The sequence below is a fragment of the Streptomyces sp. NPDC003038 genome, assembly GCF_040611115.1.
Taxonomy (GTDB): Bacteria; Actinomycetota; Actinomycetes; order Streptomycetales; family Streptomycetaceae; genus Streptomyces.
Genome location: NZ_JBEXNN010000009.1, coordinates 56225 through 171567 on the forward strand (window position 1 = coordinate 56225; position 115343 = coordinate 171567).

General features: G+C 71.3%; 96 protein-coding genes, 1 tRNA gene and 1 pseudogene (1 of these 98 cut by a window edge). 56 read left to right on the forward strand and 42 right to left on the reverse strand.

The features are described 5' to 3' along the window. Positions 1-261: 261 nt before the first annotated feature. The 6 genes from ABZX75_RS14175 (at position 262) to ABZX75_RS14200 (ending at position 8792) form a co-directional block, all read left to right on the forward strand. Positions 262-918 (forward strand): response regulator transcription factor, encoded by a 657-nt coding sequence (locus ABZX75_RS14175; RefSeq protein ID WP_355410429.1) that lies wholly within the window; start codon positions 262-264, stop codon positions 916-918. A gap of 313 nt (positions 919-1231) precedes the next feature. Beyond that, a complete protein-coding gene (locus ABZX75_RS14180) occupies positions 1232-2506 on the forward strand; it encodes a histidine kinase (RefSeq protein ID WP_355410430.1) in 1275 nt (424 codons plus the stop codon). A gap of 74 nt (positions 2507-2580) precedes the next feature. Further along, entirely contained in the window at positions 2581-2892 is a 312-nt protein-coding gene (locus ABZX75_RS14185; RefSeq protein WP_355410431.1) for a chorismate mutase, read from the forward strand. Between the two features lie 41 nt (positions 2893-2933). Next, a complete protein-coding gene (gene pepN, locus ABZX75_RS14190; RefSeq protein ID WP_355410432.1) occupies positions 2934-5450 on the forward strand; it encodes an aminopeptidase N in 2517 nt (838 codons plus the stop codon). Between the two features lie 532 nt (positions 5451-5982). Next, on the forward strand, positions 5983-7386 hold the full coding sequence (locus ABZX75_RS14195) for an aminotransferase class V-fold PLP-dependent enzyme (RefSeq protein WP_355410433.1): 1404 nt from the start codon (positions 5983-5985) through the stop codon (positions 7384-7386). Further along, complete coding sequence (locus ABZX75_RS14200) at positions 7383-8792, forward strand: SidA/IucD/PvdA family monooxygenase (RefSeq protein ID WP_355410434.1); 1410 nt, start codon at positions 7383-7385, stop codon at positions 8790-8792. The genes ABZX75_RS14195 and ABZX75_RS14200 overlap by 4 nt, the downstream gene beginning before the upstream one ends. An 86-nt stretch (positions 8793-8878) precedes the next feature. Here the strand turns inward: ABZX75_RS14200 and ABZX75_RS14205 are convergent, their stop codons facing one another. Next, complete coding sequence (locus tag ABZX75_RS14205; protein WP_355410435.1) at positions 8879-10669, reverse strand: 5'-nucleotidase C-terminal domain-containing protein; 1791 nt, start codon at positions 10667-10669, stop codon at positions 8879-8881. 743 nt (positions 10670-11412) lie between these two features. Here ABZX75_RS14205 and aroD point away from each other — a divergent pair. From aroD to pyk, 3 genes are all read left to right on the forward strand, one after another. Beyond that, entirely contained in the window at positions 11413-12177 is a 765-nt protein-coding gene (gene aroD / locus ABZX75_RS14210) for a type I 3-dehydroquinate dehydratase (protein WP_355410436.1), read from the forward strand. Between the two features lie 222 nt (positions 12178-12399). Further along, positions 12400-13104, forward strand: coding sequence for an SIMPL domain-containing protein (locus ABZX75_RS14215; protein ID WP_355410437.1), 705 nt, complete (start codon positions 12400-12402; stop codon positions 13102-13104). A gap of 147 nt (positions 13105-13251) precedes the next feature. Beyond that, positions 13252-14679, forward strand: coding sequence for a pyruvate kinase (pyk, locus tag ABZX75_RS14220; RefSeq protein ID WP_355410438.1), 1428 nt, complete (start codon positions 13252-13254; stop codon positions 14677-14679). Between the two features lie 203 nt (positions 14680-14882). On the opposite strand, the gene ABZX75_RS14225 is transcribed toward pyk, so the two are convergent. From ABZX75_RS14225 to ABZX75_RS14235, 3 genes are all read right to left on the reverse strand, one after another. Continuing rightward, on the reverse strand, positions 14883-15221 hold the full coding sequence (locus tag ABZX75_RS14225) for a hypothetical protein (protein WP_355410439.1): 339 nt from the start codon (positions 15219-15221) through the stop codon (positions 14883-14885). Positions 15222-15296: 75 nt separating this feature from the next. Further along, positions 15297-16055: a transcriptional regulator gene (locus tag ABZX75_RS14230; protein ID WP_355410440.1), complete on the reverse strand. Its 759-nt coding sequence runs from the start codon at positions 16053-16055 to the stop codon at positions 15297-15299. A 110-nt stretch (positions 16056-16165) separates the two neighbouring features. Then, positions 16166-16240, reverse strand: a tRNA-Leu gene (locus ABZX75_RS14235). A 99-nt stretch (positions 16241-16339) separates the two neighbouring features. Here ABZX75_RS14235 and ABZX75_RS14240 point away from each other — a divergent pair. After that, positions 16340-16993: a response regulator gene (locus ABZX75_RS14240; protein ID WP_355410441.1), complete on the forward strand. Its 654-nt coding sequence runs from the start codon at positions 16340-16342 to the stop codon at positions 16991-16993. 65 nt (positions 16994-17058) lie between these two features. Here ABZX75_RS14240 and ABZX75_RS14245 read toward each other — a convergent pair whose 3' ends face one another. The 8 genes from ABZX75_RS14245 to ABZX75_RS14280 form a co-directional block, all read right to left on the reverse strand. Further along, a complete protein-coding gene (locus tag ABZX75_RS14245; protein WP_355410442.1) occupies positions 17059-17775 on the reverse strand; it encodes an ABC transporter ATP-binding protein in 717 nt (238 codons plus the stop codon). Then, on the reverse strand, positions 17772-18740 hold the full coding sequence (locus tag ABZX75_RS14250; protein ID WP_355410443.1) for an ABC transporter ATP-binding protein: 969 nt from the start codon (positions 18738-18740) through the stop codon (positions 17772-17774). Before ABZX75_RS14250 ends, ABZX75_RS14245 begins: the two co-directional genes overlap by 4 nt. 4 nt (positions 18741-18744) lie before the next feature. Next, the gene (locus ABZX75_RS14255) at positions 18745-20466 is read right to left on the reverse strand and encodes a branched-chain amino acid ABC transporter permease (RefSeq protein ID WP_355410444.1); all 1722 of its coding nucleotides are present in this window, start codon (positions 20464-20466) and stop codon (positions 18745-18747) included. A 5-nt stretch (positions 20467-20471) separates the two neighbouring features. After that, positions 20472-21404 (reverse strand): branched-chain amino acid ABC transporter permease, encoded by a 933-nt coding sequence (locus ABZX75_RS14260; RefSeq protein ID WP_355410445.1) that lies wholly within the window; start codon positions 21402-21404, stop codon positions 20472-20474. Between the two features lie 106 nt (positions 21405-21510). Further along, the gene (locus ABZX75_RS14265) at positions 21511-22743 is read right to left on the reverse strand and encodes a branched-chain amino acid ABC transporter substrate-binding protein (RefSeq protein WP_355410446.1); all 1233 of its coding nucleotides are present in this window, start codon (positions 22741-22743) and stop codon (positions 21511-21513) included. Between the two features lie 542 nt (positions 22744-23285). Then, on the reverse strand, positions 23286-23684 hold the full coding sequence (locus tag ABZX75_RS14270) for a hypothetical protein (RefSeq protein WP_355410447.1): 399 nt from the start codon (positions 23682-23684) through the stop codon (positions 23286-23288). A 222-nt stretch (positions 23685-23906) separates the two neighbouring features. Continuing rightward, entirely contained in the window at positions 23907-24389 is a 483-nt protein-coding gene (locus ABZX75_RS14275; RefSeq protein ID WP_355410448.1) for a hotdog fold thioesterase, read from the reverse strand. A gap of 54 nt (positions 24390-24443) precedes the next feature. Next, on the reverse strand, positions 24444-26747 hold the full coding sequence (locus ABZX75_RS14280) for an FdhF/YdeP family oxidoreductase (RefSeq protein WP_355410449.1): 2304 nt from the start codon (positions 26745-26747) through the stop codon (positions 24444-24446). A 155-nt stretch (positions 26748-26902) separates the two neighbouring features. Here ABZX75_RS14280 and polA point away from each other — a divergent pair, with 155 nt between their 5' ends. Then, positions 26903-29626, forward strand: coding sequence for a DNA polymerase I (polA, locus tag ABZX75_RS14285; protein ID WP_355410450.1), 2724 nt, complete (start codon positions 26903-26905; stop codon positions 29624-29626). A gap of 97 nt (positions 29627-29723) precedes the next feature. Here the strand turns inward: polA and ABZX75_RS14290 are convergent, their stop codons facing one another. Next, on the reverse strand, positions 29724-30602 hold the full coding sequence (locus tag ABZX75_RS14290; RefSeq protein WP_355410451.1) for a DUF4184 family protein: 879 nt from the start codon (positions 30600-30602) through the stop codon (positions 29724-29726). Between the two features lie 396 nt (positions 30603-30998). Between ABZX75_RS14290 and ABZX75_RS14295 the strand changes: the two genes are divergently transcribed. After that, a complete protein-coding gene (locus ABZX75_RS14295; protein WP_355410452.1) occupies positions 30999-31139 on the forward strand; it encodes an SPW_0924 family protein in 141 nt (46 codons plus the stop codon). A gap of 14 nt (positions 31140-31153) precedes the next feature. Continuing rightward, a complete protein-coding gene (locus tag ABZX75_RS14300; protein ID WP_355410453.1) occupies positions 31154-32137 on the forward strand; it encodes a DUF3068 domain-containing protein in 984 nt (327 codons plus the stop codon). On the opposite strand, the gene hrpB is transcribed toward ABZX75_RS14300, so the two are convergent. Next, entirely contained in the window at positions 32127-34751 is a 2625-nt protein-coding gene (hrpB, locus tag ABZX75_RS14305; RefSeq protein WP_355410454.1) for an ATP-dependent helicase HrpB, read from the reverse strand. The genes ABZX75_RS14300 and hrpB overlap by 11 nt on opposite strands. Continuing rightward, complete coding sequence (locus ABZX75_RS14310) at positions 34748-35641, reverse strand: class I SAM-dependent methyltransferase (RefSeq protein ID WP_355410455.1); 894 nt, start codon at positions 35639-35641, stop codon at positions 34748-34750. Before ABZX75_RS14310 ends, hrpB begins: the two co-directional genes overlap by 4 nt. Positions 35642-36022: 381 nt before the next feature. Between ABZX75_RS14310 and rpsA the strand changes: the two genes are divergently transcribed. The 4 genes from rpsA to ABZX75_RS14330 all read left to right on the forward strand — a co-directional run bounded on the left by rpsA (position 36023) and on the right by ABZX75_RS14330 (position 39878). Continuing rightward, positions 36023-37531: a 30S ribosomal protein S1 gene (gene rpsA, locus ABZX75_RS14315; RefSeq protein WP_355410456.1), complete on the forward strand. Its 1509-nt coding sequence runs from the start codon at positions 36023-36025 to the stop codon at positions 37529-37531. 252 nt (positions 37532-37783) lie between these two features. Beyond that, complete coding sequence (locus ABZX75_RS14320) at positions 37784-38722, forward strand: PAC2 family protein (protein ID WP_355410595.1); 939 nt, start codon at positions 37784-37786, stop codon at positions 38720-38722. Between the two features lie 50 nt (positions 38723-38772). After that, entirely contained in the window at positions 38773-39408 is a 636-nt protein-coding gene (gene coaE, locus ABZX75_RS14325; protein WP_355410457.1) for a dephospho-CoA kinase, read from the forward strand. 65 nt (positions 39409-39473) lie between these two features. Continuing rightward, positions 39474-39878 carry a tetratricopeptide repeat protein gene (locus ABZX75_RS14330; protein ID WP_355410458.1) on the forward strand — a complete coding sequence of 135 codons (405 nt, stop codon included), beginning with the start codon at positions 39474-39476 and terminating at the stop codon, positions 39876-39878. 93 nt (positions 39879-39971) lie between these two features. Here the strand turns inward: ABZX75_RS14330 and ABZX75_RS14335 are convergent, their stop codons facing one another. Together ABZX75_RS14335 and ABZX75_RS14340 are read right to left on the reverse strand one after the other, a co-directional pair. Then, positions 39972-40232, reverse strand: a complete 261-nt coding sequence (locus ABZX75_RS14335) for a DUF6343 family protein (protein WP_355410459.1) — start codon at positions 40230-40232, stop codon at positions 39972-39974. Positions 40233-40374: 142 nt separating this feature from the next. Continuing rightward, positions 40375-41019: a hypothetical protein gene (locus ABZX75_RS14340; RefSeq protein WP_355410460.1), complete on the reverse strand. Its 645-nt coding sequence runs from the start codon at positions 41017-41019 to the stop codon at positions 40375-40377. Between the two features lie 257 nt (positions 41020-41276). On the opposite strand from ABZX75_RS14340, the gene ABZX75_RS14345 reads away from it, so the two are divergent. The 3 genes from ABZX75_RS14345 to ABZX75_RS14355 all read left to right on the forward strand — a co-directional run bounded on the left by ABZX75_RS14345 (position 41277) and on the right by ABZX75_RS14355 (position 46779). After that, a complete protein-coding gene (locus ABZX75_RS14345) occupies positions 41277-42521 on the forward strand; it encodes a helix-turn-helix transcriptional regulator (RefSeq protein WP_355410461.1) in 1245 nt (414 codons plus the stop codon). 245 nt (positions 42522-42766) lie between these two features. Then, positions 42767-45577, forward strand: a complete 2811-nt coding sequence (locus tag ABZX75_RS14350) for a DEAD/DEAH box helicase (protein ID WP_355410596.1) — start codon at positions 42767-42769, stop codon at positions 45575-45577. Further along, positions 45574-46779, forward strand: coding sequence for an SWIM zinc finger family protein (locus ABZX75_RS14355; RefSeq protein ID WP_355410462.1), 1206 nt, complete (start codon positions 45574-45576; stop codon positions 46777-46779). Before ABZX75_RS14350 ends, ABZX75_RS14355 begins: the two co-directional genes overlap by 4 nt. Here the strand turns inward: ABZX75_RS14355 and ABZX75_RS14360 are convergent. After that, complete coding sequence (locus tag ABZX75_RS14360; protein WP_355410463.1) at positions 46760-47317, reverse strand: hypothetical protein; 558 nt, start codon at positions 47315-47317, stop codon at positions 46760-46762. The genes ABZX75_RS14355 and ABZX75_RS14360 overlap by 20 nt on opposite strands. A 126-nt stretch (positions 47318-47443) precedes the next feature. Between ABZX75_RS14360 and ABZX75_RS14365 the strand changes: the two genes are divergently transcribed. Beyond that, positions 47444-48127 (forward strand): chaplin, encoded by a 684-nt coding sequence (locus tag ABZX75_RS14365; protein WP_355410464.1) that lies wholly within the window; start codon positions 47444-47446, stop codon positions 48125-48127. Here ABZX75_RS14365 and ABZX75_RS14370 read toward each other — a convergent pair. Continuing rightward, positions 48120-48779 carry a DUF2293 domain-containing protein gene (locus tag ABZX75_RS14370; protein WP_355410465.1) on the reverse strand — a complete coding sequence of 220 codons (660 nt, stop codon included), beginning with the start codon at positions 48777-48779 and terminating at the stop codon, positions 48120-48122. The genes ABZX75_RS14365 and ABZX75_RS14370 overlap by 8 nt on opposite strands. Before the next feature lie 205 nt (positions 48780-48984). Between ABZX75_RS14370 and ABZX75_RS14375 the strand changes: the two are divergent. After that, a pseudogene (locus ABZX75_RS14375) lies at positions 48985-49290 on the forward strand (cupin domain-containing protein); the annotation flags it as partial. A 79-nt stretch (positions 49291-49369) separates the two neighbouring features. Here the strand turns inward: ABZX75_RS14375 and ABZX75_RS14380 are convergent. Beyond that, positions 49370-50815, reverse strand: coding sequence for a WGR domain-containing protein (locus tag ABZX75_RS14380; protein ID WP_355410466.1), 1446 nt, complete (start codon positions 50813-50815; stop codon positions 49370-49372). Positions 50816-50907: 92 nt separating this feature from the next. Between ABZX75_RS14380 and ABZX75_RS14385 the strand changes: the two genes are divergently transcribed. Beyond that, positions 50908-51606, forward strand: coding sequence for a uridine kinase (locus ABZX75_RS14385; protein ID WP_355410467.1), 699 nt, complete (start codon positions 50908-50910; stop codon positions 51604-51606). A 161-nt stretch (positions 51607-51767) separates the two neighbouring features. Here the strand turns inward: ABZX75_RS14385 and ABZX75_RS14390 are convergent, their stop codons facing one another. The 5 genes from ABZX75_RS14390 to ABZX75_RS14410 all read right to left on the reverse strand — a co-directional run bounded on the left by ABZX75_RS14390 (position 51768) and on the right by ABZX75_RS14410 (position 57314). Next, positions 51768-52649, reverse strand: coding sequence for a PfkB family carbohydrate kinase (locus ABZX75_RS14390; protein ID WP_355410597.1), 882 nt, complete (start codon positions 52647-52649; stop codon positions 51768-51770). Positions 52650-52807: 158 nt separating this feature from the next. Next, a complete protein-coding gene (locus ABZX75_RS14395; protein WP_355410468.1) occupies positions 52808-53740 on the reverse strand; it encodes a pseudouridine-5'-phosphate glycosidase in 933 nt (310 codons plus the stop codon). A 277-nt stretch (positions 53741-54017) separates the two neighbouring features. Then, on the reverse strand, positions 54018-55313 hold the full coding sequence (locus ABZX75_RS14400; RefSeq protein WP_355410469.1) for an MFS transporter: 1296 nt from the start codon (positions 55311-55313) through the stop codon (positions 54018-54020). A gap of 338 nt (positions 55314-55651) precedes the next feature. After that, positions 55652-56215, reverse strand: a complete 564-nt coding sequence (locus ABZX75_RS14405; RefSeq protein ID WP_355410470.1) for a methylated-DNA--[protein]-cysteine S-methyltransferase — start codon at positions 56213-56215, stop codon at positions 55652-55654. A 175-nt stretch (positions 56216-56390) separates the two neighbouring features. After that, positions 56391-57314, reverse strand: a complete 924-nt coding sequence (locus tag ABZX75_RS14410) for a glycerophosphodiester phosphodiesterase family protein (protein WP_355410471.1) — start codon at positions 57312-57314, stop codon at positions 56391-56393. A 283-nt stretch (positions 57315-57597) separates the two neighbouring features. Between ABZX75_RS14410 and uvrB the strand changes: the two genes are divergently transcribed. From uvrB to ABZX75_RS14430, 4 genes are all read left to right on the forward strand, one after another. Next, entirely contained in the window at positions 57598-59748 is a 2151-nt protein-coding gene (gene uvrB / locus ABZX75_RS14415) for an excinuclease ABC subunit UvrB (protein ID WP_355410472.1), read from the forward strand. 88 nt (positions 59749-59836) lie between these two features. Then, on the forward strand, positions 59837-60415 hold the full coding sequence (locus ABZX75_RS14420) for a TerD family protein (protein WP_355410473.1): 579 nt from the start codon (positions 59837-59839) through the stop codon (positions 60413-60415). Positions 60416-60497: 82 nt separating this feature from the next. Then, the gene (locus tag ABZX75_RS14425) at positions 60498-62423 is read left to right on the forward strand and encodes a TerD family protein (RefSeq protein WP_355410474.1); all 1926 of its coding nucleotides are present in this window, start codon (positions 60498-60500) and stop codon (positions 62421-62423) included. A gap of 264 nt (positions 62424-62687) precedes the next feature. Then, positions 62688-63671, forward strand: a complete 984-nt coding sequence (locus tag ABZX75_RS14430) for a TerC family protein (RefSeq protein ID WP_355410475.1) — start codon at positions 62688-62690, stop codon at positions 63669-63671. A gap of 46 nt (positions 63672-63717) precedes the next feature. Here ABZX75_RS14430 and ABZX75_RS14435 read toward each other — a convergent pair whose 3' ends face one another. The 3 genes from ABZX75_RS14435 to ABZX75_RS14445 form a co-directional block, all read right to left on the reverse strand. Then, on the reverse strand, positions 63718-65028 hold the full coding sequence (locus tag ABZX75_RS14435; RefSeq protein ID WP_355410598.1) for an MFS transporter: 1311 nt from the start codon (positions 65026-65028) through the stop codon (positions 63718-63720). A 201-nt stretch (positions 65029-65229) separates the two neighbouring features. After that, complete coding sequence (locus ABZX75_RS14440; RefSeq protein WP_355410476.1) at positions 65230-65886, reverse strand: MBL fold metallo-hydrolase; 657 nt, start codon at positions 65884-65886, stop codon at positions 65230-65232. A 25-nt stretch (positions 65887-65911) separates the two neighbouring features. After that, positions 65912-66601: a maleylpyruvate isomerase family mycothiol-dependent enzyme gene (locus ABZX75_RS14445; RefSeq protein WP_355410477.1), complete on the reverse strand. Its 690-nt coding sequence runs from the start codon at positions 66599-66601 to the stop codon at positions 65912-65914. Positions 66602-66789: 188 nt separating this feature from the next. Here ABZX75_RS14445 and uvrA point away from each other — a divergent pair, with 188 nt between their 5' ends. Continuing rightward, positions 66790-69765: an excinuclease ABC subunit UvrA gene (gene uvrA / locus ABZX75_RS14450; protein ID WP_355410478.1), complete on the forward strand. Its 2976-nt coding sequence runs from the start codon at positions 66790-66792 to the stop codon at positions 69763-69765. Positions 69766-69873: 108 nt separating this feature from the next. Here the strand turns inward: uvrA and ABZX75_RS14455 are convergent, their stop codons facing one another. Beyond that, positions 69874-72600 (reverse strand): hypothetical protein, encoded by a 2727-nt coding sequence (locus tag ABZX75_RS14455; protein WP_355410479.1) that lies wholly within the window; start codon positions 72598-72600, stop codon positions 69874-69876. Between the two features lie 61 nt (positions 72601-72661). Here ABZX75_RS14455 and ABZX75_RS14460 point away from each other — a divergent pair, with 61 nt between their 5' ends. Together ABZX75_RS14460 and ABZX75_RS14465 are read left to right on the forward strand one after the other, a co-directional pair. Next, complete coding sequence (locus ABZX75_RS14460) at positions 72662-73228, forward strand: hypothetical protein (protein WP_355410480.1); 567 nt, start codon at positions 72662-72664, stop codon at positions 73226-73228. A gap of 87 nt (positions 73229-73315) precedes the next feature. Further along, complete coding sequence (locus ABZX75_RS14465; protein WP_355410481.1) at positions 73316-73849, forward strand: hypothetical protein; 534 nt, start codon at positions 73316-73318, stop codon at positions 73847-73849. Here ABZX75_RS14465 and ABZX75_RS14470 read toward each other — a convergent pair whose 3' ends face one another. Continuing rightward, positions 73850-74734 carry a carbohydrate kinase gene (locus tag ABZX75_RS14470; RefSeq protein ID WP_355410482.1) on the reverse strand — a complete coding sequence of 295 codons (885 nt, stop codon included), beginning with the start codon at positions 74732-74734 and terminating at the stop codon, positions 73850-73852. A 77-nt stretch (positions 74735-74811) separates the two neighbouring features. Here ABZX75_RS14470 and ABZX75_RS14475 point away from each other — a divergent pair, with 77 nt between their 5' ends. Further along, on the forward strand, positions 74812-75243 hold the full coding sequence (locus tag ABZX75_RS14475) for a Rieske (2Fe-2S) protein (RefSeq protein WP_355410483.1): 432 nt from the start codon (positions 74812-74814) through the stop codon (positions 75241-75243). A gap of 15 nt (positions 75244-75258) precedes the next feature. On the opposite strand, the gene ABZX75_RS14480 is transcribed toward ABZX75_RS14475, so the two are convergent. After that, complete coding sequence (locus tag ABZX75_RS14480; RefSeq protein WP_355410484.1) at positions 75259-76191, reverse strand: hypothetical protein; 933 nt, start codon at positions 76189-76191, stop codon at positions 75259-75261. Between the two features lie 228 nt (positions 76192-76419). On the opposite strand from ABZX75_RS14480, the gene ABZX75_RS14485 reads away from it, so the two are divergent. The 13 genes from ABZX75_RS14485 to pgi all read left to right on the forward strand — a co-directional run bounded on the left by ABZX75_RS14485 (position 76420) and on the right by pgi (position 92364). Further along, positions 76420-77019 carry a papain-like cysteine protease family protein gene (locus ABZX75_RS14485; RefSeq protein WP_355410485.1) on the forward strand — a complete coding sequence of 200 codons (600 nt, stop codon included), beginning with the start codon at positions 76420-76422 and terminating at the stop codon, positions 77017-77019. A gap of 5 nt (positions 77020-77024) precedes the next feature. Then, complete coding sequence (locus ABZX75_RS14490) at positions 77025-77876, forward strand: hypothetical protein (RefSeq protein ID WP_355410600.1); 852 nt, start codon at positions 77025-77027, stop codon at positions 77874-77876. 282 nt (positions 77877-78158) lie between these two features. Continuing rightward, a complete protein-coding gene (gene uvrC, locus ABZX75_RS14495; protein ID WP_355410486.1) occupies positions 78159-80171 on the forward strand; it encodes an excinuclease ABC subunit UvrC in 2013 nt (670 codons plus the stop codon). Continuing rightward, on the forward strand, positions 80168-81115 hold the full coding sequence (gene rapZ / locus ABZX75_RS14500; protein ID WP_355410487.1) for an RNase adapter RapZ: 948 nt from the start codon (positions 80168-80170) through the stop codon (positions 81113-81115). Before uvrC ends, rapZ begins: the two co-directional genes overlap by 4 nt. Beyond that, the gene (gene yvcK, locus ABZX75_RS14505) at positions 81112-82167 is read left to right on the forward strand and encodes a uridine diphosphate-N-acetylglucosamine-binding protein YvcK (protein WP_355410488.1); all 1056 of its coding nucleotides are present in this window, start codon (positions 81112-81114) and stop codon (positions 82165-82167) included. The genes rapZ and yvcK overlap by 4 nt, the downstream gene beginning before the upstream one ends. Beyond that, the gene (gene whiA / locus ABZX75_RS14510; protein ID WP_355410489.1) at positions 82158-83153 is read left to right on the forward strand and encodes a DNA-binding protein WhiA; all 996 of its coding nucleotides are present in this window, start codon (positions 82158-82160) and stop codon (positions 83151-83153) included. Before yvcK ends, whiA begins: the two co-directional genes overlap by 10 nt. 168 nt (positions 83154-83321) lie before the next feature. Next, on the forward strand, positions 83322-86288 hold the full coding sequence (locus ABZX75_RS14515; RefSeq protein ID WP_355410490.1) for a M14 family zinc carboxypeptidase: 2967 nt from the start codon (positions 83322-83324) through the stop codon (positions 86286-86288). Positions 86289-86519: 231 nt separating this feature from the next. Then, the gene (gap, locus tag ABZX75_RS14520) at positions 86520-87524 is read left to right on the forward strand and encodes a type I glyceraldehyde-3-phosphate dehydrogenase (protein ID WP_355410491.1); all 1005 of its coding nucleotides are present in this window, start codon (positions 86520-86522) and stop codon (positions 87522-87524) included. Between the two features lie 152 nt (positions 87525-87676). Then, a complete protein-coding gene (locus ABZX75_RS14525; protein WP_355410492.1) occupies positions 87677-88888 on the forward strand; it encodes a phosphoglycerate kinase in 1212 nt (403 codons plus the stop codon). A 6-nt stretch (positions 88889-88894) separates the two neighbouring features. Further along, entirely contained in the window at positions 88895-89671 is a 777-nt protein-coding gene (gene tpiA / locus ABZX75_RS14530; protein ID WP_355410493.1) for a triose-phosphate isomerase, read from the forward strand. A gap of 142 nt (positions 89672-89813) precedes the next feature. Then, the gene (gene secG, locus ABZX75_RS14535) at positions 89814-90044 is read left to right on the forward strand and encodes a preprotein translocase subunit SecG (RefSeq protein ID WP_355410494.1); all 231 of its coding nucleotides are present in this window, start codon (positions 89814-89816) and stop codon (positions 90042-90044) included. A 98-nt stretch (positions 90045-90142) separates the two neighbouring features. Next, complete coding sequence (locus ABZX75_RS14540) at positions 90143-90478, forward strand: RNA polymerase-binding protein RbpA (protein ID WP_007263454.1); 336 nt, start codon at positions 90143-90145, stop codon at positions 90476-90478. 188 nt (positions 90479-90666) lie between these two features. Then, on the forward strand, positions 90667-92364 hold the full coding sequence (pgi, locus tag ABZX75_RS14545) for a glucose-6-phosphate isomerase (protein WP_355410601.1): 1698 nt from the start codon (positions 90667-90669) through the stop codon (positions 92362-92364). 85 nt (positions 92365-92449) lie between these two features. Here pgi and pgl read toward each other — a convergent pair whose 3' ends face one another. From pgl to tkt, 5 genes are all read right to left on the reverse strand, one after another. Beyond that, positions 92450-93232, reverse strand: a complete 783-nt coding sequence (gene pgl / locus ABZX75_RS14550; RefSeq protein WP_355410603.1) for a 6-phosphogluconolactonase — start codon at positions 93230-93232, stop codon at positions 92450-92452. Positions 93233-93427: 195 nt separating this feature from the next. After that, positions 93428-94486 carry a glucose-6-phosphate dehydrogenase assembly protein OpcA gene (gene opcA / locus ABZX75_RS14555; protein ID WP_355410495.1) on the reverse strand — a complete coding sequence of 353 codons (1059 nt, stop codon included), beginning with the start codon at positions 94484-94486 and terminating at the stop codon, positions 93428-93430. After that, positions 94483-96012 carry a glucose-6-phosphate dehydrogenase gene (zwf, locus tag ABZX75_RS14560; RefSeq protein WP_355410496.1) on the reverse strand — a complete coding sequence of 510 codons (1530 nt, stop codon included), beginning with the start codon at positions 96010-96012 and terminating at the stop codon, positions 94483-94485. The genes opcA and zwf overlap by 4 nt, the downstream gene beginning before the upstream one ends. 5 nt (positions 96013-96017) lie before the next feature. After that, a complete protein-coding gene (gene tal, locus ABZX75_RS14565) occupies positions 96018-97136 on the reverse strand; it encodes a transaldolase (RefSeq protein WP_355410497.1) in 1119 nt (372 codons plus the stop codon). Between the two features lie 34 nt (positions 97137-97170). After that, the gene (tkt, locus tag ABZX75_RS14570; protein WP_355410498.1) at positions 97171-99273 is read right to left on the reverse strand and encodes a transketolase; all 2103 of its coding nucleotides are present in this window, start codon (positions 99271-99273) and stop codon (positions 97171-97173) included. A gap of 357 nt (positions 99274-99630) precedes the next feature. Here tkt and ABZX75_RS14575 point away from each other — a divergent pair, with 357 nt between their 5' ends. The 3 genes from ABZX75_RS14575 (at position 99631) to ABZX75_RS14585 (ending at position 102202) form a co-directional block, all read left to right on the forward strand. Continuing rightward, entirely contained in the window at positions 99631-100548 is a 918-nt protein-coding gene (locus ABZX75_RS14575) for a heme o synthase (protein ID WP_355410604.1), read from the forward strand. Between the two features lie 24 nt (positions 100549-100572). Continuing rightward, on the forward strand, positions 100573-100941 hold the full coding sequence (locus tag ABZX75_RS14580) for a hypothetical protein (RefSeq protein WP_355410499.1): 369 nt from the start codon (positions 100573-100575) through the stop codon (positions 100939-100941). Between the two features lie 133 nt (positions 100942-101074). Continuing rightward, a complete protein-coding gene (locus ABZX75_RS14585; protein ID WP_355410500.1) occupies positions 101075-102202 on the forward strand; it encodes an amidohydrolase family protein in 1128 nt (375 codons plus the stop codon). Between the two features lie 84 nt (positions 102203-102286). Here ABZX75_RS14585 and ABZX75_RS14590 read toward each other — a convergent pair whose 3' ends face one another. The 4 genes from ABZX75_RS14590 to ABZX75_RS14605 all read right to left on the reverse strand — a co-directional run bounded on the left by ABZX75_RS14590 (position 102287) and on the right by ABZX75_RS14605 (position 106202). Further along, a complete protein-coding gene (locus tag ABZX75_RS14590; RefSeq protein WP_355410501.1) occupies positions 102287-103276 on the reverse strand; it encodes a COX15/CtaA family protein in 990 nt (329 codons plus the stop codon). A 4-nt stretch (positions 103277-103280) separates the two neighbouring features. Further along, a complete protein-coding gene (locus ABZX75_RS14595) occupies positions 103281-104414 on the reverse strand; it encodes a hypothetical protein (protein WP_355410502.1) in 1134 nt (377 codons plus the stop codon). A gap of 82 nt (positions 104415-104496) precedes the next feature. Beyond that, positions 104497-105279: an ABC transporter permease gene (locus ABZX75_RS14600; RefSeq protein ID WP_355410503.1), complete on the reverse strand. Its 783-nt coding sequence runs from the start codon at positions 105277-105279 to the stop codon at positions 104497-104499. Beyond that, a complete protein-coding gene (locus ABZX75_RS14605; RefSeq protein ID WP_355410504.1) occupies positions 105276-106202 on the reverse strand; it encodes an ABC transporter ATP-binding protein in 927 nt (308 codons plus the stop codon). The genes ABZX75_RS14600 and ABZX75_RS14605 overlap by 4 nt, the downstream gene beginning before the upstream one ends. 344 nt (positions 106203-106546) lie before the next feature. Between ABZX75_RS14605 and ABZX75_RS14610 the strand changes: the two genes are divergently transcribed. The 9 genes from ABZX75_RS14610 to dapD all read left to right on the forward strand — a co-directional run bounded on the left by ABZX75_RS14610 (position 106547) and on the right by dapD (position 114398). Further along, a complete protein-coding gene (locus ABZX75_RS14610; RefSeq protein WP_355410505.1) occupies positions 106547-107308 on the forward strand; it encodes an ArsR family transcriptional regulator in 762 nt (253 codons plus the stop codon). Then, positions 107305-108720, forward strand: coding sequence for a Fe-S cluster assembly protein SufB (gene sufB / locus ABZX75_RS14615; RefSeq protein ID WP_355410506.1), 1416 nt, complete (start codon positions 107305-107307; stop codon positions 108718-108720). The genes ABZX75_RS14610 and sufB overlap by 4 nt, the downstream gene beginning before the upstream one ends. Before the next feature lie 104 nt (positions 108721-108824). Then, the gene (gene sufD / locus ABZX75_RS14620) at positions 108825-110003 is read left to right on the forward strand and encodes a Fe-S cluster assembly protein SufD (RefSeq protein WP_355410507.1); all 1179 of its coding nucleotides are present in this window, start codon (positions 108825-108827) and stop codon (positions 110001-110003) included. Beyond that, a complete protein-coding gene (locus tag ABZX75_RS14625; RefSeq protein ID WP_215024077.1) occupies positions 110003-110320 on the forward strand; it encodes a bifunctional 3-phenylpropionate/cinnamic acid dioxygenase ferredoxin subunit in 318 nt (105 codons plus the stop codon). The genes sufD and ABZX75_RS14625 overlap by 1 nt, the downstream gene beginning before the upstream one ends. Before the next feature lie 7 nt (positions 110321-110327). Next, positions 110328-111092, forward strand: coding sequence for a Fe-S cluster assembly ATPase SufC (gene sufC / locus ABZX75_RS14630; RefSeq protein ID WP_355410508.1), 765 nt, complete (start codon positions 110328-110330; stop codon positions 111090-111092). Next, on the forward strand, positions 111089-112345 hold the full coding sequence (locus ABZX75_RS14635; protein ID WP_355410509.1) for a cysteine desulfurase: 1257 nt from the start codon (positions 111089-111091) through the stop codon (positions 112343-112345). Before sufC ends, ABZX75_RS14635 begins: the two co-directional genes overlap by 4 nt. A gap of 43 nt (positions 112346-112388) precedes the next feature. Beyond that, positions 112389-112850, forward strand: coding sequence for a Fe-S cluster assembly sulfur transfer protein SufU (gene sufU / locus ABZX75_RS14640; RefSeq protein WP_355410510.1), 462 nt, complete (start codon positions 112389-112391; stop codon positions 112848-112850). Further along, the gene (locus tag ABZX75_RS14645) at positions 112847-113191 is read left to right on the forward strand and encodes a metal-sulfur cluster assembly factor (RefSeq protein ID WP_355410511.1); all 345 of its coding nucleotides are present in this window, start codon (positions 112847-112849) and stop codon (positions 113189-113191) included. The genes sufU and ABZX75_RS14645 overlap by 4 nt, the downstream gene beginning before the upstream one ends. A gap of 226 nt (positions 113192-113417) precedes the next feature. Beyond that, complete coding sequence (gene dapD, locus ABZX75_RS14650; protein WP_355410512.1) at positions 113418-114398, forward strand: 2,3,4,5-tetrahydropyridine-2,6-dicarboxylate N-succinyltransferase; 981 nt, start codon at positions 113418-113420, stop codon at positions 114396-114398. 91 nt (positions 114399-114489) lie between these two features. On the opposite strand, the gene ABZX75_RS14655 is transcribed toward dapD, so the two are convergent. After that, complete coding sequence (locus tag ABZX75_RS14655; RefSeq protein ID WP_355410513.1) at positions 114490-114744, reverse strand: hypothetical protein; 255 nt, start codon at positions 114742-114744, stop codon at positions 114490-114492. Between the two features lie 226 nt (positions 114745-114970). After that, positions 114971-115343: the 3' end of an endonuclease/exonuclease/phosphatase family protein gene (locus ABZX75_RS14660; RefSeq protein WP_355410514.1), read on the reverse strand. 1472 nt of this gene lie beyond the right edge of the window; only the last 373 of its 1845 coding nucleotides appear in the window; its start codon lies off the right edge, out of view; its stop codon occupies positions 114971-114973.

Here is a 115343-nt window from a genome sequence, read left to right on the forward strand (position 1 = left end):
GGCGGGAACCGGCCGGAAGGACGACGCACCGCGCCCCCAACGAGAACGAGAACGGGAACGGGAACGCGAACGGCAAAGCGAAGGCGAACGGCAACGCGGAGGTACGCGACGCCGGCAGGGGCCCCGCGGGGCCGCCACGGCGCCGTGTCCGCCCCGCAGCACCCTCCCGACGGTCCGCCGTGCGGTTGCGGGCCGCCGCGCACACCGGTCCCATGGGAAGAAACCGGCGGTTGCGGCGGGCGACAGTGGGGCAGGCAGCGCATGGCGATCAGAGTTGTCATCGCGGATGACCAGGACATGGTCAGAGCCGGATTCCGGATGATCCTCGAAAGCCGGCCGGACATCGAGGTCGTCGCCGACGTCGTCGACGGCGAAGCCGCGCTCGCGGCGGTCGCCGAGCACCGGCCCGACGTCCTGCTCCTCGACATCCGCATGCCGAAGCTCGACGGCCTCGAAGTCACCCGGCGGCTCTCCGGCCAGGACAAACCGCGCATCGTCATCGTCACCACCTTCGACCTCGACGAGTACGTCCACGCGGCGCTCCACGGCGGAGCCTGCGGCTTCCTCCTGAAGGACGCGAGTCCGGCCATGCTGGTTGAAGCGGTGCGGGCGGCAGCCGTCGGAGACTCGCTCGTATCGCCCGCCATCACCGTGCGACTGCTGCGCGAAATGGCCCCCCGGACCCAGGCCACGCCGGCCGCGCGCCGCCCGGCCGAGCCGCTGACCGAGCGGGAACGGGACGTCGTACGGTGCGTGGCGCGGGGGCTGACCAACGCCGAGATCGCCGCCGAGCTCTTCGTCTCGCTGTCCACCGTCAAAACCCACCTGGCCAACGTCCAGGCCAAACTCGACGCCCGCAACCGCGTCGAAATCGCCGCCTGGGCCTGGGAAAGCGGCCTGGCCGCCACCACGGCGTGACGCCGAGCATCCGGCCGCGCCGCCTTCAGCCCCGCACGCGTTCGAGGCGCGGGGTCCGGGGCGGAGCCCCGGGGAGCTCCGGCGGAGCCGGGTGCCTCTACGGGCGCACCCGCCCGGGTACCCGTAGCACCGGAGTGCGAGGGAGCTCCGGCGGAGCCGGGTGCCTCTACGGGCGCACCCGCCCGGGTACCCGTAGCACCGGAGTGCGAGGGAGCTCCGGCGCAGCCGGGTGCCTGTACGGGCGCACCCGCACGGGTACCCGTACCACCAGGGGTCCGGCTCCGGCTCCGGGCGCGCGCCCGAGGCGCGCCCGATGAGCCCCCTCGCCGGCTGGGCCCGCCGTCACCCGCACGCCGCCGACGGGATCCGCCTCGTCCTGACCCTCGTCCTGCTCGCCCTCGTCACCTTCGAGGGCGTCGTCCTGGCCCGCCAGCCCAGCCTCCCGCACGCCACCGTATGGGCGTCCGGCATCCTCGTCTGCCTCAGCGCCGCGCCCTGGCCCGGCATCCCGCTCCTGGTCCGCGCCCGGTTCGCCACCGCCGTCACCTGGACCGCCACCCTCCTGCTGATCTTCGGCAACCACCCCATCGTCGTCTGGGGCGCCGGCGAGGCCATCGCCCTCCTCGTCCTCCTCTCCCAGGTCCTGCTGCGCGCCCCCGTCCGGACCGCCGCGGTCCTCGGCCCGCTGCTGGGCCTGGGCTGCATGGCCGTGCCCGTCCGGGACACCGACCCCGGGCGGTTCACCCTCCTCTTCTCCGTCCTCGCCGTCGTCGTCGGCGCGTACTCGCTGCTGCTGCGCCTCCAGGCCGTCCAGGGCGTACGCGAACTGCGCGCCGTACGCACCGCCGAGCGCCTGGAGCTCGCCCGTGAGCTCCACGACCTCGTCGCCCACCACGTCACCGGGATCGTGGTCGAGGCACGGGCCGCCCGGTTCACGAAGGTGTCCGCCGAACGTGCCGCCGAGATCCTCGGCCGTATCGAGACCGCCGGGGACGAGGCACTGGGCTCGATGCGCCGCCTCGTCAAGATCCTCCGCGAGGACGAGGGAGAGGACGACGGAGAGGACAACGGCCCGGGCGACGGCACGGTCAGCGGCGCCCGCAGCCAGGACGCGGGCACGGACATGGGCAGCGGCGCCGCCACCGGGGGCACGGGCATGGGCGGCGGCGCGGGCCCCGGCGGCGGAACCAGCCCGGTCGCCGGCCTCGCCGACATCCGCAGGCTCACCGAACGCTTCGCCGTCACCGGCCCGCCCGTCGCCCTCTCCATCGAGGAAGGCCTGGAGCCCCGGCTCCCCGCCCACGTCGCCGCCACCGCCCACCGCATCGTCCTCGAAGCCCTCACCAACATCCGCAAGCACGCCGCCACCGCCACCGCCGTCCGGATCGGCCTGCGCACCGTCCCCACCGGCCTTGAGGTCCGCATCGCCGACGACGGCGGCCGCCCGGCCAAACTCTCCGAGAACGCCCGCGGCGGCGGCTACGGCCTCGCCGGCATGGCTGAACGCGCCGAGGCCCTCGGCGGCTCCCTCACCGCCGGACCCGCCCCCGAGGGCGGCTGGCTGGTCACCGCGACCCTCCCCCTGTGATCTCCGGCCGGTCCCCGTCTCACGGAGCGACTGGCCGGGGAACCACTCGTCCGCGCCACGTATTCTCGGGAACCATGAACACCAGCGACGTCGACGAGAACGTCACCGCCGAACTCGCCCGCCTGCGGGACAGCATCGACAACATCGACGCGGCCGTCGTCCACATGCTCGCCGAGCGCTTCAAGTGCACCCAGCAGGTCGGCCACCTCAAGGCCAAGCACCAGCTCCCCCCGGCCGACCCCAGCCGCGAGGCCAGCCAGATCGCCCGGCTGCGCCAGCTCGCCGAGAACGCCAAGCTCGACCCGGCCTTCGCCGAGAAGCTCCTCAACTTCATCATCGCCGAGGTCATCCGCCACCACGAGACGATCGCTGCGGGCGAAGAGTAGAAACCGGGGGTCCGGCTGCCCCGTGCGGCAGCATGGGCCCCATGTCCGCATTGACGCGCAACGAAGCGCAGACCCGAGCCCAGCTCCTCGACGTCCACCACTACGCCGTCAGCCTCGACCTCACACGCGGCGACGAGACCTTCCACTCCTTCGTGGTCATCCGCTTCACCGCACGCACCGCGGGCGACACCTTCGTCGAGCTGAAGCCGGAACACCTGAACTCGGCACTCCTGGACGGCGACCCGGTCCCGTCGTCCGCGTTCCAGGACAACCGCCTCCACCTCGCCGGCCTCGCCGAAGGCCTCCACGAGCTGCGCATCGACACCCTCATGCGCTACTCCCGCACCGGCGAAGGCCTGCACCGCTTCACCGATCCCGCGGACGGGGAGACGTACGTCTACTCCCAGATGTTCATGGACGACGTCCAGCGCGTCTTCCCGGCCTTCGACCAGCCCGACCTGAAGGCCGTCTTCGAGTTCACCGTCACCGCCCCCGCGCACTGGACCGTACTCGCCAACGGCATCACCGCGCGCACCGGCGACCGGGACGCGAACGGCGCCGGCATCTGGCAGTCCGCCCCGACACCGGTCATCTCCACGTACCTCGCCGCCGTCGCCGCCGGCCCCTGGCACAGCGTGCGCACCGAGCACGCCGGACTGCCCTTCGGCATCCACTGCCGGCAGTCCCTCGCCCCCCACCTCGACGCCGACGCCCAGGAGATCCTGTCCGTCACCACGGACTGCTTCGACCGCTACCACGAGAAGTTCACCGAGCCCTACCCCTTCGACTCCTACGACCAGGCCTTCGTCCCCGAGTTCAACGCGGGCGCCATGGAGAACCCCGGCCTGGTCACCTTCCGCGACGAGTTCATCTACCGGTCCGCCGTCACCGACACCGAGCGACAGCGCCGCGCCATGGTCATCGCGCACGAGATGGCCCACATGTGGTTCGGCGACCTCGTCACCCTGCGCTGGTTCGACGACATCTGGCTGAACGAGTCCTTCGCCGAGTACATGGGCTACCAGACCCTCACCGAAGCCACCCGCTTCACCGGCACCTGGACCGACTTCGGCGTCGAACGCAAGGCCTGGGGCTACGACGCCGACCAGCGCCCCTCCACCCACCCCGTCGCCCCCGACCCCGACGACGTCCCCGACACCGCCTCCGCCCTCCTCAACTTCGACGGCATCTCCTACGCCAAGGGCGCCTCCGCCCTGCGCCAGCTCGTCGCCTGGCTCGGCGAGAAGGACTTCCTGGCCGGCATCAACACCCACTTCGCCCGCCACAAGTTCGCCAACGCCTCCCTCGCCGACTTCGTGGACTCCCTCGCCGCCCACACCGAACGCGACGTCCACGCCTGGGCCGACATCTGGCTGCGCACCACCGGCATCGACACCCTCACCCCGAAGATCGAGGAGAGCACCGACGGCGCCGCCGGCTGGACCCTCACCGTCGAGCGCCGGGGCAGCCGCCCCCACCACATCGCGGTCGGCGTCTACCACCGCGACCCCACCGCCGACGGCGCCCTGGAACAGCACGAACTGCTCCACCTCGACGTCCCGTCCGACGAAGTGGTCTCCGTGAACGGCCCGCGCCCCGCGCTCCTCGTCCTCAACGACGGCGACCTCACCTACGCCAAGGTCCGGCTCGACGCGACCTCCGTCGAAACCGCCCTGCGCGGCCTCTCCCGCATCCCCGAACCGCTCACCCGCGCCGTCGTCTGGAACTCCCTGCGCGACATGGTCCGCGACGGCGAACTGCACCCCCGCGACTACCTGGCCACCGCCGAAGCGCACCTGCCCGAGGAACCCGACCTGGCCATCGTCCAAGGCGTCCTCGCCTTCGCCCGGACCCAGATCGCCGACCGCTACGCCGCCCCCTCGGAGCGGACCGAGGCGCTCACCACCATCACCGCGATCGCCCGAGACCTGCTGCGGCGCACCCAGGACGGCTCGGAACCCGGACTGCGGCTGGCCGCCGTACGCGCCCTCATCGACAGCGCCACCCGGCCCGACCCCCTCACCACCTGGCTCGCCGACGACACCGTGCCCCGCGGCCCCGAACTCGACCCCGAACTGCGCTGGCGCATCCTCGCCCGGCTCGCCGTCCTCGGCGCGGTCGGAGAGGGCGAGATCGACGCCGCCCTCGCCGCCGACCCCAGCGCCACCGGGGAGGAAGGCGCGGCCCGCTGCCGCGCCGCGCTCCCCTCGGCCGAGGCCAAGGCCGCCGCATGGAACCGCCTCTTCCACGACGACAGCCTGTCCAACTACCTGTTCAGCGCCACCGCGCAGGGCTTCTGGAAGCCCGAACAAGCCGATCTCGTACGGGAGTACGTGCCGCGGTTCTACCCGGAGGCCGTCGCCCTCGGCGCCCGCCGCGGCCCGGCCATCGCCGAGGCGGCGGGCCGCTGGGCCTTCCCGGCCTACGCCGTCGACGAGGCCAACCTCCAGGCCGGCCACGCCTGCCTCGCCGATCCGGACATCCTCCCGCTCCTGCGCCGCAAGCTCGTCGACCAACTGGACGACCTCTCCCGCGCCCTGCGCATCCGCACCGCCTGACCCGCCCCCGGCCCCGGGCGGTGCGGCGGCGCCGGATCGTCCGGCGGCCGGTTTCTGGCCGCGGGGGCCTGCGCCCCCGCCCGGCGCTGCGCCCCCGCCCCGCGCTTCCATCGCCGCCCGGGCCCTCCTCGCCCAGCGGGATCCGGGTGTTGCGTGGGGGCTGCGCCTGCGCCTGCGTCTCCCGCCCGGCGCCTTGCTCGCCGACAGGGGCCGGGTGGTGTGTGTGGGCCGCACTGCGCCTGCGCCGCACCGCCCGCGGGGCCGGGTGCTGCGTGGGGGCCGCGCCGGGGCCTGCGCCCCCCGCCCCGCGCCTCCTTCGCCGACCAGGGCCGCGCCGCTGGAGCAGAACCGCGCCGGGCCTCCGCCCCGCCGCCCCTCGCCGGCAGGCGTCCCCGCAGGAACGTTGATCCGGACAAACCCCGGCGGTTACCCCATTCGGGTCTGATCGTTGTACCGGCCGGGTGCGCCCGCCCCGCCGCCCGTACCGCACGGCACCGCAGGCCCCCACCGCCCAGCCTCCGGAGGACCCCGCATGACAGCGCCGCCCGGCACACCGCCCCCGCTGCCCCCGCTCGCCGGCGGCCGCGCGGGCGCCGACGCCCTGCGCCCGCTGCTCGACACCGTCCTCGACGCCCTGCGCTCCGGAGCCGAGGAGCGCGGCGGGCCGCTTCCGCCCGGCGGCCCCGACGCGCTCGCGGCCCGCGTCCAGGCCGCACTGGGCGACGTACTGCCCGATCACGGAACCGGCGATCACGAGGCGCTGCGGACCCTCGTGCACACCCTCGCCGCCGGCGCCGCCGATCCCGCCGACCCCCTCTGCGCAGCCCACCTGCACTGCCCGCCGCTCGCCGTCGCGGCCGCCGCCGACCTCGCCGCCAGCGCCCTCAACCCGTCCCTCGACTCCTGGGACCAGGCCCCCGCCGCGTCCGCCATCGAGGCCCTCCTCACCCGCACCCTCGCCGCCGAGTTCTACGGCACCCCCCACGCGGACGCCCTCGTCACCACCGGCGGCACCGAAGCCAACCAACTGGCCCTCCTCCTCGCCCGTGAACGCCACGGCCCCCGCCTGGCCGTCCTGCACGGCGCCAACGCCCACCACTCCGTCCCCCGTTCCGCCTGGCTCCTCGGCCTGCCCCCGGCCGTCGTGCTCCCCACCCCCACCGGAGTGCTCGACCCCGGCACCCTGGCCGACGCCCTGGCCGCCGCCACGAGCCGCGGCCCCGTACTCGTCACCGCCACCGCCGGAACCACCGACGCCGGACTCATCGACCCCCTTGACCGCATCGCCGACGTCTGCGACCGGTACGGCGCCGACCTCCACATCGACGCCGCGTACGGGGGCCTGCTCGCCCTCAGCCCCCGCCACCGCGGCAAACTCGCCGGACTCGGCCGCGCCCACTCCCTCACCATCGACCTGCACAAACTCGGCTGGCAGCCCGTCGCCGCCGGACTCCTCGCCGTCCCCGACACCGCCCTGCTGGCCCCCCTCGCCCACCAGGCCGACTACCTCAACGCCACCGACGACACCGAAGCCGGCCTGCCCGACCTCCTCGGCCGCTCCCTGCGCACCACCCGCCGCCCCGACGCCCTCAAGATCGCCACCACCCTGCGCTCACTGGGCCGGGACGGCCTCGTCCGGCTCATCGACCGCACCTGCGAACTCGCCCACCACCTCGCCCGGATCCTCGACGCCCACCCCGGCTTCGAACTCCACTCGGCGCCCACCATCAGCACCGTCCTCTTCCGGCCCACCCACGCCGACGACACCCAGCTCGCAGCCCTGCGCCGCACCCTCCTGCACGACGGCCGCGCCGTCCTCGGCCGCACCCACGCCGACGGCCGCCTCTGGCTCAAAGCCACCCTGCTCAACCCCCACACCGCGGCGCGGGACCTGGACACCCTCGTCACCCTCCTGGAAGGCAGGACCCACCGATGACCGCCCAGCTCGATGCACCCCACGACCTCGTCGGAATCGGCATCGGCCCCTTCAACCTGTCCCTCGCGGCGCTCGCCCACGGCCTGCCGCAGCAAGGAGCAGGAGAACTCGCCACCGCCTTCTACGACCAGCGCCGCGACTTCCGCTGGCACCCCGGACTCCTCATCGAGGGAGCCACCCTCCAAGTCCCCTTCCTCGCCGACCTGGTCACCCTCGCCGACCCGGCCAGCCCCTGGAGCTTCCTCAGCTACCTCAAGCACAAGGAACGGCTCTTCCCCTTCTACTTCGCCGAGCAGTTCCACATCCAGCGCGCCGAATACGACGCCTACTGCCGCTGGGTCGCCGGCCGCCTCCCCGGCCTCCACTTCGGCCACCAGGTCGACGCCGTCCGCTGGAACCCCGAACGCGACCTCTTCGAAGTCGACTTCACCCAGCTCGACGCCGACGGCGAAGCCGAAGCCCTCGGCCGCACCTACACCCGCAACCTCGCCCTCGGCATCGGCACCGCACCCTTCGTCCCCGAACCCCTGCGCCCCCTCGCCGAAGCCCCCACCGTCCCGGTGATCCACTCCTCCGAGTACCTCGACAACCGGGAGCGCATCCTCGGCGCCGAGCACGTCACCGTCATCGGATCGGGCCAGTCCGGCGCCGAGGTCTTCCTCGACCTGCTCCGCGCCCGCCCCGCCGGCCGCGAACACCTCACCTGGCTCGCCCGGACCCCCTCCTTCGCCCCCATGGAGTACTCGAAGCTCGGCCTCGAACACTTCACCCCCGACTACACCCGCTACTTCCACTCCCTCCCCGAACGCGTCCGCGACCAGCTCGTCCCCGCCCAATGGCAGCTCCACAAGGGCATCGACGCCGCCACCATCGCCGCCATCCACGAGGAGCTCTACCGCCGCACCCTCCACGGCGGCTGGCCCGACGCCGTCCTCACGCCCGGCGTGAGCGTCCGTACCGCCGGCCGCGTCGCCACCACCAAGGTCGAACTGCACCTCGAACACCTCGAACAAGGCGCCCGGTCCCGCCTCACCACCGACGCCGTGGTCCTCGCCACCGGCTACCGGGAACGCCCCCTCGGCCACCTCCTCGCCGGCCTCGACCCCTACCTGCGCAAGGACTCCTCCGACCGCCCCCGCATCGACGACCGCTACCGGATGATCCTCGACCCCACCGTCACCGGCAGCGTCTTCGTCCAGAACGGCGAACGCCACACCCACGGCGTCGGAGCCCCCGACCTCGGCCTCGCCGCCTGGCGCAGCGCCGCCATCCTGAACACCCTCACCGGCAAGGAGCCCTACCCCCAGCCGCTGCGCACCGCCTTCACCACCTTCGGCCTCGAACAGCGGGAGCAGTCCCGCCCCCGGCCCGCAGGCGAACTGCTCCCGCTGGTCGAGTACCCGTAGCCACGGCTTTCCAGGGGACGACGCCGGACGGGACGCCGGAAGATCGGACCCCTTGGAAGGCAGGACCCCTTGGCAGACCGGGTCGCTCAGAAGACCGGTATGCCCGCCCGGGTCAGCCGCCAGTCCACGGAGGCGAACTGCGCCGGGTCGATGTTCCCCTTCGCCTTCACCCACTGGATGATCGTGTTGCGGATCTCGTCCGAGTCGGCCCACAGCTGCTTGGCCTGCGGCACGTGCGGGAAGTTCCCGCCGCCCGAGGCCCGGTAGTTGTTCACCGCGAGCACGAACCGCGCCGCCGGGTCCACCGGCTTGCCCTCGAAGGACAGCCCCGTGATCCGGGAACCGGCCGGCTTCGCGATGTCGATGTCGTACGTGAACCCGTACACGGCGTCGTAGTTGTAGTCCGGCGTGCTGTCGGCGTTCGTGAGCTTCGCCGGGTCCACGGCACCGCCGGGAGCGGTGGTCACGTAGTACTTCGCGGAGTACTCCAGGTAGTCCTTCAGCTGCGCGCCGGTCAGCAGCCGTGCCTCCAGCGTGTTCTCGAACGGGTACAGGCCCGCCGCGTCCCGCAGCGTCACCTGCCCGGCCGGGATCGTCGCGGTCCGCGAGAAGCACGAGGCCTGCGACAGCACCGGCAGCGCGGACCACTCCGTGCCCGCCAGCGCGGCCTTCACCGTCTCCGCCTGGACATGGTTGATCAGGTCGATGATCGGCACGTCCTTGACCGGGCCTTCCGCCGAGGACATGGCCTGCGTCGAGGTGCCGATCACCTGGTTCACATACGCCACGACCTTGCGGTGCTCGTCCGACAGCAAGCCGGTGATCTTCGGGTCCTCCGCGGCCGTATTGGAGTTCAGCACCTTCGCCGAGACCTTCGCCACCGACCAGCGGCCCTTCGCCCAGGTCAGCTCGAAGTCGAACAGCGTCAGCCGCTGTCCCCACTTCAGCGGCTCCGACAGCACGACGTCCTTGCCGGTCGCCCTGTTCGTCACCCGGTACTCCGGGATCTCCGTGTGCGCGTGCCCCACCAGAATCGCGTCGATCCCCGGCACCTGCTCCGCCACCAGCCCGGCCGCGTTCTCGACGTACGGCAACTGGTCCCCGTACGAGGAAGTGCCGCTCGACCCCGAGTGGGCCGACACGATCACCACATCGGCGCCCAGCGAACGCAGCCGCGGCACGTACTTCGCCGCCTGCTCCTCCAGCCCCGGGAAGCTCATCTTCCCCTGCACGTTGGCCTTGTCCCAGATCGCGATCCCCGGGTTCGTCAGCCCCAGCACCGCCACCTTCACGTCCGGCCCGTGCGGGGTCCGCAGCCGGTGCATGCTGTACGGCGGGAACGCGGGCCGCAGCGTCTTCGCATCCAGGGCGTTCGCCCCCAGCAGCGGGAAGTCGCACTGCTCCTCGAACTTCCGCAGCACCGGAATGCCGTAGTTGAACTCGTGGTTGCCCAGCGCCGCCGCGTCGTACCCGATCGCGTTCATCGCCTGCGCCATCGGGTGCACGGGGCCCTGCCGCGCGGTGATCGGGTCCACCTTCGCGTAGTAGTACGACAACTGCGTGCCCTGGATGGTGTCACCCGCGTCGATGAGCAGCGTATTGCGCCGCCCCTTCTCCTCCCGCACCTGATTCACCAGGGTGGAGATCTTCGCCAGACCGACGTCGTTGTGCGCCTTGTCGTCGAACTCCTTGTCCGTGAAGTAGTCCCAGTTGAAGACATTCCCGTGCAGGTCGGTCGTCCCCATCACGGTGAAGGAGTACGTCCGCTGCCGCGGCCCCGGCTGCGCGACGGCGGGCGCGGCGGCCGCTCCTGCCAGCGCCACGGCGGCACCCGTGGCAGCCGAAGTACCCAGAAATGTCCTACGGTCGAACGGCATGTCATCTCCCTTGTGAGGCTTAACAACGCGCGTAGATTCTGACCCGGAGTCAACCGACTACAACACCCCTCCCAGGTTTCGATCCGGTGACCACCCGCGGCCGGGCCGGGCGCCGACCGTGCGCCGGCCACTGCGCGAACGATGTCCGGTGCTCGGGGGAGTGAGGATGAAGCGGCAATGGAATGACTCAAGCCGGCGCCGGCCGTCGTCGTCGCGGCAGCCCTCACCGTTATTACTTCCTGCTGCCGCAGACCGAAAAGCCGGGCCCCACTTGAATTCATCAAGTCCTGGAGCTATGAGGACCGACTCGCGCGCGTCGTCCAGAACGGCATCGGCACCGCCGAAGCCGGCCTCACATTCCCGGACGACGTCAGCGGCACGGCCGAATTCATTCGCGACCTCGTGGCGCAATTTTTCTCCCGGCGAGTCATCGACCGGTCCCACCCGCTCGTCTCCTTTCCCTGCTGGGACCCGCGCACAGGAAAGCCGGCGGACGCATCGCTCGAATACCGCTCCTACGGGCGTAGCTGGTACCGGCATCGGAGGAGCTGAAGTCGCCGGTGGCAGTGTCATCGAGCGCGCGGTGACGGCGCCGAACTCCGCACCCGTCGGCGCGGCAATACAAGCCATTGAAGAAGGCGGATTGGAGTTCGCCCCCACCCAATCCCGGGCATGCTGATGCGGTATGATCCGGTCGAGTGTCGTATGTGAAGCTGACGGCGTGAGCGTTTTCAAAAGAGGATGTGACCAAGGAAATGAACATGATGCGGGTGCTGCTCGACAGTGAAATTCCCCTCGTGGCCGTCAGCTTTCGCGACAATGACAGCGAGCGGCTTGCCAACGAGGCGAAAGCAGCCGGTATCGACATCGCCGAACTCCGCATCGACAGGTTCGCACTGACCGATGTGGACCACGTCCTGGAACAGATCCGCATCTTCCATTCCCTGCCGGTCCTCGCCACGGTGCGCTCCTCGCAGGAAGGTGGCGATTGGAACGGCACGGACGAGGAGCGTCTTGAGCTGTTCCGCGCAGTGGCCCCCCACGTCGAGGCAGTGGACATTGAACTGTCCTCACGGACGGTCCTCACGGACGTGATCGCCGCGGCCAAGCAGCATGACACCGTGGCGATCGTCTCGTACCACAACTTCGAGTACACGCCGAGCACCAAGGAACTCGAAGCCGTCATCGACGAGGCGAAGACCGCCGGCGCCGACATCGTCAAGGTGTCCACCATGGTGACCTCCGAAAGCGACGTGAAGAGGCTCGCTTCCCTGCTGCTCAACGCGGACGGCGACACGAAGCTCATCGTCATCGCGATGGGTGCGGCCGGCGCGGTCTCCCGCGTCTTCTTCCCCGCCCTGGGCTCGCGCGTGACCTACTCCTTCATCGGCAGCAGCTCCGCCCCGGGCCAGCTCGACTTCACGGAGACCTTCGCACTGCTGCGCAAGTTCTACCCGAAGTTCAACGAGCGGAAGATGCTGGAAATGCAGCTCCCCGAGACCGCTTGATCTCCACATCTCCACACGAGGAGACGAGGCGTTTCCCATGGAATCTGTCGCGCACACCCTCTGACGATCAGCTCACTGACGCTCGGCCAGGCCGCCTTCGAAGAAACGGATCCACGCGGCGGTCTCGGCCGGGTTCGACGCCGTCGGACTCAGCGTCGAAGCCATACGACAGCCCTCCCGTCGCACCACGGATCCGGCAGGACCAGTGCGACAGTTGGCCGTATGACCCAAGACGCATCACACCAGCCCTACGGAACCCCCGAAGTACCCCGCGTCGCAGTCCGCGGCGAAGCCCGCATCGAAGTCGATCCCGAGATCGCCCGCATCGGGATCACCGTCAGCGCCCGCGGCACCGACCGGCGCACCGCACTCGAAGACCTCACCCGACGCAACAACACCGTCCTCGACCTCATCAAGGGCTACGGCGACCCCGTCGAGAAACTCGAAACCGGCTCCTTCTCCATCACCCCCGAACTCACCCGCCACGGACGCGGCGAACGCATCCGCGCCTACCACGGCCGCGTGCACATCACCGCCGAACTCAACGACTTCACCACCCTCGGCGAACTCACGACCCGCCTCGCCGACCTCGACCTCACCCAGGTCGACGGCCCCTGGTGGGCCCTGCGACCCACCTCGCCCGCCCACGGCCAAGCCCGCCGCCAAGCCGTACTCGAAGCCGTCCAGCGCGCCCGCGAATACGCCGAAGCCCTCGGCGCACGCCTCGCCGCCCTCGTCGAACTCGCCGACCTCGGTGCCGAGAACGCCGTCACCCTCGCCGCCGCCACCCCCGGCGGCATGATGCGCTCCATGGCCTACGGCGGCGCCGAGGACGCCGGCGCCCCGCCACTCGACCTGGAACCCCAGCGTCAGACCGTCTACGCCCAGGTGAACGCCCGCTTCACCATGACCCCTCCCCAGCTCTGAGCCGATAGGACAAACGACCCCCCGGGGGTGCTCATCAGAGCACCCCCATGCACATTCAACAGTTGTCAACAACCTTTTGCACAAAGGTTGTTGAGTGGACACCCGGAACCAATTTCCTACTGCCTGGTAGGGGCATACGCTCGTCCCATGCGCCGAGCAAAAATCGTATGTACCCTGGGCCCCGCCACCGACTCATACGACCAGATCAAAGCCCTGGTCGAAGCCGGAATGGACATCGCCCGCTTCAACCTCAGCCACGGCACCTACGCCGAACACGAGGAGCGTTACCAGCGCGTACGCAAGGCCTCCGACGAGACCGGCCGCAGCGTCGGCATCCTCGCCGACCTTCAAGGCCCGAAGATCCGCCTCGGCCGCTTCCGCGAGGGACCCGTACTCCTTGAACGCGGCGACGAATTCACCATCACCGTCGAAGACCTCGAAGGCGACCGCCACACCTGCGGCACCACCTACAAGGGACTCGCCGCCGACGTCACCACCGGCGAACGCATCCTCGTCGACGACGGCCGCGTCACCCTCCAGGTCATCGGCATCGAAGGCCCCCGCGTCCGCACCCTCGTCATCGAAGGCGGCATGGTCTCCGACCACAAGGGCCTCAACCTCCCCGGCGTGGCCGTCTCCGTCCCCGCCCTCTCCGACAAGGACATCGAAGACCTCCGCTGGGCCCTGCGCACCGGCGCCGACGTCATCGCCCTCTCCTTCGTCCGCAGCGGCCGCGACATCCAGGACGTCCACCGCATCATGGCCGAAGAAGGCCGCCGCCTCCCCGTCATCGCCAAGATCGAGAAGCCCCAGGCCGTCGAGAACATCGACGACATCGTCGCCGCCTTCGACGGCATCATGGTCGCCCGCGGCGACCTCGGCGTCGAAATGCCCCTGGAACAGGTCCCGATCGTCCAGAAGCGCGCCGTCAAACTCGCCAAGCGCAACGCCAAGCCCGTCATCGTCGCGACCCAGATGCTCGACTCGATGATCGACAACTCCCGGCCCACCCGCGCCGAAGCCTCCGACGTCGCCAACGCCGTCATCGACGGCACCGACGCCGTCATGCTCTCCGGCGAGACCAGCGTCGGCAAATACCCCGTCGAGACGGTCCGAACCATGGCCCGCATCGTCGAAGCCGCCGAAGAAGACATCCTCGCCAAGGGCCTCCCCCCACTCACCGAGCGGAACAAGCCCCGCACCCAAGCCGGCGCCGTAGCCCGCGCCGCTGCCGAAATGGGCGACTTCCTCGGCGCCAAATTCCTGGTCGCCTTCACCCAGAGCGGAGACACCGTCCGCCGGCTCTCCCGCTACCGCTCACCCATCCCCCTCCTCGCCTTCACCCCCGACCCCGCCACCCGCTCCCAACTCAACCTCACCTGGGGCGTCGAAACCTTCCTCGGCCCCCACGTGGACTCCACCGACGCCATGGTCGCCCAGGTCGACGAAGAGCTCCTGCGCATCGGCCGCTGCGTCCCCGGCGACGTCGTCGTGATCACAGCCGGCTCACCCCCCGGCGTCGCCGGATCGACGAACCTCGTCCGCATCCACCACATCGGCGACACCGTCCGCTAACCCCCCCCGCAACCGAACGAGGCCGAACCGGGCCGGCCCCCGCCGGCCCCTGGTCACAGCCGCAGCACCTCACGTATGAGACGCACCGCGTCGGGCAGCTCCAAGCGGCTCTCACCCGAACTCGGGAAGTGCCCACCCGACGCGGTCACCCGCGCCGTCACCCCCAACTCGATGATCCGCTCGCACGCCGAAGCGCTCCGCACCTACTCCCCGATGAACCACAGGCAGCTGCCCGGCGTCACCGCGCAAGACCGCAGCAGCGCCTCGAGGTCACCCACGGCGGCCGTCTGCGAGGCGTCCGTGCACCGGTCCAACAGACCGGCGACCTCCCTGAGCGCCGCCTCCGCCTCCTGCCCGTTGAACAGCGTGTTGCCGTACGGGTCCACCCAACCGAGCCGGCCGGGCCGATCCATCGTGAAGGCGGCCAGCACTTGCGCCAGCGCCTCGCCGTGCCCGTACGAGCCCTGAAGCAGCGTGGTCCGGGACGTCTCCCAGTTGTACCGCGTCGGCCGGGCGGAATGCAGTTCGAGCTCAATGCCCATGATCGCCTCCTCGCCAGAACCCTAGCCAGCCGCGCAGGGTTCACCTGACACCGGCTCGGGCGCCAGGGGGCCGAACTAGTACTTGGGCCCGATGTGGATGTCCATCAGCGCGACGGAGGCCTTGCGCGCGATCGACACGTTGAACGGGTCGCTGCCCCGCGCGAGGATCGTCCACTGGACGCCGACTTTGGTGAGCGTGTCGGTGCAGAGCCGACGGATGTCGTCCGACTTGTTGGTGAAGAAGTACCGGGGGTACTCGTACCGCTTCCGCTCCCCGCCGACCATGCGGGTCGTCCAGTTGGTGATCCGGCACCCGTCGGAGTGGATGAGCCCCCGGAGGAACTCCCACGGGTGGGCGTCGACGATCTCCTGCTGCCAGCCGTAGAGGACGATGCGCCGCTCGTGCTTCTTCCCGGGCCCGTGCTGCGGGAAGAGGCACGTCCAGTGCCTCCCATAGCTGGTGACGGCGACACACCCCTGTCGCTGCAAGACGTAGACCTTGTCGTGTGGGCGAACGGCCAGGATCGCGGCGCGGCACAGGTCGATCAGGCCTGGATAGGCGTCTGCGCACGCGATGCGGAGGTGGTGGCCGCCTCGCGGGTGGGGGCTGATGCACCCGTCACCGAGGTAGAGGCCGAGGAGGTAGGAGTATGCGGCCGGGTCGGTCGGACGCGAGCATGGCGCCGCTTGGTTGAGGCGCGGGAGCGGGTCGATGCGGAACTGCCACGCGCGGATCGCGGAGCGGGATATCCCGGTTTCCTCGCTGACCGAGTTCAGGCTTCGCCCCTCACTCAGTAGCCCGACGGCGCGCTTGCGGGTGTCGATGTCGTACATGCGCTCGACGTTGCCGCGCGCATTCCGTGCACGTCGTGCATTTCGGATGCGTACCGCTGGAACGAGTGAAGGTCACGCATCCTCGCGTGACCTTGGAAAAGAAGGAAAAGTGCCCCGGGTCGGACTCGAACCGACACTGAATGGGTTTTGAATCCATCGCCTGCTGCCAATTGGGCTACCGGGGCCCCGCGAATCGAAGGTTTACGCCGACCCGCTGCGAGTCCACCTTACCGCAGCTAGGTAGGCTCGGGGGAGCAGTAACGCCCCGCATCGAGGAGCCCTCCGTGACCGCCGAGCACGAGTCGACGCCCACGCCCGACGCCGACCAGTCGCACGTTCCGCCGCTGACGACGCGTGTCGTCATCGCCGAGGACGAGGCGCTCATCCGTCTCGACCTCAAGGAGATGCTCGAAGAGGAGGGCTACTCCGTCGTCGGCGAGGCCGGGGACGGGCAGACGGCCGTGGAGCTCGCGCGCGAGCACCGGCCCGACCTGGTCATCCTCGACGTGAAGATGCCCGTCCTGGACGGGATCTCCGCAGCCGAGAAGATCGCGGAGGAGTCCCTCGCCCCCGTCCTCATGCTCACCGCGTTCTCGCAGCGCGACCTGGTCGAGCGGGCGCGGGACGCCGGGGCGATGGCGTACCTCGTGAAGCCGTTCAGCAAGAGCGACGTCGTGCCCGCCATCGAGATGGCGGTGTCGCGCTTCGCGGAGCTGCGGGCGCTGGAGAAGGAGGTCGCCGACCTCTCGCTGCGGCTGGAGACGCGCAAGCTGGTCGACCGGGCCAAGAGCATTCTGCAGACGCAGTACGGGCTCAGTGAGCCGGCCGCGTTCCGCTGGATCCAGAAGACCTCCATGGACCGGCGGATGTCCATGCAGCAGGTCGCCGAGGCGGTCATCGAGGACGCCGAGGAGAAGAAGAACGCCGCCAAGGGCTGACACAGGGCTCTTGGACATGTGTGAGGCCCGCCTCCCCCCGAGGGGAGGCGGGCCTCACACGTTTCTCAGTCCTCGCCGAGGTAGGCCTTGCGGACGTCCTCGTTGTGCAGGAGGTCCTGGCCGGTGCCGGAGAGCACGATCTTGCCGATCTCCATCACGTGCGCCTTGTCGGCGAGCGAGAGCGCGGCCTGGGCGTTCTGCTCGACGAGCAGGATGGTGGTGCCGGTGGCCTTGAGCTCGGTGATGGTGGCCATGATCTTCTGCATCATCAGCGGGGAGAGGCCCATGGAGGGCTCGTCCAGCATGAGCAGCTTGGGCTGGGACATGAGCGCGCGGCCCATGGCGAGCATCTGCTGCTCCCCGCCCGAGAGGGTGCCGGCGGCCTGCTTGCGGCGCTCTCCCAGGATGGGGAAGAGGTCGTAGGCGCGCTGGATGTCCTTCTCGATGCCGTCCTTGTCGGTGCGCAGGAACGCGCCGAGCTGGAGGTTTTCGGCGATCGTCAGCCGGGGGAAGATGTGGCGTCCCTCGGGGGAGTGGGCGAGGCCCAGGGCGACGATCTTGTGGGCGGGGACGTTGCTGAGGGGTTTGCCGTCGAAGAGGATGCGGCCGCCGCTGGGCTTGAGGAGCCCGGAGAGGGTGCGCAGGGTGGTGGTCTTGCCGGCGCCGTTGGTGCCGACGAGGCAGACGATTTCGCCTTCTTCGACCTTGAAGGAGATGCCCTTGACGGCTTCGATCTTGCCGTAGGCGACCTTGAGGTCTTCGACCTCGAGCAGTGTGGTCACTTGGTCTCTCCTTCCGTGCTGGTGGTGCCGGTGGTGCTGTCTTCCTCTGTTTCTGCCTCTGCCTCTGCGTCCGCTGCTTCTTCCGCTGCTTCGGCTTCGGCCTCGGCTGCGGCTTCCGCGGCCTCGACCTCGGCGGCTTCTTCGGCGCCGGGGGCGCCTTCGAAGGGGGTGCCGAGGTAGGCGGCGATGACGCGTTCGTCGCCCTGGACGACGGGGGCGGTGCCTTCGACGAGCTTTTCGCCCTGGACGAGACAGGCGACGCGGTCGCAGAGGTTGAAGATGAAGCGCATGTCGTGCTCGATGACGAGGACGGCGATGCCCATGTCGCGGATGGCGAAGATGAGTTCTTCGGCAGTACGCGTTTCCTGCGGGTTCATGCCGGCGGTGGGCTCGTCGAGGAGCAGGAGGCCGGGGTCGCTCGCGAGGGCGCGGGCGATTTCCAGCTTGCGCTGTTCGCCGTACGGGAGGTTGCGGGCGAGGTGTTCGGCCTTGTGGGCGAGGCCGATGAACTCGAGGAGTTCCATGGCGCGGGCTTCGGAGGCGGCTTCGGCCTTCTTGAAGCCGGGGCCGCGCAGGAGCGCGGACCAGAGGCCTTCCTTGGTCCGGGTGTGGCGTCCGACGAGGACGTTCTCCTTGACGGTCATGTTGGAGAAGAGCCGGATGTTCTGGAAGGTGCGGGCGATGCCTGCCTGGGTGACGAGGTGGGGCTTGGGCGGCAGGACGGTGCCCTTGTAGCTGACGGTGCCCTCGGTGGGTACGTACAGCCCGGTGAGGCAGTTGAAGAAGGTGGTCTTGCCGGCGCCGTTGGGGCCGATGAGGCCGACGATCTCGCCTGCGTTGACCTTGAGGTCGACGGAGCGGACGGCGGTGAGGCCGCCGAAGCGCATGGTGACGCCGCTCGCTTCGAGAACGGTTTCGCCGACGGGTGCGGCGGTGGTGTCGGTGGTGGTGGTGTTCGTCGTCATGGCCTTACGCCCCCGCCTTGGCGGTGGCCAGGTCCGTGGGGGCCTGGTCAGCGGTGTCGTCGTGGTACTCGAGCTTCGCGCGCTTGTTGGCGATGAGGCCTTCGGGGCGGAAGCGCATGAGCAGGATGAGGGCGATGCCGAAGCCGAGGAGCTGGTAGTCCTGGAGGAAGGCCAGCTTGGCCGGGATCAGGAAGAGCAGTGCGGCGCCGAGGATGGGGCCGCGGACGGTGCCCATGCCGCCGAGGATGACGGCGGCGAGGAGGAACGCGGAGTTCGGCGGGACGGGCCCGGCGAAGACGTAGTTCTCGGGGACCACGGTGGTGTTGACGTGGGCCTGGATGGTGCCGGCGAGGCCGGCGAGGGTGGCGCCGAGGGCGAAGGCGATGAGCTTGACGCGGAAGCCGTTGATGCCCATGGCGGTGGCGGCGGTCTCGTCTTCGCGGATGGCGACCCAGGCGCGGCCGATGCGGCTGTTGGTGGCGCGTACGAAGACCAGGATGACGAGGGCCATGACGGCCAGCATCAGCAGGTAGTAGTTGGCGTACGCGCCGAGTTCGACGCCGAGGACGGTGTGCGATTCCCCGAAGTTGTACCCGAAGAAGTCCAGGTGGGGGATGTTCGGGATGCCGTTGGGGCCGTTGGTGACCTTCGGGCCGGAGACGCCGTCGAGGTTGCCCATGGCGATGCGGAAGATTTCTCCGAAGCCGAGGGTGACGATGGCGAGGTAGTCGCCGCGCAGGCGCAGGGTCGGGGCGCCGATGACGACGCCGAAGACGAGCGAGGCGAGGGCGCCGGTGAGGACCGCGGCCCAGAAGGGGAACTGGACGCCGAAGGCGGAGGAGGTGGCTCCGGAGACCAGGGCGGCGGTGTACGCGCCGACGCCGAGGAAGGCGACGTAGCCGAGGTCGAGGAGGCCCGCGAGGCCGACGACGACGTTGAGGCCGAGGGCGACGGTCGCGAAGATGAGGATGTTGACGGCGATGAGGGTGTACGTGTCGCCGCTCTGCTGGATGAACGGGAAGCCGATGGCCGCGGCCAGGGTGCCGAGGAGGGTGACCTGGCGGTTGTTCGCGGTGATCGTCGAGATGCGTTCGGTGAGCCCGGACTTGAGCAGTGCGGTGGCGGCGAAGCCGACGGTGATCAGGTAGGCGACGAAGAGCTGGGGCTCCTTGTCGTCGGTGTCGATGCCGTAGGTGATCACGTAGAGGCCGGTCGCGAAGACGGCGGCGATGATCAGGATCTCGGCCCAGGACGGCAGTCGCTTGGCGGGGGCCGCCTTGCGGGTGTCGTCGGGGAGCTTGTACGCGGCGAGGGCCGGGACGAGCGAGCCGACGAGGGCGACGTACGCGCCGGGTTCGAGGTGGACGACTCCGCCGAGTTCGACGGCGATGGCGAGGACCGTGAACCAGGTGGCGGCCATGTTGCCGAGGGCCAGGATCCAGACGGCTTTGCGGGCGCCGGTGGGGGTGAGCCAGCGCAGGCCCTTGACGCCGAGCGCGGAGAGCGCGTGGAGGGCGGTGAGGACGGCTCCGATGAGGCTGAGGTACTGGAGGCCGGCGGGGCTGCCGTAGTAGGTGAGGTCGCCGGGGAATTCGGCGGTCCACGTCCAGGCGAGGAACGCGCTGACGACGGTGATGAGGCTGCCGCCGATGACCGCGTAGAGCAGGGCGGTGGGCTGGGGGCCCTGCTTGGCGGGGGCGGTCTGCGGGGTGGTGTTGGTGGTCATGGTTCTCACGCCCGATCCGCGACGCGCTCGCCGAGCAGGCCTTGTGGCCGCACGAGGAGGACGACGATGAGGAGTACGAAGGCCCAGACGTTGGACCAGGCTCCACCGCCGAGCTGCTGCATGCCGGGGATCTCTTCGATGTAGGCGATCGAGAGTGCTTCGGCGATGCCGAGGACGACGCCGCCGACCATGGCGCCGTAGATGTTGCCGATGCCGCCGAGGACGGCTGCGGTGAAGGCCTTGAGCCCGAGGATGAAGCCCATTTCGAAGTTGATCTGGCCCTTGTCGAGGCCGTAGGCGACGGCGGCGACGGCGGCGAACGCGGCACCGATGGCGAAGGCCATGACGATGATGCGGTCGGTGTTGATGCCCATCAGCTTCGCGGTGTCGCGGTCCTGGGCGGTGGCCTGCATGGCGCGGCCGCTGCGGCTCTTGGAGACGAAGACGCCGAGGGCGAGCATGCAGAGCGGGGCCAGGACGAGGACGAAGGCGTCCGCGCGCTGGATGGTGAGGTTCCCGGCGATCTGGTAGGCGTCACCCTTGAATTCGGGGAAGCTGACGGCCTTCTTGGCGTCCGGGTAGAACTGCCAGACGAGCTGCTGGAGCGCGATCGAGAGGCCGATTGCGGTGATGAGCGGGGCGAGCCGGGGGGCGCTGCGCAGGGGGCGGTAGGCGAAGCGTTCGGCTGCGGTGGCGACGAGGACGGAGGCGAGTGCGCCTCCGACGATCATGACGGGTATCGCCACCAGTAGGGAGGTCCCACTCGGGAGAACGGTGTAGGCGGTGAGGGCGCCGAAGCCACCGATCATGAATATCTCGCCGTGGGCGAAGTTGATGAGCTGGACGATGCCGTAGACCATGGTGTACCCGATGGCGATGAGGCCGTAAAGGGCACCGAGGGCTAGGCCGTTGGCCAGCTGTTGCGGCAGTTCGTGCACCGCAGGGCCTCCGATGAGCGTGTCGGATAAGACTCCGCGCGAGGGCGCTGTTTGCGCCCTCGCGCGGTGGATTCAGGTGGTGCGGGTGGTGCGGGGTGCTACGGGATTACTCGTTGAAGGTGTCGCTCTTGACGTCGACCCACTTGCCGCCCTCGACCTTGTAGACCGTGAGCTGCTTGTTGGTGGTGTCGCCGTACTGGTCGAAGGCGACCTTGCCGGTGACGCCTTCGAAGGAGACCTTGCCGAGTGCCTCGACGACCTTGGCGCGGGCGTCGGCGGGGAGCTTGTCGCCGTTGGCGGCGACGACGGCCTTGACGGCCTGGATGACGGCCCAGCCGGCGTCGTAGGAGTAGCCACCGTAGGCGGCGTACGGGTCCTTGTAGCCGGCGGCCTTGTAGTCCTCGATGAACTTCTTGGCGGTGGGCAGCTTCTCGACCGGGTAGCCGATCGAGGTGGACAGGTCGCCCTCGTTCTCTTCACCGGAGGCGCTGATGAAGGCCGGGTCCTGGATGCCGTCGCCACCCATGGTGGGGATCTTGGCGCCGGTCTTCTTGATCTGGTCGGCGAGCAGGCCGCCCTCGGGGTACTGGCCGCCGAAGTAGACGGAGTCGGCGCCGGAGGACTTGACCTTGTCGGCGGTGGAGGAGAAGTCGGTCTCCTTCACGGTGACGTGGTCGGTGCCGACGACCTCGCCGCCGAGCTTCTTGAACTCCTCGGAGAAGATCGCGGCGAGGCCGGCGCCGTAGGTCTGCTTGTCGTCGACGACGAAGACCTTCTTCTTGCCGGCGTCGTTGAAGAGGTACTGGGCGGCGAACTTGCCCTGGACGACGTCGGTGGCGGCGGTGCGGAAGTAGGTGGCGAAGGGGCGCTTGAACTCGCCCTTGCCCCAGTTGTCGCCCTGGCTGAGCGAGGGGTTGGTGTTGGCCGGGGAGACCTGGGCCAGGTTGGCGGAGGCGAAGACGCCCTGCATCTGCTGGGCGACGCCGGAGTTCAGCGGGCCGACGACGCCGAGGACGTCCTTGTTGCCGACGAGCTTGGTGGCGTTGGCCTGGCCGGAGGCGGGGACCGCCTGGTCGTCGAGGGCCTCGACCTTGAACTCGATGCCGGGGACTTCGTTGTTCTTGTTGGCCGTCTTGGCCGCGAGGTCCACGGAGTTCTTGATGCCCTGGCCGAGCGCCGACAGCGAGCCGGTGAGGGGGGCGTCCACGCCGATGACCACGACGGTCTTCTTGCCGCCGCCGTTGTCGGTGGAGCCTCCGTCGCGCGATCCGCAAGCGGTGAGGGTCAGTGCTCCCGTGGTGATCACGGTGGTGAGGACGAGCAAAGAACGGTGTCGCACGATTCTTCCTTTCCCTGGCGCGGCCCCCTCTGGCGAGGTGCCGTTTGGTCGCCGGGCCGCACTGGGAGATACACGGCCGTGCTGAGTCGCGCCCGGCGGCGCGGTGACTGGCCGTGACTCTAGGCCCGAGGTGGCGAGCGCGGGGAGCGGGGAAAGGATGATGTGACTCTCTTGTTATGCCAAGGCCAAGAATGTGCGGTGGGAGTATGGACAAATCGGGCGTTTAGTGACGTCGGAGAATGTCCGCATGGTGAGAATCCGCAGCTCCTCTAAGGGGCTTGAGGCCTCCATGCACCTGTCTTAGATCAAATTCGGCCGAATGTGGCGGTGCGTGTCCGAAAGAATCCCCGGGGTGTCATTTCCCCATGGAAAAAGGGGATTGCGTAGGGCGTGGGCATTACGCAGAGTAATGGATGACGGTGATCCACTTCGGCCGGATGGATCTCGCTCCGGGGGTGAAAGGGGTCGCGACCTGCGATTCGTTCCTACCGTCCGACCTGACCGGTACGCGGACAGCGCGCGCGGGATTCCGGTGAGCCAGGTCATGTCGGAGGGTGCCGGTTCGCGGAGCTCCCCGTGGCGCCGGCCTGTTCGGCGCAGCGCTGGGCCGAGAACCGGTCGATCAGCTCAAGTGCCTTGTCCCGCCCGGCTGTTCGCTCTTCAGCGCGACCGGCGGCGACGGCGTCATCGTGGATCGCGTACTGCTCGTTGGACAACCCCTTCTGCTCCCAGTCGAGACCGGACCACTTGGTGCCCATGAGGGTCTCTTTCGCCCAGTAGGACACCAGACTTGTGCAGATCTGTACGGGCGAGGAAGAGGCGGGCGAGGGGGTGGGGTCCGCCGTGGCCGGTGGGGCGGAACGGGAGCATCCGGACAGGGCCAGCGCCGCGAGGAGGGTGCGGGCGGCGCACCGGGCCGCGGTGCGTGAGGGGGTCCCCATGAGGGGAAGGTAGGCGGTCACCATCGGTGACACAACAGATGTCGGCGAAAAGTGTGCGGACTGGCGGATTCCGGTCGGTTCCCCGGCGGGACGGGCCGGCCGGGCGGAGCCGGATGGTGCCGGGCCCGGAAGCGGTGCAGGCCCGGACCCCGCCGCGTGGGCGGGGTCCGGGCCCGGCGGGTCTGCTGGGTCTGCCGGGCGCAGCGGGAAGAAGGAGCGCGGTCAGGCGGAGGCGGGGGCCTGAGCCTCCGGGCCGGCGTCGCGCAGCAGGCAGGTCAGCCGGGCGGTGCAGACCCGCCGCTCCTGCTCGTCGGTGATCACGACCTCGTAGGTGGCGGTGGAGCGGCCGCGGTGCACCGGGGTGGCGACGCCGGTGACGAGGCCGGAGCGGGCGCCCCGGTGGTGGGTGCAGTTCAGGTCCACCCCGACGGCGATCTTGGTGATGCCGCCGTGCAGCATCGCGCCGACCGAGCCGAGGGTCTCGGCCAGCACGGCGGAGGCCCCGCCGTGCAGCAGCCCGTACGGCTGGGTGTTGCCCTCGACCGGCATGGTGCCCACGACCCGCTCGGCCGAGGCCTCCAGGATGCGGACGTCCATGCGCTCGCCGAGGTGGCCCGCCGAGAACAGCGAGGGCAGGTCGATGCCCAGGGTCGCGTACTCGTCGAGTACCTCCTGCGGGAACTTCACGGTCTGCTGCTCGCCCATGGGCCGGCTCCGTTCGTCAACGCTCGTTAACCATCTTGTCCTGAGGTCGTTCTATCAGGCCGGTTCGAAGCGCACGACGACGGACTTGCTCGCGGGGGTGTTGCTGGTGTCCGCGGTGGAGTCCAGCGGCACCAGCACATTGGTCTCCGGGTAGTAGGCGGCGGCGCAGCCGCGGGCCGTCGGGTAGTGCACGACGCGGAAGCCGGGCGCGCGCCGCTCCACGCCGTCCCTCCACTCGCTGACCAGGTCCGTGTACGCGCCGTCGGCCAGCCCGAGCTCCGCCGCGTCCTCGGGGTTGACCATGACGACGCGGCGGCCGCCGGTGATTCCGCGGTAGCGGTCGTCGAGGCCGTAGATCGTGGTGTTGTACTGGTCGTGGCTGCGCAGGGTCTGCAGGAGCAGCCGTCCCGCCGGGACCCGGGGGTACTCCACGGGCGCGGCGGTGAAGTTGGCCTTGCCGGTCTTCGTAGGGAAGCGGCGCTCGTCGCGCGGGGCGTGCGGCAGGGTGAAGCCGCCGGGACGGGCGGCGCGGGCGTTGAAGTCCTCGAAGCCGGGGACCACGCGGGAGATCCGGTCGCGGATGGCCCCGTAGTCCCGCTCGAACTCCTCCCACGGCGTCTTCGAGGCCTCGCCGAGGACCGCGCGTGCCATGCGGGCCACGATCGCGGGCTCGGAGAGCAGGTGGGGGCCGGCGGGGGCGAGGTTGCCGCGGGAGGCGTGGACCATGCCCATGGAGTCCTCGACGGTGACGAACCGCACGGTGCCCTTCTTGCCGGGAGCCGCGGCCTGGACGTCCTTGTCGGTACGGCCGAGGGTGGGCAGGATCAGGGCCCGCCGGCCGGTGACCGCGTGGGAGCGGTTGAGCTTGGTCGAGACGTGCACGGTCAGGGAGGCGCGGCGGATCGCGGCCTCGGTGACCTCGGTGTCGGGAGTGGCGCCGACGAAGTTGCCGCCCATGGCGAAGAGCACCTTGGCCCGGCCGTCGCGCAGGGCCTGGATGGAGCGGACCACGTCGAAGCCGTGGTGCCGGGGCGAGGTGATGCCGAATTCCTTGTCGAGGGCGTCGAGGAAGGCGGCTGTGGGCCGCTCGAAGATCCCCATCGTGCGGTCGCCCTGGACGTTGGAGTGGCCGCGGACGGGGCAGACGCCGGCGCCGGGGCGGCCGATGTCGCCGCGCAGGAGGAGGAGGTTGACGACTTCGCGGATGGTGGCGACGGCGTGCTTGTGCTGGGTGAGGCCCATCGCCCAGCAGACGATGGTGCGCTTCGAGGCCAGGATCATGGCCAGGGCGCGCTCGATGTCGGGCCGGGTCAGGCCGGTGGCGGTGAGCGTCTCGTCCCAGTCGGCCTCGCGTGCGGCGGCCGCGAACTCCTCGTAGCCGTGGGTGTGTTCGCGGATGAAAGCCTGGTCGGTGGCTCCGTCCGCCTCGATGACGAGCTTGTTGAGGAGGCGGAAGAGGGCCTGGTCGCCGCCGATGCGGATCTGCAGGAACAGGTCGTTCAGGGCGGTGCCCTTGATCATGCCGAGGGGGCTCTGCGGGTTCTTGAACCGCTCCATGCCGGCCTCGGGCAGCGGATTCACCGAGATGATCTTCGCGCCGGAGGACTTGGCCTGTTCCAGGGCCGAGAGCATGCGCGGGTGGTTGGTGCCCGGGTTCTGTCCGGCGACGATGATCAGGTCGGCCTGGTGGAGGTCTTCGAGGGAGACGCTGCCCTTGCCGACGCCGATCGTCTCGTTCAGTGCGGAGCCCGAGGACTCGTGGCACATGTTCGAGCAGTCGGGGAGGTTGTTGGTGCCGAACTCGCGGGCGAAGAGCTGGAAGAGGAACGCGGCCTCGTTGCTCGTGCGGCCCGAGGTGTAGAAGAGGGCCTCGTCGGGGGAGTCGAGCGCGGTCAGCTCCTCCGCGATGATCGCGAAGGCCCGCTCCCAGCTGATCGGCTCGTACCGCTCGGCGCCCTCGGAGGGCAACCCTCTTTCCAGATACATGGGCTGGGTGATGCGCCCCTGCTGGCCGAGCCAGTAGCCGGAGCGGCCGGCCAGGTCCGCGAGCGGGTGGGCGGCGAAGAACGCGGGGGTCACCCGGCGCAGGGTGGCTTCCTCCGCGACGGCCTTGGCGCCGTTCTCGCAGAACTCGGCGGTGTGCCGCTTGTCTCCCTCGGGCCAGGCGCAGCCCGGGCAGTCGAAGCCGTCCTTCTGATTGACCTTGAGCAGTGTGCGGGCGGTACGGGCCAGCCCCATCTGCTGCTGCGCGACCTTCAGGGTGTGCCCGATGGCGGGCAGCCCGGCGGCCGCGTGCTGCGGGGGCGCGACCTGCGGCGCGTCCTGTACCGGATCACCTGCGGGCGGCTTGGCGGCCATGGCGCTCCCCTTCGAGCTTCCGGACGACGCGGCGGCGTTGCCGCGCATTCGGCGCGTATCGGCGTACACGTCCGATCCTGCCACGCCCCGCTGACATCGAGGACGGAGCGACGGCCCGTCCGGGATTGTCGGTGCGGACGCCTAGGATCGGAGGCGTGGCAGAGACAGCATCGAAGAAGACCGACCAGACGACCGCAGCGGACCGCCCCCGCCTGATGCTCATGGACGGGCACTCCCTGGCGTACCGGGCGTTCTTCGCGCTGCCCGCGGAGAACTTCACGACCGCGACCGGCCAGCCGACCAATGCCATCTACGGCTTCGCGTCGATGCTGGCGAACACGCTGCGCGACGAGGCGCCCACGCACTTCGCGGTGGCGTTCGACGTGTCCCGCAAGACGTGGCGCTCGACGGAGTTCCCGGAGTACAAGGCGAACCGCTCCAAGACCCCCGACGAGTTCAAGGGGCAGGTCGAGCTGATCGGCGAGCTGCTCGACGCGATGCACGTGCCACGGTTCGCGATCGACGGCTTCGAGGCCGACGACGTGATCGCGACGCTGGCGACGCAGGCCGAGGCGCTCGGCTTCGACGTGCTGATCGTCACCGGCGACCGCGACGCCTTCCAGCTGGTGTCCGAGCACACCACCGTGCTCTATCCGACCAAGGGCGTCTCCGAGCTGACCCGGTTCACCCCGGAGAAGGTCGAGGAGAAGTACGGCCTCACGCCCCAGCAGTACCCGGACTTCGCGGCGCTGCGAGGCGACCCGTCCGACAACCTGCCCGGCATCCCGGGCGTCGGTGAGAAGACCGCGGCCAAGTGGATCACCCAGTTCGGGTCGTTCGCGCAGCTCGTGGAGCGCGCCGAGGAGGTCAAGGGCAAGGCCGGGCAGAACTTCCGGGACCACCTGGAGGCCGTGAAGCTCAACCGGGTCCTGACCGAGATGGTCAGGGACGTGGAACTGCCCAAGACCCCGGCCGACCTGGAGCGCCTCCCGTACGACCGCTCCGCCGTCGCCGGTGTGCTGGACGTACTGGAGATCCGCAACGCCTCGCTGCGCGAGCGGCTGCTGGCCGTGGATCCGGGCGCTGCCGAGGAGCAGGAGGCTCCGGCCCCGGCGGCCGGCGTGGAACTGGACGGCTCCGTCCTCGGCGCGGGCGAGCTGGCGCCGTGGCTGGAGGCCCACGGCGGCGGGCCGCTGGGCATCTCCACCGTGGACAGCTGGGCGCTGGGGCAGGGCAATGTCAGCGAGATCGGGCTGGCCGCGGCCGGGGGAGCAGCCGCCTGGTTCGACCCCTCCGAGCTGGACGAGGGCGACGAGCGCGCCTTCGCGGCCTGGGCCGCCGACCCGGCGAAGCCGAAGGTGGTGCACAACGCCAAGGGCCTGATGCGGGTCTTCCCGGAGCACGGCTGGGGCCTCGCGGGCGTCACCATGGACACCGCGCTCGCCGCCTACCTGGTCAAGCCGGGCCGCCGGTCCTTCGCGCTGGACGTCCTGTCCATGGAGTACCTGCACCGGGAGCTGGCTCCGGCCGCGGCCGACGGACAGCTGGCCTTCGGCGCCGACGACACGGCCGAGGCGGAGGCGCTCATGGCGCAGGCCCGCGCGGTCCTGGACCTGGGCGATGCCTTCACCGCCAAGCTCGCCGAGGTGGGTGCGGTCGAGCTGCTGCACGACATGGAGCTGCCGACGTCCGAGCTGCTCGCCCGGATGGAGCGGGCCGGTATCGCCGCTGACCGCGACCACCTGGAGGCCATGGAGCAGCAGTTCGCGGGAGCGGTGCAGCAGGCGGTGAAGGAGGCGCACGCGGCGGTCGGCCACGAGTTCAACCTCGGCTCGCCCAAGCAGCTCCAGGAGGTCTTCTTCGGTGAGCTGGACCTGCCGAAGACGAAGAAGACCAAGACCGGTTACACCACGGACGCGGACGCCCTGGCGTGGCTGGCCACCCAGACCGACCACGAGCTCCCGGTGATCATGCTGCGCCACCGGGAGCAGGCCAAGCTGCGCGTCACCGTCGAGGGCCTGGTCAAGACCATCGGCGCCGACGGCCGGGTGCACACCAGCTTCAGCCAGACCGTCGCCGCGACCGGACGCCTGTCGTCCACCGACCCGAATCTGCAGAACGTGCCGGTGCGCACCGACGAGGGCCGCGCCATCCGCCGCGGGTTCGTCGTCGGCGAGGGCTTCGAGTCCCTCATGACGGCCGACTACAGCCAGATCGAGCTGCGCGTCATGGCCCACCTGTCCGAGGACGAGGGCCTGATCGAAGCGTTCGCGACCGGCGAGGACCTGCACACCACCGTCGCCTCCCAGGTGTTCGGGGTGGAGCGGTCCGCGGTCGACGCCGAGATGCGGCGCAAGATCAAGGCCATGTCGTACGGTCTCGCGTACGGGCTCTCCGCCTTCGGACTCGCCCAGCAGCTGAACATCGAGCCCGCCGAGGCGCGCGGCCTGATGGAGACCTTCTTCGAGCGGTTCGGCGGGGTCCGCGAGTACCTCCAGCGCGTCGTGGACGAGGCCCGGGCCACCGGATACACGGCGACCATCTTCGGCCGCCGCCGCTACCTGCCGGACCTCAACAGCGACAACCGCCAGCGCCGCGAGGCCGCCGAGCGGATGGCGCTCAACGCCCCGATCCAGGGCACCGCGGCCGACATCGTCAAGGTCGCGATGCTCCGCGTGGACAAGGCGATCGCCGAGGCCGGGCTGACGTCGCGGATGCTGCTCCAGGTCCACGACGAAATCGTGCTGGAGACCGCCCCGGGCGAGCGGAAGCAGGTCGAGGAACTGGTGCGCCGCGAGATGGGCGCCGCCGTCGAGCTCCGGGCCGCGCTGGACGTGTCCGTGGGCGTCGGCCCCGACTGGGAGTCCGCCGCACACTGACCTGCGCGCCGACCTGCGCGCTGGTCGCGCGCTGACCTGCGCAAGCACAGTTCGGGCCGCGCCCGTTCCCCGCTCGGGTGCCTGTCTTCGGACAGCCCTAGGCGGGGACGGGCGTTCGCGCGTCGTCGTCCTTCGCCACGTCCCCGCCCCCGTTCTCGTCGTCCGAGTGCGGGGGGCGGCGGTGACGCAGGCGTACGAGGACCCCGTACAGCAGGAGGCCCACGGCGAGGCCGCCGCCCGCGCCGAAGCAGACGGTCGGGATGATGTCGAGCGGCGTCCGGACCCGGTCGAAGAACGTGAACCAGCGGATCACGCGCAGGGTGACCCCGGCCGCCACGCACACCACGATCAGGACGGCCGCGCCCCAGATCTCCGCGCGACCGAGCACCGGCACGGACGCGGGGACCGGAGAGGCCGGCAGCCGCCGCAGGGCGGTCACCGTGAACCAGAGCAGGGCGCAGGCCGCGACCGCCGAACTGCCGTACTGCAGGTACGAGTAGAGCGGCAGGCCGAAGGCGAGGGGCCGACCGAGGTCCGGCAGCGCGTTCGTCCCCCAGCGGTCCAGGTGGGTGAAGCTGTCCCACAGGACGTGCGTGAGGGAGCCGGTGACCGCCGAGACGTAGAACCAGAGGGCGAGCGAGGCCGGCTGGCGGGTGCGCCAGTGCTCGCCCCGGACGAAGGTGTGGACACGGCCCCGCCAGCCGCGCGGCAGGAGCGCGATCAAGGGTTCGCGCAGCAGCAGCCAGCACCCCACGAGCGCGGCGGTGAGCACGGCGTCCGCGGTGAGCACGCCCGGCAGCGAGTGCGTGAAGTCGCCGTACCCCATGAGGCCCGAGACGACGGCGTCCGCGAAGTAGAACGTGTCCGGCGCGAAGGAGCCGAGGACCAGCGCCGAAGCGACCAACGGCCCCCGAGCGCGCCCGGTCCGGCGCAGGGCGGGCAGCACGGCGGCCGCATGGCTGAGGGTGAACGGCATGGCACCTCGCGTTGAGCTGAACGGCCCGAACAGTCCGAAAGGGGACGAACGGTCCGCGCGGTCCGGACAGTATCGCGTGAGCCGCGCCGGACGTGGGGATGTCGTGAATTCCGTGCCCCGTGCGTGCCCCTTGCGGGGAGCTGGCATATGGGCACGCCGGCGCCGAGGGGGAGGGGTCCGGCTCATGCGGCTCGAACATTCGGACGCTCACTGCGCGGGAGCGGTTCCGCCGCCCTGCTCTCGATCCGGCCCGCCCGGCCCGTCCGACCAGTCCCGCCGCTCCTTCGCAGGTCAGGGGCGGTTCCCCCTGATCCGTGGCCCAGACGGTTCTCATCTCGTCCCCGCATTGCTACGGTGCCCCCGCCCTGACGCCCTATCAGATTGCGGAGGCCCGGCATGCGCGCACTCATCGCCGCCGCCGGCGGGCTCGCCCTCGCCGTGCTCCTCGTCCTCGCCATCACGGCGCTCGGGGCGCCCGAGGGCAAGACCTCCCCCAAGCCCCTGCTCACCACCGCGCCCCCCGCGCCAGGAAAGTAGAGGAGGGCCCGGCGATGCGACGCAGAGCGAGCCTTGTCCTGCTGGCCCTAGCCGTCTTCTGCGCAGCCCTCGCGCCGCTGCTGCGCTGGTACGCGTACCCCCGCCTCGCCAAGATCCCGCCGAACCAGTACCAGGAGATGGTCCTGGAGGCGAAGGACGCGACCCTCATCGACTACCTCGACGGCATGAAGCCCAAAAAAGTCGACAAGGTGACGATCGTCCAGACCCTCAAGGGCAACGTGGAAGCGTCGAGGGAGATCGAGGCGAGCGCGGGCAAGGACGTCGTCGTCTGGGACACGCTGTCGTACATCATCGGCCCGGACGGGAAGATGGTCTCCCAGATCCCCGAGCGCTACATCTTCGACGCGCATACGCAGGACCCGGTCCACGCCACCGGCGAGATGGTCGACGGGGACCCGGTCAAGCGCGAGGGCATCGAGTTCAAGTGGCCGTTCTTCACCGCGCCGCGCGACTACCTCTACTTCGACGCGCAGACCCGTACGTCCTCGCCGATCCACTACGTCGGCCCGCGGACGTTCCGCGGCATGGACGTCTACTACTTCGAGCAGACCATTCCGTGGACCAAGGTCGCCATGCCGAAGAAGATGCCGATCGAGGGCATCGACCCGGCGACGATCGAGCAGACCACCGGCACCAGCCTCTGGTACACGGCCAAGGCGATGTTCTGGGTCGACCCGGTGACCGGGGCGCCCGTCAACGCCGAGCAGGACATCCGGCAGGAGATGCGCGGCGGCATCGCCGCGAGCGGACCCGACGGCAAGCTCACCGCCTTCGCCGGGCACGTGAAGATGCGCGAGGACTACAGCAGGTACACGCTCGACCTGGTCAAGTCCAACCGTACGAAGGTCCTCGCGCTGCACACGTACGCGCCGACCGGCCTGGCGGCCGGCGGGCTCGTACTGCTCGCCCTGGCGCTGTGGCTGGAGGCCCGCGGCCGGCGCGTACGGGAGGAACCCGGGGAAGGAGTCAGCGCCTGAGCCGGGCGTTGGTGTGGCGGGTGGGCTCGGCGGTCGCCGGGTCCTCCGGCCACGGGTGCCTGGGGTAGCGGCCGCGCAGCTCGGCGCGTACGGCTCGGTAGCCGACCTGCCAGAAGGAGGCGAGGTCGGCGGTGACGGCCGCGGGGCGTCCGGCGGGCGACAGCAGGTGCACCAGCACCGGCACTCCCGCCACCCGCGGGGTCTCGGCCAGCCCGAACAGCTCCTGGAGCTTCACCGCGAGCACGGGCTGTCCGGCCGAGTAGTCCACCCGGATCCGGGAACCGCTCGGTACCAGGAGCCGTTCCGGAGCCAACTCGTCCAGCCGGCCGGCCTCCCCCGTGGCCCACGGCAGCAGCCGGTTCAGGGCCTGCCCGGCATCGATCCGCCCGAGGTCGGCCCGGCGCCGGGCCCGGGACAGTTCCGGCTCCAGCCAGTCGTCGGCCCGCTCCAGCAGGGCGCCGTCATCCTCCACGTCGGGCCAGCCGCCGCCGAGCGTCCGGTGCAGGAAGCCCAGCCGGGCCCGGAGCGCCCGCGCGTCCTGGGACCAGCGCAGCAGGCCCAGCCCCTCGGCGCGGAGCCCGTCGAGCAGGGCCTCCCGCACGCGCTGCGGGTCGGGGCTGCGCAGCGGCCGCACGGCGAGCTCGATCGCCCCGAGGCGCTGCGCCGAGCGCGCGATGACCTCCCCGTCCTCCCAGCGCACCTCTTCACCCTCGGTCCGCAGATGGGCGGCGGCGGCCAGGGCGGTGTCCTCGTCCAGTACGGCGGCCAGCCGGACCCGCGCGGAGGCGGAGTGGGGGGCCCGGTCGGCGACGGCGACGGCCAGCCAGGGCGCACTGCGCAGCCGTGACCCGTCGCCGAGCTCGGCCCCGGTCCCGGAGGCCATGAGGAAGGCTCCCTCACCCTTGGCCCTGGCGACCCGCTCGGGGAAGGCCAGCGCCGCGATCAGCCCGGCGGCGGCATCCTCGGACCCGGGGGCTCCGCCCCCGGTTCCGGAAAGGGCCGGGGTGGGGGAAGAGCCCCGCGCGGCGGCACCCGCCCCCGGGGACGCGGGGACGGCGGCCGAGCCGTCGGGCCCCCGCGCGCCCGAGCCCACGGCAGCCGAGCCCACCGCACGCTCCAGCCGCCGGACCTCCGCGCGCCAGCGCGCCGCGTAGCCGTCTTCGCCCCGACGGGCCGAACGCCACGCCGCGGCCAGGTCGTCGCCGTACTCCCGCGGCGGCTCCTCGCTGAGCAGGGCGACCACCTCCGCGGCCCGCCGCGCGCCCAGCGCCTGCGTGCCGTCCAGGAGGGCGCGCGCCAGCCGAGGGTGCAGTCCCAGGCGGGACATCCGCAGCCCGCGCGGGGTCGGCCGTCCTGCCGCGTCCACCGCGCCGACCGCGACCAGTACCTCCCGCGCCGCCGCCATCGCACCCGCCGGCGGCGGGTCCAGCAGCGCCAGGCCGGCCGCGTCCGGGTCGCCCCAGCAGGCGGCCTGGAGGGCGAACTGCGCCAGGTCGGCGATGCGGATCTCCGGTGCGGGGAATGCGGGCAGGCGGCCGTCCTCGGCCTCCGTCCAGCAGCGGTACACCGCGCCCGGCGCCTCCCGCCCGGCCCGGCCCGCCCGCTGGCGCCCGGCCGCGCGGGAGGCCCGTACGGTCGCCAGCGCGCCCAGCCCCCGCGCGTGGTCGACGCGCGGCTCGCGGGCCAGCCCGGAGTCCACCACCACCCGTACGCCGGGCACGGTCAGGCTCGATTCCGCCACCGCCGTGGCCAGAATCACCCGGCGGTGGTCCGACGCCGTCAGGGCGGCGTCCTGCACGGCCGCCGGGGTCCGGCCGTGGATCTGGAGCACCTCCGCGTCCACCCCGCCCAGCTGCCCGGCGACCCGGGCGATCTCCCCGACGCCGGGCAGGAAGCACAGGACGTCGCCGGAACGTTCCGCCAGCGCCCGCCGCACCACCGAGGCCACATGCGTCAGCTGCGCCGGATCCACCCGCATGCCGTGGGGCGGCCGGACCGGCCGGGCGGGGGGAGCCCAGACGGTCTCCACCGGGTACGAGATGCCCGCGGCCTCCACCACCGGCGCGCCGCCGAGACCGCCCCGACCGAGCACCCGGGACCATCCGGCCGCGTCGGTCGTCGCCGAAGCCGCGACGAGGCGCAGCTCCGGCCGCAGGGTTTCCCGTACGTCAAGAAGGAAGGCGGCGACCGTATCGGCGTCCAGGTGCCGCTCGTGGCACTCGTCCAGGACGACGACGTCCACGCCGGACAGCTCCTGGTCGCGCTGGAGGCGCTGCAACAGCACACCGGTGGTGACCACCTCCACCGCGGTCCGTGCGCCCACCACCCGCTCGCCGCGGACCGTGAAGCCGATCGAGGCTCCGACCTGCTCGCCCAGCAGCCAGGCCATCCGGCGGGCGGCGGCCCGGGCGGCGATCCGGCGGGGCTCGGCGACCACGACCCGGCGGCGCGGTCCGTCCCCCACCAGTCCCGCCAGCACCAGCGGCACCAGCGTGGTCTTGCCGGTGCCGGGCGGGGCGCAGAGCACCGCGGTGCCGTGGCCGTCCAGTGCCGAGACGAGCGCGGGCAGGGCCTCCCGTACGGGAAGGGCGTCGAGGGCGGAGTGGCGGATCACGTCAGCGCCTCCCCCGGCCCCCGGCCGGGAGGGACCCCCGTCTCGCTCCGCTCGCAGACGAAGATCGCCGTGCCGGGGATCAGGTTGCCGCGCAGCGGGGACCAGCCGCCCCACTCCTGGGCGTTCCATTCGGGCCACTCGGGCTCGACGAGATCGAGCAGGCGGAACCCGCCCGCCACCACGTCCCGGACCCGGTCGCCGAGGGTGCGGTGGTGCTCGACGTACACCGCGCGCCCCTGCTCGTCCTGCTCGACGTACGGGGTCCGGTCGAAGTAGGAGGCGGCCACGGAGAGCCCCTCGGGACCGGGGTCGTCGGGGAAGGCCCAGCGGATGGGGTGGGTGACGGAGAAGACCCAGCGGCCGCCGGGGCGCAGGACGCGGTGTACCTCGCGCATGACGTTCACGGGGTCGGCGACGAAGGGGACGGCGCCGTAGGCGGAGCAGGCGAGGTCGAAGGAGCCGTCGCGGAAGGGCAGCCTGCCGGCGTCGGCCTCGACGAGGGGCACGTCGTCGCCGATGCGCAGGGCGTGCTGGAGCTGGCGGTGGGAGAGGTCGAGGGCGACCGGGCGGGCGCCCTGGGCGGCCAGCCAGCGCGAGCACTGCGCGGCGCCGGCGCCGATCTCCAGGACGTCCTTGCCCCTCAGGGAGGCGGCGGGGCCGAGGAGGGCGGCCTCCGCTTCGTCCAGTCCCTCCGGTCCCCACACGAAGCGGTCGTCGCCGAGGAAGGCGCCGTGCTCGCTCTGGTACTCGTCGGCGTTGCGGTCCCACCAGCCTCGGCTGGCGCGGCTGCTCTCCGCTTCCCCCGCGTCCCGGCGCGTGGCCTCGGCGTCGTCCTCGGGGCCGCCGTCGGCCCCGTAGGCGTCTTGGGGGGCGTAGTCCTCTTGGTTCATGGGGCCCGTCGTCGTAGTCTGCGAATGTCCGGCACGTGTCCGCCCGTGTCTGTGGAACAAGGTGGAACAAGACGGAGAAGGCCCACAGGGCCTTCCCGCCTACGAATTGTGCCGGTTATTCGGCGATCTGCCCGGGGTGTGTGCCTTCGCGCATTGACCCTGTCCGGCTGCCCCCGTATGCTACAAGTTGCGCTGCGAGCCTGTGCTCCTCAGACCTAGCAGGCTGCGCTTGCATCTGTTGATGTCCCCTCGGTTTTCGAGGCCCTCCGCGCTGCGCGGAATGGGGGTCTCCTTGGCTGTCCGGCTTCGGTGGATGCCGATAAGGGCTCCCGGCGTAGCAGTACCTACGACTTTCTGTCCGTAACCGGAGCCCTTTCCCACATGACGAGCAGCACCGAGACCACCGCCACCACTCCGCAGGTTGCGGTCAACGACATCGGCGACGCGGACGCGTTCCTCGCGGCGATCGACGAGACGATCAAGTACTTCAACGATGGCGACATCGTCGACGGCGTCATCGTCAAGGTTGACCGGGACGAGGTTCTCCTCGACATCGGTTACAAGACCGAAGGTGTCATCCCGAGCCGCGAGCTCTCGATCAAGCACGACGTCGACCCGAACGAGGTCGTCAAGGTCGGCGACGAGATCGAGGCCCTGGTCCTCCAGAAGGAGGACAAGGAAGGCCGCCTGATCCTCTCGAAGAAGCGCGCTCAGTACGAGCGTGCCTGGGGCACCATCGAGAAGATCAAGGAAGAAGACGGCATCGTCACCGGTACCGTCATCGAGGTCGTCAAGGGTGGTCTCATCCTCGACATCGGCCTCCGCGGCTTCCTGCCGGCTTCTCTCGTCGAGATGCGTCGTGTCCGCGACCTCCAGCCCTACGTGGGCAAGGAGCTCGAGGCCAAGATCATCGAGCTGGACAAGAACCGCAACAACGTGGTCCTGTCCCGCCGCGCCTGGCTCGAGCAGACCCAGTCCGAGGTTCGCCAGACGTTCCTCACCACCCTGCAGAAGGGTCAGGTCCGCTCCGGCGTCGTTTCCTCGATCGTCAACTTCGGTGCCTTCGTGGACCTGGGTGGCGTCGACGGTCTCGTCCACGTCTCCGAGCTGTCCTGGAAGCACATCGACCACCCGTCCGAGGTTGTCGAGGTCGGCCAGGAAGTCACCGTCGAGGTCCTCGACGTGGACATGGACCGCGAGCGCGTCTCCCTGTCGCTGAAGGCGACGCAGGAAGACCCGTGGCAGCAGTTCGCCCGGACGCACCAGATCGGTCAGGTCGTCCCGGGTAAGGTCACCAAGCTGGTTCCGTTCGGTGCGTTCGTCCGCGTGGACGAGGGCATCGAGGGTCTGGTCCACATCTCCGAGCTGGCCGAGCGCCACGTGGAGATCCCGGAGCAGGTCGTCCAGGTCAACGACGAGATCTTCGTCAAGGTCATCGACATCGACCTTGAGCGTCGCCGGATCTCGCTGTCGCTGAAGCAGGCCAACGAGTCCTTCGGTGCCGACCCGGCGTCGGTCGAGTTCGACCCGACCCTGTACGGCATGGCCGCGTCTTACGACGACCAGGGGAACTACATCTACCCCGAGGGCTTCGACCCCGAGACCAACGACTGGCTCGAGGGCTTCGAGAAGCAGCGCGAGGCCTGGGAGGCCCAGTACGCCGAGGCGCAGCAGCGCTTCGAGCAGCACCAGGCCCAGGTCATCAAGAGCCGCGAGGCCGACGAGGCCGCTGCTGCCGAGGGTGCTGCCGCCCCGGCCGCCACCGGCAACGCCGGTGCGGGCATCTCGGGTGGTTCGTACTCCTCGGAGTCGGACGAGACCTCCGGCGCCCTGGCGTCGGACGAGGCCCTGGCCGCGCTCCGCGAGAAGCTGGCCGGCGGCCAGAGCTGATCGCAGCGCGCATCACACTCCGGTGTGAGCTGAGCTGAGCTGAAAATGGTAAGGCCCGTCCCCTCAGGGGGGCGGGCCTTACCGCGTTGGTGCCGCGCCCACCGCGCCATCAGACGCCCTCCGCGCCCGCCGCGCCATCAGGCGGCCTCCGCGCCGCGATCCATCGCGTTCTTGTGTATGCGGTCAACTGGGGAATGGTCAGGCCCCCTTGGACGTTCTGTGCAGAGAACGCGGCGAGGAGGAGTGGTGACGGTGCTTGATCCACAAGGTTTGTACGAATGGGACGCCAAGGGCCTGGCGGTGGCGGACCTGGCGCTGGCCCAGGACTCGGCCGGGCTGGTCATGCTCTACCACTTCGAGGGGTACATAGACGCCGGTGAGGCCGGGGAGCAGATCGTCGAGCGGCTCCTCGACACCCTGCCCCACCAGGTCGTGGCCCGATTCGACGCGGACCGGCTGGTCGACTACCGGGCCCGTCGCCCGCTGCTGACCTTCCAGCGCGACCACTGGTCCGAGTTCGAGGAGCCCCTGCTGGAGGTGCGTCTCGTCCAGGACGCCACCGGCGCGCCGTTCCTGCTGCTCTCCGGGCCCGAGCCCGACGTGGAATGGGAGCGCTTCGCCGTCGCCGTCCGGCAGATCGTCGAGCGCCTCGGGGTCCGGCTCTCCGTCAACTTCCACGGCATCCCGATGGGAGTCCCGCACACGCGGCCCGTCGGCATCACCCCGCACGGCAACCGGACGGACCTCATGCCCGGCCACCGCAGCCCCTTCGAAGAGGCGCAGGTCCCCGGCAGCGCGGAGTCGCTGGTGGAGTTCCGCCTCGGCCAGGCCGGGCACGACGTGCTGGGTGTCGCCGCGCACGTACCGCACTACGTCGCGCGCTCCCCGTACCCGGACGCCGCGCTGACGGTGCTGGAAGCGATCACGGCGGCGACGGGGCTGGTCCTGCCGGCGGTGGCGCACGCGCTGCGCACCGAGGCGCACCGCACGCAGACGGAGATCGACCGGCAGATCCGGGAGGGCGACGAGGAGCTCGTCAGCCTGGTGCAGGGCCTGGAGCACCAGTACGACGCCGCGGCCGGCGCCGAGACCCGGGGCAACATGATGGCCGAGCCGGCGGAGATCCCGTCGGCGGACGAGATCGGCCGCGAGTTCGAGCGGTTCCTCGCGGAGCGCGAGGGCGAAGGCTGATCCCGGGCGCGCCGTACGCCGGTCAGGGGGCCCCGACTAAGCTGCGAAGCATGCTGAGAGTGGGCCTGACGGGCGGAATCGGTGCCGGCAAGAGCGAGGTCTCGCGGCTGCTGGCGAGGTACGGGGCGGTCATCGTGGACGCCGACCGGATCGCGCGGGAGGTCGTTGAACCGGGCACGCCCGGGCTCGCGGCCGTCGTGGCGGCCTTCGGGGAGTCGGTGCTGACCGCCGAGGGCGCGCTGGACCGGCAGAAGCTGGGGTCGATCGTCTTCGCCGACCCCGCGAAGCTCCAGCGCCTCAACGCGATCGTGCACCCGCTGGTCGGGGCGCGGTCGGCCGAGCTGGGAGCCGCCGCCGGATCCGACGCGATCGTGGTGCACGACGTACCACTGCTCGCCGAGAACGGCCTGGCGTCGCTGTACGACCTGGTGGTCGTGGTGGACGCGGCGCCGCAGACGCAGCTGGCGCGGCTGACCGCCCTGCGCGGGATGGCCGAGGAGGAGGCGCGGGCCCGGATGGCCGCCCAGGCCACGCGGGCTCAGCGGCTGGCGGTGGCGACGCTCGTGATCGACAACGACGGGCCGCTGGAGGCGCTGGAGCCGCAGGTGCGCAAGGTGTGGGAGGAGCTCACCGTGCGGGCGCGGCTTCAGGCGCCGGCCGGGGGCGATGCGGGCTGTGGGACCTGACGTGCTCATGGAATAGCGGACGAGGCGGGGGCGTTGAACGCGTCCGCAGAGGGAAGGAACACAACGTGTCCGACATTACGCCGCAGCCGTCGTCGTCGCCTTCGCCGTCCGGTTCCGCGAGTCCGGAGACGCACGTCATCGATTACCGGGCCGCCGAGCACCTGCTCGCCGCACGTGACCCGCGGGGCGCGGTCAAGCTGCTCGACTCGGTGATAGCGGCCCACCCGGAGAACACGGCGGCCCGGCTGCTGCGTGCCCGGGCCTTCTTCGCGGCTGCCCAACTGCGGCCCGCGGCGCTGGAGTTCGAGCTGGTGCTGGAACGGGAGCCGGACAACGCCTTCGCCCACTTCGCGCTGGCCCGTACCCATGAGCGGTCCGGGCGGCCCGAGCAGGCGCGCAAGCACTTCAGGCTGGCCGCCGCGCTCGACCCGCAGCCGGAGTACCTGGAGGCGGCCCGCTTCGAGGCCTGAGCCGCACCGTGCCAGGGCCGGCTTCGCTCCGGCCCTCGGCCCGCGGTCCCGGGGTGCTCAGCGTGGCCTCACCGCCCTCGGGCCGCGGCCGGCTCACCGGGCTTGGGGCGGCTCGTACGGCGGGACGTCGCGACCGGGCTGGTAATGCGGCCCCTGGTGGATGTGGTGGAGCACCACGGCCAGGTCCACGACCGCCAGCACGGCGATCACCCCGCAGGCGGCCGCCCACCCGGGACGGCCGGCCAGTGCGAAGGCGGCCGTCCCGGCGGCCGCCCAGATCAGCCCCCACAGACTCAGCCAGAACCGCAGCCGCAGCGGGCTGCGGGCGGTGACCGGCTCGTTTCCGGAACGCATGACCATCGCCTCGCATCCCCTGAATGCCGCTGCGTGGCCTCGTCTCGCCTCGCCTCATCGCATCACCGTGCGTGGCCGCGCAGCGCCTCACGTCGCATGCTTCAGGTCCATGGTCCCACCGGGGAGGCGTCGGCGTGACGGCTCAGGGGTTGAGCTTGTTCACGGCCCTGGTGGTCGTCTTCTTGAAGCCGGCGACCGGGGCGTGGCTCAGGTTGCCCATCTCGCCCCACTGCACGACGGTCACGGTGGACCCGTCGCGTCCGATGCCGTAGAGGTGCACGCCGGGCTCGGAGTCGGGGATGGAGGTGTGCACCCCGTAGACGTGCGCGCCCTCCTCGACGGCGAGGGCCCCGTAGTCCTGCCAGGAGGCCGTACCGCCCGGGGTCGCCCGCAGCCAGTCGGCGGCGCAGGCGGCGACCTCGCGCTCCAGGGCGTCGGCGAGCCGGGCGGCAGCGGAGGCCGACGAGGACCGTACGGAGACCTGCACGGCGCCGGTGTCGAACTCGGTGCCGAAGCGGCGGTGCCAGCTTCCCGTCGTCGGAAGTACGTCCTCCAGGCAGAACGGCGTGGACTCGGGCAGTCCCTGGGTGATCGCGTCCGCGTACCAGGGTGAGGTGGGGTGCGGCGGCAGGTCGGTGCCGTTGATGAACCCGGGCGCGGTGGCGGCCGTGGCGGTGGTCGAGGCGGTGAGGACGAGGGCGGCGGCTGCCGCGAGGAGGGCGGAGGCGAAGGTGGCGGGGGCGGCGGAAGTGACGGAAGTGATGGAAGTGCCGGAGCGTCGGAACATGGTGGGTTCTCCCCGTTCTCGTTCATCGGTGCGTGGGTGTACGTGGGCAACCTTTCCCACGGCCGGGGTATCGGGCGATGGATCGCGGCCGATTCGGGACACTGGAATGTCCGTACGCGCTGCCACCTGGGGGAACACCCCCTGCATGGAACGCAGTCGTGGGACGGGGGAACGCCGTGGGCGCGGGTTCGGGCGGGCACGAACGGGAGGGCGGGCGCGTGGGCGTGGGCGTGGGACAGGAAGGTTCGGGCGAAGGCTTGGGCGAGTCCGAGCGGTTCGCGCGGCTCATGCGGGAGCTGAAGGAGCGTGCGGGGCTGAGTTACGGGGTGCTGGCGCGCAAGCTGCACACGAGTACGTCGACCTTGCACCGTTACTGCAACGGGGAGGCCGTACCCACGCAGTTCGCGGTGGTGGACCGTTTCGCGCGGGTCTGCGGGGCATCGCCCGGGGAGGCGGTGGACCTGCACCGGGCGTGGCTGCTGGCGGACGCGCAGCGGCGGGCGGTGGGCCGGGGCGCCGCCGCGGCGGCCGGGGGCGAGGCCGTCGCGCCGGAACGTGGGGTGGAGGCGGAGGCGGAGGCGGAGGCGGAGGCAAGGGTCGGGGCCGGGGCCGTCGAGCCGGAGCGTGGGGCGGCGGCTCGGCTGCCCTGGTATCGGCGGCGGGTGGCCGCGGTCGCCGCCGCGGGGGTCACGGCTGGAGCGGTGACCGTGGCGGTGCTGGCGGCGGCCGGCCCGGAGCGGCGTACGCCGCAGGCCGGGTCGGTGGCGGGCCCGACGGCGTCGGCCGGTCCGTCGCTGTCGCCTGGTGCATCGTCGTCGGCCGGTCCGTCCGCGTCGGCCGGTGCGTCCGCGGCGGCCGGTGGTTCCGCGTCGAGCCCGGCTCCGTCCCCGGGCGCGCCGCTGCGGGCGGCGGTTCGGTCGCACGTGTGGAACGCGGGCTGCGATCACGCCTACCTCGTGGAGCAGGGCCCGGGAGCGGTGCCCCCGCCGCCCGTGGAGGCCGACGCGCCCGCCTGGGCGGCGGCGCAGCGCGCGGTGCACGCGGGGACCCAGATCGTGGAGGTCACCCTGCACGGTGTGGGCGCGGGCACCGTGGTCCTGGAGGATCTGCAGGTACGGGTGGCCGCGCGGCGCACCCCGCCGCCCTGGAACGTCTACCAGATGTCGCAGGGCTGCGGCGGAGCTCTGACCCCGGCCGGGTTCGCGGTCAATCTGGACGCGCCGCGTCCGCTGGCCCGGCCCGTCGCCGGGAACGACGCCGGGAACCGGGTTCCGGCCCCCGCCTTCCCGCTGCGCGTCTCGGCGGCCGAGCCGGTCGTCCTGCGGGTGGAGGCCGCCACCACGGGCTGTGACTGCGACTGGTCCCTCGACCTGATCTGGACCGGGCCGTCCGGCTCCGGCACCCTGCGCATCGACGACGGCGGCCGGCCGCTGCGCACGGCCGCCTCCGCGGGGCGACCCGTGTACGGCTACGCGACGGAACGGGGCCGCTGGGGGCGCTGACCCGAGTGCTGACCCGAGCGCTGAGCCTAGGCGGAGGATCCGTCCCCGTCCCGGCGTATGCCCAGGTCAGCGGCGTTGTCAGTGGGCGCACCTAGACTCGTCGGCAGAAGAGATCCGCATCGGCCGGAAAGACCGGTCGGCAAGTCGGTCGGGAAGGGGGGGACGCCGTGACCACGCAGCTACAGCACCAGCCTCAGCATCAGTACCAGCCGTCGCAGTCGCCGCCGCAGGCGCACGCACGGGCACTGCTGCGCCACGCCGCCGTCTTCCTGCCCGCGGCCGTGCCCCGGGAGGGGAGGGTCGCCTTCTGGTCGCCCGATGGGGACGTCCTGCCCGATGTGGGCACACCGGGATCGCTGACGGTCGTGCGGCCCCACGGCGACGGGGTCCGCAGCCGGACCGTGCCCGCCGTGACCCTGTCCGTCACCGCCGCCCTGCCGCTGTTCGCGCACGCGCCCCGCAGCCCGGGCGCGCATCCCGCCACCCGGGCATGGGGCACCGCCGCCGCGCAGGCGCTCACCCTGGTCGCCCGTGGCCGGCTGCTCCCCGGGATCACCCCCGACGGCGTCGACGCCTGGCGCGCAGGACCACTGGACGCCGGGGACGTGGACCACCTCCGCGCGATCGCCGCCGCGATGCCGTATGAGGGGTATGCGACCCCCCTCGCCGGCCGCCGCCCGCTTCAGCTGCCCGAACCGGAGGCGCTGCTCCGTTCGTTCCTCGACGCCGTCTCGGACAGCCTGCCCCGTACCCCCGCCGCGCCCGTGGCCGCCGGGCGGCCCTTCGCCGCGCGTGAACCGCAGCGGGTGCCCGGGATGGGGGAGTGGGCCGCGCAGGTCGCAGCCGGCGCCGACACCGGCGTGGGGATCTCGCTCCGGCTCGACCTGTCCTCCTTCCGCCTCTTCGACGAGGCCGAGGAGGACGATGACATCCGGCGAGCGGGGGCCGCCGTCGTCCAGGTGCACAGCCTCGCCGACCCGACACTGATCACGGATGCGGGGCTGCTGTGGGCCGGCGCGGCAGGAGCCGGGTTCGGTCCCCGGGCCCGGATCGACGCCGTGCTCGCGCTGCGCCGGGCCGCGCGCATCTGGCCGCCGCTGCTGCGCCTGCTGGACCAGCCCGCGCCGGACGTCCTCTCCCTGTCGGACCCGGAGCTCGAAGACCTGCTGGGCGTGGCCGCCACCCGCCTGGCGGAGGCCGGGGTCCTGGTCCACTGGCCGCGCGAGCTGGCCCGTACGCTGTCCGCGACCGCCGTCGTACGGTCCACGGCGCCCGGGTCCGCCACCGACGGCACCGCCTTCTTCGACGCGGAGCACCTCTTCGCCTTCTCCTGGGAACTGGCGCTGGGCGGCGACCGGCTCACCCCGGGAGAGATGGACGCGCTCGCGCAGGCCCACCGGCCCGTGGTGCGGCTGCGCGACCAGTGGGTGCGGGTCGATCCGGAGCTCGTGCGCAAGGCCCGCAAGCGGGAGTTGGGCCTGCTGGACCCGGTGGACGCGCTGGCCGCCGTACTGTCGGGGACGGCAGAGGTCGACGGGGAAGCGGTCGAGGCGGTTCCGGTAGGGGCGCTGGCCGCTCTGCGCGAGCGGCTGACGGGCGAGCTCGCCCCGCTGCCGCAGCCCGTCGGACTCAAGGCCACCCTGCGCGACTACCAGGCGCGCGGTCTGGCCTGGCTGGACCTGATGACCTCGCTCGGCCTCGGCGGCTGCCTCGCCGACGACATGGGCCTGGGCAAGACCGTCACACTGATCGCGCTGCACCTGCACCGGGACCGCCCCGAGCCGACGCTCGTCGTGTGTCCGGCGTCGCTGCTGGGCAACTGGCAGCGCGAGATCGAGAAGTTCGCCCCCGGCACGCCCGTGCGCCGCTTCCACGGCGGCAGCCGCAGCCTCGACGGCCTGGCCGGCGGCTTCGTGCTGACCACGTACGGGACGATGCGCGCCAGCGCCCCCCAACTGGCCGAGCGGAGCTGGGGCATGGTCGTCGCCGATGAAGCGCAGCACGTCAAGAACCCTCATTCGGCGACGGCGAAGGCCCTGCGCACGGTTCCGGCGCCCGCCCGGGTGGCCCTGACCGGTACCCCGGTGGAGAACAACCTCTCCGAGCTGTGGGCCCTGCTCGACTGGACGACGCCCGGGCTGCTGGGCCCGCTCACCGCCTTCCGCGCCCGCCACGCCCGCCCGGTGGAACACCAGCAGGAGGAGGACGGCGGCAATGAGGCGGCCGTCGCCCGACTGGCCGCTCTCGTACGGCCGTTCCTGCTGCGGCGCAAGAAGTCCGACCCCGGCATCGCGCCGGAGCTGCCGCCGAAGACGGAGACCGACCACCCGGTCTCCCTGACCCGCGAGCAGGCCTCGCTCTACCAGGCCGCGGTGGACGAGACGATGGCCGTGATCGAGGCGAGCGAGGGCATCGAGCGGCGTGGCATGATCATGAAGCTGCTGGCGTCGCTCAAACAGATCTGCAACCACCCGGCGCAGTATCTGAAAGAGCACGAGGTGAAGGGGGAGCAGCCCCGCATCGCCCACCGCTCGGGCAAGCTGGCCCTGCTGGACGAGCTCCTGGACACGATCCTGGCCGAGGGCGGCTCGGTGCTCGTCTTCACCCAGTATGTGACGATGGCCCGCCTCATCGAGCGGCACCTGTCCGACCGCGGGATCTCCCACCAACTCCTGCACGGCGGGACGCCGGTGCCGCGCCGCGAGGAACTGGTGGACCGCTTCCAGGCGGGCGAGGTCCCCGTCTTCCTGCTCTCCCTGAAGGCGGCGGGCACCGGGCTGAATCTGACCCGGGCCGGACATGTCATCCACTTCGACCGCTGGTGGAACCCGGCCGTCGAGGAGCAGGCCACCGACCGCGCCTACCGGATCGGCCAGACCCAGCCCGTCCAGGTGCACCGGATCATCGCCGAAGGCACCGTGGAGGACCGGATCGCCGAGATGCTGGAGGCGAAGCGGGCCCTGGCCGATGCCGTCCTCGGCTCCGGCGAGTCGGCGCTCACCGAGCTGACCGACCGCGAGCTGGCCGACCTCGTGTCCCTGCGGAGGCCCGCATGATCACCGCGCGGGACGACCGCCGCCGCACCTTCGAGACCGTGCCCCCCGGGGTGGAGGCGGTGAGCTGGTGGGGCCGGGCCTGGGTGGCGGCGCTGGAAGAGGCCTCCCGTGACGCGGCCCGCCTGGCCCGGGGCCGTCTGTATGCCGCCGAGGGCCACGTCGATGCCGTCACCGTCACGCCCGGCAGGATCGTGGCGTACGTCCGGGGCAGCCGGGCCCGCCCGTACCGCACGGAGCTGGTCCTGCCCGCCTTCGCGGACGCCGAGTGGGGGGACCTGCTGGAGGCGATGGCGGCCGATCCCGCGGCGCTTGCCGCCCTGCTGGAGCGGGAGGTCCCGCAGAGCCTCGCGGAGACGATCCTGCCCGGCGTGGGTGAGCTCGTCCCGCACTGCTCCTGCCCGGACTTCGGGCGTCCGCCGTGCAAGCACGCGGCGGCCCTCTGCTACCGGGCGGCCCGCCTCCTCGACGAGGACCCCTTCGTCCTGCTGCTCCTGCGCGGCCGGGGAGAACGGGAGCTCCTCGAAGAGCTCGCCCGCCGCAATGCCGCCCACGCCGCACGCGAACAGCCCGACACCGCCCCGGACTTCCCCGGCGTCCCGGCCCGCGCGGCGCTCGCCCGGACCAGCCTGCCGCTGCTGCCCGCGCCGCTCGCCGCACCCGCCGCCGCGGGGCTCCCGCCCTCCTACCCGGGCGACCCCGCCGCCCCGGACCCGCTGGCCCTGGACCAGCTCGCCTCCGACGCCGCCGCCCGCGCTCTCGCCCTTCTCACCACGGCCGAGGACCCGATCGCCGGGCTGTCCCTGTGGCAGGACGCCGTCCGGCTGGCCTCCGCGCACGCCACGGCGGGCCTCACCGGCGCGGCCCGCACCCTCTACCGGGATCTGGCCCGCGCCACCGGCCGCACCACCACCGACCTTGCCCGCGCCGCCGCGGCCTGGCGCCAGGGCGGCCGTGCCGCCCTCGCCGCCCTGGAGGAGCCCTGGGACCCCCCGGCCGGCCCCTTCGACCGGGCCCGCCCGGCGCTCCTCGCGGCTGCCCAGGGCTCCTTCCGCCCCGACCGCAACCGCCTCACGGCGAGCACCCGCCAACTCCGCCTCGGCCGCGACGCCCTCTGGTACGCCTACGAATCCCGCCCGGACGACGACGACTGGTGGCCGACCGGCCGCCCCTCCTGCGACCCGGTCACCGCGCTGCTGCACTGATCTCGGTCGCCCAGCGGGTCAGGGTGAGGAAGTCCCGGTCGCGCAGGCCGCGACGGGGGTGGATGCGCAGGAGGAGCGCCGGGGCCGGATGGTGGGCGGCGATCCAGGCGCGGTCGCGGGGATTGATCATGTCGTCGACCCAGGCGAAGGGGCGGCCCGCCGCCCACTCCAGGAGGGGGCGGGTCTTCCAGGAGAGGCCGTCGGGGTCGTGGGCGAAGAGTTCCGGCCATTCGATGACAGGAAGATCACCGGTAAGTCCTATGTGCGGGGCGATCATCGTGTTGGCCTCGTGCATCCAGGTCGTGGCCCAGGCGAGATCGAAGGGCAGAGCCTCCAGCCGGGCGCCGTGGGACGGGTGGAGGCGGACCCGCAGGCCGCGCCGAGCACTCCGGGAATCGGGGGCGCGGCGGGACATCCAGATGGCCGGACGCATGCGGTGGCTGGTGTAACCGTGCAGGCCGGCGAGGGGGGACCGGAAGGGGTTGAGAGGGCCGTCCACGTCAAGGAGGAGCAGCGGGCGCGGGGAGCGATCGGTCATGAAATAGGCAGTACCCAGTACACGATGGAGTGAAATGCCTACCGGCTCTATAACCCGAATGGGTTCAGCGCGTTGTTTCCGGTGCGGGTGCAACACCCGTGAACTCCTCCGGAAGGCGAGAAACTGATGCGTCACAGTCGTCGGAATGGCTTGATCGCGGCGATCGTTGCGGGAGGTGGGCTGGCGGTCGCGGGTGTCGGCGGATTCGCCTACGCCGATGCGGACGCGAGCGCAGCGGCCGAGGGCTCGCCGGGGCTGCTCTCCGGGAATCTGGTGCAACTGCCCGTGCACACCCCGGTCAATGTGTGCGGCAACACCGTGAACGTGATCGGCCTGCTGAACCCGGCGGCCGGCAACCGCTGTGCCAACGAGGCGCCGAGCGGTGGCGGCCACCCGGGGCCGAGGCCCTCGCAGCCGTCGTCACAGCCGTCGAAACCGGGCGGCGGCAACGGCGGGGGAGCCGTGGCCGACGGGCGCGGAAAGGATTCGCCGGGGCTGCTCTCCGGCAATGGGCTCCAGCTCCCGATCGACGTGCCCCTCAACGTCAGCGGCAACGCGGTGAGCGTCGTCGGGGTCGGCAACGGCTCCAGCGGCAACACCTCCGTCAACGGCCCGGTGCCCAGCGGCGAAAAGCCGACGCAGCCGCCCGTCATCGAGCAGCCGAAGGCCCCGACGGTCCCGCCGGCGCCGCCGCGGCACACCTCGGCCCTGGCCCAGACCGGCGCCGACGGCGTCGGCTACCTGCTGCCCGGTGGTGGAGCGCTGCTGCTCGGCGGTGTGCTGCTCTACCGCCGGTTCCGCCTCAATTAGCGCTCCCCGTACGCCACCCGTCCAGGATCGCGTCGATCTGCGCGGACAGGCGGGCCCGGGCGGCGAACCGCGGGATACCCGCCATCAGCAGGGCGTCGTACTCGGTGTCGGTGTGCCGCACGGCGGCTCGTACCGCCACCGAGACGGCCAGTTCGTCCAGGGCCCGGCCGGCCGCGCTGCGGCCCACCCGGCCGCTGCCGCGCACCGAGGCATGAGTGGCGATGGCCAGCGCCCGATCGGCCGGACACCCGGGGAACAGCCGCCGTATCTCGGCGGCGAAGGCCGCCGTGAAACGGGTGTCCTCGGCCGCGCGGCGCAGCCGGGCGCGCTCGCGGCGCCGGGCCCGCGCCTCGGCGTCCAGGAGACAGGCGCGCTCCGCGCGGGCCAGGGCGGTCTCCTCGACCAGGAGCCCCTGACGCTCGTAGCGGCGGCGGCGTTTGTGGAAGCGGACGACGACGGCGGAAAGTGAACTGGCCTCGCGGGCCCGGCGGGTGAGCGCGGCATCGCCGCGCGGGAGGTAGACCAGATGTCCCAGATCGGCGCAGTCCAGGCAGCGCGGCACACCCGCCTCGCGGACGAGGTGCCGCAGCGGGCCCTGTCGGCACTCCGCGCAGTGGATCTGCTTCAGCGACTCGAAGACCACGAGGCTCATGCAGAGGTGATACCGCCGCAGGGGCCGCATATCACCTGGTGGGGAGCGGCAGGTGATGTTTCACAAATTCTTCCCGGATGGCTTGATGTCCTTCTACGGTGGCTCAAGTGGACGATGATCGGTCCACAGAGGAGGGCTCATGAGTGTGCGGCAGGCGACGGTTGACCGGCTCGCGAGGGCTGGTGTCGCCGCGGGCGGCGTGGGGCGGGAGATAGTCATCGCGCCGGGTGCTTGCACCGGATGGCACTACCACCGGGTCCAGCTCGACGCGGTCGTCAGGTCGGGGACGCTGACACGGGTCCTGCACGACAGCACGGTCGAGGTACACGCGGCCGGCACCACCTTCGTGGAGCCCGCGGGAGTTCTGCACACCCACCTGGGCCACAACCTCGGCACCGAGCCGGTCGTGCTCTACGTGACTCCGCTCCTTCCCGAGGGCACTCCCTTCTCCATACCCACCCCGGCCCCGCCGGGCGTCACACCGGCGATCTGCCGTGAGCACGCTTCATGAGCCCTCCGGGAACCGGCGCCCGCCGTCCCGGCCCCGCCTCCGCCGGGCGCATTCACAGCACTCACAGCACTCACAGCACTCACACCAGGCGGCGTATCTCCCCGCGCACGCGGTAGAAACCCCCTGAGGCCGCGTGCAGCCCGTCCACCACATAGCGGGCGCCGGCCTCCCGGATCCCACGCGGGAACTGCACGTTCCAGGAGGAGTCGAAGCCGCCCGACACCACCTGCACCCGCATCCGGCCACCCTGCTGGACGCACTCCACGACCACCGCGCCCGCGGGCGCCGCGGCCACCGAGACCGTCGCCACCGCCGAGGCCGAAGCGGCCGGCGTGTACACGGGCAGGGCCGCCGCTGATTTCACGTCCATCGGCGCCGGCACCGAGCCCTGCTGGGCGGCGGCGATCGCCGCCTCGCTCGCGTCCACGCAGACCAGCGAGCCGTCCGTCGTGACCAGGTACAGCCGCTCCTCCAGGTACTGCATCGACAGCGCGGCCCCGCTGCCCGTGCCCAGCTTCCACAGCCGCCGTCCGTCGGCATCGAAGCAGTACACCGAGGAGGCGAGGTCGCCGGCGAAGACGTGCCTGCCGTCCGGGGAGGTCGCGCACGAATACACCGCCGCGTCGCACCGGTACGAGGCCTCGACCGCGCCGGTGGCCTTCGACAACCGCTGCACGGTGTTGCGCCCGGTGCCCGCATACACCGCGTCGTCCTCCTGCCAGCCGAACAGCACCGAACCGTTCGTCGCCGTGTGCCACAACTGCCGCCCCCCGTCCGGGGCGTAGGCCGTGACGCCCTGGCTGTGCCCGTGGTAGACCGCCCGCTCGTCCGCCCGGACCATCCAGGCGTTGGAGCCGGCCGACCGCCGCGACCACTGGAACTCGTCCTCGTGGTCGATGACCGTCAGGCCGCCGCTGCGGTCGGACACATTGAGCACGCCCTCGCGGATGTCGAGCCAGAAGATGTCCACGTCCGCCGCGATGTCGTAGGCCCCGAAGGGCACCTTCGACGACAGGTCGTACACCGTGCCGTCGTCGCAGCCCGCGTATATCCAGAACTCGTCCGCCACCAGGCACTTCACCCCGTCCGGCAGCGAGTACCGGGCCAGCACCTCACCGCCGTGGCTCAGCGTGTAGACATCACCCGCCTGGTTGCCGACCCAGCAGCGGTCCTCGTCCACATGGATCCCGAAGGCCGAGGATCCGGTACGGAAGCGCCACAGCACCGGAGCGACCGCCCGTGCCGTGGACGGCGCCGAGGTGACCTGGCGGCGGGTCACCGAGCGGGCGGCGCGCTGCCCGCGCACGGCCGGGGCGTACCCCTTGCGCACCTTCTCCCCGATCTTCTTCGCGGCGGCCGCCCGCGCCTTGTCGGCGGTGGGGAAGGAGGAGTTCTGCAGCTGGCCGTCCGCGCCGATGCGCCCGTACCGCACCGAGACGGCCGTGCCGTCGACCGTCACCTCGTAGAACTTGTGCGCGCCGCCGTCGTCCTGCGACAGCTCCAGATACGTCGTCTCCCGAGCCATGACAGACCCCTCCCCAAAGGCCGGGCCACCGGCTTCCGTCCGCCGGTGTTCCCTCGTAAAAGACGCTAAGGGTCCCCACTGACAATGAGATCGTGCAGCTCGAAGCGATCACATGGCAGCGAATGGCCGAGCGGCTCGCCGGTCACCTCGACGACCGCGAGGCGGCCCGCGAGACGGCCCGCGAGGCCAACCGCGAGGCCGCCCCCGGCCAGGACATCTGGCAGCGGGTGGGCATCGACGGCGCACCGGCCGCCGACACCGGTGTCCTCGCCGGGCATCTCGCCGACGCGCTGCGCGTGCGCGGCCGTTCGGTCCTGGTCGTCCCGGCCGAGGGTTTCCTGCGGCCGGCCTCCCTCCGCTACGAGTACGGCCGCCAGGACGTGGACTCGTACCTCAGCGGCTGGTACGACACGGCCGCGCTCTGGCGCGAGGTGTTCGGCCCGACGGACCCCGGTGGGACCGGACGCGTGCTGCCCGACCTCTGGGATCCGGTGACCGACCGGGCGACCCGCAGCCCGTACACCGAACTCCCGCCCGGCGGCGTGCTCATCGTGTACGGCCCGCTGCTGCTGGGCCACTGGTTCCCCTTCGACCTGAGCGTCCACATCCGGCTCTCCCCGGGGGCGCTCGCCCGCCGCACCGAGGAGTCCGCGCGCTGGACCCTGCCCGCCTTCGCGCGCTACGAGGCCGACACCGACCCGGCTTCGATCGCCGACGCGCTGGTCAGGGCCGACGACCCGCGCCATCCGGCTTGGACCGGAATCCGCCGGTCACCCGGCGGGCCTGCCTGAGGACGCACGCTCGTCCCGCCGCCCGTCCCGCCGGTCCGGGAGCGGCCGGCCCACGGCGCCGACTGCCGGCCCCAGTCCCGGCCCGACCGGTCCCACCGGCCCGGCCCAGGCCCGCCCGGCCGGCTCCGCCGCGCGCCGACGTGATGACCGGCGGGCGGGTCCTAGGGTCTGCCGCCCAGCCGGGTGACCGCCAGCGCGGCCGCCCGGCATCCGGCGCGGGCGGCCTCCGCCGGGTCCGCGCCCGCCAGCCGGGCCGCGAGGAACCCGCCGGTGAACGCGTCGCCCGCGCCCGTGGAGTCCACCGCCTCGGCCGCTTCGGCGGCGACCTCGGCGGTGACCCGGCCGTCCTCGGCGATCAGTGCCCCGGCCGCGCCCCGGGTCACCACCACCAGAGGCACCCTCCGGCTCAGCTCCGCCGCGGCGCGCGCCAGCCCGGCCGGCTCCGGCAGTCCGGTCAGCAGCCGCGCCTCGTCCTCATTCGGCAGCAGTACGCCGGCCCCCGCGACGGCATCGAGGAACCGCCGCGGACCCAGAGCGGCCAGGAAGCCGGCCGAGGCGGGATCCACGCTCACCGGCACCCCCCGGGTGCGGGCCGCCCGTAGCGCGACCCGGGCCAGTTCCCGACTGCTGTCGGCGAAGAACAGGTAACCGGAGAGGTGGAGATGGGCCACTCCATCGAGCAGGGACGGCGTCCAGTCGGCGGGGCAGAGCCGGAGCGCGGCGCCGCTGTCGGTCAGGAAGGTCCGCTCCGCGTCCTTGCCGACCAGCGCGACGACCGTCCCGGTCGGCTCCTCCGGGTCGATCACCAGCCGCGGGCACACCCCCGCTTCGAGCAGCGCCCGCTCGTGCCACCGCGCCGATTCGGCGCCCACTCGCGCGAGGAGCCGTACCTCCGCGGAGCCCGTACGGGCCGCCCAGCACGCTGCGTTGGCTCCGGCGCCGCCCGGGAGGGTACGGATGCGGGCGGCCGTGTCGGTGGCCGGCGTCAGGGGCTCCGGATGCACCGCCACCACGTCCGTCACCACGTCGCCGACGACGAGCAGGGCCCCGGGCGCGGACCCGGCGCCCGCCTTGAACCCGGCGCCCGCCTCCGCGCCTGCGCCCGCTTCCGCGCCTGCGCCCGCTTCCGCGCCTGCGCCCGCCTGCGCCCCGGCCCCCTCGCCCGCCCCGGCTCCCGCACCGCTCGCGCCCCCCGCTCCGGTCACGGACGCGCCGCCCAGGCCTCCGCGATCCGGGCCCCGAGCCGCACGTTGCCCCGTACCGCGGCCAGGTTGGCCTCCAGCGAGGCCCCGGCGGTGGCCCGTACCAGGAACCCCAGCAGGAACGGTGTCACCGCCTGCCCCGTGATCCCCCGCTCCCGGCAGGCGGCGAGGGCCTCGGCCAGCACCCGGTCGTGCAGTTCCGGATCCAGCTGCTCGTCCTCGGCCACCGGATTGGCCACCAGGAGCGCCGAATCGGCGCCCCCCAGCTCGTCCTGAGCGGCCATCACCGCGGCGACCTCCTCCGGCCGGTGGACGGTCCAGTCCACCGGCTCACCGGAATCTGCCAGGTAGAAGCCGGGGAAACGTTCCGTCCCGTAGCCGAGCACCCCCACCCCCAGGGTCTCCAGCCGCTGCAGCGTGGCCGGCACGTCCAGGATCGACTTCACTCCCGCGCACACCACCGTGATCCGCGTCCGTGCCAGCAGAGACAGATCCGCCGACTCGTCCTGCGTCTGCGCCCACTCCCGGTGTACGCCGCCCAGTCCGCCCGTGGCGAAGACCCGCAGGCCGGCCCGGGCGGCCAGGAAGGCCGTCGCGGACACCGTCGTCGCCCCGGTCGCCCCCGTCGCGAGCGCGGGTGCCAGATCGCGGTGGCCGAGTTTGCGTACGCCCTCGCCGCCCGCGATCCGCTCCAGCTGCGCCTTGTCGAGGCCCGCGTACGCCACCCCGTCCACGACCGCGATCGTCGCCGGAACTGCGCCCTCCGCCCGGACCAGCGCCTCCAGTTCCCCACCCACCGCCAGATTCCGGGGGCGGGGAAGGCCGTGCGCGATGATCGTCGACTCCAGGGCCACCACGGGGCGCCGCCTGGCGAGTGCCTCGCGTACCTCGTCCGACAGGACCGGGACCTCAGATGCTGTGTGCTGTGACATGTCCCCATCCATGGCACCGGATCCGCGCCTCCAAACCCGCTCCCGCCACACCCGTCCCCACGTCCCCGCCCGTCCGGGGAGCGTTCCCCGTCGACACGCGCGGTCTTGGCGCCGGTCGCGCAGACACCGGTACCCGGAACGCACCGGCGGTGACCAGACCGCCGCGCCTGCGGGCACCGCGGTGTCCGTACGCCCCGGTTCCGCCTGCGTCCTCCGGGAGGGTGACAAGACGACCTGGACTGGACCGTGCACGACGCGCTCCGCAAGGTCTGCCAGATCAGCTGCTGACGCCCTTCCCGGGCAGAGGGTGCCGGCGAGCGGTGAACAGGGCGAGCGCCGCCATCGGCAGCAGCAGCGCGGCGCCGATCGCGTTCAGCCAGCCGTAGCCCGCCTGGGACATGACCAGACCGGAGGCCGCGCCGCCCACGCCCGCCGCCGTGTTCATGGTCAGGTCGCTCAGCCCCTGTACGGCGGCCCGTGCGGGCTGCGGCACCGAATCGGTCAGCAGCGCGGAGCCGGCCACCAGCCCGGCGGACCAGCCGAGGCCGAGCAGGAACAGGCCGAGCGCGCTCTGGCCGTGGTTCGGCCCGGCGGTACCGGCCAGCAGGGCGGCGACCGAGAGGAGTCCGGCGGCCAGACCGATCACCGACAGCCGGCCGATCCGGTCGGCGAGCCAGCCCATGACGGGCGAGAAGGCGAACATGCCGGCGATGTGCCCGCTGATCACGAGGCCGATGAGTTCCAGCCCGGCGCCGTGGTGGCCGAGGTCGACCGGGGTCATCACCATGATCGACACCATGGTGGTGTGGGACACCGCAACCGTGACCAGGGCGAGCCGGGCCCGCGGCGAGGCCTTGACCGCGGCCAATCCGGCGCGCAGCGAGCGTCCCTCGCGGGTCTGCTCCTCGGGCGCGGCCAGCGCCCGGGCCGTCAGGAGCGGGTCCGGCCGCAGAAGTACGGCGAGCAGCGCGGCGGTGAGCAGGAAGATCACGCCGGCCCACACGAAGGGGCCCGCCGTCTCGGGTATGGACGTCCCCGCGAAGCCGTGACTGGCCGGGGCGGAGAGGTTGGGCCCGAGCACCGCACCGATGGTGGTGGCCCACACGACGACGGAGATCGCCCGTGCCCGGTGGTCCGGGGCGGCGAGGTCGGCGGCGGCGAAGCGGCACTGGAGGTTGGCGGAGGAGGCGGCGCCGAAGGCGGCCATGCCGAGCAGCAGCAGCGGGAAGTTCTCCACGACGGCGGCGAGCACGACGAGGGCGGCTCCGGCCGCGCCGATCACGTACGCGAGGACCAGTCCGGGACGGCGGCCACGGGCGGTCATCAGGGCGGCGAGGGGCAGGGAGAGCAGCGCGGTGCCGATGACCGAGGCCGTGGAAGCGAAGCCGGACAAGGCCTCGGTGCCGCTGACCTGGGTCGCGAGCACGGGGGCCAGGGCGATGCTGATGGGCACGCCGAGGCCGCCGAGTATCTGGCTGGCTATGAGAACGCCGGAGGTGCGGCGCCGCAGTCGGGGGAGATCTGCGAGAGCGATCGGCGGAGCCGGCCGGTCCGTGCCGGGCGAGGCGGTCACGCGCCGCACTCCTTCCGGCGGTGCGGTGCGCGAACGGGCGCGGTGGGGCCGCAGGCGGCGGCAGCAGTAGTCACCGCAGCAGTTTCCCACCCCTTACCGCGCGGCGGAACCGAGAATCGGGGACGGATCGCGGCCCACCCCGAGCCGAGCCGAACCGGCCGCGGCCTCGGTCGACCCCGTCCGGCCTCGTCCGGCCTCGTCACCCCGCGGCCCGGCAGCGGCTGACCGTGACGCAGCCCGGGGCCGGGCCGTCGGCCCCGCCGTCCCGCCCGGCACCTCCCGCAACACGAGGCAGGCACCGCGACCCGGCCACCGCGGCCCAAGGCCACCGGGTCCGTTCAGAACAGTGGCTGTGGAAGGACGCCTTCCAGCGCCAGCAGCAGCCGCTTCGTTTCCACCCCGCCGCCGAAGCCCCCGATCCCGCCGTCGTTCTCCACGACCCGGTGGCAGGCCACCACCAGCGGCAGAGGATTCGACCCCATGGCGTTGCCCACCGCCTGGGCCGCGCCGGGCTGGCCGACGCGGGCGGCCAGCTCCCCGTACCCGACGACCGCTCCATACGGCACGGAACGGTCGAGCTCCCGCAGGACCTGCCGGTTGAAGCCGGAGCTGAGCCGCCAGTCCAGCGGCAGCTCGAAGCGCCGGAGCGAACCGGCGAAGTAGGCGGCGAGCTGGCGTATCGGCTCGGCCAGCAGGACTTCCTCGCCCGGAGCCGGCCGCCGGGCGTCGGCGCCGAGGCGGGAGACGAGCGGGCCGATCATCGCCTCGACCCGCGCCGGCTCGGCATGGAACTCGACCCGGACCAGACCCTCGGGGGTCGCGGCCAGGAGCAGGGGGCCGATGTCGCTCGCGACGACGGTCCATTCGAGGTGCGGCCCGCGGGGCCGCTCGGTGCTGTCCACCCGTCCACCGTACGGCGAGGCACGGACAACCCGAGCCCCGCCGAACGACGCCGACCCCGCCGACCCCCACCGGACGACGCCGACCCTGCCGAGCCGCGGCGGAGGCGACGCCGACCCGCGCCGAACGACGGCGACCGGTGGCCGACCTCATCACCACATCACCACATCACCCCGCTCAGGAACCGCCGACCGCCTCCCGGATCACGTCCGGTGCGTTCGTGATGATCCCGTCCACGCCCATGTCCCGCACCTTCCGGGCCGTCGCCTTGTCGTCGACGATCCAGGTGTCCACCTCCATGGCCTTGCCGTGGGCCCCCCGCAGACCGTGCACCGCCGCCACCCACTCGGCCGAGATCGTGGTGTGCCACGGATTGATCCGGTCGGTGAACCGCGCGTACGCCGGCAGGTCCGCCACCGCCGGGGTGCCCAGGAAGGCCGTCACGAGGTCAGGGTGCAGGTCGTGCACGATGCGCACGCTGTCGGCGCTGAAGCTCTGCACGACCAGGCGGTACGCCACATGGTCCTCATCGAGCCAGCCCGCCTGCTCCAGCACCCGCAGGGTCTGCTGCTCGATCCCCGGGTAGAGCTCAGGCTTCTTGATCTCCAGCAGCAGCCGCTGCTCGTTGCGCTCCACCCGGTCGAGGTACTGGCGCAGGGTCGGTACCCGGGCGCCCGCGTACCCCTCGCCGAACCAGCTGCCCGCGTCCAGGAGGGAGATCTCCGCCGCCGTGAAATCCCTGACCCGCCAGGGCCTGCGGTTCGGGAACACCGTTTCGACGTCGGTGGTCCGGGCCAGGGTGTCGTCGTGGATCACCACCAGCTCGCCGTCCTTGGTGCGCTGGACGTCGTTCTCGACCCAGGTGAAACCCATCAGCATCGCGAGGTCGACCGCGGTGAGGGTGTTCTCCGGAGCGTAGGCGGAAGCCCCCCGGTGGGCGTACACGACGGGCCCTGTCAGCCCGCCCGAACCGGCGGCGGCACCCGAAGCGGCAGCGGCGGTGCCCGAACCGGCGGCGGCCGTGCCGGCGGCCCCGCCCAGCACGGTGAGGGTGAGCCCAAGGACGGCGGCGGCGGCCGCGGCGACGGGTCGGATGTACATGTGCGTTCTCCTCGGGTCGTGAGCCCTGCTCCTGGCCTCAAACGGGCCCGGGACGGCAGACGTTGCGGCAGACGTTGCGGCGGGTAAGCGAAGGCGCCGGCGCTCAGGGCGCCGGCGCCGTCGGTTCCGGGATCCGGGATGTGGACGATGCACCACCGCGATCATGGGGGTGAAGATCACCCGGCCGCCACCGAACTACGACAAACGGACCAGGGCGCGCCCACCCCCGGGTATCGGGCCGTGCGGATGCGTGAGTGTCAGTGGAGGGTCGTACGGTTGACTCATGCGGCCCGTATCGAAGATCGAACGCACGGTGGCGCCTTTCGAGGTCGTCAGCCCCTACCAGCCCAGCGGCGACCAGCCGGCGGCCATCGCCGAGCTGGAGAAGCGCATCCGTGCAGGTGAGAAGGATGTCGTCCTGCTCGGTGCGACCGGCACCGGCAAGTCGGCGACCACCGCCTGGATGATCGAGAAGCTCCAGCGCCCCACCCTGGTGATGGCACCGAACAAGACGCTCGCCGCCCAGCTGGCGAACGAGTTCCGCGAGCTCCTGCCGAACAACGCCGTCGAATACTTCGTCTCGTACTACGACTACTACCAGCCCGAGGCGTACGTACCGCAGTCGGACACGTACATCGAGAAGGACTCCTCGATCAACGAGGAGGTGGAGCGGCTGCGCCACTCCGCGACCAACTCGCTCCTCACCCGGCGGGATGTGATCGTCGTCGCCTCCGTGTCCTGCATCTACGGCCTGGGCACCCCGCAGGAGTACGTCGACCGGATGGTCTCCCTCAAGGTGGGTGAGGAGATCGACCGGGACCAGCTGCTGCGGCGCTTCGTCGACATCCAGTACACGCGCAACGACGTGGCCTTCACCCGCGGCACCTTCCGGGTGCGCGGCGACACCATCGAGATCTTCCCGGTCTACGAGGAACTGGCCGTCCGCATCGAGATGTTCGGCGACGAGATCGAGGCCCTCTCCACCCTGCACCCGCTGACGGGCGAGGTCATCAGCGAGGACCGCGAGCTGTACGTCTTCCCCGCCAGCCACTACGTCGCCGGCCCCGAGCGCATGGAGAAGGCGATCGCCGGCATCGAAGCGGAGCTGGCCGAGCGCCTCGCCGAGCTGGAGAAGCAGGGCAAGATGCTGGAGGCCCAGCGGCTGCGCATGCGCACCACCTACGACCTGGAGATGATGCGGCAGATCGGGTCCTGCTCCGGCATCGAGAACTACTCGCTGCACATGGACGACCGCGAGCGCGGCTCCGCGCCCAACACGCTCATCGACTACTTCCCGGAGGACTTCCTCCTCGTCATCGACGAGTCCCACGTCACCGTGCCGCAGATCGGCGCGATGTACGAGGGCGACGCCTCGCGCAAGCGGACGCTGGTCGACCACGGTTTCCGGCTGCCGTCGGCGCTGGACAACCGGCCCCTCAAGTGGGAGGAGTTCCAGGAGCGGATCGGCCAGACCGTCTACCTGTCGGCCACCCCCGGCAAGTACGAGCTCTCGCGCGGCGACGGCTTCGTCGAGCAGATCATCCGCCCCACCGGACTCATCGACCCCGAGGTCGTCGTCAAGCCGACCGAGGGCCAGATCGACGACCTGGTCCATGAGATCCGCCAGCGCGTCGAGAAGAACGAGCGGACCCTCGTCACCACCCTGACCAAGAAGATGGCCGAGGACCTCACGGACTACTTCCTGGAGCTCGGCATCCAGGTCCGCTACCTGCACAGCGACGTGGACACCCTGCGCCGCATCGAGCTGCTGCGCGAACTGCGGGCCGGCGAGTACGACGTACTGGTCGGCATCAACCTGCTGCGCGAGGGCCTCGACCTGCCCGAAGTGTCGCTGGTCGCGATCCTCGACGCCGACAAGCAGGGCTTCCTGCGCTCCGGCACCTCGCTGATCCAGACCATCGGCCGAGCGGCGCGCAATGTCTCCGGCCAGGTCCACATGTATGCGGACACCATCACTCCGGCGATGGCGCAGGCGATCGACGAGACCAACCGGCGCCGGGAGAAGCAGGTCGCGTACAACACGGCCCACGGGATCGATCCGCAGCCGCTGCGCAAGAAGATCAACGACATCGTCGCCACGATCGCCCGCGAGGAGCTCGACACCGAGGAGCTCCTCGGCACCGGCTACCGGCAGGCGAAGGACGGCAAGGCGGCCAAGGCTCCGGTGCCGGCGCTCGGGGGCAAGGCGGCCGCACACGGCAAGGCAGCCGCCAAGGGGGCCAAGGGGGCCAAGCCCGCCGAGGTGCTCACCGACCGGCCCGCCGCGGAACTGGCCGCTCTCATCGAGCAGATGACCGAACGCATGCGCGGTGCCGCGGCGGAGCTGCAGTTCGAGGTGGCGGCCCGGATCCGGGACGAGGTGAGCGAGCTGAAGAAGGAGCTGCGGCAGATGAAGGAAGCGGGCCTCGCCTGACGTGGGGCCGGTCAGTAGGGTTGGGGTACGGCCGCAGGTACACGCTGCGCACCCGTCAATGGGGCGGGCTATGGAGAGGGGACAGCGCGTGACGGTCAACATGACCAAGGGTCAGGCCATCAATCTGCAGAAGGCGGATGGGGGCACGCTGACCGCGGTCCGGATGGGCCTCGGCTGGCAGGCGGCGAAGCGCCGCGGATTGTTCGGCTCGCGGACCCGGGAGATCGACCTCGACGCGTCGGCGGTGCTCTTCGCCGACAAGCAGCCCGTGGACGTCGTCTTCTTCCGGCACCTGCAGAGCGACGACGGCTCCGTCCGGCACACCGGTGACAACCTCGTCGGCGGTGTCGGCCAGGGCGGGGACGACGAGGCGATCCTCGTCGACCTCCAGCGCGTGCCGGTCCACATCGACCAGATCGTCTTCACGGTGAACTCGTTCACCGGCCAGACGTTCCAGGAAGTGCAGAACGCGTTCTGCCGCATCGTCGACGAGACCAACGGCCAGGAGATGGCCCGCTACACCCTCGACGGCGGCGGTCAGTACACCGCGCAGATCATGGCGAAGGTGTCCCGCGTGGGCGCCGGCTGGCAGATGACGGCCCTGGGCAACCCGGCCAACGGCCGCACGTTCCAGGACCTGATGCCGGCGATCCTGCCGCACCTGTAAACAGCTTCACCGGTTCGGATTCACGCGGTTCGGATTCACGCGGTACGGAACAAGAGAAAAGGCACGGGGGAGGGGCTGCACGATGACGGCCGAACTGGTCCGGGGGCAGAACCACCCCGTGTCCCACAGCCGGGTGGAGGTCAGGGTCTCGGCGGGCACACCCGTGCTCGCCCTGGCCTCGTTCGCCGACGGGCAAGGCCGGTTCTCCGGCCGCGAGGTACTCGCCCACCCGGGCGCACGGTCCCTCCCCGGGGTGCGGACGCCCGGGGAGGCCGCCGGCCGGCACACCTTCGCCGTCGACCTCGAAGCCGTCACACAGGACGTCCACCGCGTCGGCGTGCTGCTCGTCCTGCCGCCCGGCGGCCCGGTGAACTTCGGTGCGGTCCCGGCCTCGTACGTGGCGGTGGCCGACCCGGAGGGCGCCGAGCTCGCCGGGTACACCCTGACCGGACTGGACGCCGAGACCGCCGTGGTGGCCCTGGAGCTGTACCGGCGCCAGGACGCCTGGAAGGTCCGGGCCGTGGGCCAGGGGTATGCCGGGGGCCTCGGAGCCCTGCTGGCCGACGGCGGAATGGCCGCGGCCGACGCCACCGTGCTGGCCGCCGCCGCGCTGCACACCGCCGCGCAGGCGGCGAGCGCGCGTCCGGCCCCGGCCAGCCCGGCACCGACCTCGTCACGCGGTCCGCACGCCCCGCAGGACGCCACCGCGGCGGCTCCGGCCCTCGCCGCGCCGAGCGCCGCCCCCGCGACCGGGGGCGCCGGCGCCGGTTCCCCGCCCACCCTCAGCTACGTGCACCCGAGCCGCCGCCGCACCAGCACCGAGCCGCCCGAACCGGCCCCGCAGGCGGCCCCTCCGCCCCAGCCGGGCCTGCCCCCGACGCCCGTCGCCGGAGACGCCGGCGGCTGGTCGATGGAGGAGCGGCTCTACAACCAGGTCTGGGGCATGTTCGAGGACCTGGCCCGCTCGGTCGCGGCCTACCGCAGCGCCGTCGACTTCGCCGACTCCCGCATGGACCGTGAGCTCGACGAGGTCCTGTCCGACCCGCGCCACCGCCTCGGCGGCTCCGGCAACGCCGCCCGCGACAACGCCCGGGCCCGCCGCGACGAGCTTGCCGCGCAGGCCAAGGCCGTCCTCGACCGGGATCTCGCCCAGCTGACCGCCGAGTGCGAGGTGGTCGAGCCCGCGCTGCCGGCCTCGTACGCCCGGTGGGACAACCCCGTGTGGCACGGCCACCGGACGCCCGGCGAGAGCCCCCTGGCCCTGCGCCTCGGGGACCTCCACCTGCCCGAGCGGCCCGGTCTGCGCATCCCCATGCTGGTCCGGGTCCCGCTGGAGCGCGGCCTGTGGATCGACAACGGCCGTACCGGCTCCGAGGCCGCTATGACCATGGACACCGACCGGCTGCGCCGCGCCGCCATGGACATGGCCGTCGCGCTCGCCGTGCGGCTGCTCGCGGTCCATCCCGGCGACCGGTTCTCCGTCCACGTCATCGACGCGGCCGGCGCAGGCTCGGCCTCCCTGGCGCCGCTCGTCCGCGCCGGGGTGCTGGCCGGGCCGCCCGCCGCCGGGGCCGGGGGCGTCACCCGGACGCTGGCGGACCTGACCCGGCGGGTGGACCTCGTACAGATGGCGCTGCGCGCCGGTGCCCCGGAGGATCTGCCGCCGGATGTGGACACGGCCGAGCAGCTGCTGATCGTGCACGACTTCCCGCACGGCTTCGACGACGGCGCGGTCACCCGGCTGCGCTATCTGGCCGACGAGGGTCCGGCCGTCGGCGTGCACCTGCTGATGGTCGCGGACCGTGACGAGGCCTCGGCCTACGGGCCGCTGCTGGACCCCCTGTGGCGTTCGCTCATGCGGCTGTCGCCGGTTCCGGACAGCCACTTGGCCGATCCGTGGGTCGGCCACGCCTGGACCTTCGAGCCCGACCTGCCTCCACAGGGCAGCCGGGTCCTGGACCAGGTACTGGACCGGGTGGCGGAGGCGCGGCGTACGGCGCGCCCGTGAAGCAGGGGCAGGTCAGGGGCAGAGGCGTCCTGACCTCTCCCTGACCAGTCCTTGGGCATCCCTTTACCTTCGGGGGGTCCGGCCGGTACCCTGTGAGCGCGGAGGGGAGTATTCCTGCTTTCCTGCTACGGCGTACCCGTCAATACGGACTGCAACTGGTCCCGGGGCGTCGGCCCACGGCCTCCTGGCCGCCCGGGTGGAAGAGACCTCCGGCAGCGATGACGCTGACGAAGTGCTGAGCCATCTGCCGGAGGCATCTCAACCGTGGACGTTTCGTGGACCCTGTGGGCCCTGACCATTCTTGGTCTGACCCTTCTCATCGGCGCCGATTTCTTCATCGGCCGCAAACCGCACGACGTATCGATCAAGGAAGCGGGCACCTGGACGGTCGTCTGGATCGTCCTCGCCGTACTCTTCGGCCTCGGCCTGTGGTTCTTCGGTAACGGCCAGGCCTCCCAGGAGTTCTTCGCGGGCTTCATCACCGAGAAGTCCCTGAGCGTGGACAACCTGTTCGTCTTCGTCCTGATCATGGCGAAGTTCGCGGTGCCCTCCCACCTCCAGCAGCGCGTACTGCTCGTGGGTGTGCTGATAGCACTGGTGCTGCGCGCGATCTTCATCGCGGCCGGCGCCGCGATCATCGCCAGTTTCTCCTGGGTCTTCTACATCTTCGGCGCGTTCCTGATCTACACCGCGTGGAAGCTGATCCAGGAGGCGCGTAAGGACGAGGAGGAGGACGAGTTCGAGGAGAACCGTCTCCTCAAGTCCGTGGAGAAGAAGTTCGGCGTCGCCGACAAGTACCACGGCACCAAGCTCTTCATCCAGAACAACGGCAAGCGCGTCCTGACCCCGCTGATGGTCGTCATGCTCGCCATCGGCACCACCGACGTGCTGTTCGCCCTGGACTCGATCCCCGCGATCTTCGGCCTCACCCAGGACCCGTACATCGTCTTCACCGCCAACGCCTTCGCCCTCATGGGTCTGCGCCAGCTGTACTTCCTCATCGGCGGCCTGCTCAAGAAGCTGGTCCACCTCAGCTACGGCCTGTCGGTCATCCTCGGCTTCATCGGCGTCAAGCTCGTGCTGCACGCCCTGCACGAGTCGGGGGTGCACGTCCCGGTGATCTCCATCCCGGTCTCCCTCGGCGTCATCTGCGGTGTCCTGGTGATCACGACGATCACCAGCCTGATCGCCTCGAAGAGGCAGGCGGCCGCCGAGGCCGCCGCCCGCCCGGAGAGCATCGACGCGTAACCGGTACGCGTCACCCGTACGCGCACCGGCGCTACGGAGCCACGCGCTACGCGGGGGCGGCCGCTTCGGCCGCCCCCGTCCCCGTGTCCGCGGCCGGCCGCTTCCCCACCACCACCGGACTGGTCTCCGGCAGCAGCGCGAAGCAGCCCAGGCTGACCAGCGCGATCGCGCTCAGGTACACCGCGACGCCCCACGGCGGACCGGACCCGTCCGCCAGCGCCGTCGCCACGATCGGAGTCAGCGCCCCGCCCAGAACGCCGCCCAGGTTGTAGCCGACGGCCGCGCCCGTGCAGCGGATCCGCGGCGGGTACAGCTCCGGCAGGTACGCGCCCACCACCGCGAACATCGTCACCATCCCCAGCAGGGCGCCGACGAAGCCCAGCGTCATCAGCATGGGGTCGGCCGTACGCAACAGCGCCACCAGCGGGAACATCCACAGCGCGCAGGCCGCGCAACCGGCCAGGCACAGGGGCCGCCGGCCGTGGCGGTCGCCGAGCACCGCCACCAGCGGAGTCACCAGGCCCTTGAGCGCGACCGCCGTCATGATGCAGGCCAGCATCACCGTGCGGTCCACGGCGAGGCGTTCGGTGGCGTACGCGAGGGACCAGGTGGTCACCGTGTAGAAGACGGCGTACCCCACGGCCAGCGCGCCCCCGGTCAGCAGGAGCAGCCGCCAGTGGCCGCGCACGACCTCGGCCAGCGGGGCATCGGCCCGGCGCCCGGTCTCGGCCAGCGCGCGGAACTGTGGGGTCTCCTCCACCGAGCGGCGCAGCCACAGCCCGGCAAGCGCCAGCAGCCCGGCCGCCCAGAACGGCACCCGCCAGCCCCATGAGGTGAACTGGGCATCGGTCAGCGTGGCGGACAGCGCCAGGATCATGCCGTTGGCCAGCAGGAAGCCCACGGCCGGACCGATCTGCGGAAAACTCGACCACAGGCCGCGTCGCCGCTCGGGGGCGTGCTCGGCGGTCAGCAGTACCGCGCCGCCCCACTCACCGCCGAGCCCGAGGCCCTGCAGGAAGCGGAGCAGGAGCAGCAGGGCCGGGGCGGCCGCGCCGATCGAGGCGTACGTCGGCACGCAGCCGACGGCCACCGTGGCGAGGCCGGTGAGCAGCAGGGAGCCGAGGAGTACCGGGCGACGGCCGTAGCGGTCGCCGATGTGGCCGAAGACCGCCGAACCCAGCGGGCGGGCCAGGAAGCCGACGCCGAAGGTGCCGAAGGCGGCGAGGGTCCCGGCGAGCGGGGAGAAGGAGGGGAAGAAGAGCGGGCCGAGCACGAGGGCGGCGGCCGTGCCGTAGATGAAGAAGTCGTAGAACTCGATGGCGGTTCCGGCGAGCGAGGCGGAGGCGAGCCGCAGCATGCCGGGCCGACGGGACCCGGCGGCCTCGGCGGACGCGGCGGCCTCGGTGGACGCGGGGGAAGCGGGGGAGCCGGAGACGGGGCGGGAGGGGGGATCTTGTTGCATGGTGCAGCAGATACCCCCTCCCCGGCCCCCAGGACGTGCGTTCGGTCAGGACCGACCGGAAGGTGTGCAGGCCGTACCGGAATTGACGCCCGGGGGCTACCAGCCGCGCTCGCGCCACTCCGCCAGGTGAGGCCGCTCGGCGCCGAGCGTGGTGTCGTTGCCGTGGCCGGGGTAGACCCACGCCTCGTCCGGGAGCTGCTCGAACAGTTTGTGCTGGACGTCGTCGAGCAGCCGCGCGAAGGCCTCCGGATCGTCCCAGGTGTTGCCGACGCCGCCGGGGAAGAGGCAGTCCCCGGTGAAGACGTGCGGGTGCCCGTGGGGGTCGTCGTAGATCAGGGCGATCGAGCCGGGGGTGTGGCCGACCAGGTGCCGCGCGGTCAGCTCGACCCGCCCGACGCGTACGGTGTCCCCGTCCGCGACCGGGACGTCGGTCGCGACCGGAATGCCCTCGGCGTCGTAGGCGCCCGCGTACGTGGTGGCCCCGGTCGCCTCGACCACGGCCTGGAGCGCGCCCCAGTGGTCGCCGTGCCGGTGGGTGGTGACGACGGACGCGATGCCGTCGTCCCCGATCAGGCTGAGCAGCGTGTCCGCGTCGGCGGCCGCGTCGATCAGGAGCTGCTCGCCGGTGGCCCGGCAGCGCAGCAGGTAGGCGTTGTTGTTCATCGCGCCCACAGCGACCTTCGAAATCATCAGGTCCGCGAGTTCGTGCACGTCGGCCGGACCGCCGACCTTGACCGCTCCGCTGTACGTCATGTGCCGATCCTAGAGGTGTCGCATCTCAGAGCGGGGGGAGTGCGGGCAGCGGGCCGCCCGTGGGGGTCAGCGAGGCGCCCTTGTCGCCGCGGCCGGCCAGCCAGGCCAGCAGCCCGGCCGCGGTCCCGGACACGGTGACGGCCGGGTCCCCGGCGGAGCCGGTGCGCCAGGCGCGCCCGTCGGCCGCGACCAGGGCCGTCGGCGGCACCTCGGGACGAGCCGACCAGCGGTCGGCGAGGAAGGAGATCTCGCGGCCGGTGAACTCCTCCGGGAGGTCGGACAGCTCGTAGCCGATGTTCAGGTCGACGTGGTGCAGCTCGACCTCGACCAGCCGGCGGAAGGGCACGTTGGCGGCGAGATCGGTCACGCCGCCCCGCAGCTCGACGGTGCGGGACCAGTCCTGGGGCCGCTTGGCGACGGTGAGGAAGCGGGCCGCGGAATCACGGAGGTCCGTGAGGTGTTCTTCCAGAGTCCGGCCGGCATCGCGCTCGATGTCCGCGTCGCGGGCGGTGGCGCTCTCGTACATCGGGCGTCCCTCGAAGACGTTCACGAGGGCGTCCGCGTTGCGTGCCAGGTGGGCCAGGATGTGGCCTCGGGTCCAGCCCGGGAGGTGTGACTCCCCGGCGAGGGCGGCGTTGTCCAGTTTCGCGACGGCGGTCAGCAGTCGGTCGGTGGCCTCATGTACGGATCGCAGGTCGTGCACATGATCAGTCATGGCTTCGAGCCTAGTGGTTCGGGGCCTGCGGCCACACGATCGGGTGAAGCGGTCTGCCGGGTGCCGTAAATCGAATGCGCGTGCTATACGCTCGGAAGTCCACTCTCCAACTCCATCGCAGAGGCGCCCCCCATACCCTGGGACGGGGGCCCGTGCCCCCCGCTCTCTCAAGAAAGGTGCGGACCGGCGTGACCGACCGTCTCATCGTTCGTGGCGCTCGCGAGCACAACCTCAAAAACGTCTCGCTCGACCTGCCCCGCGACTCCCTCATCGTCTTCACCGGACTCTCCGGTTCGGGCAAGTCCTCCCTGGCCTTCGACACGATCTTCGCCGAGGGCCAGCGCCGCTACGTCGAGTCGCTCTCCTCGTACGCCCGGCAGTTCCTCGGGCAGATGGACAAGCCCGACGTCGACTTCATCGAAGGCCTCTCCCCGGCCGTCTCCATCGACCAGAAGTCCACCTCGCGCAACCCGCGCTCCACCGTGGGCACCATCACCGAGGTCTACGACTACCTCCGCCTCCTCTTCGCGCGCATCGGCAAGCCGCACTGCCCCGAGTGCCGCCGCCCCATCTCGCGCCAGTCGCCGCAGGCGATCGTGGACAGGGTGCTCGCGCTCCCCGAGGGCAGCCGTTTCCAGGTGCTCTCGCCGTTGGCGCGTGAGCGCAAGGGTGAGTTCGTCGACCTCTTCTCCGACCTCCAGACCAAGGGCTACAGCCGGGCGCGGGTGGACGGGGAGACGATCCAGCTCTCCGAACCGCCCACGCTGAAGAAGCAGGAGAAGCACACCATCGAGGTGGTCATCGACCGCCTCACCGTCAAGGAGAGCGCCAAGCGCCGGCTCACCGACTCCGTGGAGACCGCCCTCGGCCTCTCGGGCGGCATGGTCATCCTGGACTTCGTCGACCTCGCCGAGGACGATCCCGAGCGTGAGCGGATGTTCTCCGAGCACCTCTACTGCCCGTACGACGACCTGTCCTTCGAGGAGCTGGAGCCCCGCTCCTTCTCCTTCAACTCGCCTTTCGGCGCCTGCCCCGAGTGCACCGGTATCGGTACGCGCATGGAGGTGGACCCGGAGCTGATCATTCCGGACGAGGACAAGTCCCTGGACGAGGGTGCGGTCTCGCCGTGGTCCCTCGGCCACACCAAGGACTACTTCCAGCGGCTGATCGGCGCACTCGCCGCCGAGCTGGGCTTCCGTACGGACATCCCGTGGGCCGGGCTGCCGCAGCGCGCGAAGAAGGCTCTGCTGTACGGCCACAAGACGCAGATCGAGGTCCGCTACCGCAACCGGTACGGCCGCGAGCGCGCCTACACGACGGCCTTCGAAGGCGCCGTGCCGTTCGTCAAGCGGCGGCACTCCGAGTCGGAGAGCGACGCCAGCCGCGAGCGCTTCGAGGGCTACATGCGCGAGGTGCCCTGCCCGACGTGTGAAGGCACCCGGCTCAAGCCGATCGTGCTCGCGGTGACGGTGATGGAGAAGTCCATCGCCCAGGTCGCCGCGATGTCGATCAGCGAGTGCGCGGACTTCCTCGGCCGGATGCGGCTCGACGCCCGCGACAAGAAGATCGCCGAGCGGGTCCTGAAGGAGGTCAACGAGAGGCTGCGCTTCCTCGTGGACGTCGGCCTGGACTACCTCTCGCTCAACCGCGCCGCCGGGACCCTGTCGGGCGGCGAGGCCCAGCGCATCAGGCTCGCCACGCAGATCGGCTCGGGCCTCGTCGGCGTGCTCTACGTGCTGGACGAGCCCTCCATCGGCCTGCACCAGCGGGACAACCACCGGCTCATCGAGACGCTGGTCCGGCTGCGGGACATGGGCAACACGCTGATCGTGGTCGAGCACGACGAGGACACCATCAAGGTGGCCGACTGGGTCGTGGACATCGGCCCGGGCGCCGGCGAGCACGGCGGCAAGGTCGTGCACAGCGGTTCGCTGAAGGACCTGCTGAAGAACCCGGAGTCGATGACCGGGCAGTACCTGTCCGGCAAGCGGTCCATCCCGCTGCCGGAGGTGCGCCGACCCGTGAACGGGGAGCGGAAGCTGACCGTCCACGGCGCCCGGGAGAACAACCTCCAGGACATCGACGTGTCCTTCCCGCTGGGGGTGCTCACAGCCGTGACCGGTGTGTCGGGCTCGGGCAAGTCGACGCTGGTCAACGACATCCTCTACACGCATCTGGCCCGCGAGCTGAACGGCGCCCGATCGGTGCCGGGGCGCCACACCCGGGTCGAGGGCGACGACCTCGTCGACAAGGTCGTCCACGTCGACCAGTCGCCGATCGGACGGACCCCGCGGTCCAACCCGGCGACGTACACCGGCGTCTTCGACCACGTGCGGAAGCTGTTCGCGGAGACGATGGAGGCGAAGGTGCGCGGCTACCTGCCGGGCCGCTTCTCCTTCAACGTCAAGGGCGGTCGGTGCGAGAACTGCTCCGGTGACGGCACGATCAAGATCGAGATGAACTTCCTGCCGGACGTCTACGTCCCGTGCGAGGTGTGCCACGGCGCCCGGTACAACCGGGAGACGCTGGAGGTCCACTACAAGGGCAAGTCCATCGCGGAAGTCCTGAACATGCCGATCGAGGAGGCGCTGGAATTCTTCGACGCGGTGCCGACGATCTCCCGCCACCTGCGGACGCTGAACGAGGTCGGGCTCGGCTATGTCCGCCTCGGCCAGTCCGCGCCGACGCTGTCGGGCGGCGAGGCGCAGCGCGTCAAGCTGGCCTCCGAACTCCAGAAGCGGTCGACGGGCCGGACGGTGTACGTGCTGGACGAGCCGACGACGGGCCTGCACTTCGAGGACATCTCGAAGCTGATCAAGGTGCTGTCGGGGCTGGTGGACAAGGGGAACTCGGTGATCGTCATCGAGCACAACATGGACGTCATCAAAACCGCGGACTGGGTCATCGACATGGGCCCGGAAGGTGGTTACGGCGGCGGCCTGGTGGTCGCCGAGGGGACGCCGGAGCAGGTCGCGTCGGTGGGCGCGAGCCACACGGGCAAGTTCCTGCGGGACATCCTGGGCGCGGACCGGGTCTCCGACGCGGGGACGCCTCCGGCGCGGGCCGTTGCCGCGAAGAAGGCCCCGGCCAAGAAGGCCGCCGCCGCCGCGAAGAAGGTGCCGGCTCCGGCCCGGAAGGCGACGGCGCGGGCCCGCAAGGCGTAGCCGCCGCGCTGAGCTTGCGTGAGGCTTGCGTGAGGAGGGGTCCGGCCTGGCGGCCGGGCCCCTCCTCCGTGTGCGGGGCCGCTGCGGGGGTGCGGACCGCCGTGGGTCTCAGTCCCCGAAGCCGAGCGCCTGCCCGGGTGAGCCCACCTCCGGGGGCGGGGGCGTCGCCCGGACGGGTCCGGGGGTGCGTCCGTTGGTCCGAGCGACCCCCATCTGCCACAAGTGGGCGCCGGGCGCGCCACGGCCCGGTGCCTCCGCGGGGGAGGTTGTCCGGTCCTCGGCCGCCGCCCGCTCGGCGGGGACGGCCTGTTCTGCGGGGACGGTCTGTTCGGCGGCCGCGGGACGCGCCGTCGAGGCGGTTCGCGCCGGGGCCTTCCAGCGTTCGGGCACCGACGGCAGCCGCCGCACCGCCTCTCCGTCCCCTTCCCGCGCCTGCGCGACCGCACGCGCGCGGAGCGCGCTCTGCCGGGCGACGGGCGAGAAGCCGGGCGCGGCGTTCCCCGTCTCGGCCGGCAGCGCGCGCACGCCCATGTCGTTCAGCTCCTGCTGGACACCCGACTCGGGCGCGAAGACCTCGCGCGGCAGCTGCCAGGACGCCGCACCGTCCACGTCCACCCGGTGCTCCCGGCCGCCCACGGCGAAGGTGAGACCGTAGCCGATGTACTGATCGTCCTTGTCGAACAGCAGATCCCCGTTGATCTCTCCGCCCAGGACCCGCACCTCGTCCGCGAGGACCTGCACGGCGGCGGGCAGCGGATTCGTGCGGCCGAGACTGGCGACGTAGCCGTCCGCGTCGACCGTCCTGTGCTCCTGCGCCTCGCCCTCGCCCACCGTGTACGACATCCGGAAACGGGGCCGCCCATCCTCGCCACGGACCGTCTCGACCTCGCCCACGTTCGCGTTGCCGAACTCCAGCCGCCCCTCACCCGCGGGCCCGTACTTCTGCTCCATGGCCCCGAACTGGACCTGGTGCCTCAGGGCCGCCGGCGGCGGGCGCCCCACCACCGTGACCGTCGCAGTGGGGTTCTCCCGCAGGATGATCTCCGCGTTGGCGACCCCGGTCCCCCCTGAACCGGCGATGATCCAGTGCTGGGCGTCGCCTGCGTCGAACCGGTTCTCGGCGACCTCGTCACCCATCAGCACGCGTCCGGGCGCCTCCTCGCGGGCGGCCTCCCACTTGCGGGTCGCCTCCAGAACGGTGAAGCAGTTCTGGATACGGACGGCGGGCTCGCCGTCCGCCCCGGCCTGGAGGGCGTCCTTGAGCGGCGACTCCTCCAGGGCGGCCAGTACGGTACGGGTGTCCACGCCGCCCCGTTCGGCCTCGACCAGCCGGTCACGCAACTCCTGCGCACCGGCAACCCCCTGCCCCTGCAACTCCAGCAGCCGTTCACCGACCAGTCGCAGGGCCTCGCTGCGGCTCTCCACCCCGTACCTGCCACGGACGGTTCCCGGTACGAGCTCCGGCGGCAGGCCGGTCGCCACAGTCGGCACCCCGTCGCAGGCCACCTGCAGCGGTTTGTCGCCCGGCGCCCCGTCCGTGCCGAACGCGTATATCTCGGCGAGGAGTTCACCGTTCGTGCCGAGCCGCAGCCGCGCCTGCCCGTTGACCACGTCGCCCTGGGAGGCCAACTGGTCCTCCCACAGCCGCACCGCCTCGACGGGGACCCGGTGCCGGGGATCGTCCACGGTCCCGTACGGGTCCACTCCCATCCACTGCGCCAGGTCGCGGTCCTGGTCCGCCGACTGCACGATCCCGGCCCCGGGGTCCAGGTGCCACCGCCCGACGGCATCGACCAGCAGCGCTTCCGGATCGCGGCCGCTGAGGCTCGCCCCGCCGCCGATCACCACCCTGCGGAGCGGGATCTCGCCGGCCGCGCGCTGTGCCTCCAGCTGCTGCACGGTCCGCTCACTGATGTGCTCCCGCCACGCCGCCCACTCCGCGGCCGCCCTGCCCAACTGGTCGCGGGGCAGCGGAAGCCCGTTCTGGTCGTAGCCGGGCATCGGCATGGTGACCTCTCGCCGGCCGATGAAGGCCTCGACCTGGCGCTGGGCGCGCAGGGCCGCATCACGGGAGGCCTGGAGCGCGGTGGCGTCGGCGGGGGCGAGCTGCTCGATGGGGCGGGCGAGATCGTCGAGAAGACTCACGGAATCGAGGGAGAGCGAGTCGTACGACAACTGGTAGCGATGGTCTGCTGCGATCCTGTGCCCGCGGAAGGCCTCCTCGTCGCTCATGGCGACGGTCGGTCGGAGCCCGTACGGGTCGAGCAGTGCCGAGAACTGCGCACGCGCGTCCGTCTGCTGTTGCGGGGAAAGGGAAGGGTCTCCGCTCCGCTCGGCGAGCCAGTTGAGCTCTCCTACGCGCCCCCTGTCCGCTGCGGACAGTTCGCGGCTCGCCGGGAGCTCGGCTCCTTCCCGCAGAAAGTCTTCCCGTACCGGGGTCAGGCCCTCGGCCGCCCGTTCACGGACGGCAGTGAGCTCGCCGAGTTCGTGTGCGAGTACCCGTCCCAGCATCTCGGTCGGAAGACGGTCGGAGACACGGATGACGTAATTCTGTGAGGTCGTGTTGGTCGCTGTGTCGGCGATCCTCCCCGCCTCCAGCGGAACGGCATCCACCCAGATCCTCGGCGGTTTGCCCTGGCCGCCGTCCTGAAGATCGAAATACTGACGCCCGTCCTCGGTCCGCCCTGCTTGAAGGGAGCGCAGCCTATCGCCGAGGACAACGGCGGCCACCGCACTCATGTCCCGTTGCGCCGCCGACACGAGTTCTTCCTGGTGCGCGTGTGCGCGCGGAGCCAGCGTGCCCATCACCAGCCGGGGGTCGGCCGACCTGTCCATGTGATGCCCCTCCCGGGCCCCTGCCGTATGCACCTCGTACAACAGACTTTAGGATCATGTCATGTTGAGAGCCCGTTCCTCGTTGGAAGCGCACCTGTACATGGACCTGCACCCGTGCGAGTGCGGGAGCTCCGACTTCGAGCGTCGGCACCATCTGGAGCAGCACGGTGACGACATCGCCGCGGTGTACGAGGGCGTATGCCGGAAGTGCGGTCGCGACCGGGGCTTCACGTTCGTGATGGCGGACGAGATCTCTCCGCCGCCGCCCGCCTTCGGCGGCCCTGAGCCGTCCCAGATCATCGATCCCGGTGAATTCGCGGAGGTTGTGCGGCGCCTGTCCGAACGTGCGGCGCTCGCGATGCTCAATTCACCCCACTCCGAGCACCACAAGCACCGGGGCGCTGCGGCCTATGCACTGGCAGCCCTCGATGAGGTCTTCAAGTTCCTGCCTCCGGGCGAGGACGCGATCCCCGCTTCCGCCTTCACCTCCGAAGTCGGCAGGGCCCGCTACGAGCGAGAGCCGGGAAAGTTCCGTCGCGACATCCTTGAGATCGAGCTCCGGCTCACCCGCAAGATCCTCGCCAATATTGACGAGGTCAGCAGCCCACCCCGCGGTACTGACCCCTAGACGTGATCAGCCCCGCCGACTGCGGCCGTGACCTTTAAGGGGCATGTCATGTTGAGAGCCCGTTCCTCGTTGGTAGCGCACCTGTACATGGACCTGCACCCATGCGAGTGCGGGAGCTCCGACTTCGAGCGTCGGCACCATCTGGAGCAGCACGGTGGCGACATCGCCGCGGTGTACGAGGGCGCGTGCGGGCAGTGCGGACGCGACCGGGTCTTTACCTTCGTGATGGCGGAGGAGATCCCCCCGCCGCCGCCCGCCTTCGGCGGACCTGAGCCGTCCCAGATCATCGATCCGGGTGAGTTCTCGGAGGTTGCGAACCGCATCGCCCGACGCTCGGGGCTCGCGATGCTCAACTCACCCCCATCCGAGCACCACAAGCACCGCGGCGCGACGGCCTATGCACTGGCCGCCGTCGAGGAGGTCCTTAAATTCCTCCCCCCGGGTCAGGACGCCATCCCCGCATCCGCCTTCACCTCAGAAGTGGGCAAGGCCCGCTATGCGAAGGACCCGGGAAAGTTTCGTCGCGACATTCTTGAGATCGAGCTCCGGCTCACACGCAAGATCCTTGCCAACATCGACAGGGTCAGCACCCCACCCCCCGGCACAAACCCCCCGGCTTGATCAGTCCGACCCCTCAAGCTCCGCCGCGTACGGCGGCTCCGCCCCCGCCCGGGTGCAGGTCACGGCCGCCGCGTGGGCGGCGTGGGCCAGCACGTCCGGCCAGTCCACCGGGCCCCGCGCGGCCGAAAGCCGGTGCAGGAGGGCGGCGTTCACGGTGTCGCCCGCGCCGATCGTGTCCGCCACGGCGACCCGGCGGGCCGCCGCCGCGTGCTCCGCGCCCTCCCGCGTCCACACCGTCAGGCCCGCCGCGCCGCGGGTCAGCACCACCGCCGACGGCCCCGCCGCCAGCCAGTCCTCGACCCGGCCGCCCAGCCAGCGGGCGTCCTCCTCCGACAGTTTGAGGACGGAGACGTACGGCAGCAGCCGGTCCAGGAAGCGGGAGCGGTACGCCGCCGGGTCCGCGATCAGCGCCGGCCGGATGTTGGGGTCCAGCAGGGTCAGCAGACCGCGCCGGGACTCCCGGCGCAGCAGGGCCTCGTACGCGCTCGCGCCCGGTTCCAGGACCAGCGAGCAGGTTCCGAGCGCCAGGGCCCGTACGCGCGCCGGAAGGGCGGGAGGCAGGGTGAACAGCCGGTCCGCCGTGCCCTCGACGTAGAAGCCGTACGAGGCAGAGCCGTCCGGGGCGAGCGAGGGCACGGCCAGGGTGGTCGGCTCCGGCCCGCGCTGGACCAGGGACAGGTCCACCCCGGCCGCCCGCAGCCCCGCCAGCAGGCTCTCGCCGAAGCCGTCCGCCGAGACCCGCGAGCAGAAGGCCACCTCGGCGCCGAGCCGCCCCAGCGCCAGCGCGGTGTTGTACGGTCCCCCACCCGGCCTGGGCAGCAGCGCGCCCGGCGGCCGCGCCACGGGCACCAGGTCGATGAGGGCTTCTCCGCCGACGACGATCACGCGGGGGAAGCTACCCCATCTCCCGGCGGTATCGTCGGGTGGGCCCTTGCCCCCACCCTCACGCCAGGAGAGCCCGCATGTCCGCGTCCCGCCCCGCCGCCCGCCGTACCGTCCTCAAGGGCGCCGCCGCGCTCGCCGGGGCCGCCGGTGCCGGAGGCGCCCTCGCGGCCTGCTCCACCGAGACCAACAGCGGCGGCGGCACCCCGGCGACCCCCACCGCCCCGGTCGAGCTGGGCGACGCGGCAGCGGTCCCGGTCGGCGGCGCGAAACTTTTCCGGGAGCGGAAGCTGATCGTCAGCTGCGTGGCGGAGGGCCAGTACAAGGCGTTCAGCGCCCAGTGCACGCACGCCGGCTGCGTGCTGGACAAGATCGTCGAGGGTGAGGGGAACTGCCCGTGCCACGGCAGCCGCTTCGACGTGACCACCGGCCGGGCGCTGCGCGGCCCGGCCACCGACCCGCTGCCCGCCGTCCCCGTCAGGGCCGAGGGCGGCAAGCTCATCGCGGGCTGACACCCCGCCCGACGACTACTCCCAGTCCCAGCCGATCCCGATGATCCCCCGGTGCACCGCCTGCTCCACCAGGTGCACCGCCCGGTGCCGGCCGCTCGGCGTCAGGTTCGCGAGGCCGGTGCGCGGTGCCTGCGGGCCGGTGCGGGCGAAGCGGCGGCAGCGCACGGGCAGGGCCGCCTCGTCGAACCGCACCTGGAGCATGTACTGGCCGCCGGCGTAGCTGAAGCCGCGCACGTACTCGCTGCTGCGCTCACCGGTGCCGTCCTCGACGCCGTAGCCGAAGACGTACGTGTCCCCGCGCCGCAGCCGGGCGTCGAAGAGCAGCTCCGCGACCACCACCCCGGCCTCCGGGCACGACCGGACACGGCCCGTGCGGCAGTTCTCGTACGACGTCACCTCCACCCGGGACGGGTCGCAGCCGGGGTCGCCGTGGTGGACGGCGAGGTAGCGGTCGATCCCGTCGCGGTGGGCCCGGACGATCTGCTGGGACTCGCGCCCCAGCAGTTCGCCGGCCGGCCCGATGCGGACCCGCTCGTGGTGGCCGACCGAGTGCAGTCCGCCGTCCGACGGGAGCTCCATGGCGGCCAGCAGCCGCTCCACCGCCGCGCCCACGTTCACCAGGGCGCGGTACGAGCGCGCGGCCGGGCGGGCGGTGTCGGGGCCTGCCTCCGGACTGCTCAGCAGGCGCAGGAGAGCGCCGTCCGGCAGCTCCAGGATCTGCTCCAGCGCGCCGACGGCGCGCAGGGATTCCGCGCGGCGCGGCCGGCGGGCGCCCTGCTGCCAGTAACTGAGGCTGGTGACCCCGACCTTGATGCCGCGTGCGGCGAGCCGGTGCTGTACCCGGTGCAAGGGCAGTCCGCGCGCCGCGAGGGCGGCCCGCAGGGCCAGATGGAAGGGACCGCCCCGCAGTAACTGTCCGAGTTCCGCCTTGTCCGCGGTCGGTCGCATGGCGACTCCTCTGTGAACGTTCACGCGCGTGGGAGTGCGGGGGTGCGCCGATGGGCCGGGGAGCAGGTGCAACGTGGGCAACCGTTCACACCCCAGTCCCACCGTTCACACTGCAATGTCACCGCGTATTGAAGCGTGTTGACCTGATCGCGACAACTCCCTGATGCTCCTCCACAGCGTCCGGACGCGCTCCTCCACCCCCACTCTCCCCACCTCGGGAGGAACGCGATGCGCCATCCCCACCGGCGGCTTTCCCTCGCCGCCTTCATCACCGCCCTGCTCCTCGCCCTGCCCACCGCCACCGCCACCGCCGCCGGTGCCGGTACGGGCAGCGACAGCTCGGCCCTCGCCTCCAAGCGCCTGAACATCACCATGCAGGCGCAGCAGAAGAGCAACTGGTGCTGGGCCGCGGGCGGCAACACCATCGCCACCTGGTTCGGCCGCAACTACACCCAGAACCAGTTCTGCAACGCCGCCTTCAACCGCCAGCAGGGCTACGACTGCCCCAACAGCCAGGCCACCCTCGGAAACGTCCAGACCGGCCTGCGCTGGGCGGGCGTCAACGCCGGCTCCTACGTCAACGGCTGGCTCCAGTACTCCACCGTCCAGACCGAGATCAACGCCAACCGCCCGATCGAGACCCGGATCCAGTGGTCCAACGGCGGCGGCCACATGCACGTCATCTACGGCTACGACACCGCCAGCAACTGGGTCTACTGGGGCGACCCCTGGCCCTCCAGCGACCGCTACAACTGGGCCTCGCACGCCTGGTACGTGGACAACAGCACCTTCTCCTGGACCCACTCGCTCTACCGGATCGGGGCGTGACCGCCATGGCCTCCTCCAGCCCCGCCACCCGGCGTACCCGGCGCACCCTGCGCACCGCCACCGCCGCTGCCGGCCTCGCCGCGGCCGCCACCGCCGTACTGGCCCTCGCCCCGCAGGCCTCGGCGGCCCCCGTACCTCAGCCCCAGTCCGACACCGCCGAGACCCGGGCCGCAGCCGCGCGGGCGGCCGGGGCCCCCGACACCATGGCCACCCTCTCCCGCTTCTTCTCCCGGGAGGGCAAGGTCGCGCAGAGCGCCGCCCAGCCCCGTATCGAGGGCGAGGCGATACCGGTGCACCACCTCTCCCCGGACTTCGTCGCGGGCAAGGAGGGCGCGCCCGTCGCCCGCCTGGAATTCCTCGCCAGCAAGGCCGTCTCCTCCGACGGCCAGCAGGCCGCCCTGTGGACGGCGCGGACCGCGGCCGGCTGGCAGGTCGTGAACATCGCCACCGGCGACGACGAGTTCCGCTACGCGCGGCTCGGCGCCGCCGAACTTCCGGGCGGCACCGTCTTCCGGGAGCCGCAGATCGACGCCTGGTACGTCGCCGGGGGCGGCCGGGTGCTGCCGCTGGACGAGGACGCGGTACGGGCCGTGGGCGCGGGCGGGACCACCCTGGCCGCGTACCGGGCCCGCGTGAGCGCGGCGTACGGGGACAAGCTGCCCGGCTCCGGTTACGCCAAGGGGGGCAAGGCGGGCGGCTACGCACCGGGCCCCGCCGCTCCGGCTTCCGCCGGGGCTGCCGCGTCCGCCGCGTCCGCCGAGCCGGGCACGCCCGTGACGGTGGTGGCCGCCGGGGCGCTCGCGCTGGGCGGTGCCGGGGTGCTGGTCCTGCGCCGCCGCCGCACCGGCGAGGCGTAGCGCCGCCTGCCCGCGAGGGCCCCGCTCCGCCAGGGCGGGGCCCTCGCGGTCGGCCGGGCTCGGCGCTCCGGTCGCCGCCGGGCCCGGAGCCCGCGGCTCCGCCCGGACCCCGCGCCTCAAACGGCGAGGCCCAAGGCGTCCCCGGCGGGGGCGCGACGGTGCGGGGCCGGCCGGTCGGCGCGGCGGAGGCGTACGGCCGGTCGGCGCGGCGGAGGCGTACGGCCGGTCGGCGCGGCGGAGGCGTACGGTCGGTTGTCAGCACGCGCAAGTAGGGTGGTTGGCATGGCCGACCCTTCCAGCTACCGCCCCAAGCCGGGACAGATCCCCGACTCCCCGGGGGTCTACAGGTTCCGCGACGAGCACCGCCGGGTGATCTACGTCGGGAAGGCCAAGAGCCTGCGCCAACGCCTGGCCAGCTACTTCCAGGACGTCGCCGGCCTGCACCCCCGTACCGCCACGATGGTGACCACGGCCGCCTCCGTCGAGTGGACCGTCGTCTCCACCGAGGTCGAGGCGCTCCAGCTGGAGTACTCCTGGATCAAGGAGTACGACCCCCGGTTCAACGTCAAGTACCGCGACGACAAGAGCTACCCCTCCCTCGCGGTCACCATGAACGAGGAGTACCCCCGCGTCCAGGTCATGCGCGGTCCCAAGAAGAAGGGCGTGCGCTACTTCGGTCCGTACGGGCACGCCTGGGCGATCCGCGAGACCGTCGACCTGATGCTCCGGGTCTTCCCGGTCCGCACCTGCTCCGCCGGAGTGTTCAAGCGCTCCGAGCAGATCGGCCGCCCGTGCCTCCTCGGCTACATCGGCAAGTGCTCCGCGCCCTGCGTCGGCCGGGTCACCCCCGAGGAACACCGGGAACTGGCCGAGGACTTCTGCGACTTCATGGCCGGCCGTACCGGCACCTACCTCTCCCGCCTCGAACAGCAGATGCGCGAGGCCGCCGAGGACATGGAGTACGAGAAGGCCGCCCGGCTGCGCGACGACATAGGGGCGCTGCGCCGGGCCATGGAGAAGAACGCCGTGGTGCTCGCCGACGCCACCGACGCCGACCTCATCGCCGTCGCCGAGGACGAGCTCGAAGCCGCCGTGCAGATCTTCCACGTACGCGGCGGCCGGGTCCGCGGCCAGCGCGGCTGGGTCACCGACAAGGTCGAGGCGGTCGACACGGCCGGGCTCGTCGAGCACGCGCTCCAGCAGCTGTACGGCGAGGAGAAGGGCGAGGCCGTCCCCAAGGAGGTGCTGGTCCCGGCGTTGCCCGAGGACACGCCCGCCCTCGCCGAGTGGCTGGCCGAGCGCCGCGGGTCCCAGGTCAGCCTGCGCATCCCGCAGCGCGGCGACAAGAAGGCCCTCATGGAGACCGTCCACCGCAACGCGCAGCAGTCCCTCGCCCTGCACAAGACCAAGCGGGCCAGCGACCTCACCACCCGCTCCCGGGCACTGGAGGAGATCGCGGAGGCGCTGGAGCTGGACGGCGCCCCCCTGCGCATCGAGTGCTTCGACATCTCGCACCTACAGGGCGACGACGTGGTCGCCTCCATGGTCGTCTTCGAGGACGGCCTCGCCCGCAAGAGCGAGTACCGGCGCTTCCAGATCAAGTCGTTCGAGGGTCAGGACGACGTCCGCTCCATGCACGAGGTGGTCTCCCGGCGCTTCCGCCGCTACCTCCAGGAGAAGCTGAAGACGGGGGAGTGGGAACCGCAGGAGGAGGCGGAGGGGGGATCGCCCGAGGACGACGGGCGCCCCAAGCGCTTCGCGTATCCGCCCCAGCTCGTCGTGGTCGACGGCGGCCAGCCGCAGGTCGCCGCCGCCAAGCGGGCGCTGGAGGAGCTCGGCGTCGACGACGTCGCCGTGTGCGGCCTGGCCAAGCGGCTCGAAGAGGTGTGGCTGCCCGGCGAGGACGACCCGGTCGTGCTGCCCCGGACCAGCGAGGGCCTCTACCTGCTCCAGCGGGTCCGTGACGAAGCCCACCGGTTCGCCATCCAGTACCAGCGCAACAAACGGGGCAAGCGCCTGCGGACCGGCCCGCTGGACGACGTACCCGGCCTCGGCGAGAGCCGCAGGCTGGCCCTGGTCAAGCACTTCGGTTCGGTGAAGAAGCTGAGACAGGCGACAATCGACCAGATCTGCGAGGTCCCGGGCATAGGCCGCAAGACGGCCGAGACCGTGGCCGCGGCCCTCGCCCGGGCGGTTCCCGCCGGCCCTGCCGTCAACATGGCCACAGGAGAGATCATTGAGGATGAGACCCCCGCGCCAGCGGGAGCATCGTCCGAACGGGGGACCGAGCAATGACCGAGCACGAGACCACGCACGACCGAGACGGAGCACAGGTGAGTACGGGCACGACAGTGGAGCCCGGCGATACCGCCGAGGCGGCCATCCCCGAGCTGGTGATCATCTCCGGTATGTCCGGAGCCGGCCGCAGCACCGCGGCCAAGTGTCTGGAGGACCTCGGCTGGTTCGTCGTCGACAACCTCCCGCCGGCACTGATCCCCACCATGGTGGAACTGGGCGCCCGCTCCCAGGGCAATGTGGCGCGCATCGCCGTCGTCGTCGACGTCCGCGGCCGCCAGTTCTTCGACGCCCTGCGCGAGTCCCTCGCCGACCTCGACAGCCGTGGCGTCACCCGGCGCATCGTCTTCCTCGAGTCCTCCGACGACGCGCTGGTCCGCCGCTTCGAGTCGGTCCGCCGCCCGCACCCCCTCCAGGGCGACGGCCGCATCACCGACGGCATCGCCGCCGAGCGCGACCTGCTGCGGGAGCTGCGCGGCGACGCCGACCTGGTGATCGACACCTCCAGCCTCAACGTGCACGAGCTGCGCGCCAAGATGGACGCCCAGTTCGCCGGTGACGAGGAGCCCGAGCTGCGGGCCACCGTCATGTCCTTCGGCTACAAGTACGGCCTCCCCGTCGACGCCGACCTCGTCGTCGACTGCCGCTTCATCCCCAACCCGCACTGGGTCCCGGAGCTGCGCCCCTTCACCGGGCTCAACGAGGAGGTGTCGGGTTACGTCTTCAGCCAGCCCGGCGCCAAGGAGTTCCTCGACCGCTACACCGAGCTGCTCCAGCTCATCGCCACCGGCTACCGCCGCGAGGGCAAGCGGTACGTGACCATCGCGGTCGGCTGCACAGGCGGGAAGCACCGCAGCGTCGCCATGTCCGAGAAGCTCGCCGCCCGCCTTGCCTCCGAGGGAGTCGAGACCGTCGTAGTCCACCGGGACATGGGGCGCGAGTGACCGGACGGACCCTGCGCCTGCGCCGCCTGCGCCGGCTCACCGCCGGCCGGGGTGACGACGGCGGCGGCCGCACCGGCCGCCGCCGCGGCGCGGCCCCCAAGGTGGTCGCGCTCGGCGGCGGCCAGGGCCTGTCGGCCTCCCTCACCGCCCTGCGCCGGATCACCGGCGAACTGACCGCCGTGGTCACCGTCGCCGACGACGGCGGCTCCAGCGGGCGGCTCCGCGAGGAGCTCGGCGTGCTGCCGCCCGGCGATCTGCGCAAGGCGCTGGCCGCGCTGTGCGGTGACGACGAATGGGGCCAGACCTGGGCCCGCGTCATCCAGCACCGCTTCCAGTCCCGCGGCGACCTGCACGAGCACGCGGTCGGCAATCTGCTGATCGTCGCCCTGTGGGAACAGCTCGGCGACCCCGTCCAGGCCCTCGACCTGGTCGGCAGGCTGCTCGGCGCGCAGGGCCGGGTGCTGCCGATGTCGGCGGTGCCGCTGGAGCTGCAAGCCCTGGTCAAGGGCCACGACCCGGCCCGCCCCGAGGACGTGGACACCGTCCGGGGGCAGGCCACGGTGGCCCTCACCCCCGGCGAGGTCCTCTCCGTGCAGGTGGTGCCGAGCGACCCGCCGGCCGTGCCGGAGGCCGTGGCGGCGGTCCTGGACGCCGACTGGGTGGTACTCGGTCCGGGGTCCTGGTTCTCCTCCGTGATTCCGCACCTGCTGGTGCCGGAATTGCTCGACGCACTGGTCGAGACCAAGGCCCGCAGGGTCCTCTCGCTGAACCTCGCGCCCCAACCCGGTGAAACAGAGGGCTTCTCTCCGCAGCGTCATTTGGAGGTTTTGGCCCGACACGCCCCTAAACTCGCCCTGGACGTGGTGCTGGCCGACGAGGCCGCCGTGCCCGACCGCGAGTCCCTCGCCGATGCCGCAAAACGGTTCGGCGCCGCGGTCGAGCTGGCGCCGGTGGCCAGGCAGGACGGCTCTCCGAAACATGATCCGGAGCTGCTCGCCGCCGCGTACGACCGTATTTTTCGGATGCATGGAAGGATCGGCCCATGGCGATGACGCCCGCGGTGAAGGATGAGATCTCCCGCCTGCCCGTCACCCGGACCTGCTGCAGGAAGGCTGAGGTCTCGGCGATTCTTCGGTTCGCGGGCGGGTTGCACCTGGTGAGCGGACGAATCGTCATCGAGGCGGAGCTGGACACGGGCATCGCCGCCCGGCGCCTGCGCAAGGACATTCTGGAGATCTTCGGCCACTCCTCGGACCTCGTGGTCATGGCTCCCGGCGGCCTGCGCCGCGGCAGCCGCTACGTGGTCCGCGTCGTGGCGGGCGGAGATCAGCTGGCCCGCCAGACGGGCCTCGTGGACGGCCGCGGACGCCCCATCCGGGGCCTTCCGCCCCAGGTGGTCTCCGGGGCCACCTGTGACGCGGAGGCGGCCTGGCGCGGCGCCTTCCTGGCCCACGGCTCGCTGACCGAGCCGGGGCGGTCCTCCTCCCTGGAGGTCACCTGCCCCGGCCCGGAGGCCGCCCTGGCCCTGGTGGGCGCCGCCCGCAGGCTCTCCATCGCCGCCAAGGCGCGCGAGGTGCGCGGAGTGGACCGGGTCGTGGTCCGCGACGGCGACGCGATCGGCGCCCTGCTGACCCGGCTCGGCGCGCACGAGTCGGTGCTGGCCTGGGAGGAGCGGCGGATGCGGCGCGAGGTGCGCGCCACCGCCAACCGCCTCGCCAACTTCGACGACGCCAATCTGCGCCGCTCGGCCAGGGCCGCGGTGGCCGCCGGCGCCCGCGTGCAGCGCGCGCTGGAGATCCTCGGCGAGGAGGTCCCCGAGCACCTCGCCGCGGCCGGCCGGCTGCGCATGGAGCACAAGCAGGCCTCCCTGGAGGAGCTCGGCGCGCTCGCCGACCCGCCGCTGACCAAGGACGCGGTGGCGGGCCGGATCCGGCGCCTGCTGGCGATGGCCGACAAGCGGGCCCAGGACCTCGGCATCCCGGGCACCGAGTCGAACCTCGACCTGAGCGACGAGATGGCCGACAACATGGCCGGTTAGGAGCCCCCGGTCCCCGGGACAGCCCCCAGCCACCCCGTACGTACGCCGCGAGGGGTCCGCACGAGTGATCGTGCGGGCCCCTTTCCGTATGCCCCATTGACATGGGCATGGGCTGTCGTGAGCCTGTCGTGCGAACGCTTTCGTGGCCGACGACGCCCAGGGGGGCACATGAGGCACCGCGCGAGATCGATCCTCGCCGCAAGCGCACTCGTCTTCGCAACCACACTCGCCGCATTACCCGTGGCGGCGCAGGCCCGGCCCGCGGCCGACTCCGGCGAGGCATCCGGCGCCGACGAGGTACGGGTCTACGACGCCGCCATCACCCGGGAACAGGTGCCGCTCGTCCTCGCCGCCGGCCAGGACGCCCACGAGCTCACCGAGCAGGCCCCGCAGACCGGCACCGCCGAGGTCGAGCTCTTCCTCACCGGCGGCCAGGCCGAGGAACTCGCCGCCCAGGGCGTCAAGCTCGCCGAACGCGAGGTCGCGGCCGAGGGCCTGGCCCGTGCCAAGGCCGCCGGCGACGGGGTGTTCCGCCCGTACAGCGGCAAGGGCGGCCTCCAGGAGGAGATCCTCGCCACCGCCGGGGCCCACCCCGGCCTCACCAAGGTCGTCTCCATCGGCAAGACCGTCCAGGGCAAGGACATCCTCGCCCTCAAGGTCAGCAAGAACGCCCGCAAGGCCGAGGACGGCTCCAAGCCGTCCGTGCTCTACATGTCCAACCAGCACGCCCGCGAGTGGATCACCCCCGAGATGACCCGGCGGCTGATGCACCACACCCTCGACAACTACGGCAAGGACCCGCGGATCACCAGGCTGGTGGACTCCACGGAGCTGTGGTTCCTGCTGTCCGCCAACCCCGACGGGTACGACTACACGCACGCCCCCGACGGCGTGCGGCTGTGGCGCAAGAACATGCGCGACAACGACGGCGACGGCAAGCACGCCCCCGGCGACGGCGTCGACCTCAACCGGAACTTCACCTACAAGTGGGGCTACGACAACGAGGGCTCCTCCCCGAACCCGGCGAGCGAGACCTACCGCGGCCCCAAGGCCTCCTCCGAGCCCGAGACCGTCGCCCTGGACGGCTTCCAGAAGCGCATCGGCTTCGAGTACGCCATCAACTACCACTCCGCCGCCGAGCTGCTGCTCTACGGAGTGGGCTGGCAGGTGGCCACCCCCACCCCGGACGACGTCGCCTACGAGGCGCTCGCCGGCACCCCGGAGAACCCGGCCGTCCCGGGCTACCACCCGCAGGTCTCCTCCGAGCTCTACACCACCAACGGCGAGGCCGACGGGCACGCCTCCAACGTCAACGGCATCATGATGTTCACGCCGGAGATGACCACCTGCCGGACGGCCTCCGCGAGCGACCCGAACGACGAGTGGAAGCCCGAGGACTGCGCCTCCGGCTTCAACTTCCCGGACGACGAGAAGCTCATCCAGGCGGAGTTCGCCAAGAACATCGACTTCGCCCTCTCGGTCGGCGAGAGCGCCGCGCAGCCCGACCGGCCGGTGTCCTCCGTGGGCCTGAGCGCCGCGGACTTCACCCTGGACCCCTTCACCACGTCCTACGCCGGCCGCGGCGAGGACCAGCCGGTCTCCGTCACGGCCCGCACGTCGCTCCGGGACAAGGAGCTCAATTTCAGGATCAACGCAGGGCGCACGCACGACGAGGACCTCACCGCCTGGAGGGGCGGTGAGGTCTACGGCGGCGAGGACAACAACTGGTTCGACGAGTACCGCGCCGAGGTGGAGGGCGCCAAGCCCGGCGACAAGGTCGAGGTCTGGTTCACCGGCCGCGACCGCTCCGGCAAGAAGGTCTCCAGCGAGCACTTCACGTACACGGTGGCCGCGCGGCCGCGCGCGGACGTCCTCGTGATCGCCGAGGAGGGAGCCAAGGCCCGGCACGCGCAGAGCTACGTCGACGCCCTGCGCGCCAACGGCCGCTCCGCCGCGGTCTGGGACGTCGCCACCCAGGGCGCCCCGCACCACCTCGGAGTGCTCTCCCACTTCCGTACGGCCCTCCACTACACCGGCGCCGCGACCCCCGGCGGCGACACCCAGCTGGCGGTGCGCGACTTCCTGAACGAGGGCGGCAGGCTGATCGAGGCCGGTGAACTGGCGGGCGGCAACGCCCAGGTCGGCCGCGCCGTGACGAACGACTTCAGCCAGTACTGGCTCGGCGCGTACGGCCGTACGAGTGTCAGCGGCGCCACCGGCTTCACCGGCGCGGGCGCCCTCGCCGGAGCCCGGGGCGGCCTCGGCGACGCCGCGGGCAACCCGCTCAACGCCCCCGGTTCCTACACCGTGACCTCCGAGACCCTGGCTCCCGACCGGTTCCCGCAGTTCGCGAGCGCGCAAGCGGGCCGCTTCGCCGGGGTCGTCAACCCGTACGCCCCGTACGCCGGCACCGGCATGGCCGCCGCCACGCACCAGGACAACGACTGGAAGCGGCTGGTCCGCACGATCGACCTCACCGGGGTCAGCGCGGCCGACGAGCCGCGGCTGAAGCTCGCGCTGAACTGGAACACCGAGGAGGGCTACGACCACGCCGCCCTGGAGGCCCGTACGGCCGGCGGGGACGACTGGACCACCCTGCCCGAAGCGGGCGGCCTGAGCAGTTCAGCCGTGCCGCAGGAGTGCGCGGCCGGATTCTTCCTGAACGGCCACCCGTTCCTGCGCCGCTACCTCACCCTGGACGGCGGCGGCTGCACCCCGCAGGGCACCAGCGGCGCCTGGAACAGCTTCACCGGCTCCTCCGACGGCTGGCGGCAGGTGTCCTTCGACCTGAGCGCGTACGCGGGCAAGAGCGTCGAGCTCTCGCTCTCCTCCATCACCGACCCCGGCTCGGGCGGCCGCGGCGTCTTCGCGGACGAGGCGCGCCTCTCCGTCGGCGGCGCGGACCGGGCCGTCGAGGGTTTCGAGACCTCTCTCGGCGTCTGGAGCGCCCAGGGCGCGCCTGCCGGAAGTCCCGCGGTTCCAGGCGATTGGTCCCGGTCCGGGGAGCTGTTCACCTCCTACGCGGCGGTTACTACCCGTAACACCGTGCTCCTCGGCTTCGGCCTCGAACACGTGCCCGCGGCGGCGGACCGCGCGGTACTCGTCGGTAAGGCGCTGCGCTCGCTCGATCGTTGAGCAGCGACCTCCCCGATGCTCACGGTGAGTGACGGGGAGCGAGGTCCCGGGGCCCCGTACCGGCAGGTCCGGTCGGGGCCCCCGCAAGAGTCCTCCCAGGAAGTGGGGGGAGTGTCAGGCCCCGGCCGATGTCACCCCGAAGCTCACGGAGAGGTAGGGTCGTAAGCGGTCGGGGACATCCCATACAGCTCGCCGGCGCACAGACCGGCGCACCAACGAGGAGATCGGTTCGTGACGATCCGCGTAGGCATCAATGGTTTTGGCCGAATTGGCCGCAACTACTTTCGGGCGCTCCTGGAGCAGGGAGCGGACATCGAGATCGTCGGTGTCAACGACCTGACTGACAACGCGACCCTGGTGCATCTGCTCAAGTACGACACCATCCTGGGCCGCCTCAAGGCCGAGGTCTCCCACACCGCCGACACCATCACGGTCGGTGGCAACACCTTCAAGACCTTCGCCGAGCGTGACCCCGCGAACCTCCCCTGGGGCGAGCTGGGCGCCGACATCGTCATCGAGTCGACCGGCATCTTCACCAAGAAGGCCGACGCCGCCAAGCACATCGCGGCCGGCGCGAAGAAGGTCCTCATCTCGGCTCCGGCCAAGGACGAGGACATCACGATCGTGATGGGCGTCAACCAGGACAAGTACGACGCGGCCAACCACCACGTCATCTCCAACGCCTCCTGCACCACCAACTGCGTGGCGCCGATGGCCAAGGTTCTCCTGGAGAACTTCGGCATCGTCAAGGGCATGATGACGACGGTCCACGCGTACACGAACGACCAGCGCATCCTGGACTTCCCGCACTCGGACCTGCGTCGCGCCCGCGCCGCCGCCGAGAACATCATCCCGACGACCACCGGTGCCGCCAAGGCCACCGCGCTGGTCATCCCGGAGCTCGCGGGCAAGCTCGACGGCATCGCCATGCGCGTCCCGGTCCCCACCGGCTCCGTGACCGACCTGGTCATCGAGCTCGAGCGCGAGGTCACCAAGGACGAGGTCAACTCCGCCTTCCAGAAGGCCGCCTCGGGCCAGCTGAAGGGCATCCTCGACTACACCGAGGACGCGATCGTCTCTTCCGACATCGTGAACTGGCCGTACTCCTGCACCTTCGACTCCTCCCTGACCATGGTCCAGGGCAAGCAGGTCAAGGTCATCGGCTGGTACGACAACGAGTGGGGCTACTCCAACCGTCTCGTCGACCTCACGGTCTTCGTCGGTGGCCAGCTCTAAGGTCGCCGGCATTCAAAGACGCGTCTAAGGCAAGGCACCACGATGTGAGCACAGGGTCCGGGCAGCGCGACGAAGCGCCGCACGGGCCCTGTCGCTTGCCTCGTTCTCCCTTCCTCGCCCTTCGGGTGAAGGGCTCAAAGGAGTAGAAACACATGAAGACGATCGACGAACTGCTCGCCGAAGGCGTCAAGGGCAAGCGGGTCTTCGTCCGCGCGGACCTCAACGTCCCGCTCGCCGAGGGCACCATCACCGACGACGGCCGCATCCGCGCCGTCCAGCCCACGATCGCGAAGCTCGCCGCCTCCGGCGCCCGCGTCATCGTGGCCTCCCACCTGGGCCGCCCCAAGGGCGCCCCGGACCCGGCCTTCTCGCTCGCCCCTGCCGCCAGGCGCCTCGGCGAACTGCTCGGGGCGGACGTCGCGTTCGCCACCGACACCGTCGGCTCCTCCGCCCAGGAGACCGTCCGGGCCCTCGCCGACGGCCAGGTGGCCGTCATCGAGAACCTGCGCTTCAACGCCGGTGAGACCTCGAAGGACGACGCCGAGCGCGGCGCCTTCGCGGACCAGCTCGCCGAGCTCGCCGACGTCTACGTCGGCGACGGCTTCGGCGCCGTCCACCGCAAGCACGCCTCGGTCTTCGACCTCCCCGCGCGCCTCCCGCACGCGGCCGGCTACCTCATCGCCACCGAGGTCGGCGTCCTGAAGAAGCTGACCGACGAGGTCAAGCGGCCCTACGTCGTGGTCCTCGGCGGCGCCAAGGTCTCCGACAAGCTCGCCGTCATCGACCAACTCCTCGGCAAGGCCGACCGCATCCTCATCGGCGGCGGCATGGCGTACACCTTCCTCTACGCCAAGGGCTTCGAGGTCGGCATCTCCCTGCTCCAGAAGGACCAGGTCGCCGTCGTCAAGGAGTACATGAAGCGGGCCGAGGAGACCGGCGTCGAGCTGATCCTCCCGGTCGACATCCTGGCCTCGGCCGACTTCCCGGACCTCAAGGGCAAGACCCCGGCCCAGTACGTCACCGTCGACGCGGACAAGATCCCCGCCGACAAGGAGGGCCTGGACATCGGCCCCAAGACGCGCGAGCTGTACGCGTCGAAGATCGCCGACGCCGAGACCGTCTTCTGGAACGGTCCGGTGGGCGTCTTCGAGCACCCCGACTACGCCCATGGCACCAAGGCCATCGCCCAGGCCCTCGTCGACAGCAGCGCCTTCACCGTCGTCGGCGGCGGAGACTCGGCCGCGGCCGTGCGCACACTGGGCTTCGACGAGAACGCTTTCGGCCACATTTCCACCGGCGGTGGCGCTTCCCTCGAATACCTCGAGGGCAAGACGCTCCCCGGCCTCGCCGCCCTGGAGGGCTGACCCCCAATGACCACCCGCACCCCGCTGATGGCGGGCAACTGGAAGATGAACCTCAACCACCTCGAGGCCATCGCCCATACCCAGAAGCTCGCCTTCTCGCTCAACGACAAGGACTACGACGCCGTCGAGGTCGCGGTCCTGCCGCCCTTCGTCGACCTCCGCTCGGTCCAGACCCTGGTCGAAGCCGACAAGCTGAAGATCAAGTACGGCGCCCAGGACATCTCCGCGCACGACTCCGGCGCCTACACCGGTGAAATCTCCGGCGCCATGCTGGCGAAGCTGAAGTGCACGTACGTGGCCGTCGGCCACAGCGAGCGCCGCCAGTACCACGGTGAGACCGACGAGATCTGCAACGCCAAGGTCAAGGCCGCCTACCGGCACGGCCTCACCCCGATCCTGTGCGTCGGCGAAGGCCTGGACGTCCGCAAGGCCGACCAGCAGGTCCAGTACACGCTGAACCAGCTCGACGGCGGCCTCAAGGACATCCCGGCCGAGCAGATCGAGTCCATCGTGATCGCGTACGAGCCCGTGTGGGCGATCGGGACCGGCGAGGTCGCCACCCCCGAGGACGCCCAGGAGGTCTGCGGTGCGATCCGCGGCCGCCTCGCCGAGCTCTACTCGCAGGAGCTGGCCGACAAGGTCCGCATCCAGTACGGCGGCTCGGTGAAGTCCGGGAACATCGCGGCGATCATGGCCCAGCCCGACGTCGACGGCGCCCTGATCGGCGGCGCGGCGCTGGACGCGGACGAGTTCGTCAAGATCGTCCGCTTCCGCGACCAGTGAGCACCACTGTGAGTATGCGGTAGGGCGGATCCGTCGTACCCTTGCGGGGGCCAGAGGCTGAGCCATCAGCCGCTGGCCCCCGCGCACATCCCAGCAAAGCCGGAAAGCCAGAAAAGCCAGAAAGTAGGAATCAGCCGTGATTATGGGGTTCTCGATCGCCCTGATCGTCTTCAGTGCCCTGCTGATGCTGCTCGTGCTGATGCACAAGGGCAAGGGCGGCGGCCTTTCCGACATGTTCGGCGGCGGTATGCAGTCGTCGGTCGGCGGTTCCTCCGTCGCGGAGCGCAATCTGGACCGCATCACCGTCGTCGTCGGCCTGTTGTGGTTCGCGTGCATCCTGGCGCTCGGCCTGCTGATGAAGGCGAGCAGCTGACCGTTCTGGCCATTCCGGCGGTTTGGTCGGCTCGGCCCGGCCTATCATGAGGAATTCCACTCAGGCTTGGCTGCACCATCACGCAGGGAGTTACGACCGTGGCAAGTGGCAACGCGATCCGTGGTAGTCGGGTCGGAGCGGGGCCGATGGGTGAGGCCGAGCGCGGGGAATCCGCGCCCCGCCTGCGCATCTCCTTCTGGTGCTCGAACGGGCACGAGACACAGCCGAGTTTCGCCAGCGACGCGCAGGTGCCGGACACCTGGGACTGCCCGCGCTGCGGCTTCCCGGCAGGCCAGGACCGGGACAACCCGCCCGCGCCGCCGCGCACGGAACCGTACAAGACGCACCTGGCGTACGTACGGGAACGGCGCACGGACGCCGACGGCGAGGCGATCCTCGCGGAGGCGCTCGCCAAACTCCGCGGCGAGATCTGAAACTACCGAGTGAACGTGTGACGTGAGGCCCGGTCCCACAGGAGTCTTCTCCTGCGGGACCGGGCCTCTTTCGCGTGCGCCCCACGCCGAAGGCGGTGTCACACACAGCCGCTTCCGATCCCTTAGGTTTGGGGATTGGCGGGGCACGACAGGACGGAAGAAGTGGGTTGATGTCCGAGATGAACGCAATGCAGGCCGCCGCGCGAAGCGCGTCAAGCGAGGGTGGTGGTGGGCGACGGGAGGGACGTACGAAGCTCAACCGGATGCCCGAGTGGCTGGCACTCGGCAAGCACCGGGATGAGTTCGGGCAGACGCATCTGCGGGAGCTGTTCGAGGCGAATCCGGGCCGGGGCACCGGCTACACGTTGCGGGCCGGTGACCTGCACATCGATTACTCGAAGCACCTCGTGACCGACGAGACGCTGGAACTGCTGCGCGAGCTGGCGTCGGCTACCGGCGTGGCCGAGTTGCGCGAGGCCATGTTCCGCGGCGAGAAGATCAATACGACCGAGGACCGGGCGGTCCTGCACACCGCCCTGCGCGCCACGCAGGACGCGGTCGTCGAGGTGGACGGAGAGAACGTCGTACCCGGCGTGCACGCCGTCCTCGACAAGATGGCGGCCTTCTCCGACCAGGTCAGGTCCGGGAAGTGGACCGGCTTCACCGGCCGGCGCATCAAGAACGTCGTCAACATCGGCATCGGCGGCTCCGACCTCGGTCCGGCGATGGCGTACGAGGCCCTGCGCGCCTTCACCGACCGCGACCTGACCCTGCGTTTCGTCTCCAACGTGGACGGAGCGGACCTGCACGAGGCGCTGCACGACCTGGACCCGGCCCAGACGCTGTTCATCATCGCCTCCAAGACCTTCACGACGATCGAGACCATCACCAACGCCACCGCGGCCCGTGAGTGGCTGCTGGCGGGCCTCGGCGGCGACCCCGACGCGGTGGCCCGCCACTTCGTGGCCCTGTCCACCAACGGTGAGAAGGTCACCGACTTCGGCATCGATCCGGCCAACATGTTCGAGTTCTGGGACTGGGTCGGCGGACGCTACTCCTTCGACTCGGCCATCGGGCTCTCCTTGATGATCGCCATCGGCCCGGACGCCTTCCGCGCGATGCTGGGCGGCTTCGCCGAGATGGACCGCCACTTCCGCACGGCGCCCGCGGAGCAGAACGCCCCGCTGCTGCTGGGGCTGTTGGGCATCTGGTACGGCGCGTTCTTCGACGCCCAGTCGCACGCCGTGCTCCCGTACAGCCACTACCTGTCGCGGTTCACCGCGTACTTGCAGCAGCTGGACATGGAGTCCAACGGCAAGTCCGTGGACCGGGACGGCCATCCGGTGGAATGGCAGACGGGCCCCGTGGTGTGGGGCACCCCCGGCACCAACGGGCAGCACGCCTACTACCAGCTCATCCACCAGGGCACGCGGATGATCCCCGCCGACTTCATCGGCTTCGCGCGACCGGTCGCCGAGCTGTCGCCGTCGCTCGCGGCCCAGCACGACCTGCTGATGGCGAACTTCTTCGCGCAGACGCAGGCGCTGGCCTTCGGCAAGACGCCGCAGGAGGTGCGGGCGGAGGGAGCCCCCGAGCCGCTGGTCCCGCACAAGACCTTCCAGGGGAACCACCCGACGACCACGATCCTGGCCGCCGAGCTCACCCCGGCGGTGCTGGGACAGCTGATCGCGCTGTACGAGCACAAGGTGTTCGTACAGGGCGCGGTGTGGAACATCGACTCCTTCGACCAGTGGGGCGTCGAGCTCGGCAAGGTCCTCGCCAAGAGAATCGAACCGGCGCTGACGGAGGGCGCGGACGTGCCCGGCATGGACCCCTCGACGAAGGCACTGGTGGCCACGTACCGCGAGCTGCGCGGCCGCGGCTGAGGCCTCCCCGTACGGACGGCGGAGCGCCCCGCACCTCGACGGTGGGGGGCGCTCCGCTCGCGCTCGCGCTCTTTTGTCCGGAAGCCTAGGCCGAGGCCGGCGGGTACATCCCCGCGGGGAGTTTCGCCGCCGCCGCGCGGTCCAGCAGCCACAGCGTGCGGGAGCGGCCGTAGGCGGCCGCCGCCGGTGCCTGGACCTCGCCCGCGCCGCCGAGGGCGATGGCCACCGCGCCGGCCTTGTCCCCGCCCGCCGCCAGGAGCCAGACCTCGCGGGCCGCCCGGATCGCCGGGAAGGTGAGGGAGATCCGGGTGGGCGGGGGCTTCGGGGCGCCGTGGACGCCGACGACCATGCGCTCGGTCTCGCGGGCCGCCGGATGCTCGGGGAAGAGGGAGGCCACGTGGGTGTCCGGGCCGACGCCGAGCATCAGCACGTCGAAGCGGGGCACCGGTCCGTGGTCCTCCGGGCCCGCCGCCTTCGCCAGTTCGGCGGCGTAGGCGGCCGCCGCCGCGTCCACGTCGGTCCCGTACGGGCCGTCCGAGGCGGGCATGGCGTGCACGCGGGCCGGGTCCACCGGGACGGTGTCGAGGAGGGCCTCGCGGGCCTGGGTGTGGTTGCGCTCGGGGTCGTCGGCGGGGACGTACCGCTCGTCGCCCCACCACAGGTCCAGCCGGGACCAGTCGATGGCGTCCCGGGCCGGGGCGGCGGCGAGCGCCGCGAGCAGTCCGTTGCCGTTGCGGCCGCCGGTGAGGACCACGGACGCGGTGCCGCGGGCCGTCTGCGCGTCCACGATCTTGGTGATGAGCCGGGCCGCCGCGGCCTGGGCCATCAGCTCCTTGTCCCGGTGGACGACGACCTGGGGAGTCGTCATACCCATGCTGTTGCCGCCTTCTTGGTCGTTCCGGTGGGTGCGGCCGCGCGGCCCGCTTCCCGGGGCTCCCGCCCGGCCCCCCGTGCCTCAAACGCCGGCGAGGCTGGTCGTCAGCCTGTCCGGCGTTTGAGGACCGGTCCGGGCACAGCCCGGTTTCGGGACGGGGCAGGGTGGGGGAAGGCCCCGCAGGGCCGGCTACTTGGCCGCGGCCTTCTTGGCCGGCTTGGGAGCCGGCTTGGGGGCCGACTTCGCGGGCGGAGCCTCGGCCTTCGCCTGAGCCTCGGCCTTTGCCTGAGCCTCGGCCTTCGCCGGAGCGTCCGCCGCGGACTCGGCCTCCAGCCTCGCCACGCCGAACTTCAGCGCGGACTCGTAGGTGTTGTCCGGGTCCAGCCTGCGCAGCTCCTCCGCCAGGAGCTCGGCCGTGTCGCGGCGCTTGAGCGCCACCGCACGGTCGGGCTGCCCCGGCATGCACAGCGTGGCCAGGGATCCGTCCGCCCGGTCCAGGACGATCGCGCCGTCCTTGGTCTCCAGGCGTACGGCCGTCAGCCCCGGCCCGGAGGACAGCGTGCGCTTGACGGGGACCTGGAGCCGGTCCGCCAGCCACATGGCCAGCAGTTCGCAGCTCGGGTTCTCGTCCTCGCCCTCGACGATCGCGGAGCCGACCGAAAGGGTCTGCTGGTCCAGCGCGGCGGCCAGCATGGAGCGCCACGGGGTGATCCGGGTCCAGGACAGGTCCGTGTCCCCGGGGGCGTAGGCCGTCGCCCGGGCGGCGAGCGCCCCGATCGGGTCCTCGCAGGAGTACGTGTCCGCGATCCGGCGCTGGCCGAGCGCACCGAGCGGGTCGCCCGCCAGGTCCGTCGGGGCGCCGTCCGGCCACCAGACGACCACGGGGGCGTCCGGCAGCAGAAGGGGGAGAACCACCGACTGGGCGTGGTCGACCAGTTCGCCGTGAAGGCGGAGTACGACCGTTTCGCCGGTGCCGGAGTCCGCCCCGACGCGGATCTCCGCGTCGAGACGGGCGTCGCGGCGGCTGCGCGGCGAGCGGCTGACCCGCCTGATGACGACGACGATCCGCGAGGGGTGCTCGTGGGACGCGTCGTTCGCCGACTTGAGCGCGTCGTACGCGTTCTCCTCGTCGGTCACGATCACCAGCGTGAGGACCATGCCGATGGCCGGCGTGCCGATGTCCCGGCGTGCCTGCACCATCGCGGCGTTGATCTTGCTGGAGTTGGTCTCCGTGAGATCGATCTTCATGGCCGGCGCCAGCTCCGTCCGTCTCGTGCGAGCATCTCATCCGCCTCGACCGGCCCCCAGGTGCCCGCCGGGTACTGGGCGGGCTTGCCGTGCTTGTCCCAGTACTGCTCGATCGGGTCGAGGATGTTCCAGGACAGTTCGACTTCCTGGTGACGCGGGAAGAGGTTCGCGTCGCCGAGGAGCACGTCGAGGATGAGCCGCTCGTACGCCTCGGGGCTCGACTCCGTGAAGGACTCGCCGTAGGCGAAGTCCATCGTGACGTCCCGGACCTCCATGGAGGTGCCCGGAACCTTGGAACCGAAGCGGACCGTCACGCCCTCGTCCGGCTGGACCCGGATGACCAGGGCGTTCTGCCCGAGCTCCTCGGTCGCGCCCGACTCGAACGGGAGGTACGGGGCGCGCTTGAACACCACCGCGATCTCGGTCACCCGGCGGCCCAGGCGCTTGCCGGTCCGCAGGTAGAACGGCACGCCCGCCCAGCGGCGGTTGTTGATCTCCAGCCGGATGGCCGCGTAGGTGTCGGTCTTCGACTTGGGGTCGATACCGTCCTCTTCCAGGTACCCGACGACCTTCTCGCCGCCCTGCCACGCCGCCGAGTACTGGCCGCGCACCGTGTGCTTGCCCAGGTCCTCGGGCAGCTCCACGGCGGTCAGCACCTTGAGCTTCTCGGCCACCAGCGCCTTGGGGTGGAAGGAGCCGGGCTCCTCCATCGCCGTCAGCGCGAGCAGCTGGAGCAGGTGGTTCTGGATGACGTCACGGGCCGCGCCGATGCCGTCGTAGTACCCGGCCCGGCCGCCGATGCCGATGTCCTCGGCCATCGTGATCTGCACGTGGTCGACGTACGACCGGTTCCAGATCGGCTCGAACATGGTGTTGGCGAAGCGGAGCGCCAGGATGTTCTGGACGGTCTCCTTGCCCAGGTAGTGGTCGATCCGGAAGACCTCGTTGGGCGGGAAGACGTCGTGCACGAGCTGGTTGAGCTCCTGCGCACTGGTCAGGTCGTGCCCGAACGGCTTCTCGATGACCGCGCGGCGCCAGGAGCCCTCCTTCTGGTCCGCGAGCCCGTGCTTCTTGAGCTGGGCGACGACCTGGGGGAAGAACTTCGGCGGGACGGACAGGTAGAAGGCGAAGTTGCCGCCGGTGCCCTGTGCCTTGTCCAGCTCCTCGATCGTCGCCTTCAGCGTCTCGAACGCCTGGTCGTCGTCGAAGTCGCCCTGGACGAAGCGGCAGCCCTGGACCAGCTGCTGCCACACCTCTTCGCGGAAGGGCGTACGGGCGTGCTGCTTGACGGCGTCGTGGACCTCCTGCGCGAAGTCCTCGTCCTGCCACTCGCGGCGGGCGAACCCGATCAGCGAGAAGCCGGGCGGGAGCAGGCCCCGGTTGGCCAGGTCGTAGACGGCAGGCATCAGCTTCTTGCGCGACAGGTCACCCGTAACGCCGAAAATGACCAGGCCGGACGGCCCCGCGATGCGCGGGAGCCGCCGGTCCTGTGCGTCACGAAGCGGGTTCGCTCCGTTTACCGACAAGTTACTCAGTCCTCCGCGGGGGCGAGACGGACGAGCTCCGCCTCGGTCGACTTCAGCAGGTCGTTCCAGGACGCCTCGAACTTCTCGACGCCCTCGTCCTCGAGCAGCTGCACCACATCGTCGTACGAGATGCCCAGCTTCGCGACCGCGTCGAGCTCGGCGCGGGCCTGCTCGTAGGTGCCGCGCACGGTGTCGCCCGTGATGCGGCCGTGGTCGGCGGCGGCCTCCAGCGTGGCCTCCGGCATGGTGTTCACCGTGTTGGGGGCGACCAGGTCGTCCACGTACAGGGTGTCCTTGTACGCCGGGTCCTTGACGCCCGTCGAGGCCCACAGCGGACGCTGCTTGTTGGCGCCGACGCGCTCCAGGGCGGTCCAGCGGTCCGAGGAGAAGACCTCCTCGTACGCCTCGTAGGCCAGGCGGGCGTTGGCGAGCGCCGCCTTGCCCTTGAGGTCCTTGGCCTCGTCGGTGCCGATCGCGTCGAGGCGCTTGTCGATCTCGCTGTCCACGCGGGAGACGAAGAAGGAGGCGACCGAGTGGATCAGGGAGAGGTCCAGGCCGGCGGCCTTGGCCTTCTCCAGACCCGCCAGGTACGCGTCCATGACCTCGCGGTAGCGCTCCAGCGAGAAGATCAGCGTGACGTTGACGCTGATGCCCTTGCCGATGACCTCGGTGATCGCCGGCAGGCCGGCCCTGGTCGCCGGGATCTTGATGAGCGTGTTCGGGCGGTCCACCAGCCAGGCCAGCTGCTTGGCCTCGGCGATGGTCGCCGCGGTGCTGTGCGCCAGGCGCGGGTCGACCTCGATCGACACGCGGCCGTCCTGGCCGTCGGTGCGGTCGTACACCGGGCGCAGGATGTCGGCGGCGTCACGGACGTCCGCCGTCGTGATCATGCGCAGGGCCTCTTCCACGGTGACCCGGCGGACCGCGAGGTCGGCGAGCTGCTGCTCGTACCCCTCGCCGCCGCTGATCGCCTTCTGGAAGATCGCCGGGTTGGTGGTGACACCGACCACGTGCGACTGGTCGATGAGCTCGGCCAGGTTGCCGGACGTGATGCGCTTGCGGGACAGGTCGTCCAGCCAGATCGCCACGCCCTCGTCGGAAAGGCGCTTGAGTGCGTCTGTCATGGGTTACATCTCCTACTTCGGTTCTGTACCGGCGTCAGCGCGCGGTGGCGGCGATCGATTCCCTGGCGGCCGCGGTGACGGCCTCGGCGGTGAGGCCGAACTCGCGGTACAGCACGGCGCCGTCGGCGGAGGCACCGAAGTGCTCCAGCGACACGATCCGGCCCGCGTCGCCGACGTAACGGTGCCAGGTCAGGCCGATGCCCGCCTCGACCGCGACGCGCGCCTTGACGGAGGGCGGCAGGACGCTGTCCTTGTACGCCTGGTCCTGCTCCTCGAACCACTCGACCGACGGCATCGAGACCACGCGGGCCGGGATGCCCTCGGCCTGGAGCGCCTCGCGCGCGGCGACGGCGAGCTGGACCTCGGAACCGGTGCCGATGAGGATGACCTCGGCGTCAGCGGCTTCGCCCTGGGGGCCCGTGGCCTCGAACAGTACGTAACCGCCCTTGGCGGCGTTCTCGTTCGCCTCGTACGTCGGCACGCCCTGGCGGGTCAGCGCCAGGCCGTGCGGGGCGCCCTTGCCGAACACCTTGGTGTGACGCTTGAGGATCTCGCGCCAGGCGATGGCGGTCTCGTTCGCGTCGGCCGGGCGGACCACGTTCAGGCCCGGGATGGCGCGCAGCGCGGCGATGTGCTCGACCGGCTGGTGGGTCGGGCCGTCCTCGCCGAGACCGATGGAGTCGTGCGTCCACACGTACGTCACCGGCACGTGCATCAGCGCGGACAGGCGGACGGCGTTGCGCATGTAGTCGGAGAACACCAGGAAGGTGCCGCCGTAGACGCGGGTGTGGCCGTGCAGCGCGATGCCGTTCATGGCCGCGGCCATGGCGTGCTCGCGGATGCCGAAGTGGATGGTGCGGCCGTACGGGTCGGCCTCCGGCAGCGGGTTGCCCACCGGCAGGAACGAGGAGCTCTTGTCGATGGTGGTGTTGTTGGAGCCGGCGAGGTCGGCGGAGCCGCCCCACAGCTCCGGGATGACCGCGCCGAGCGCTTCGAGCACCTTGCCGGAGGCCGCGCGGGTGGCGACGCCCTTGCCGGGCTCGAAGACGGGGAGCTTGTCCTCCCAGCCCGCGGGCAGCTCGTTGGCGTTGATGCGGTCGAATTCCGTGGCGCGCTGCGGGTTCGCGGTGCGCCAGGCGGAGAAGTCCTTCTCCCACGCGGCCTTGGCCTCGCGGCCGCGGTCCAGCGCCTTGCGGGTGTGCGCGATGACCTCGTCGGAGACCTCGAAGGTCTGCTCCGGGTCGAAGCCGAGGACGCGCTTGGTGGCGGCGACCTCGTCGTTGCCGAGCGCGGAACCGTGCGAGGCCTCGGTGCCCTGGGCGTGCGGGGCGGGCCAGGCGATGATCGAGCGGGCCGCGATGAAGGACGGGCGCTCCGTCTCGGCCTTGGCGGCCTGGAGCGCCTGGAACAGCGCCTTCGGGTCGAGGTCGCCGTTCTCCTGCTGCGCGACGCGCTGGACGTGCCAGCCGTACGCCTCGTAGCGCGCGACGGTGTCCTCGGAGACGGCCGTCTCCGTGTCACCCTCGATGGAGATGTGGTTGTCGTCCCACAGCAGCACGAGGTTGCCGAGCTTCTGGTGGCCCGCCAGCGCGGACGCCTCGTGGGAGATGCCCTCCTGGAGGCAGCCGTCGCCCGCGATCGCGTAGATCATGTGGTCGAACGGGGAGGTGCCCGGGGCGGCCTCCGGGTCGAACAGGCCGCGCTCGTAGCGGGCGGCCATGGCCATGCCCACCGCGTTGGCCACACCCTGGCCCAGCGGACCGGTGGTGGTCTCGACGCCGGCCGTGTGGCCGTACTCCGGGTGGCCGGGGGTCTTGGAGCCCCAGGTGCGGAACGCCTTGAGGTCGTCCAGTTCGAGCCCGAACCCGCCCAGGTACAGCTGGGTGTACAGGGTGAGGGACGAATGCCCCGCGGAGAGCACGAAGCGGTCGCGGCCGACCCACTCGGGGTCCGCCGGATCGTGCCGCATCACCTTCTGGAAGAGGGTGTACGCGGCGGGGGCCAGGCTCATCGCCGTACCGGGGTGGCCGTTTCCGACCTTCTGGACCGCGTCAGCGGCCAGGATGCGGGCGGTGTCGACGGCCCGCTGGTCCAGTTCGGTCCACTCGAGCTCTGTGGTGGTCGGCTTGGTGCTCACCGTTGGTCAGGGCTCCTCTCCACATGTCTGTTCCCGGTGACGAACGGTGCACCGGCGCGATTCCGAGCCTACCCCCGCCACGGCGTGCAGCTATTCGAGTGCCCGCAGTACGTCACTACGTCGTCGGCCCCTGTCTGCCTGCCCGGCGGAGCCCGGATCGAACCCAACACGGGGCGACCCCCGCGCAAGGCGGCCCAAGGGCAACGTCTAGAGTGGCGTGGTACGCGCAAGCCTTTACCGGACCTTCATGTCGTGAACGGCCCGAGTCGGTGCTTGCTGGATTCTCTGTCAGGGGTGTGCGTGACGGCCGTCGAATCCCGTCCAGCGGGTGGGGGCACCGCCCGTGCCCGCGGGGCCGTGGGAGCGCTCGGGGCGAGCTCCGGTCAGCGGCCGTTCCGGGCCCGGGTCATGGCCTTTGTGGCACTGACCAAGCCGCGGATCATCGAGCTGCTGCTCATCACGACCGTGCCGGTGATGTTCCTCGCCGAACAGGGCGTGCCGTCGCTGTGGCTGGTCCTGGCGACCTGCTTCGGCGGTTACCTGTCGGCGGGCGGCGCCAACGCGCTGAACATGTACATCGACCGCGACATCGACGCGCTGATGGACCGGACCGCCGGGCGGCCGCTGGTGACCGGCATGGTCAGTCCCCGTGAATGCCTGGTCTTCGGCATCACCCTCGCGGTGGTCTCCACCCTGTTCTTCGGTCTGCTCGTCAACTGGCTGTCGGCCGCCCTCGCGCTCGGCGCGCTCCTCTTCTACGTCGTGGTCTACACGATGCTGCTGAAGCGGCGCACCGCCCAGAACATCGTCTGGGGCGGCATCGCGGGCTGCATGCCGGTTCTCATCGGCTGGTCCGCGGTCAAGAACGAGGTCTCCTGGGCCGCGGTCATCCTCTTCCTCGTCATCTTCTTCTGGACGCCGCCGCACTACTGGCCGCTGTCGATGAAGGTGAAGGACGACTACGCGCGGGTCGGCGTGCCGATGCTTCCGGTCGTGGCCGGCAACAGGGTCGTGGCGCGCCAGATCGTCCTCTACAGCTGGGTGATGGTGGCGGTCTCGCTGCTGCTGACCCCGCTGGGGTACACCGGCTGGTTCTACACCTCGGTCGCGCTGCTGGCCGGCGGCTGGTGGCTGTGGGAGGCGCACGCCCTGCACGCCCGGGCGAAGTCCGGCCTGACGGGCGCGAAGCTCAAGGAGATGCGCCTGTTCCACTGGTCCATCACCTATGTGTCGCTGCTCTTCGTGGCGGTGGCCGTGGATCCCTTCCTCAGGTGATTACCCGCCGGTAGCATGTCGTATATGGCAGACACCGCAGATCGCGCAGACAGCGCAGAGACCGCCGGCACGGCGGCCAAGAAGCAGGACCGCAAGGCGGCGAGGCTCGCCCGGCAGATCACCGCCTTCGCCGCGGAGCACGGTGGCGCCGACGGCCAGCTCGCCCACCTCGGCCAGGCCGGTACGCGGATCGTGCTCGTGGGCAAGGACGGCGGCTGGGGCGACCTGGTGGCCCCGACCCACGCCATCGCCCGGCTGGCCGCCGAGAAGGCCTCGCTCACCCTCCACGAGGAGTTCGACGGAGAGCTGGCCGCCCGGGTGCGCACCGGCCCGTACGAGTGGACCCGCATGGCGGGCATCCAGCTCGGCGGCCCGGCGAACCGGGCCGCCTGATCCTCCCCCGGACTCCCCCCGCGAGGAACCCCGCAGTGCCCCCTCGGTCAACAGCGCGAGCAACACCTCGCACCCCGCTCACCCGTTAGGACGTGTGGAAGCCCCTTCCTCACGTCCGCAACGGGATGCCCGGATGATCGAAACGCCGCCCCTGGTGGACCAGTACTGCCACGGAGTGCTCCGTACCGAGCTGGGCCTCGGCACCTTCGAGGCCCAGCTGGTCCGCTCGGCGGGCCCGCCCGCCGCCGGCACCACCTTCTTCGACACCCAGACCGGTTTCGCGGTGCGCCGCTGGTGCCCGCCGCTGCTCGGGCTGGAGCCGCACTGCGCGCCCGCCCGCTACCTGGCCCGGCGCCGCGAGCTGGGGGCCGTCGAAGCCGGGCGGCGCCTGCTGCGGGGGTCGGGAGTCGCCGCCTACCTGGTCGACACCGGAGCGCCCGGCGACCTCGCCGGGCCCAAGGAGCTGGCGCTCGCGGGGGACGCCGAGGCCTTCGAGGTCGTCCGGCTGGAACTCCTGGCCGAGCAGGTCGCCGACACCTCCGGGACGGTGGCCGCCTTCCTCGCCAACCTCTCCGGGGCCGTCCACCACGCCGCCGCCGGCGCCGCGGCCTTCACCTGCGGCTCCCGCCCGGGATACGCCGCCACGCTGGCCCTCGCACCCGGTCCGCCCGGCCCCGGCGAGGTACGCGGGGCGGCCGGGCGGTGGCTGGCGCGGCGCTCCAAGGGCACGGCCGTACGGGACCCCGTACTCCTGCGGCATCTGCTGTGGAGCGCGGTGGCGTCCGGGCTGCCGCTCCAGCTGCACACGGGCACGGGCACCGGGGAGCCGGGGGAGTGCCCGGACCGGACCGATCCCGCGCTGCTGACGGACTTCGTACGGGCCACCGCCGGCCTGGGCACCCAGCTGGTCCTGCTCGGCGGGTATCCGTACCACCGGCACGCCGCGGAGCTCGCGTCGGCCTTCCCGCACGTCCACGCCGATGTCGGCGCGGCCCTCGGGCAGGCCGGGGGCCGGGCCGCGGTGGTCCTGGCCGAGCTGCTGGAACGGGCGCCCTTCGGGAAGCTGCTGTACTCCAGCGGCGGACGGCAGCTGCCGGAACTCCACGCGGTGGGCGCCCTGGTGTTCCGGGAGGCGCTGAGCCGGGTGCTGGGGGGCTGGGTCGGCGAGGGGGCCTGGTCCTGGCGGGACGCGGAGCGGGTGGCCGCGATGGTCGCGGCGGGCAATGCCCGCCGCGTCTACCGGCTGGACGAACGGGTCTGAGCGCGGGGGCGCCGGATGCCCGTGCCGTCGACCCGACCCGGTCAGACCAGATCAGACGGACCCGATCAGACCCGATCCGATCCGTCAGACGGCCGAGAGCTGCGGGTCGCCCTGGGCCGGGACCTCCGCCTTCGCCGCCGGCCGCTCGCGCAGGCTCAGCGCGACGCGGAGCACCGCGATCCACACCAGGCAGGAGCCGAGCATGTGGGCGGCGACGAGGAGCTCGGGCAGCTCGGTGAAGAACTGCACGTAGCCGATGCCGCCCTGCGCCAGCAGCACGATCAGCAGGTCCCGGGCGCGGGCCCGGGTGTCGGCGGGGGCGTCGACCACCCGCAGCACCAGCCACATCGCGACGGCGAGAGCGCACACCACCCAGGCGGCGACGGCGTGGACGTGGGCGACGGAGGACCAGTCGACCGGCATCCGCTCGATCTCACTGCTGTCTCCCGCGTGCGGGCCGGAACCGGTGACGACGGTGCCCGCCGCGATCAGTACGAAGGTGGTCGCGATCAGTGCCCACGACAGCTTGCGCACGGGGCCGGGCACGCGCGGCCGCGGGACGCCGTCGCCCTCGCGGGTGCGCTGCCAGGTGAGGGTGGTGACCGCGATCAGGGCGGTGGCGAGCAGGAAGTGCCCGGCCACGCTGTACGGGTTGAGCCCCGTCTTGACGGTGATGCCGCCGAGTACGGCGTTGGACATCACGATGACGAACTGGATCCAGCCGAGCCGGGTGAGCGAGTGGCGCCACGGCTTGGCCGAGCGCGCCGCGATGATGGCCCAGCCGACGGCCGCGGAGAGCACGTACGTCAGCATCCGGTTGCCGAACTCGATGGCGCCGTGGAAGCCCTGAGCCGGCGTCGCGAACAGGCTGTCGTCGGTGCACTTGGGCCAGGTGTCGCAGCCGAGACCGGATCCGGTCAGCCGCACCGCGCCGCCGGTGACGACGATGGCCACGCTCATGAGGAGCGCGGCGAACGCGGCCCGCCGGACGGTCCGGGGTGACGGAGTCCAGCGGCTGGCGATGTAAGCGAGGGGGTTCAACACGGCCACTATCGTATGCCGAGCCTTGTGCAAAGTTTCACGAGGGGGTGGGCGGTGCGGCGTCGGGGCCGACGACCCGGCGGAACCGGGCCCCGGCGGGGTCGCCTTCCTCGTGCCACCACAGGTGGATGCGCCAAGGGACGCCCTCGCCCGGGCAGTCCGCCGAGCCCAGGAACCCCCGTACCAATTCCTCCCCTACATCCTCGGCCGTCCTGTTTCTGACGTCTGTCGCGCTGTACCAGGGATGTTCCAGTACGTTCCACAGTCCGTCAGGGCCGCGCACCTCGACGCGCCACACCGCGCGCCAGGGCGTGACCTCCAGCATCGTGCGCACCTGCTCCTCGCCGAGGTGCAGCCGGGCAGCGATCTCCGGCTCCGCCACCCCCTGGATCCGGGCGGCCACCACGGCCCGGGGCAGCAGCCGTTCGGGCAGCAGGCCCTCGGCGCGCAGGCCGGCCAAGGAGTCCATGGCCAGGAAGCGCAGGCGCAGTTCCAGCTGACGGTCGATGTGGTCGATGGCTTCCCCGGCCTCCGCGGCCGCCTCGGATCCGGGGTCCGCGAGCAGGAGGTGCCGGAAGTCCGACTCCGCGTCCACCGCCCACGCCACCGCGTCCTCGGCGAAACCCAGCTCCGCCAACCGGTCCCCGAGGAACACCTTCGCCTGCGCGAGACCCCGCCGGTTGACCGGATCCCGCTGGTCCAGTCCCCTCCACACCTCGACCGCGGTCCGGGTCAGATCCCGGGCGCGCTCGCCGGCGGCCCGCTCGATGGCGCTGGGGCCCCCGGTGGCGGTGTGCCCCAGCGGGTGCCGGGGCAGTCGGGCCCCGTCGCTCAGCGGCCAAGCGAGCCACACCCCGTGGTTGATCAGCCCGCGGGCGTACCAGCGGGCGTACTCGGGGGAGTACGGCGCCGCGCGCTCGGCGCTGCGCAGCCCCTCCTCGATCGTGGCGAGCGCGCCCGCGCGGTCGCCCCCGGTGAAGCGCAGGGCGGCCCGGTCCGCCAGGCGCAGCCCCAGCAGGGCGATGCACTCGGGGTCGTCCGGGCGGGTGCGCAGGGCGCCGATCAGCTCGTCCAGCAGCCGCTCGCGCTCCTGCGGCTCCGCGGGTACGGCCCCGGCCCGGACCCGTGCCCATCGGCCGTCCAGCCGTAGAACGGATTCTCGCTCCGCCATCTCCGCCCCCCGGCGTCGTGGTCCGCGCACTCATCGGTGAAGGCGTCCATAGTCGCGGGAAGGCGGACCGGGGCGAAAGGCCTCACTCCCAGCGGAAGAGCCGCGCGGCGGCGCCCAGGCCGAGCACCGCCCAGCCCGCGAGCAGAGCCGCGTCCCCCCAGGGCAGGGAGCCCCCGTGCTGGAGCACCTCGCGCAGCCCGTCCGACAGGGCCGTGATGGGCAGCAGGGCGAGTACGGACTGCACCGCGCCCGGGAACTTCTCCAGCGGCACGATCACCCCGCCGCCGACCAGCAGCAGCAGGAACACCAGATTGGCGGCGGCCAGGGTCATCTCGGCCTTGAGCGTGCCCGCCATCAGCAGCCCCAGTCCGGAGAACGCGGCGGTGCCCAAGAGGATCAGCGCGGCCACGGACAGCGGGTCACCCTGCGGGGACCAGCCCAGCGCGAAGGCGATCACCGTCAGCAGCGCGATCTGCAGTACCTCGGTGACCAGCACCGACAGGGTCTTGGCGGCCATCAGCGCCCAGCGTGGCAGCGGGGAGGCCGCGAGCCGCTTGAGGACCCCGTAGCGGCGGTCGAAGCCGGTGGCGATGGCCTGGCCGGTGAAGGCGGTGGACATCACGGCGAGGGCCAGGATGCCGGGCGCGAGGAAGTCCACGGACTTCCCGGTGCCGCCCTCGCGCACGGGCACGGTGACCACGTCGACGGCCGAGAACAGGACCAGGAGCAGCGCGGGGATGATCACGGTCAGCAGCAGCTGCTCGCCGTTGCGCAGCAGCATCCGGGTCTCCAGTGCCGTCTGCGCGAGGATCATGCGGGAGACGGGAGCCGCCCCCGGGCTGGGGGTGAACGTACCGGCGCTCATGCGCGCAGCTCCTTGCCAGTCAGTTCGAGGAAGACGTCCTCCAGGGTGTGCCGCTCCACGGAGAGGCTGTCCGGCATCACGCCGTGCTGCGCGCACCAGGAGGCGACGGTGGCCAGCAGCTGCGGGTGGACGTCGCCGGTGACCCGGTAGACGCCGGGGTTGAGCTCGGCGGCCTGGGTGCCGTCGGGAAGCGCCTTCAGCAGCGAGGCGAGGTCGAGGGAGGGGCGGCCGGTGAAGCGCAGGGTGTTCTCGGCGCCGCCCCGGCACAGCTGCTCGGGGCTGCCGTGGGCGATGACCCGGCCCGCGTCCACGATGGCGACCTCGTCCGAGAGCTGCTCGGCCTCGTCCATGTGGTGGGTGGTGAGGACGACGCAGACCCCGTCGGCGCGCAGTTCCCGTACGAGGTCCCAGGTCGCGCGGCGGGCTTGGGGGTCCAGGCCGGCGGTCGGCTCGTCCAGGAAGACGAGTTCGGGGCGGCCGACCACGGCCATGGCGAGGGCCAGGCGCTGCTGCTGGCCGCCGGAGAGCCGGCGGTAGGGGGTGCGGCCGCAGCCGCCGAGGCCGAGGCGTTCCACCAGGGTGTCCACGTCGAGCGGGTCGGCGTACAGCTTGGCCATGTGGCGCAGCATCTCGACGGCGCGGGCTCCGGAGTAGACGCCTCCGGACTGGAGCATCACGCCTATGCGGGGGCGCAGGGCCGCGGCCTGGGCGACGGGGTCGAGGCCGAGGACGCGGACGGTGCCGGCGTCCGGGCGGCGGTAGCCCTCGCAGGACTCCACCGTGGTCGTCTTGCCCGCGCCGTTGGGACCGAGGACCGCGGTGACCGAGCCCTTGCGGACGGTGAGGTCCAGGCCGTCCACCGCGGTCTTGGGGCCGTACCGCTTCACCAGTCCGCGGATCTCCACGGCGGGGTCGTTGCTCATGAGTGTTGAGTCTACGGAGCCGGGGAAGGGGTCCGGGTCCCCGGGTCAGAGGGCTCAGGGAGGCCGAATACAGCTCTTTTCAGCCGGTGGGCCCCGGGTGGCTCAGCCGGTTTCAGTGATCTTTTCCGGAAGCCGACGTCCACCGTGCCGCGGCGCCGCGCGGGCTGAGCTTCGCAGGTGGGGGCCGTCGGCCGGGTCAGCGGGGACGCTCGGCGCGAATGCGGAACGTCTCCCTCCATGTAACTCTGCGTCGATAACTAAGGTAACCCTTAGTGATGGAGGCCACCCGGGGTGGCGTCGGTCACGGCTTGTCGGGGCTCGGTTATTTACGCAACAATGGCGTTGTGAAATACAGCGAACGGCAGATCGAGACCCCCCAGGGGGAGCTCGCGACCGGAGAGCGGTCAACCCGCAACCGGGTCGCGCGGTCCATCCTGGACCACGGTCCGTCCACCGTCGCCGACCTCGCCGCACGCCTGGGCCTGACCCAGGCCGCCGTCCGCCGCCACCTCGACACGCTCGTCGCCGACGACGTGGTCGCACCCCGTGAGCAGCGCGTGTACGGCGCGCGCACCCGGGGCCGGCCCGCCAAGGTCTTCGCGCTCACCGACTGCGGCCGCGACGCCTTCGACCAGTCCTACGACACGCTCGCGGCGGATGCCCTGCGCTGGATCGCGCAGTCCGTCGGCGGCGGGGAGCAGGGTGAGGCGGCCGTCGCCGCCTTCGCGAGGGCGCGGATGGAAGCACAGGCGCGGACCTACCGGGAAGCCGTAGATGCGGCCGCCCCGGAGGAGCGCACCAAGGCCCTTGCCCAGGCGTTGACCGCGGACGGGTACGCTGCTACGGCGAAGAGCGCTCCCGGTCCGCACAGCGGTGAACAGCTCTGCCAGCACCACTGTCCGGTCGCCCACGTGGCCGAGCAGTTCCCGCAGCTCTGCGAGGCGGAGACCGAGGTCTTCTCCCGTCTGCTCGGGACGCATGTGCAGCGCCTCGCCACGATCGCCCACGGCGACGGAGTGTGCACGACGTTCATTCCGCGAAGCGCGAGCGCAGCACAGACCGACTCATCAGTATCTGCAAGTACGGCCGGGAGGAACCCCGCATGACCACGGAGACTGCTCACCCTGAGCTCGATGGCCTGGGCACCTACGAATACGGCTGGGCCGACTCCGACGCGGCCGGCGCCGCTGCCAAGCGGGGTCTGTCCGAGGAAGTCGTCCGCGACATCTCGGCGAAGAAGTCCGAGCCGGAGTGGATGCTGAACCTCCGTCTCAAGGGGCTCAAGCTCTTCGACCGCAAGCCCATGCCCAACTGGGGTTCCGACCTCTCGGGCATCGACTTCGACAACATCAAGTACTTCGTGCGCTCCACCGAGAAGCAGGCCGCTTCGTGGGAGGACCTGCCGGAGGACATCAAGAACACGTACGACAAGCTCGGCATCCCCGAGGCGGAGAAGCAGCGCCTCGTCGCCGGTGTCGCGGCCCAGTACGAGTCCGAGGTCGTCTACCACCAGATCCGCGAGGACCTGGAGGAGCAGGGCGTCATCTTCCTCGACACGGACACCGCGCTCAAGGAGCACCCGGAGCTCTTCCAGGAGTACTTCGGCACGGTCATCCCGGTCGGCGACAACAAGTTCGCCTCGCTGAACACCGCGGTGTGGTCCGGCGGCTCGTTCATCTACGTCCCCAAGGGCGTCAAGGTCGACATCCCGCTCCAGGCCTACTTCCGTATCAACACGGAGAACATGGGCCAGTTCGAGCGGACGCTGATCATCGTCGACGAGGACGCGTACGTCCACTACGTCGAGGGCTGCACCGCCCCGATCTACTCCTCGGACTCGCTGCACAGCGCCGTGGTGGAGATCATCGTGAAGAAGGGCGGCCGCTGCCGCTACACGACCATCCAGAACTGGTCGAACAACGTCTACAACCTGGTCACCAAGCGCGCCGTGGCGTACGAGGGCGCGACCATGGAGTGGGTTGACGGCAACATCGGTTCCAAGGTCACCATGAAGTACCCGGCCGTTTACCTGATGGGCGAGCACGCCAAGGGCGAGACCCTGTCCATCGCCTTCGCGGGCGAGGGCCAGCACCAGGACGCCGGCTCCAAGATGGTCCACATGGCGCCGAACACCTCCTCGAACATCGTCTCGAAGTCGGTGGCGCGAGGCGGCGGCCGTACCTCGTACCGAGGCCTGGTCGAGATCGGCGAGGGCGCGCACGGCTCGAAGTCCAACGTGCTGTGTGACGCGCTCCTGGTCGACACGATCTCCCGCTCGGACACGTACCCCTACGTGGACGTCCGCGAGGACGACGTGTCCATGGGCCACGAGGCGACCGTCTCCAAGGTCTCCGACGACCAGCTCTTCTACCTCATGAGCCGCGGCCTGACCGAGTTCGAGGCCATGGCCATGATCGTGCGCGGCTTCGTCGAGCCGATCGCGCGCGAGCTGCCGATGGAGTACGCGCTGGAGCTGAACCGGCTGATCGAGCTGCAGATGGAGGGCTCGGTCGGTTAGTCCCGGCCGTCCCACCACCAGCTCCGCGGTCCGTGTCCCCCGCGGACCGAGGATCGCAACGACGTAGGCAGTGTCCGTAAAAGAGAGTGAGCAACACGACAGCCATGGCTGAGGCTCAGAACATTCCGGCGGGTTCGACCACCGCCGGCGCGATCGCGGTGGCCGCCGAGTCCACCGTCGCCACCCGGATGAGCGCCCCCCCGTCCTTCGACGTGGCGGACTTCCCCGTGCCCCACGGCCGCGAGGAAGAGTGGCGCTTCACCCCGCTGGCACGCCTGCGTGGTCTCCACGACGGCACCGCGGTCGCCAACGGCACCATGAAGGCCCAGATCGACGCGCCCGAGAACGTCACGGTCGAGTCGGTGGAGCGCGGCGACGCGCGCATCGGCAAGGCCGGCACCCCGGTGGACCGGGTCGCCGCCCAGGCGTTCTCGTCCTTCGCCAAGGCCACGGTCGTGACCGTGCCCGAGGAAGCCGTCCTGACCGAGCCGGTGCGCGTCACGCTGCACGGCGAGGGCGGCACCACCTTCGGCCACACCGTCTTCGACGTGAAGGCCTTCGCCGAGGTCGTCATCGTCATCGACCACACCGGTGACGGCGTGCGCGCCGCCAACGTCGACTTCCTCGTCGGCGACGGCGCCAAGCTCACCGTCGTGTCCGTGCAGGACTGGGACGACGCCGCCGTGCACGTCTCCCAGCACAACGCCCTGATCGGCCGCGACGCCAGCTTCAAGTCGATCGTGGTCACCTTCGGCGGCGACCTCGTACGGCTGCACCCGCGCGTCACCTACGCCGGCCCCGGCGGCGAGGCCGAGCTCTTCGGCCTGTACTTCACGGACGCCGGCCAGCACCAGGAGCACCGCCTGCTGGTCGACCACAGTGCTCCGCACTGCAAGTCGCACGTGGTCTACAAGGGCGCGCTCCAGGGCCAGGACGCCCACGCGGTCTGGATCGGTGACGTCCTCATCGAGAAGACCGCCGAGGGCACCGACACCTACGAGATGAACCGCAACCTCGTCCTCACGGACGGTGCGCGGGTCGACTCGGTGCCGAACCTGGAGATCGAGACCGGCGAGATCGTCGGAGCCGGTCACGCCTCCGCGACCGGACGCTTCGACGACGAGCAGCTCTTCTACCTCCAGGCCCGCGGCATCCCGGCCGACGAGGCCCGCCGTCTGGTCGTGCGCGGCTTCTTCGCGGAGCTCGTCCAGCAGATCGGTGTCCCGGACATCGAGGAGCGTCTGCTCACGAGGATCGAGACCGAGCTGCAGGCGTCCGTCTGATGAATTACGTCAAGGCCTGTGCGCTGAGCGAGCTGGAGGAGAACACCCCCAAGCGGGTGGAACTCGACGGTACGCCGGTGTCCATCGTCCGCGCCGAGGGGGAGGTGTTCGCGATCAACGACATCTGCTCGCACGCGAACGTCTCGCTCTCGGAGGGTGAGGTCGAGGACTGCATGATCGAGTGCTGGCTGCACGGGTCGAGCTTCGACCTGCGCACCGGCAAGCCGTCGGGTCTGCCCGCGACGCGCCCCGTACCCGTATACCCCGTAAAGATCGAAGGGGACGACGTGCTCGTCTCCCTCACCCAGGAGTCCTGAGGTATCCATGGCAACGCTTGAAATCCACGACCTGCACGTCACCGTCGAGGCCGAGAACGGGGCCCGCGAGATCCTCAAGGGCGTCGACCTCACCGTCAAGCAGGGTGAGACGCACGCCATCATGGGTCCGAACGGCTCCGGCAAGTCCACCCTCGCGTACTCGCTCGCCGGTCACCCGAAGTACACCATCACCGGTGGCACCGTGACCCTCGACGGCGAAGACGTCCTGGAGATGTCCGTAGACGAGCGCGCCCGCGCCGGCCTGTTCCTCGCCATGCAGTACCCGGTCGAGGTCCCCGGCGTCTCGGTGTCCAACTTCCTGCGTACGTCGGCCACCGCCATCCGCGGCGAGGCGCCGAAGCTGCGTACCTGGGTGAAGGAGGTCAAGTCCGCCATGGAGCAGCTCCAGATGGACCCGGCCTTCGCCGAGCGCAACGTCAACGAGGGCTTCTCCGGCGGTGAGAAGAAGCGCCACGAGATCCTGCAGCTGGAGCTTCTGAAGCCGAAGATCGCGATCCTCGACGAGACCGACTCCGGCCTGGACGTCGACGCGCTGCGCGTCGTCTCGGAGGGCGTCAACCGGGTCCGCGAGTCCGGTGAGGTCGGCACCCTGCTGATCACGCACTACACGCGCATCCTGCGCTACATCAAGCCCGACTTCGTTCACGTGTTCGCGAACGGCCGTATCGCCGAGTCCGGTGGCGCCGAGCTCGCCGACCAGCTGGAAGCCGAGGGTTACGACAAGTATGTGAAGGGTGGCGCGACCGCGTGACTCAGCTGCCCGGCCTCCTCGACACCGAGGCGATCCGCAAGGACTTCCCCCTGCTGGATCGTGTGGTCCACGACGGGAAGAAGATCGTTTACCTGGACAACGCGGCGACTTCGCAGAAGCCGCGCCAGGTGCTCGACGCGCTGAACGAGTACTACGAGCAGCACAACGCCAACGTCCACCGCGGCGTGCACGTGCTCGCCGAGGAGGCCACGGCGCTGTACGAGGGCGCTCGCGACAAGGTCGCCGCGTTCATCAACGCGCCGAGCCGCAACGAGGTGATCTTCACCAAGAACGCCTCGGAGTCGCTCAACCTGGTCGCGAACATGCTCGGCTGGGCGGACGAGCCCTACCGGGTCGACCGCGACACCGAGATCGCCATCACGGAGATGGAGCACCACTCCAACATCGTGCCGTGGCAGCTGCTCTCGCAGCGCACCGGTGCGAAGCTGAAGTGGTTCGGCCTCACCGACGACGGCCGGCTCGACCTGTCCAACATCGAAGAGGTCATCACGGAGAAGACGAAGATCGTCTCCTTCACGCTGGTCTCCAACATCATGGGCACGGTCAACCCGGTCGAGGCGATCGTCCGCCGCGCGCAGGACGTCGGCGCCCTGGTGCTGATCGACGCCTCGCAGGCCGCTCCGCACATGCCGCTGGACGTCCAGGCGCTCGGCGCCGACTTCGTGGCCTTCACCGGCCACAAGATGTGCGGCCCGACCGGTATCGGCGTGCTCTGGGGCCGCCAGGAGCTGCTGGAGGACCTGCCTCCGTTCCTCGGCGGCGGCGAGATGATCGAGACGGTGTCGATGCACGCCTCGACGTACGCCCCGGCGCCGCACAAGTTCGAGGCGGGCACGCCCCCGATCGCCCAGGCCGTCGGCCTCGGCGCGGCCGTGGACTACCTGACCGCGATCGGCATGGACAAGATCGCCGCGCACGAGCACGCGATCACCGAGTACGCGGTCAAGCGCCTCCTGGAGGTGCCCGACCTGCGGATCATCGGCCCGATGACGGCCGAGGACCGCGGCGCCGCGATCTCCTTCGTCCTCGGGGACATTCACCCGCACGACGTCGGCCAGGTGCTGGACGAGCAGGGCATCGCCGTCCGCGTGGGACACCACTGCGCCCGCCCGGTCTGCCTGCGGTACGGAATTCCGGCGACGACGCGAGCGTCTTTCTATCTGTACTCCTCTCCCGCCGAGGTCGACGCACTGGTCGACGGGCTGGAGCACGTACGGAACTTCTTCGGCTGAGGATGCCGACGGCGAAGAGGACGACGAGGGCGAAGAGGACGCTGTGAAGCTGGATTCGATGTACCAGGAACTGATCCTGGACCACTACAAGCACCCGCACGGGCGTGGCCTGCGCGACGGCGACGCCGAGGTGCACCATGTCAATCCGACGTGCGGCGACGAGATCACGCTCCGCGTGAAGTACGACGGCGAGACGCTCACCGATGTCTCGTACGAGGGCCAGGGCTGCTCCATCAGCCAGGCCAGCGCGTCCGTACTGAACGAGCTGCTCGTGGGCAAGAAGCTGGCCGAGGCGCAGAAGATCCAGAGCGTTTTCCTGGAGCTGATGCAGTCCAAGGGCAAGCTGGAGCCCGACGAGGCGATGGAGGAGGTGCTGGAGGACGCGGTCGCGTTCGCCGGTGTCTCCAAGTATCCCGCGCGCGTGAAGTGTGCTCTGCTGAGTTGGATGGCCTGGAAGGACGCGACCGCCCAGGTGCTGGGCGACGCGGAGAGGAAGACGGCATGACCGACAACGCGACGCCCGAGGCGTCGATCAAGCCGGCCACCGAGGAAGAGGTCCGCGAGGCCCTCTACGACGTGGTCGACCCCGAGCTGGGCATCGACGTCGTCAACCTGGGCCTGATCTACGGCATCCACATCGACGACGCGAACATCGCGACCCTCGACATGACGCTCACCTCTGCGGCCTGCCCGCTGACGGACGTCATCGAGGACCAGGCGAAGTCGGCGACGGACGGCATCGTCAACGAACTTCGCATCAACTGGGTCTGGATGCCCCCGTGGGGTCCGGACAAGATCACGGACGATGGCCGCGAGCAGCTGCGCGCCCTCGGCTTCAACGTCTGAGATGTGCGTGAGGGAAGGCCTCCGGCGCTTGCGCCGGGGGCCTTCCCTGCTGTCCGGCCGTCTTCCGGTGCCTGTCGCCCATGCCGACCCGGCCTTGGCGGACGGGGGGGAGGGCGGTCTTCGGGCCGGGCATCGAACCCTGGGTGACGGGGCGGAGCCGGGGGCTCGGCGACCGGCACATGAGACCGGTTCGCAACCGCGGGCCGTCGCCGGTTAGGTTTCAGGCATGACTGCTACGCGTACCACCGGCGCCGTCGCCGCCGGACTTGCCACCATCGCCGCCGACGGCACCGTCCTCGACACCTGGTTCCCCGCCCCCCGGCTGGTCGCCGAGCCCGGCCCGGCCGGCACCGAGCGCCTCACCGCCGAGCAGGCCGTGGAGCTGCTCGGCGCGACCGCGCCGAAGGCCATCCGCTCGGACGCGGTGCGCGGCGTCGAGGTCGTAGCCGTCCGCACGATCATCTCCTCCCTGGAGGACAAGCCGCTGGACGCGCACGACGCGTACCTGCGCCTGCACCTGCTCAGCCACCGCCTGGTCAAGCCGCACGGCCAGAACCTCGACGGCGTCTTCGGCCTGCTGGCCAACGTCGCCTGGACCTCGCTCGGCCCGGTCGCGGTCGACCAGGTCGAGACCGTCCGCCTCAACGCGCGCGCCGAGGGCCTGCACCTCCAGGTCACCTCGATCGACAAGTTCCCCCGGATGACGGACTACGTCGCCCCCAAGGGCGTGCGCATCGCCGACGCGGACCGCGTCCGCCTCGGCGCGCACCTCGCCGAGGGCACCACCGTGATGCACGAGGGCTTCGTCAACTTCAACGCCGGCACCCTCGGCACCTCCATGGTCGAGGGCCGGATCTCCGCGGGCGTCGTGGTCGGCGACGGCTCCGACATCGGCGGCGGCGCGTCCACCATGGGCACCCTCTCGGGCGGCGGCAAGCAGATCATCTCGATCGGCGAGCGCACGCTCGTCGGCGCCGAGGCGGGCGTCGGCATCGCGCTGGGCGACGAGTGCATCGTCGAGGCCGGCCTGTACGTGACCGCGGGCACCCGCGTCACCCTCCCGGACGGCCAGATCGTGAAGGCCCTGGAGCTCTCGGGCGCCAGCAACATCCTCTTCCGCCGCAACTCGGTCACCGGCGCCGTCGAGGCCCGCCCGAACAACGCGGTCTGGGGCGGCCTCAACGAGATCCTCCACAGCCACAACTGACCCTGCGGGTCCGTGGCTGTCACAACGCCCTCCCACCCCGGCCGGGGTGGGAGGGCGTTGTGCGCGTCCTGACGCGTCGCGGGCGGCCGGGTCAGCGCAGCGGGATCGTGCGGATCAGGCCGGCGAAGGCCTGCTGTTCCGCCTCGGTCAGTTCCACCGACTCCAGCGGGTGCGCCGCCGGGCCGCGCTGGGCCGGGATCGACGACAGGCCTTCGAACGCGGCTGGCTCCGGGTGGTGGAAGCGGCTGTCCCACAGCATGTGGCCGAGGCCGGCCACCCAGACGAGGGCGGCCACGAGCAGGACGGCGAGGCCGATTTCCTGGGCGAGGGAGATGGAGGGGAACACCGGGCCTCCAGGGAGAGCGGGCGGCACGAGGCGGCGCAAGATCGGGCGTGCAGACACTCAACACCACATCCCGGTCGATTCGGCCGAGATGTGTCGAGCGTCACGCCAGGGCCGAAAGTCCCCACCTTGAGGCCTGACGGGTGGCGGTACAAGATCACGCAGAAGGTGTGGCAGAGGGCCCGGCCGGGACGGCGGCCGGGCCCTCTGGCTCAGAGGGGTGTGCCGGTTACGGGCGGAAGCGCAGCACCTGCGGGTCGTGGTCGCTGTTCTGGTCCGCGAACTCCGCGTTGATGTGCACGCTGTCGTAGGTGAAGTGCTTGATGGCCGGGCTGGTCAGGATCTGGTCCAGTACCTGCGAATTGCCCTGGTAGACGTACGAGTACCGCTCCGACTTCGGCAGCGACTTGACCGCCGGGTACAGCGCCCCGCCGTCCGTCAGCGCGTTCGTCGTCGCCGAGAACTCGAAGTCGTTGATGTCACCGAGGACGAGGACGTTCGCGTTCTTCTCCGCCGCGAGGATCTCCTTGACGAAGCCGTTCACGGCCTGCGCCTGCAGCAGCCGCTTGGCCTCTGAGGAGCGCACCGGCGGCTGGTGGTGC

What these genes read in the sequence shown, in the direction of transcription:
- ABZX75_RS14175 (WP_355410429.1), top strand. Translation starts at nt 262, where the DNA reads ATGGCGATCAGAGTTGTCATCGCGGATGACCAGGACATGGTCAGAGCC.
- ABZX75_RS14180 (WP_355410430.1), top strand. Translation starts at nt 1,232, where the DNA reads ATGAGCCCCCTCGCCGGCTGGGCCCGCCGTCACCCGCACGCCGCCGAC.
- ABZX75_RS14185 (WP_355410431.1), top strand. Translation starts at nt 2,581, where the DNA reads ATGAACACCAGCGACGTCGACGAGAACGTCACCGCCGAACTCGCCCGC.
- pepN (WP_355410432.1), top strand. Translation starts at nt 2,934, where the DNA reads ATGTCCGCATTGACGCGCAACGAAGCGCAGACCCGAGCCCAGCTCCTC.
- ABZX75_RS14195 (WP_355410433.1), top strand. Translation starts at nt 5,983, where the DNA reads ATGACAGCGCCGCCCGGCACACCGCCCCCGCTGCCCCCGCTCGCCGGC.
- ABZX75_RS14200 (WP_355410434.1), top strand. Translation starts at nt 7,383, where the DNA reads ATGACCGCCCAGCTCGATGCACCCCACGACCTCGTCGGAATCGGCATC.
- ABZX75_RS14205 (WP_355410435.1), bottom strand. Translation starts at nt 10,669, where the DNA reads ATGCCGTTCGACCGTAGGACATTTCTGGGTACTTCGGCTGCCACGGGT.
- ABZX75_RS14215 (WP_355410437.1), top strand. Translation starts at nt 12,400, where the DNA reads ATGACCCAAGACGCATCACACCAGCCCTACGGAACCCCCGAAGTACCC.
- pyk (WP_355410438.1), top strand. Translation starts at nt 13,252, where the DNA reads ATGCGCCGAGCAAAAATCGTATGTACCCTGGGCCCCGCCACCGACTCA.
- ABZX75_RS14225 (WP_355410439.1), bottom strand. Translation starts at nt 15,221, where the DNA reads ATGGGCATTGAGCTCGAACTGCATTCCGCCCGGCCGACGCGGTACAAC.
- ABZX75_RS14230 (WP_355410440.1), bottom strand. Translation starts at nt 16,055, where the DNA reads ATGTACGACATCGACACCCGCAAGCGCGCCGTCGGGCTACTGAGTGAG.
- ABZX75_RS14250 (WP_355410443.1), bottom strand. Translation starts at nt 18,740, where the DNA reads ATGACGACGAACACCACCACCACCGACACCACCGCCGCACCCGTCGGC.
- ABZX75_RS14255 (WP_355410444.1), bottom strand. Translation starts at nt 20,466, where the DNA reads ATGACCACCAACACCACCCCGCAGACCGCCCCCGCCAAGCAGGGCCCC.
- ABZX75_RS14270 (WP_355410447.1), bottom strand. Translation starts at nt 23,684, where the DNA reads ATGGGGACCCCCTCACGCACCGCGGCCCGGTGCGCCGCCCGCACCCTC.
- ABZX75_RS14275 (WP_355410448.1), bottom strand. Translation starts at nt 24,389, where the DNA reads ATGGGCGAGCAGCAGACCGTGAAGTTCCCGCAGGAGGTACTCGACGAG.
- ABZX75_RS14280 (WP_355410449.1), bottom strand. Translation starts at nt 26,747, where the DNA reads ATGGCCGCCAAGCCGCCCGCAGGTGATCCGGTACAGGACGCGCCGCAG.
- ABZX75_RS14290 (WP_355410451.1), bottom strand. Translation starts at nt 30,602, where the DNA reads ATGCCGTTCACCCTCAGCCATGCGGCCGCCGTGCTGCCCGCCCTGCGC.
- ABZX75_RS14295 (WP_355410452.1), top strand. Translation starts at nt 30,999, where the DNA reads ATGCGCGCACTCATCGCCGCCGCCGGCGGGCTCGCCCTCGCCGTGCTC.
- ABZX75_RS14300 (WP_355410453.1), top strand. Translation starts at nt 31,154, where the DNA reads ATGCGACGCAGAGCGAGCCTTGTCCTGCTGGCCCTAGCCGTCTTCTGC.
- ABZX75_RS14310 (WP_355410455.1), bottom strand. Translation starts at nt 35,641, where the DNA reads ATGAACCAAGAGGACTACGCCCCCCAAGACGCCTACGGGGCCGACGGC.
- rpsA (WP_355410456.1), top strand. Translation starts at nt 36,023, where the DNA reads ATGACGAGCAGCACCGAGACCACCGCCACCACTCCGCAGGTTGCGGTC.
- coaE (WP_355410457.1), top strand. Translation starts at nt 38,773, where the DNA reads ATGCTGAGAGTGGGCCTGACGGGCGGAATCGGTGCCGGCAAGAGCGAG.
- ABZX75_RS14335 (WP_355410459.1), bottom strand. Translation starts at nt 40,232, where the DNA reads ATGCGTTCCGGAAACGAGCCGGTCACCGCCCGCAGCCCGCTGCGGCTG.
- ABZX75_RS14340 (WP_355410460.1), bottom strand. Translation starts at nt 41,019, where the DNA reads ATGTTCCGACGCTCCGGCACTTCCATCACTTCCGTCACTTCCGCCGCC.
- ABZX75_RS14355 (WP_355410462.1), top strand. Translation starts at nt 45,574, where the DNA reads ATGATCACCGCGCGGGACGACCGCCGCCGCACCTTCGAGACCGTGCCC.
- ABZX75_RS14360 (WP_355410463.1), bottom strand. Translation starts at nt 47,317, where the DNA reads ATGACCGATCGCTCCCCGCGCCCGCTGCTCCTCCTTGACGTGGACGGC.
- ABZX75_RS14365 (WP_355410464.1), top strand. Translation starts at nt 47,444, where the DNA reads ATGCGTCACAGTCGTCGGAATGGCTTGATCGCGGCGATCGTTGCGGGA.
- ABZX75_RS14370 (WP_355410465.1), bottom strand. Translation starts at nt 48,779, where the DNA reads ATGAGCCTCGTGGTCTTCGAGTCGCTGAAGCAGATCCACTGCGCGGAG.
- ABZX75_RS14380 (WP_355410466.1), bottom strand. Translation starts at nt 50,815, where the DNA reads ATGGCTCGGGAGACGACGTATCTGGAGCTGTCGCAGGACGACGGCGGC.
- ABZX75_RS14395 (WP_355410468.1), bottom strand. Translation starts at nt 53,740, where the DNA reads ATGTCACAGCACACAGCATCTGAGGTCCCGGTCCTGTCGGACGAGGTA.
- ABZX75_RS14410 (WP_355410471.1), bottom strand. Translation starts at nt 57,314, where the DNA reads ATGTACATCCGACCCGTCGCCGCGGCCGCCGCCGCCGTCCTTGGGCTC.
- uvrB (WP_355410472.1), top strand. Translation starts at nt 57,598, where the DNA reads ATGCGGCCCGTATCGAAGATCGAACGCACGGTGGCGCCTTTCGAGGTC.
- ABZX75_RS14425 (WP_355410474.1), top strand. Translation starts at nt 60,498, where the DNA reads ATGACGGCCGAACTGGTCCGGGGGCAGAACCACCCCGTGTCCCACAGC.
- ABZX75_RS14435 (WP_355410598.1), bottom strand. Translation starts at nt 65,028, where the DNA reads ATGCTGCGGCTCGCCTCCGCCTCGCTCGCCGGAACCGCCATCGAGTTC.
- ABZX75_RS14440 (WP_355410476.1), bottom strand. Translation starts at nt 65,886, where the DNA reads ATGACGTACAGCGGAGCGGTCAAGGTCGGCGGTCCGGCCGACGTGCAC.
- ABZX75_RS14445 (WP_355410477.1), bottom strand. Translation starts at nt 66,601, where the DNA reads ATGACTGATCATGTGCACGACCTGCGATCCGTACATGAGGCCACCGAC.
- ABZX75_RS14455 (WP_355410479.1), bottom strand. Translation starts at nt 72,600, where the DNA reads ATGGACAGGTCGGCCGACCCCCGGCTGGTGATGGGCACGCTGGCTCCG.
- ABZX75_RS14460 (WP_355410480.1), top strand. Translation starts at nt 72,662, where the DNA reads ATGTTGAGAGCCCGTTCCTCGTTGGAAGCGCACCTGTACATGGACCTG.
- ABZX75_RS14465 (WP_355410481.1), top strand. Translation starts at nt 73,316, where the DNA reads ATGGACCTGCACCCATGCGAGTGCGGGAGCTCCGACTTCGAGCGTCGG.
- ABZX75_RS14475 (WP_355410483.1), top strand. Translation starts at nt 74,812, where the DNA reads ATGTCCGCGTCCCGCCCCGCCGCCCGCCGTACCGTCCTCAAGGGCGCC.
- ABZX75_RS14480 (WP_355410484.1), bottom strand. Translation starts at nt 76,191, where the DNA reads ATGCGACCGACCGCGGACAAGGCGGAACTCGGACAGTTACTGCGGGGC.
- ABZX75_RS14485 (WP_355410485.1), top strand. Translation starts at nt 76,420, where the DNA reads ATGCGCCATCCCCACCGGCGGCTTTCCCTCGCCGCCTTCATCACCGCC.
- ABZX75_RS14490 (WP_355410600.1), top strand. Translation starts at nt 77,025, where the DNA reads ATGGCCTCCTCCAGCCCCGCCACCCGGCGTACCCGGCGCACCCTGCGC.
- uvrC (WP_355410486.1), top strand. Translation starts at nt 78,159, where the DNA reads ATGGCCGACCCTTCCAGCTACCGCCCCAAGCCGGGACAGATCCCCGAC.
- rapZ (WP_355410487.1), top strand. Translation starts at nt 80,168, where the DNA reads ATGACCGAGCACGAGACCACGCACGACCGAGACGGAGCACAGGTGAGT.
- whiA (WP_355410489.1), top strand. Translation starts at nt 82,158, where the DNA reads ATGGCGATGACGCCCGCGGTGAAGGATGAGATCTCCCGCCTGCCCGTC.
- ABZX75_RS14515 (WP_355410490.1), top strand. Translation starts at nt 83,322, where the DNA reads ATGAGGCACCGCGCGAGATCGATCCTCGCCGCAAGCGCACTCGTCTTC.
- ABZX75_RS14525 (WP_355410492.1), top strand. Translation starts at nt 87,677, where the DNA reads ATGAAGACGATCGACGAACTGCTCGCCGAAGGCGTCAAGGGCAAGCGG.
- tpiA (WP_355410493.1), top strand. Translation starts at nt 88,895, where the DNA reads ATGACCACCCGCACCCCGCTGATGGCGGGCAACTGGAAGATGAACCTC.
- secG (WP_355410494.1), top strand. Translation starts at nt 89,814, where the DNA reads ATGGGGTTCTCGATCGCCCTGATCGTCTTCAGTGCCCTGCTGATGCTG.
- pgi (WP_355410601.1), top strand. Translation starts at nt 90,667, where the DNA reads ATGCAGGCCGCCGCGCGAAGCGCGTCAAGCGAGGGTGGTGGTGGGCGA.
- pgl (WP_355410603.1), bottom strand. Translation starts at nt 93,232, where the DNA reads ATGACGACTCCCCAGGTCGTCGTCCACCGGGACAAGGAGCTGATGGCC.
- opcA (WP_355410495.1), bottom strand. Translation starts at nt 94,486, where the DNA reads ATGAAGATCGATCTCACGGAGACCAACTCCAGCAAGATCAACGCCGCG.
- tal (WP_355410497.1), bottom strand. Translation starts at nt 97,136, where the DNA reads ATGACAGACGCACTCAAGCGCCTTTCCGACGAGGGCGTGGCGATCTGG.
- ABZX75_RS14580 (WP_355410499.1), top strand. Translation starts at nt 100,573, where the DNA reads ATGGCAGACACCGCAGATCGCGCAGACAGCGCAGAGACCGCCGGCACG.
- ABZX75_RS14585 (WP_355410500.1), top strand. Translation starts at nt 101,075, where the DNA reads ATGATCGAAACGCCGCCCCTGGTGGACCAGTACTGCCACGGAGTGCTC.
- ABZX75_RS14595 (WP_355410502.1), bottom strand. Translation starts at nt 104,414, where the DNA reads ATGGCGGAGCGAGAATCCGTTCTACGGCTGGACGGCCGATGGGCACGG.
- ABZX75_RS14600 (WP_355410503.1), bottom strand. Translation starts at nt 105,279, where the DNA reads ATGAGCGCCGGTACGTTCACCCCCAGCCCGGGGGCGGCTCCCGTCTCC.
- ABZX75_RS14605 (WP_355410504.1), bottom strand. Translation starts at nt 106,202, where the DNA reads ATGAGCAACGACCCCGCCGTGGAGATCCGCGGACTGGTGAAGCGGTAC.
- sufB (WP_355410506.1), top strand. Translation starts at nt 107,305, where the DNA reads ATGACCACGGAGACTGCTCACCCTGAGCTCGATGGCCTGGGCACCTAC.
- sufD (WP_355410507.1), top strand. Translation starts at nt 108,825, where the DNA reads ATGGCTGAGGCTCAGAACATTCCGGCGGGTTCGACCACCGCCGGCGCG.
- ABZX75_RS14625 (WP_215024077.1), top strand. Translation starts at nt 110,003, where the DNA reads ATGAATTACGTCAAGGCCTGTGCGCTGAGCGAGCTGGAGGAGAACACC.
- sufC (WP_355410508.1), top strand. Translation starts at nt 110,328, where the DNA reads ATGGCAACGCTTGAAATCCACGACCTGCACGTCACCGTCGAGGCCGAG.
- ABZX75_RS14645 (WP_355410511.1), top strand. Translation starts at nt 112,847, where the DNA reads ATGACCGACAACGCGACGCCCGAGGCGTCGATCAAGCCGGCCACCGAG.
- dapD (WP_355410512.1), top strand. Translation starts at nt 113,418, where the DNA reads ATGACTGCTACGCGTACCACCGGCGCCGTCGCCGCCGGACTTGCCACC.